104 protein-coding genes and 1 riboswitch (2 of these 105 running past the window's edge) are annotated in these 115343 nt (G+C 53.3%); of the genes, 38 read left to right on the top strand and 66 right to left on the bottom strand.

Annotated features, from left to right (window positions below):
• Nucleotides 1-99, top strand: partial view of a c-type cytochrome gene (locus IMCC3135_RS19110; protein ID WP_157736121.1) — the end only. Its footprint begins 621 nt before the window's first position; only the last 99 of its 720 coding nucleotides appear in the window; its start codon lies off the left edge, out of view; its stop codon occupies nt 97-99.
• A gap of 28 nt (nt 100-127) precedes the next feature.
• Here the strand turns inward: IMCC3135_RS19110 and IMCC3135_RS19115 are convergent, their stop codons facing one another.
• Nucleotides 128-1183, bottom strand: a complete 1056-nt coding sequence (locus IMCC3135_RS19115) for a threonine/serine exporter family protein (protein WP_205737612.1) — start codon at nt 1181-1183, stop codon at nt 128-130.
• Nucleotides 1184-1513: 330 nt separating this feature from the next.
• On the opposite strand from IMCC3135_RS19115, the gene IMCC3135_RS19120 reads away from it, so the two are divergent.
• Nucleotides 1514-2218, top strand: a complete 705-nt coding sequence (locus IMCC3135_RS19120) for a DUF3047 domain-containing protein (RefSeq protein WP_157736123.1) — start codon at nt 1514-1516, stop codon at nt 2216-2218.
• A 35-nt stretch (nt 2219-2253) separates the two neighbouring features.
• Here IMCC3135_RS19120 and IMCC3135_RS19125 read toward each other — a convergent pair whose 3' ends face one another.
• The 8 genes from IMCC3135_RS19125 to IMCC3135_RS19160 form a co-directional block, all read right to left on the bottom strand.
• Nucleotides 2254-2595 carry a 4a-hydroxytetrahydrobiopterin dehydratase gene (locus tag IMCC3135_RS19125; protein ID WP_088921940.1) on the bottom strand — a complete coding sequence of 114 codons (342 nt, stop codon included), beginning with the start codon at nt 2593-2595 and terminating at the stop codon, nt 2254-2256.
• Between the two features lie 83 nt (nt 2596-2678).
• Nucleotides 2679-4016: a hypothetical protein gene (locus IMCC3135_RS19130; RefSeq protein ID WP_157736124.1), complete on the bottom strand. Its 1338-nt coding sequence runs from the start codon at nt 4014-4016 to the stop codon at nt 2679-2681.
• The gene (locus IMCC3135_RS19135; RefSeq protein ID WP_088919064.1) at nt 4013-5278 is read right to left on the bottom strand and encodes a hypothetical protein; all 1266 of its coding nucleotides are present in this window, start codon (nt 5276-5278) and stop codon (nt 4013-4015) included. The genes IMCC3135_RS19130 and IMCC3135_RS19135 overlap by 4 nt, the downstream gene beginning before the upstream one ends.
• A complete protein-coding gene (locus IMCC3135_RS19140) occupies nt 5268-6968 on the bottom strand; it encodes an Hsp70 family protein (protein WP_088919065.1) in 1701 nt (566 codons plus the stop codon). The genes IMCC3135_RS19135 and IMCC3135_RS19140 overlap by 11 nt, the downstream gene beginning before the upstream one ends.
• Nucleotides 6969-7072: 104 nt before the next feature.
• Complete coding sequence (locus IMCC3135_RS19145; protein WP_088919066.1) at nt 7073-8281, bottom strand: NAD(P)/FAD-dependent oxidoreductase; 1209 nt, start codon at nt 8279-8281, stop codon at nt 7073-7075.
• Between the two features lie 85 nt (nt 8282-8366).
• Nucleotides 8367-8690: a 2Fe-2S iron-sulfur cluster-binding protein gene (locus IMCC3135_RS19150; RefSeq protein ID WP_088921941.1), complete on the bottom strand. Its 324-nt coding sequence runs from the start codon at nt 8688-8690 to the stop codon at nt 8367-8369.
• A 183-nt stretch (nt 8691-8873) separates the two neighbouring features.
• Nucleotides 8874-9677, bottom strand: a complete 804-nt coding sequence (locus IMCC3135_RS19155; protein WP_088919067.1) for a 3-methyl-2-oxobutanoate hydroxymethyltransferase — start codon at nt 9675-9677, stop codon at nt 8874-8876.
• Complete coding sequence (locus tag IMCC3135_RS19160; protein WP_088919068.1) at nt 9674-10660, bottom strand: sterol desaturase family protein; 987 nt, start codon at nt 10658-10660, stop codon at nt 9674-9676. Before IMCC3135_RS19160 ends, IMCC3135_RS19155 begins: the two co-directional genes overlap by 4 nt.
• Before the next feature lie 119 nt (nt 10661-10779).
• Between IMCC3135_RS19160 and IMCC3135_RS19165 the strand changes: the two genes are divergently transcribed.
• Complete coding sequence (locus IMCC3135_RS19165; RefSeq protein ID WP_088921942.1) at nt 10780-11703, top strand: LysR family transcriptional regulator; 924 nt, start codon at nt 10780-10782, stop codon at nt 11701-11703.
• A gap of 569 nt (nt 11704-12272) precedes the next feature.
• On the opposite strand, the gene IMCC3135_RS19175 is transcribed toward IMCC3135_RS19165, so the two are convergent.
• From IMCC3135_RS19175 to IMCC3135_RS19225, 12 genes are all read right to left on the bottom strand, one after another.
• The gene (locus IMCC3135_RS19175) at nt 12273-13448 is read right to left on the bottom strand and encodes an IS1380 family transposase (protein WP_157736125.1); all 1176 of its coding nucleotides are present in this window, start codon (nt 13446-13448) and stop codon (nt 12273-12275) included.
• Entirely contained in the window at nt 13399-13650 is a 252-nt protein-coding gene (locus IMCC3135_RS34230; RefSeq protein WP_157736126.1) for a transposase, read from the bottom strand. The genes IMCC3135_RS19175 and IMCC3135_RS34230 overlap by 50 nt, the downstream gene beginning before the upstream one ends.
• 323 nt (nt 13651-13973) lie before the next feature.
• Entirely contained in the window at nt 13974-14654 is a 681-nt protein-coding gene (locus IMCC3135_RS34235) for a hypothetical protein (RefSeq protein ID WP_157736127.1), read from the bottom strand.
• Between the two features lie 18 nt (nt 14655-14672).
• Complete coding sequence (locus IMCC3135_RS19185; protein WP_157736128.1) at nt 14673-16373, bottom strand: hypothetical protein; 1701 nt, start codon at nt 16371-16373, stop codon at nt 14673-14675.
• A gap of 401 nt (nt 16374-16774) precedes the next feature.
• A complete protein-coding gene (locus tag IMCC3135_RS19190; protein ID WP_205737613.1) occupies nt 16775-17803 on the bottom strand; it encodes an aldo/keto reductase in 1029 nt (342 codons plus the stop codon).
• Nucleotides 17804-17961: 158 nt separating this feature from the next.
• Nucleotides 17962-18906: a transaldolase gene (tal, locus tag IMCC3135_RS19195; RefSeq protein WP_088919073.1), complete on the bottom strand. Its 945-nt coding sequence runs from the start codon at nt 18904-18906 to the stop codon at nt 17962-17964.
• A 103-nt stretch (nt 18907-19009) separates the two neighbouring features.
• Complete coding sequence (gene xylA, locus IMCC3135_RS19200) at nt 19010-20320, bottom strand: xylose isomerase (protein WP_088919074.1); 1311 nt, start codon at nt 20318-20320, stop codon at nt 19010-19012.
• Between the two features lie 52 nt (nt 20321-20372).
• Nucleotides 20373-22745, bottom strand: a complete 2373-nt coding sequence (locus IMCC3135_RS19205) for a glycoside hydrolase family 3 N-terminal domain-containing protein (RefSeq protein WP_088919075.1) — start codon at nt 22743-22745, stop codon at nt 20373-20375.
• A gap of 150 nt (nt 22746-22895) precedes the next feature.
• A complete protein-coding gene (locus tag IMCC3135_RS19210; protein ID WP_088919076.1) occupies nt 22896-23894 on the bottom strand; it encodes an ABC transporter ATP-binding protein in 999 nt (332 codons plus the stop codon).
• A gap of 78 nt (nt 23895-23972) precedes the next feature.
• Nucleotides 23973-24803, bottom strand: a complete 831-nt coding sequence (locus IMCC3135_RS19215) for a carbohydrate ABC transporter permease (RefSeq protein ID WP_088919077.1) — start codon at nt 24801-24803, stop codon at nt 23973-23975.
• Nucleotides 24800-25732, bottom strand: a complete 933-nt coding sequence (locus tag IMCC3135_RS19220) for a carbohydrate ABC transporter permease (protein WP_088919078.1) — start codon at nt 25730-25732, stop codon at nt 24800-24802. Before IMCC3135_RS19220 ends, IMCC3135_RS19215 begins: the two co-directional genes overlap by 4 nt.
• Nucleotides 25733-25898: 166 nt before the next feature.
• Nucleotides 25899-27158, bottom strand: coding sequence for an ABC transporter substrate-binding protein (locus IMCC3135_RS19225; RefSeq protein WP_088919079.1), 1260 nt, complete (start codon nt 27156-27158; stop codon nt 25899-25901).
• Between the two features lie 159 nt (nt 27159-27317).
• On the opposite strand from IMCC3135_RS19225, the gene IMCC3135_RS19230 reads away from it, so the two are divergent.
• From IMCC3135_RS19230 to IMCC3135_RS19255, 6 genes are all read left to right on the top strand, one after another.
• Nucleotides 27318-28340 (top strand): LacI family DNA-binding transcriptional regulator, encoded by a 1023-nt coding sequence (locus tag IMCC3135_RS19230; protein ID WP_169727493.1) that lies wholly within the window; start codon nt 27318-27320, stop codon nt 28338-28340.
• A 285-nt stretch (nt 28341-28625) separates the two neighbouring features.
• On the top strand, nt 28626-29192 hold the full coding sequence (locus IMCC3135_RS19235; protein WP_157736129.1) for a superoxide dismutase family protein: 567 nt from the start codon (nt 28626-28628) through the stop codon (nt 29190-29192).
• 243 nt (nt 29193-29435) lie between these two features.
• Nucleotides 29436-31484, top strand: a complete 2049-nt coding sequence (locus IMCC3135_RS19240; RefSeq protein ID WP_205737614.1) for a S8 family serine peptidase — start codon at nt 29436-29438, stop codon at nt 31482-31484.
• Nucleotides 31485-31491: 7 nt separating this feature from the next.
• Nucleotides 31492-33498, top strand: a complete 2007-nt coding sequence (locus tag IMCC3135_RS19245) for a RiPP maturation radical SAM C-methyltransferase (RefSeq protein WP_088919082.1) — start codon at nt 31492-31494, stop codon at nt 33496-33498.
• A complete protein-coding gene (locus IMCC3135_RS19250; protein WP_088919083.1) occupies nt 33495-33824 on the top strand; it encodes a hypothetical protein in 330 nt (109 codons plus the stop codon). Before IMCC3135_RS19245 ends, IMCC3135_RS19250 begins: the two co-directional genes overlap by 4 nt.
• A gap of 3 nt (nt 33825-33827) precedes the next feature.
• On the top strand, nt 33828-34445 hold the full coding sequence (locus IMCC3135_RS19255) for a hypothetical protein (RefSeq protein ID WP_088919084.1): 618 nt from the start codon (nt 33828-33830) through the stop codon (nt 34443-34445).
• Between the two features lie 21 nt (nt 34446-34466).
• On the opposite strand, the gene IMCC3135_RS19260 is transcribed toward IMCC3135_RS19255, so the two are convergent.
• The gene (locus IMCC3135_RS19260) at nt 34467-35321 is read right to left on the bottom strand and encodes a methylmalonyl-CoA mutase family protein (RefSeq protein ID WP_335589301.1); all 855 of its coding nucleotides are present in this window, start codon (nt 35319-35321) and stop codon (nt 34467-34469) included.
• Between IMCC3135_RS19260 and IMCC3135_RS19265 the strand changes: the two genes are divergently transcribed.
• Nucleotides 35314-35754 (top strand): type 1 periplasmic-binding domain-containing protein, encoded by a 441-nt coding sequence (locus IMCC3135_RS19265; protein WP_088919086.1) that lies wholly within the window; start codon nt 35314-35316, stop codon nt 35752-35754. The two genes, IMCC3135_RS19260 and IMCC3135_RS19265, sit on opposite strands and share 8 nt — an antisense overlap.
• Before the next feature lie 99 nt (nt 35755-35853).
• Here the strand turns inward: IMCC3135_RS19265 and IMCC3135_RS19270 are convergent, their stop codons facing one another.
• The 4 genes from IMCC3135_RS19270 to IMCC3135_RS19285 all read right to left on the bottom strand — a co-directional run bounded on the left by IMCC3135_RS19270 (nt 35854) and on the right by IMCC3135_RS19285 (nt 42378).
• On the bottom strand, nt 35854-36387 hold the full coding sequence (locus tag IMCC3135_RS19270) for a hypothetical protein (RefSeq protein WP_088919087.1): 534 nt from the start codon (nt 36385-36387) through the stop codon (nt 35854-35856).
• Nucleotides 36388-36695: 308 nt separating this feature from the next.
• Nucleotides 36696-38831 carry a methylmalonyl-CoA mutase gene (gene scpA, locus IMCC3135_RS19275; RefSeq protein ID WP_088919088.1) on the bottom strand — a complete coding sequence of 712 codons (2136 nt, stop codon included), beginning with the start codon at nt 38829-38831 and terminating at the stop codon, nt 36696-36698.
• Nucleotides 38828-40834, bottom strand: a complete 2007-nt coding sequence (locus IMCC3135_RS19280; protein ID WP_088919089.1) for an acetyl-CoA carboxylase biotin carboxylase subunit — start codon at nt 40832-40834, stop codon at nt 38828-38830. The genes scpA and IMCC3135_RS19280 overlap by 4 nt, the downstream gene beginning before the upstream one ends.
• An 11-nt stretch (nt 40835-40845) precedes the next feature.
• Nucleotides 40846-42378, bottom strand: a complete 1533-nt coding sequence (locus tag IMCC3135_RS19285; RefSeq protein WP_088919090.1) for an acyl-CoA carboxylase subunit beta — start codon at nt 42376-42378, stop codon at nt 40846-40848.
• Between the two features lie 119 nt (nt 42379-42497).
• On the opposite strand from IMCC3135_RS19285, the gene IMCC3135_RS19290 reads away from it, so the two are divergent.
• The 7 genes from IMCC3135_RS19290 (at nt 42498) to IMCC3135_RS19320 (ending at nt 49619) form a co-directional block, all read left to right on the top strand.
• Entirely contained in the window at nt 42498-43916 is a 1419-nt protein-coding gene (locus tag IMCC3135_RS19290; protein WP_088919091.1) for a helix-turn-helix domain-containing protein, read from the top strand.
• Nucleotides 43917-44185: 269 nt separating this feature from the next.
• A complete protein-coding gene (locus tag IMCC3135_RS34240; RefSeq protein ID WP_157736132.1) occupies nt 44186-44803 on the top strand; it encodes a hypothetical protein in 618 nt (205 codons plus the stop codon).
• A gap of 506 nt (nt 44804-45309) precedes the next feature.
• The gene (locus IMCC3135_RS19300; RefSeq protein ID WP_088919093.1) at nt 45310-45699 is read left to right on the top strand and encodes a hypothetical protein; all 390 of its coding nucleotides are present in this window, start codon (nt 45310-45312) and stop codon (nt 45697-45699) included.
• Between the two features lie 22 nt (nt 45700-45721).
• Entirely contained in the window at nt 45722-46909 is a 1188-nt protein-coding gene (locus IMCC3135_RS19305; RefSeq protein WP_088919094.1) for a hypothetical protein, read from the top strand.
• Nucleotides 46910-46915: 6 nt separating this feature from the next.
• Complete coding sequence (locus IMCC3135_RS19310; RefSeq protein ID WP_088919095.1) at nt 46916-47422, top strand: Rab family GTPase; 507 nt, start codon at nt 46916-46918, stop codon at nt 47420-47422.
• Between the two features lie 115 nt (nt 47423-47537).
• Nucleotides 47538-48608 carry a PAS domain-containing sensor histidine kinase gene (locus tag IMCC3135_RS19315; RefSeq protein ID WP_169727494.1) on the top strand — a complete coding sequence of 357 codons (1071 nt, stop codon included), beginning with the start codon at nt 47538-47540 and terminating at the stop codon, nt 48606-48608.
• 369 nt (nt 48609-48977) lie between these two features.
• Complete coding sequence (locus IMCC3135_RS19320; protein ID WP_088919097.1) at nt 48978-49619, top strand: hypothetical protein; 642 nt, start codon at nt 48978-48980, stop codon at nt 49617-49619.
• A 68-nt stretch (nt 49620-49687) separates the two neighbouring features.
• Here the strand turns inward: IMCC3135_RS19320 and IMCC3135_RS19325 are convergent, their stop codons facing one another.
• Nucleotides 49688-50599, bottom strand: coding sequence for a LysR family transcriptional regulator (locus IMCC3135_RS19325; RefSeq protein WP_088919098.1), 912 nt, complete (start codon nt 50597-50599; stop codon nt 49688-49690).
• Between the two features lie 113 nt (nt 50600-50712).
• Here IMCC3135_RS19325 and IMCC3135_RS19330 point away from each other — a divergent pair, with 113 nt between their 5' ends.
• From IMCC3135_RS19330 to IMCC3135_RS19340, 3 genes are read left to right on the top strand one after another with little or no spacing between them, the layout of a single operon-like run.
• Entirely contained in the window at nt 50713-51732 is a 1020-nt protein-coding gene (locus tag IMCC3135_RS19330; RefSeq protein ID WP_088919099.1) for an LLM class oxidoreductase, read from the top strand.
• A complete protein-coding gene (locus IMCC3135_RS19335; RefSeq protein WP_088919100.1) occupies nt 51729-52532 on the top strand; it encodes an SDR family NAD(P)-dependent oxidoreductase in 804 nt (267 codons plus the stop codon). Before IMCC3135_RS19330 ends, IMCC3135_RS19335 begins: the two co-directional genes overlap by 4 nt.
• Before the next feature lie 38 nt (nt 52533-52570).
• The gene (locus IMCC3135_RS19340) at nt 52571-53578 is read left to right on the top strand and encodes a zinc-binding alcohol dehydrogenase family protein (RefSeq protein ID WP_088919101.1); all 1008 of its coding nucleotides are present in this window, start codon (nt 52571-52573) and stop codon (nt 53576-53578) included.
• 95 nt (nt 53579-53673) lie between these two features.
• Here IMCC3135_RS19340 and IMCC3135_RS19345 read toward each other — a convergent pair whose 3' ends face one another.
• The 4 genes from IMCC3135_RS19345 to IMCC3135_RS19360 all read right to left on the bottom strand — a co-directional run bounded on the left by IMCC3135_RS19345 (nt 53674) and on the right by IMCC3135_RS19360 (nt 56589).
• Nucleotides 53674-53997 (bottom strand): NIPSNAP family protein, encoded by a 324-nt coding sequence (locus IMCC3135_RS19345; RefSeq protein WP_088919102.1) that lies wholly within the window; start codon nt 53995-53997, stop codon nt 53674-53676.
• A gap of 99 nt (nt 53998-54096) precedes the next feature.
• Complete coding sequence (gene speB / locus IMCC3135_RS19350; RefSeq protein ID WP_088919103.1) at nt 54097-55050, bottom strand: agmatinase; 954 nt, start codon at nt 55048-55050, stop codon at nt 54097-54099.
• A 59-nt stretch (nt 55051-55109) separates the two neighbouring features.
• Complete coding sequence (locus tag IMCC3135_RS19355) at nt 55110-55484, bottom strand: VOC family protein (RefSeq protein ID WP_088919104.1); 375 nt, start codon at nt 55482-55484, stop codon at nt 55110-55112.
• 94 nt (nt 55485-55578) lie between these two features.
• Nucleotides 55579-56589 (bottom strand): zinc-binding alcohol dehydrogenase family protein, encoded by a 1011-nt coding sequence (locus IMCC3135_RS19360; RefSeq protein ID WP_088919105.1) that lies wholly within the window; start codon nt 56587-56589, stop codon nt 55579-55581.
• A gap of 214 nt (nt 56590-56803) precedes the next feature.
• Between IMCC3135_RS19360 and IMCC3135_RS19365 the strand changes: the two genes are divergently transcribed.
• Nucleotides 56804-57709, top strand: coding sequence for a LysR family transcriptional regulator (locus IMCC3135_RS19365; protein ID WP_088919106.1), 906 nt, complete (start codon nt 56804-56806; stop codon nt 57707-57709).
• 157 nt (nt 57710-57866) lie between these two features.
• On the top strand, nt 57867-58547 hold the full coding sequence (locus IMCC3135_RS19370; RefSeq protein WP_088919107.1) for an aspartate/glutamate racemase family protein: 681 nt from the start codon (nt 57867-57869) through the stop codon (nt 58545-58547).
• A gap of 25 nt (nt 58548-58572) precedes the next feature.
• Here IMCC3135_RS19370 and IMCC3135_RS19375 read toward each other — a convergent pair whose 3' ends face one another.
• Complete coding sequence (locus IMCC3135_RS19375; RefSeq protein ID WP_088919108.1) at nt 58573-59784, bottom strand: acyl-CoA dehydrogenase; 1212 nt, start codon at nt 59782-59784, stop codon at nt 58573-58575.
• 100 nt (nt 59785-59884) lie between these two features.
• Between IMCC3135_RS19375 and IMCC3135_RS19380 the strand changes: the two genes are divergently transcribed.
• The 4 genes from IMCC3135_RS19380 to IMCC3135_RS19395 all read left to right on the top strand — a co-directional run bounded on the left by IMCC3135_RS19380 (nt 59885) and on the right by IMCC3135_RS19395 (nt 68028).
• Nucleotides 59885-60790, top strand: coding sequence for a LysR family transcriptional regulator (locus IMCC3135_RS19380; protein ID WP_205737615.1), 906 nt, complete (start codon nt 59885-59887; stop codon nt 60788-60790).
• 285 nt (nt 60791-61075) lie between these two features.
• The gene (locus IMCC3135_RS19385; protein WP_088921944.1) at nt 61076-62230 is read left to right on the top strand and encodes an efflux RND transporter periplasmic adaptor subunit; all 1155 of its coding nucleotides are present in this window, start codon (nt 61076-61078) and stop codon (nt 62228-62230) included.
• A gap of 16 nt (nt 62231-62246) precedes the next feature.
• Nucleotides 62247-65294 carry an efflux RND transporter permease subunit gene (locus IMCC3135_RS19390; protein ID WP_088919110.1) on the top strand — a complete coding sequence of 1016 codons (3048 nt, stop codon included), beginning with the start codon at nt 62247-62249 and terminating at the stop codon, nt 65292-65294.
• A gap of 166 nt (nt 65295-65460) precedes the next feature.
• On the top strand, nt 65461-68028 hold the full coding sequence (locus IMCC3135_RS19395; protein ID WP_088919111.1) for a GcvT family protein: 2568 nt from the start codon (nt 65461-65463) through the stop codon (nt 68026-68028).
• Nucleotides 68029-68131: 103 nt separating this feature from the next.
• Here IMCC3135_RS19395 and IMCC3135_RS19400 read toward each other — a convergent pair whose 3' ends face one another.
• The 14 genes from IMCC3135_RS19400 to IMCC3135_RS19465 all read right to left on the bottom strand — a co-directional run bounded on the left by IMCC3135_RS19400 (nt 68132) and on the right by IMCC3135_RS19465 (nt 81943).
• Complete coding sequence (locus IMCC3135_RS19400) at nt 68132-68500, bottom strand: cytochrome c3 family protein (protein ID WP_088919112.1); 369 nt, start codon at nt 68498-68500, stop codon at nt 68132-68134.
• Nucleotides 68497-69132, bottom strand: coding sequence for a hypothetical protein (locus IMCC3135_RS19405; RefSeq protein WP_088919113.1), 636 nt, complete (start codon nt 69130-69132; stop codon nt 68497-68499). The genes IMCC3135_RS19400 and IMCC3135_RS19405 overlap by 4 nt, the downstream gene beginning before the upstream one ends.
• A 21-nt stretch (nt 69133-69153) precedes the next feature.
• The gene (locus IMCC3135_RS19410; RefSeq protein ID WP_088919114.1) at nt 69154-69762 is read right to left on the bottom strand and encodes a c-type cytochrome; all 609 of its coding nucleotides are present in this window, start codon (nt 69760-69762) and stop codon (nt 69154-69156) included.
• A 14-nt stretch (nt 69763-69776) separates the two neighbouring features.
• A complete protein-coding gene (locus IMCC3135_RS19415) occupies nt 69777-70202 on the bottom strand; it encodes a c-type cytochrome (protein WP_205737616.1) in 426 nt (141 codons plus the stop codon).
• A 2-nt stretch (nt 70203-70204) separates the two neighbouring features.
• Nucleotides 70205-70717 (bottom strand): methylamine dehydrogenase light chain, encoded by a 513-nt coding sequence (locus tag IMCC3135_RS19420; RefSeq protein WP_088919115.1) that lies wholly within the window; start codon nt 70715-70717, stop codon nt 70205-70207.
• Between the two features lie 2 nt (nt 70718-70719).
• Entirely contained in the window at nt 70720-71349 is a 630-nt protein-coding gene (locus IMCC3135_RS19425; protein ID WP_088919116.1) for a redoxin family protein, read from the bottom strand.
• 5 nt (nt 71350-71354) lie between these two features.
• Nucleotides 71355-71909 carry a MauE/DoxX family redox-associated membrane protein gene (locus tag IMCC3135_RS19430; RefSeq protein ID WP_157736133.1) on the bottom strand — a complete coding sequence of 185 codons (555 nt, stop codon included), beginning with the start codon at nt 71907-71909 and terminating at the stop codon, nt 71355-71357.
• Nucleotides 71910-71921: 12 nt separating this feature from the next.
• Nucleotides 71922-73133 carry an amine dehydrogenase large subunit gene (locus IMCC3135_RS19435; RefSeq protein ID WP_157736134.1) on the bottom strand — a complete coding sequence of 404 codons (1212 nt, stop codon included), beginning with the start codon at nt 73131-73133 and terminating at the stop codon, nt 71922-71924.
• Nucleotides 73134-73376: 243 nt separating this feature from the next.
• The gene (locus tag IMCC3135_RS19440) at nt 73377-73868 is read right to left on the bottom strand and encodes a MarR family winged helix-turn-helix transcriptional regulator (RefSeq protein ID WP_088919119.1); all 492 of its coding nucleotides are present in this window, start codon (nt 73866-73868) and stop codon (nt 73377-73379) included.
• Nucleotides 73869-73992: 124 nt separating this feature from the next.
• Nucleotides 73993-75318, bottom strand: coding sequence for a TolC family outer membrane protein (locus IMCC3135_RS19445; RefSeq protein WP_088919120.1), 1326 nt, complete (start codon nt 75316-75318; stop codon nt 73993-73995).
• The gene (locus tag IMCC3135_RS19450) at nt 75315-78410 is read right to left on the bottom strand and encodes an efflux RND transporter permease subunit (protein ID WP_088919121.1); all 3096 of its coding nucleotides are present in this window, start codon (nt 78408-78410) and stop codon (nt 75315-75317) included. Before IMCC3135_RS19450 ends, IMCC3135_RS19445 begins: the two co-directional genes overlap by 4 nt.
• Nucleotides 78411-78488: 78 nt before the next feature.
• Complete coding sequence (locus IMCC3135_RS19455; RefSeq protein WP_205737617.1) at nt 78489-79703, bottom strand: efflux RND transporter periplasmic adaptor subunit; 1215 nt, start codon at nt 79701-79703, stop codon at nt 78489-78491.
• Nucleotides 79704-79921: 218 nt separating this feature from the next.
• A complete protein-coding gene (locus IMCC3135_RS19460) occupies nt 79922-80797 on the bottom strand; it encodes a LysR family transcriptional regulator (protein WP_088919122.1) in 876 nt (291 codons plus the stop codon).
• Between the two features lie 84 nt (nt 80798-80881).
• The gene (locus IMCC3135_RS19465; RefSeq protein ID WP_157736135.1) at nt 80882-81943 is read right to left on the bottom strand and encodes a lipid A deacylase LpxR family protein; all 1062 of its coding nucleotides are present in this window, start codon (nt 81941-81943) and stop codon (nt 80882-80884) included.
• Nucleotides 81944-82158: 215 nt separating this feature from the next.
• On the opposite strand from IMCC3135_RS19465, the gene IMCC3135_RS35610 reads away from it, so the two are divergent.
• Entirely contained in the window at nt 82159-82434 is a 276-nt protein-coding gene (locus IMCC3135_RS35610; RefSeq protein ID WP_418251448.1) for a TFIIB-type zinc ribbon-containing protein, read from the top strand.
• Here IMCC3135_RS35610 and IMCC3135_RS19470 read toward each other — a convergent pair.
• From IMCC3135_RS19470 to IMCC3135_RS19540, 15 genes are all read right to left on the bottom strand, one after another.
• Nucleotides 82363-83655 carry a hypothetical protein gene (locus tag IMCC3135_RS19470; RefSeq protein ID WP_088919124.1) on the bottom strand — a complete coding sequence of 431 codons (1293 nt, stop codon included), beginning with the start codon at nt 83653-83655 and terminating at the stop codon, nt 82363-82365. The two genes, IMCC3135_RS35610 and IMCC3135_RS19470, sit on opposite strands and share 72 nt — an antisense overlap.
• A gap of 69 nt (nt 83656-83724) precedes the next feature.
• Nucleotides 83725-85077 carry a histidinol dehydrogenase gene (gene hisD / locus IMCC3135_RS19475; RefSeq protein WP_205737618.1) on the bottom strand — a complete coding sequence of 451 codons (1353 nt, stop codon included), beginning with the start codon at nt 85075-85077 and terminating at the stop codon, nt 83725-83727.
• Nucleotides 85074-85874 (bottom strand): ABC transporter permease, encoded by an 801-nt coding sequence (locus tag IMCC3135_RS19480; RefSeq protein ID WP_088919125.1) that lies wholly within the window; start codon nt 85872-85874, stop codon nt 85074-85076. Before IMCC3135_RS19480 ends, hisD begins: the two co-directional genes overlap by 4 nt.
• Nucleotides 85871-86803, bottom strand: a complete 933-nt coding sequence (locus IMCC3135_RS19485) for an ABC transporter permease (protein ID WP_088919126.1) — start codon at nt 86801-86803, stop codon at nt 85871-85873. Before IMCC3135_RS19485 ends, IMCC3135_RS19480 begins: the two co-directional genes overlap by 4 nt.
• A gap of 24 nt (nt 86804-86827) precedes the next feature.
• A complete protein-coding gene (locus tag IMCC3135_RS19490; RefSeq protein ID WP_205737619.1) occupies nt 86828-87925 on the bottom strand; it encodes an ABC transporter substrate-binding protein in 1098 nt (365 codons plus the stop codon).
• A complete protein-coding gene (locus IMCC3135_RS19495; RefSeq protein ID WP_088919127.1) occupies nt 87915-89039 on the bottom strand; it encodes an ABC transporter ATP-binding protein in 1125 nt (374 codons plus the stop codon). Before IMCC3135_RS19495 ends, IMCC3135_RS19490 begins: the two co-directional genes overlap by 11 nt.
• Before the next feature lie 19 nt (nt 89040-89058).
• On the bottom strand, nt 89059-89844 hold the full coding sequence (locus IMCC3135_RS19500) for a UTRA domain-containing protein (protein ID WP_088919128.1): 786 nt from the start codon (nt 89842-89844) through the stop codon (nt 89059-89061).
• Between the two features lie 27 nt (nt 89845-89871).
• Complete coding sequence (locus IMCC3135_RS19505) at nt 89872-90654, bottom strand: SDR family NAD(P)-dependent oxidoreductase (RefSeq protein ID WP_088919129.1); 783 nt, start codon at nt 90652-90654, stop codon at nt 89872-89874.
• 96 nt (nt 90655-90750) lie between these two features.
• Nucleotides 90751-93102, bottom strand: a complete 2352-nt coding sequence (locus tag IMCC3135_RS19510; RefSeq protein ID WP_088919130.1) for a DUF4962 domain-containing protein — start codon at nt 93100-93102, stop codon at nt 90751-90753.
• Between the two features lie 74 nt (nt 93103-93176).
• Nucleotides 93177-94730: a type 2 periplasmic-binding domain-containing protein gene (locus IMCC3135_RS19515; protein ID WP_088919131.1), complete on the bottom strand. Its 1554-nt coding sequence runs from the start codon at nt 94728-94730 to the stop codon at nt 93177-93179.
• Nucleotides 94731-94787: 57 nt separating this feature from the next.
• Nucleotides 94788-95669: a carbohydrate ABC transporter permease gene (locus tag IMCC3135_RS19520; RefSeq protein ID WP_088921949.1), complete on the bottom strand. Its 882-nt coding sequence runs from the start codon at nt 95667-95669 to the stop codon at nt 94788-94790.
• A gap of 12 nt (nt 95670-95681) precedes the next feature.
• Nucleotides 95682-96605: an ABC transporter permease gene (locus tag IMCC3135_RS19525; RefSeq protein WP_088919132.1), complete on the bottom strand. Its 924-nt coding sequence runs from the start codon at nt 96603-96605 to the stop codon at nt 95682-95684.
• 5 nt (nt 96606-96610) lie between these two features.
• The gene (locus IMCC3135_RS19530) at nt 96611-97720 is read right to left on the bottom strand and encodes an ABC transporter ATP-binding protein (RefSeq protein WP_088919133.1); all 1110 of its coding nucleotides are present in this window, start codon (nt 97718-97720) and stop codon (nt 96611-96613) included.
• A 60-nt stretch (nt 97721-97780) separates the two neighbouring features.
• Nucleotides 97781-98569, bottom strand: coding sequence for a GntR family transcriptional regulator (locus IMCC3135_RS19535; protein WP_088919134.1), 789 nt, complete (start codon nt 98567-98569; stop codon nt 97781-97783).
• 209 nt (nt 98570-98778) lie between these two features.
• On the bottom strand, nt 98779-101433 hold the full coding sequence (locus IMCC3135_RS19540) for a hybrid sensor histidine kinase/response regulator (RefSeq protein WP_088919135.1): 2655 nt from the start codon (nt 101431-101433) through the stop codon (nt 98779-98781).
• Between the two features lie 412 nt (nt 101434-101845).
• Between IMCC3135_RS19540 and IMCC3135_RS19545 the strand changes: the two genes are divergently transcribed.
• Nucleotides 101846-102295: a hypothetical protein gene (locus IMCC3135_RS19545; protein ID WP_157736137.1), complete on the top strand. Its 450-nt coding sequence runs from the start codon at nt 101846-101848 to the stop codon at nt 102293-102295.
• A gap of 32 nt (nt 102296-102327) precedes the next feature.
• Here the strand turns inward: IMCC3135_RS19545 and IMCC3135_RS19550 are convergent, their stop codons facing one another.
• The 5 genes from IMCC3135_RS19550 to IMCC3135_RS19570 all read right to left on the bottom strand — a co-directional run bounded on the left by IMCC3135_RS19550 (nt 102328) and on the right by IMCC3135_RS19570 (nt 107655).
• Entirely contained in the window at nt 102328-103338 is a 1011-nt protein-coding gene (locus tag IMCC3135_RS19550) for a DNA replication terminus site-binding protein (protein ID WP_088919137.1), read from the bottom strand.
• 169 nt (nt 103339-103507) lie between these two features.
• On the bottom strand, nt 103508-104353 hold the full coding sequence (locus IMCC3135_RS19555) for an ABC transporter permease subunit (protein WP_088921950.1): 846 nt from the start codon (nt 104351-104353) through the stop codon (nt 103508-103510).
• Nucleotides 104353-105336, bottom strand: a complete 984-nt coding sequence (locus IMCC3135_RS19560) for an ABC transporter permease subunit (protein WP_418251402.1) — start codon at nt 105334-105336, stop codon at nt 104353-104355. The genes IMCC3135_RS19555 and IMCC3135_RS19560 overlap by 1 nt, the downstream gene beginning before the upstream one ends.
• On the bottom strand, nt 105333-106478 hold the full coding sequence (locus IMCC3135_RS19565) for an ABC transporter ATP-binding protein (protein ID WP_088919138.1): 1146 nt from the start codon (nt 106476-106478) through the stop codon (nt 105333-105335). Before IMCC3135_RS19565 ends, IMCC3135_RS19560 begins: the two co-directional genes overlap by 4 nt.
• An 88-nt stretch (nt 106479-106566) precedes the next feature.
• A complete protein-coding gene (locus tag IMCC3135_RS19570) occupies nt 106567-107655 on the bottom strand; it encodes a polyamine ABC transporter substrate-binding protein (RefSeq protein ID WP_088919139.1) in 1089 nt (362 codons plus the stop codon).
• A 286-nt stretch (nt 107656-107941) separates the two neighbouring features.
• Nucleotides 107942-108068, top strand: a riboswitch (TPP riboswitch).
• A gap of 56 nt (nt 108069-108124) precedes the next feature.
• Here IMCC3135_RS19570 and thiD point away from each other — a divergent pair.
• The 10 genes from thiD to dapA form a co-directional block, all read left to right on the top strand.
• Nucleotides 108125-108979 (top strand): bifunctional hydroxymethylpyrimidine kinase/phosphomethylpyrimidine kinase, encoded by an 855-nt coding sequence (thiD, locus tag IMCC3135_RS19575; RefSeq protein WP_088919140.1) that lies wholly within the window; start codon nt 108125-108127, stop codon nt 108977-108979.
• Between the two features lie 2 nt (nt 108980-108981).
• Nucleotides 108982-109734: an ABC transporter ATP-binding protein gene (locus tag IMCC3135_RS19580; protein ID WP_205737620.1), complete on the top strand. Its 753-nt coding sequence runs from the start codon at nt 108982-108984 to the stop codon at nt 109732-109734.
• Nucleotide 109735: 1 nt separating this feature from the next.
• Nucleotides 109736-110536, top strand: a complete 801-nt coding sequence (locus IMCC3135_RS19585) for an ABC transporter permease (RefSeq protein ID WP_088921952.1) — start codon at nt 109736-109738, stop codon at nt 110534-110536.
• Between the two features lie 4 nt (nt 110537-110540).
• Nucleotides 110541-111479, top strand: coding sequence for an ABC transporter substrate-binding protein (locus tag IMCC3135_RS19590; protein WP_088919142.1), 939 nt, complete (start codon nt 110541-110543; stop codon nt 111477-111479).
• 4 nt (nt 111480-111483) lie between these two features.
• Nucleotides 111484-112149 carry a thiaminase II gene (gene tenA / locus IMCC3135_RS19595; protein ID WP_088919143.1) on the top strand — a complete coding sequence of 222 codons (666 nt, stop codon included), beginning with the start codon at nt 111484-111486 and terminating at the stop codon, nt 112147-112149.
• The gene (locus IMCC3135_RS19600) at nt 112149-113165 is read left to right on the top strand and encodes an FAD-dependent oxidoreductase (RefSeq protein WP_088919144.1); all 1017 of its coding nucleotides are present in this window, start codon (nt 112149-112151) and stop codon (nt 113163-113165) included. Before tenA ends, IMCC3135_RS19600 begins: the two co-directional genes overlap by 1 nt.
• Nucleotides 113149-113346: a sulfur carrier protein ThiS gene (thiS, locus tag IMCC3135_RS19605; protein ID WP_088919145.1), complete on the top strand. Its 198-nt coding sequence runs from the start codon at nt 113149-113151 to the stop codon at nt 113344-113346. The genes IMCC3135_RS19600 and thiS overlap by 17 nt, the downstream gene beginning before the upstream one ends.
• 4 nt (nt 113347-113350) lie before the next feature.
• Nucleotides 113351-114130, top strand: a complete 780-nt coding sequence (locus tag IMCC3135_RS19610; RefSeq protein WP_236994619.1) for a thiazole synthase — start codon at nt 113351-113353, stop codon at nt 114128-114130.
• A gap of 1 nt (nt 114131) precedes the next feature.
• Nucleotides 114132-114734 (top strand): thiamine phosphate synthase, encoded by a 603-nt coding sequence (locus tag IMCC3135_RS19615; RefSeq protein WP_088919146.1) that lies wholly within the window; start codon nt 114132-114134, stop codon nt 114732-114734.
• Between the two features lie 244 nt (nt 114735-114978).
• A protein-coding gene (dapA, locus tag IMCC3135_RS19620) for a 4-hydroxy-tetrahydrodipicolinate synthase (protein ID WP_088919147.1) crosses the window boundary here: on the top strand, nt 114979-115343 show its beginning. Its footprint extends 511 nt past the window's final position; only the first 365 of its 876 coding nucleotides appear in the window; its start codon is at nt 114979-114981; its stop codon lies beyond the right edge, outside the window.

A 115343-nucleotide genomic window follows, 5' to 3' on the forward strand; every position in this document is an offset into this window, starting at 1 on the left:
ATGGGTGACTGCGCCGTCCCGGGTGACGATGGGTTTGACCTGGGAGTCGCCGCAAAACCGGGGGATGACTCTCAGGAGGATTGTATGGTGGTGCAGTGATAGGGGGTTAAACACTGCGCAAGATCATCTAGTTGATCAGATACCGGTTCTTCTGCGAATAAACCGAATAGGCCGTTATCTGTCCCGTCACGATCGCTGAAAACATCAGCAAGGCCGACAGGCCGATATCGGGCGTGGACAGAATCGGCTGGTGCAAGAAAGACTCGCTGGCGCCGACCAGCACTCGACTTCCGGGAACCAGAATGATGATGCCCTGCACGATATAGATCGCACCGGTCAGTTTCAGGGTTTTGGCCAGCCAAGTGCCATACAGAGTGATGACCACCGTGGTCACCCAGGTGCCGACAATCCAGCCACTTCCCAGATCCAGATACAGAGGTCCCCACATCCCCAGAATCGATACCGGCAAGGCATAGAAAATATCGATGAAACGGGCGTTGAAGTTGATGCCCAGTGACAACGACAAGGCGGGCAAGGCCACAAAAGGCATCCAGCTTGCCACCTCATTGAGGTTCGTCTGGGAGATGGAAGCGCCCCAGAGCGTATCGCCCAGCGTCAGGCCAATATAAATGCCAATGAACAGCTTCACCAGAATAAAGATGGACTGAGCAAACAGGCAGGTACCCGAAATCAGATCATTGAAAGCCAGACATTCCAGCGAGTTGGCGATAGACAAGCCGGGGACGAACAGCACAATGGCTGCAATACTCAAAGCCCAGATGGGAACATCGATGCCCTGGCTACTGATGAAAGAGACCATCAAGCCTGTCACAAGAGCGCTGAGAAATTCCACAACGATCTTGTGCTCATCCCGACAGAGATACTGACAGACCCACACCAGAAACCCCAGAATGAATGCCATGGCGATCGCATTCATGGTGCTACCGACCAACACCAGAAAGGCCGGTGGAATCAGCATATTGGAGATCATCATCAACCAGGGACGGTAGCGCGTTGAGGGCGGTACGGGAGAGCTGCTGTTCTCATTGATACCAATAATGGTATTGGCGAGCAGGCTCAGATCGATGGAGGCAGGCTCCAGTTGCTTGATCACGACCTTGTGATCAAAGTCCGGAAACTGATAGTTGATGGCTGTCGGGCTTGCCTGCACCACCACGTTCACGCTGTTTATCCGAGCATAGTGATGGACATATTTGGCGATCTTGTAAGGTGCGCAGCCACAACGATGGAGCGTGTCCCCGAGTTCTATTATTTTATCAACCAAAAGTTGAGAGGACATACGATTTGATGGGGATCAGTTCAGACAGGGCTCTAAAAAGCCTTGCGGGCAATAGCGGGGGCAGAGTATTCGTGCCGCGGCCAGTCTATAGGAGACTCAGCAAAACAGGGGCAAGCAAAATGCTATCCGGGTTAGGCAATTTTACGACAATGAGCTGAAACGTTTACGCTGCAGATGGGTCGAAGTCCAATAGGATCCAGCGAGGAACAACAGTTGAAAAAATTGATCATCCCAGGTGTAGTCATTGTGTCGGGCATCGCATGGGGATACAGCGCATTGGGCTCCGACGTATTCAAAACCGGCCATCCCTTACTGGCAACCAGCGGCCCTGTTGAATTGATGGACAGTGACTTCTCAACAGAGGCGCTGCCAGACGGGTGGGCACATCGCACTTTTTTCAGGATCAAACCCACCGACTACCAGATGGTCGAAGAGGATGGCCGGCGTGCACTGGCCTGTACCACCGACAATAGCGGTTCGATCCTGGCGCGCGAGACATCCATCCAGCTTGCAGACTTGCCAACTCTGTCGTGGAACTGGAAGATCAGCAAACCAATCGAGAGTGCTATGGATGAAGACACAGAGGACGGCGATGACCACCCTGCCCGGCTTTTCCTGCGCTTTGAAAATGAATCAGGTGAGACAAAAACGACCGAGATCATCTGGAGTAACAAAAAATACACACCCGGCGACTACAAGATAATCGGTAACTTTCACCACCTGGTCGCCAATGGACTGAATTCGAATGTCGGTCAGTGGCATCCTCAATCTGTTGATCTGAGAGAGCTCTACACACAGATTGGTGGCACAGGAGCACCCGCACTGACCGTTCTTGGTTTTTTCTGTGATAGCGACAATACGGGGGTTCAGAGTGAGGCCTTTTTCAGTGACGTTACACTCTCAGCCTCTGCATCCTGAAACGCTCATGATGCGATAAATGGGCACTAGCCAGCTCAGATTACCAGGGCATCCAGTCTGGTTGCCCAGATGAAATCATTCTCTGACAAACCATCAATATCATGGGTAGTCAAAGTCACCTGACAATAACCCCAGCCAAATGCGATATCGGGGTGATGCCCTTCCCTGTCAGCCAGCCAAGAGCACAGATTTACCGTATAAACTGCTTTGGCAAAACCCTTGAATTCAAAGCGTCGTGTGATGGACTTGCTATCTGCACTAAGCGTCCAGGCCTCGTTCAAACCAGCCAGCGATTCCTTGATATCAGCTTGCGTCAGTGCAGGCAGTTTGCCGTTACAGGGCTTGCAATGTGCGAGTGAATCAGTGGGTGTTGTCATGACGGTCATTCTCAGGCTATTAGCTCAGTAGAGACTGCACTTCCTTTGTATCACGCCTTGGAGCAGGAAGTTACAGGAAAGCTTTAATTCGCAAACAGGGCTTGAATCAGGGCCGGCTTCAAGGCGTCTTCTGGGCATACGGTTTGAGACAAGCGAACCGAATACCCAGGACCCTCAATACTTGAACCGGCTTGTGCAACAACAGGAAGTTCAGAGTCAGGCTGGCAAGCGTCAGGAAGCACCGCCCCATCACGAAGTTCTGACGCATCAATACCGGAGAGCAGATTACCTGCCACGGTCGGGATAGTTAACTGCTTTCCAAGAAACTGTGCAGCTATCTGAAACGATGAAGACGGTTGCAGTGCTACTTTCAACTCATGAAACGAGCGTGATCCTTTCAGTTTCGGCTCTTTGCCGTTATCTCCGCGATGGATGTCGTGTCGTGATCGATACTCTGTCCAGACCAGACCTGCAGCCCGCGTTTGTGGCGTGATGGAAACGGGAATGACTCCCCTCTTATCGAGTAAATCGTTCCATGATATTTCTCCCTCACTTGCCCCGTCATGCGCCAGTATTGCCAGCGAACGGGTGAAGCCGTGACCATGCTCCACATCAGCCTTGAAGCTGCCTGCAAACGGTGAAATGGTTTCACTGTCTATACGAACCCCGTCATGTGTCATGGTCAGCGTCAAATAGGGCAGAATGATGGATGCCGCACACTGCAGATCATCGATTTTAACGACCTGCCCCTGGCTGGGTGGATTGTGTCTCCAAACAGGCAATTGACTACAAATGTTCTCGTGTTCGTCGTGCTCGCAGAGATCACTGCGCAGTAATGTATGGTACAGCGCAAACCCATTCTTCACCAGGCATGACGCAGAGGTTACTCTGCCAAACAAGGGTACTGGAACGGTCGCGATACACAGCCGTTCGGCCGGTGACTTTTCCAGGTCAAATCCGCACCATAGGGCAACTTCAGTTGTGACTGTGTCACCCTCCGGGTTGGTAAAGCTGGACAACCAACTCTGCAACACGGGTGTATTCAACGATTCGACTTGCTCCACGATCGACAAGACGGATAACCGTTTCTGCCCTTGTGGAACCGCTGCATCTGCAGGCAAAACCGCAGCGACATCAGGTGGCAAAAGATCTGCAAGCAATGTAGTCGACACATCGCTGGGCCAGGGCTGACCGACATCTAGCCTGACTATGGGCTCAGGCAGCTTGATGCCTACGCGATAAAAGTCACGCCACGGCCGGTTGATGAAATAGCTTTCAACCAGTGCTATTCCAGGCAAGGCTGCGATCACGATGATGGCAGAACGAATGTTATTGCGTGCTCGTGGCGACAGGCCTGCTGCAACATAGTCTTCGATTGGTCGTAGCCCTTCATACCATGCAGACAAACGCTTGATCATCACGATATCACTCCATGAGTTGTCAGCCAAGTAAATAACGTCCGTACGATTGCATACGCGACAACACACATCAGACTGACAATCAGCACGTTAGGCTTTTGAGGAACTTTGCTAAAGCTCACCTTGCGACCACGCACCGACTGTAAGGCGATGACCATGACATTGCTGTCCTGCTGGAATTTTCGCTCAAACCAGGCACCGTCACTGAGCCATTGAAACTGCTCATCAAGCGCCTCTACGACATTGGCGGTGAACGATGGTGGTAAATGCCCAGGACCATCAGCCGATCTCTGTGTTTCAAGCAAGGTACGAAATACCATCGACTCGACATCTTCACGCATCTCTGGCGTTTCATTGTCCAGCTTGTCAAACAAACGTATCCAATCTTCCTCCTCACTATCCACGGCCATGGCATTTTCAACCATCCGTACATAAGCCGCGTAATACGTGTCGGCCTCCACCGGCTGCGGTGGTCTGTCGCCATGAAACAGCTCAGCCTTCCCCACCGCTGCGCTGTGCGATTCTGCACGGCTGCCAGGCATGCCACCGAATCGAACCGGATCATCAGCAGGAGACTCAGAAACGGTGACGACAGCAAAAATGCTGATAGCAGCTCCCAGTTTTTTGCCTATCCAACCTTGGCCGGCGTCTTGGGTGGCAATGGCAAACATCATGTTTTCACCTTCGTCATGGATTGAGAGCAGAGCCAGCCGTTGCTCAGCAGCAATCACTGAAAACCGCGCAGCGACATATTCCACGGGAGTCTCGATATCATCGATGGATTTGTGCCAGATGGCCTCTGCCTTTTGTTCGATCGCCGCCAACACCTCCTCTGTCACGGCGACGGCACCGCTTCTCGCCAACAGTGCATTGAGTACAAAACAGGCATCAACACTGTCAGCGCTTTGGTCCAAAACTGCCACGCGCCCCATATCACCCAAGGCATCCAATGCGATCTGGCTCTCGGGGTAGACAGCGTTCCCTTCTTGACCGATCAATTCGTCGATCTGCACGATCTGAGATGGCGAAGTACCGATGTCCGCTGCAAAGCGTCGCCAGAGCTCTTCAACTTTCACCACTTTGACCAGCTCAAGCGCGCGCTCATAGCTCTCTCGCAGCATCTGAAAACCTGCCGGGTCAGCAGACTGATCTATTGCCTTGAGTGCTTTGGCATAGGCCTTCTTGACCGCTCGACTGTCATGCTGCGTGCCGCCGGTCGGCTGCTCAAGCCCCAGTACAACCCAGACTTGGCTATCATTTGACATAGTAGTCTTCATACTCATCAATACGGCCAGCCATCTCAGTACGGAGCGCTTCAATTTCACGCGGATTCTGCCGGCCCATCACCGCATCGAACCCGGTAATCCAGCTCATGATCATGTCGCGATCATCGCCAAGGCTCATTGCATAACACTTCTTCAGGCGCGCCATGATATCGATGTTTTGCAGTTGATCCCTTGGGTGCACCTTCAATTTGTCGAGCACAGCAATCCGTTTCGCCAAATCCTGGGAGCTCATCTCACCCGATAAAGTCGTAATAACCAGGCTGCTTGTCTTGCCGTCGCTGGTCATCGCCTCGACTTCTAACAGGCCGCTGGCATCATAGGAAAAACGGACCTCTACCTGCTCACACTCGTCCCTGTTGTAAGGCACCTTCACTTTCAACTTCCCCAACGACACATTGTCTTCGACCATGGGCGACTCACCTTGAAACACTTGAACGGTGATGCGTTCCTGTCCCGGTTCGGCTGTTTGCACGGCTTCCAGCCGGCTTATTGGCACGACACTATTACGCTCGATGATGGGCTGGAAAAAGCCGCTTGCTCGACGTTTGCGATCGATCTGCTTTGTGATTTCCATACCTAGCGTGAATGCGCTGACATCTGTCATGACAAGATCTTCCAGTGCTGCATCATTGGCGACCAAAGCCGCCTGAATCGCAGCCCCCTGTGCGACAACATGATCTGCATTCAATGTGCTTTCGGGCAACTTGAGCAGATGCTTTGCAACAAACGATCTGATCAGTGACATGCGCGAGGCGCCGCCGACCAGAATAACCCGGTCCAGATCCTCGCGATTGATCCTGGCATCATAAAGAGCACGTTCGACGGGTGCGCGCAAGCGTTTGATATTGGTCTTGTTGATGTCCTCAAAAACTTGCCTGGAGATGTCAAATTCAACAGGCATACCTTGAATATCACGCGCAAAGCTGACTGAGAGTTGCTGTGTCAATGCGCGTTTGGTGTTCTCTGCAACTTCGATGAAACGTGACGCCATTGAGCGATCAAGATCCTCGAAGCCAAGATCATTTTGAGCCGCGATCCATTGCGCCAAACAACGTGTGAAATCCTCGCCTCCCAGAAAGGCGTTGCCAGCGGTTGCCCGCACCTCCATTACACCCTCGAACATCTCCAGAATCGAGACGTCAAAGGTACCGCCCCCCATATCGAAAACCATGAAGGTACTCTCGCCTTCACGCTCCTGTAAACCATAAGCCAGCGCCGCCGCCGTTGGCTCATTGATCAGACGCGTGACTGTCAAGCCAATTAACTGCGCTGCCGTAACCACATCCTTGCGTTGATTCTGGTTAAAGTACGCCGGCACCGAGATCACCGCGCTATCTATGGATTCACCAAGCACCTGCTCCGCACTGGTGCATAGATCGCGCAGAACAAGTGCGCAAAGATCAACAGCTCCAAATTTGTAATTCGGACCCAGCTCGAATTGCGCCTGCGTGCCAAGATGGCGCTTGAACACCGCAACGGCGCGCTTTGGGTCAGACACCAGCATCGCCTTGGCAGGATCCCCGACGACCAGCTTGTTCTCGGTGTCAAGTGCAACAACTGAGGGCGTCAAGGGGGAACCAAATACGTTCTCGATAAGCCTTGGCGCACCATTCTCAAATACACAGATCAGAGAATGGGTCGTCCCAAGGTCAATACCAATATTTGCCATAGTGTTGCAAGCTCCCTTTTCTCGGCCCAGCTGGGCGTTGATCTGACTCGCATAGCCACGGCCCGGAAGAGGTCGAATTCTACGTTGCGATTGGACGGACCTTATCAGATTTTCAAAAGCATGCGAAGATCAGTCCCCAGCTCTGCGATGATCGCAGGATCTGGCGACTTGTCCGCCTCGATCAGACGCTTGCCGATCATATAGGCGCGGGCATCGTTCATCGCGTCGACAGCAAGCAGGGTATCGCCCTTGTAGTACCAGAAGCTGATCGATTCGCTGTCGCCCTTGCGGGTAATGACTCGGTCATAGCCGGTATTGAGGCCAGCAATTTGCAGTTTCACATCGTATTGATCAGACCAGAACCAGGGCTTGGCGCAATAGGGCACCATCGCGCCCAGCATGTTTTGCGCTACCGTCTCGGCCTGGTCGATGGCATGCCCAACGCTTTCGAGTCGAAGCCGTCCGCCGCGATGCGGAAAAGAGGTGCAGTCGCCTGCGGCCCAGATATTCGGATCCGAAGTGCGACCGAGCTCATCTGTGTGGATACCGTTCTCGATCACAAGCCCTGCTTCCTCTGCCAGAAGCGTCAATGGCGCTATCCCCACACCGACAACAATAAAATCAACATCGATCTCACTGCCGTCCGACAGTACTGCGCCGGTGACGCGAGTGTCGCCAGACAAACGGGCGAGACCTGTGTTCTCAATAATTTGTACGCCATGATCCGTATGGATCTTGCGGAAATAGTCTGAGGTTTCAGATGCGGCGACGCGTTGCAGGATGCGAGGTGCCATCTCGATCAGTGTGACCTTGAGGCCGAGCTTCGCACCGACCGCCGCAGCTTCAAGCCCAATATAGCCACCACCGACGATCAGCATATGCCGCCCACGGTGAAATTCGGGTTTCATCGTCTCGACATCGGCAAGCGTTCGTACCGTGTAGACCCCCGGTAATCCACCACCGATGGACTCAGGCAAACAACGCGGCTGTGAGCCCATGGTCAGCGCAAGTTGGTCGTAAGGGATTGTCTTGTCGCCGACCCGAACAGTCTTGGCGGTACGCTCGATAGAGGAGACCTGTTCGCCAATCTGTAGCGTGACGCCCTGCTCTTCCCAGAATGACAGTGGACGAAGATAGAGCCGATCCAGCTCCATCTCGCCCAACAGGAAACCTTTTGACAGCGGTGGACGCTGATATGGCGGTGAGGACTCCTCGCCGATCAACGTCAGCTTACCCTCATGACCCAGCGCGCGCAGCTTGATCGCCAATGATGCCCCGGCCTGTCCCGCGCCAATAATCACGATATCAGTCATTGCACTTTTCTCTTTCACTTAAGTGGAAACCATATCGCCTCACCCACATGAGTCGATGCACGCTTCACGGCAAGTACGATCATTTTCAGATCTGCCTTTCAGGCATTTGCACGATCAGTCCATCCAGCAATTCACTAACCTTGACCTGACAGGTTAGCCGTGAGCGGACCGGGTCTGGTTCAAAGGCAAAATCGAGCATATCCTCCTCCATTCCTTCCTTGGCAGGAAGCTTGTCCACCCAGGCAGAATCGACATACACATGACAGGTCGAACAGGCGCAAGCACCGCCACACTCAGCGTCGATACCGGGAATCCCGTTGTCGCGGGCACCTTCCATGACAGTCTGACCATTTGGGACGTCAACAACATGCTCGACGCCTCCAAATTCGATGTATGTGATTTTAGCCATACCTATATCCTCTTTGCTTTTGTGTTTTATCGTGTTGATCACCGACGGCCAATACAGAATCTTTCATTGACTGGCTGCGATGGTCAGAGGTGAGAAATCCTGTAGTCATTTTTCACCCCGCCGTTTGCAGCGGTCAGACTTGATTTTTCTAATAAAATATTCATGCGATATGTGCATGTTTCTCTAGAGCTTGCCAGCTTCCATGCTTGCAACGACATCAGACAACACATCGTCGTCGATCTTCACCAAGTGCCGGGACTCGGGAAACCTGCCCGTATCGACATCGGCAATGTACTCGCGGTAGGCGGCAATTCGTTCGGTCTGCATCAGCTGCCGCATTTTCGCAAAGTTGCGATAGGACTTGGCGTGACGCGGGATATGGCCAGTGTTTTCGCCTAACAGGTCAGCAGAGAACAAATACTCGGCATCGCAGTCACCGCCAGAACCCAGCGAAACGGTGATCAGCGTAGTCGCACTGGTAATTGCCGCGGCAAGTGCTGCGGGAATTACCTCAAGTTCAATCGCAAAAGCCCCTGCAGATTCAAAGCGCTTGACCTCTTGCCAGACTTGCAGTGCCTGTTCCTTGGTTTTTCCAACTGCGCGATAGCCACCTGTCCAGGTCGCCTTGGGCGGCACAAGACCGGCATGGGCGATGACGGGAATACCCTCTCGGGCCAGCACCTCGATCACTTGCGCACTCATGGCGCAATAAATCGATTGCGCCCCGGCTTCCATCGCACTCATAGCGTCTCGCAAGGCTTCGGTGGCACTGGCGTGCTTACCCCAGGGAAGACCAAACTGAAAATGAGTGCCTTTGGCAGCAGCGACGAACGACAATGTGTCTGGACGGAAGCCACTGCCGATCATATCCATTCCGGCTTCGGCTGCAGCGGCAGCCTCCTCTGCACTTGCAACCTGTACGTAGGTAATCCGCCGCTTGCCTTTTAACGCCCGGAGCTCGCAGACCGTCAGACCCAGGCTAGTCATGAGCTCATGATCCGCTTGCGACGTTCCTTGATGCGCTCATTGTCTTCAAGCGTTCCGTTATGGAAAGATCCGAACAATTTGTCCCATGGAATCTCAAGCGAGCCATAGTTGCACTCGAAATAGCGGTGGTGCATCTGATGATGAAATGTGCCCAGTTTCAGACGGTTTTCATCTTTCATTAGAAGTGCCTCGTAGCCTGTATGAGTGGTGGCTGCGGTCAGCGCCAAATACTGCGTGTGAAAGAGAATATGGACCGGGCTTGCTGGAACCACCCAGTGGATCAACACCGACCCCAGAAAGATCACATGCTCAACCGGGTGCATCGACATACCGGACCATGGTCCGACATTGATGTTGCGGTGATGGAGAGCGTGGACCCGTTTGTAGAGCGGTGGCCAATGCAGCATTCTGTGGATCCAGTAAAAATAGAAACTTTCCCAGATCGGGATCAACAAGAAAAGCGCAACGAACCAGACCGGACTATCGGCCCAGGTCAGCACCGGTGCCCAGCCATTTGCCATGGCCCAGAACATCAACACCTCATAGGCCGTCCAGACGGTCACTCCGCTGGCCAGTGTCCAGAACATATTGTCTCGAATTTGTCCGCCCAGAGAGAACTGCTTGCCTTTAGTCATCAGCGGCCGCGGATCAAATTTGAGCCGATCATCCTGCCGTCGCCAGCGATAGAAATAAAGATGCAGGCCACCCGCCACTACCGTCATCAGGATAATGTTGCGAATCCAGATCTCCCCGATCCAGCCCACTGCAAGTGTGCGGGTGTCCGTCAGTGGTGGCTGGACCCAGATGACACAAGCGAAGGCAATGCCAAGGATGATCAGACGTTCGGTTAAAAGAAACCAGCTACTCCACAACCAACGGGCCATCTCGACGGGTCTGGGCGGCCATTGGAAGAAGGGTGAAACTTGCAGAGGCACGGCGGGAGTGTGGTTCCAGCCGGGCAGTGACGAAGGCTTTTCGGACATTCCTGACTCCGGTTTTCGGGTAACAGATTGAGTGAACGTCTGCAGTATGCCCTCGGCGCTCTCCTATGAAAAACGGTATATATGTGTATACTTCATCTGAAATACAGATGAGCAGAGCAATGCAATTATCATTGCGCGCCATGCGTTATGTCAGAACTGCGATGATTCGCGGCAGCATCTCCGAGGCAGCGAGCGAGCTGTATATCGCGGCCTCGGCAGTCTCGGCGGCATTAGACCAGGCGGAGGCAGCCTTTGGCATGACCCTCGTCACGCGTGCTCGAGCCAAGGGTATTTTTCCAACGGCCGCCGGCCGGGTGATCCTGCAACGAATAGATGATCTGCTGGAACGATATGATGCCATGTTGGTTGAGGGGAGCGACATGCAATCATCCCTTACCGGGCAGCTGAAACTCGGTTACTACGCCCCGACTGCACCCGCCTTCCTGCCGCGCATCTTGTCTCCATTGGTGACAGCGAACCCCGAGCTGAGTCTTGTTCTGGAGGAATGTGACAACCCTGAGGCGCAATCCGGGTTGCTGGACGGTAGCTACGACGCCATTGTCTTTGTCGCCGATGCACCTCTGCCACAGATAGATGTCACGCCATTAATCCACGCTCCCTGCTATTGTCTTTGCTCTTCTGGTCATCCTTTTGCCGGACGTGCCTCGGTAACCATGCTAGAGGTTGCTGCGGAGCCATTAGTGATTCTTGATCGTCCCGTTGCAACAAGCTACTACCGTGAACTTCTTGAACGTGCCGGCCAGCCCATCAAGATTGCAGCTTCTGCGAATTCCCTCGAGATGGTGCGAGCAATGGTCGGTGCAGGTTTGGGTTGTTCGATCCTGAACATGCGACCAAGCACTGCTTGCAGCTATGCAGGCGATAACCTGGCAGCGGTGCCCATCGCCGACGTGTCAAGCGGGCTGACATTGTCATTGGGGGTAACGCCTGGCCCAGGGCGCCGGGTCGTCCAGGTGTTCGCCGACGCCTGTGTGGCGTATTTCGCCACGGCCGAAGGTCTGGAGCACGTTGTGATGGCATGATGCATGCCTTGGCTGTGAATGTAAGACGCTTTCTGGATGGAATCTTTCGTTTCGCCACTGATACCTCTTGGAGCATTATCGCTCAAGTTGAGGTGTCTATCAAACCAGGGGAGCTCCACTTTCGTTTTCACATCGCGAACCGGCTCGGTCAGGATATTCGCGATAGTCTGGATTTTCAGGTAAATTAGGCAACTTCGAATCCCACCCCCTGCTCTACAAATGCCCAGCGTCACTCTACGCATGTAGAGCCATTTCCCATTGAAACCTGGTACGGAGTTGCAGAAGAGGCAGCCTATTATCAAGCTCGCGAAGTCTGCAGAACTCATTGACTCAGCTAACCTGCTTCATTCATGAACCGTTCGCAAATGACATTGATGGCAGTTATTCTGGGTCATTGAACCGTTGGTGTGCCGATTGACGGGCAGCATCGCTCGTTGGGTGTACTTTTCAACTGTTTTTTGATGACTCTGGCACGATCTGAACGCCATTTTCAAAGGCCCAGACATAGCGGTACACTGCCACGCTAATGGCAGAGTCGTATTGCAAATGATTATCGAACTTTTGCTGAATCAGGTTGGAACCGCACCCAGTGCACGCGCTATTTGAGTCCACTCGTGTCGCCACGGCGCTGAGTCAGGCAGGTGGAAAACGATACGCCTTGTTGATCGCTGTATCCAGACTGCCAGTTTGAGTAACCGCTCTCGCAAAGTGCTTACCTGTGCATTGGCCAGCGAGGTTCCGTTGGCTTTTAACCTGAGCTCTTGGAACAAAACATAGGCCGCCAGCGTGAGTAGGCCCCGTAGCTGATTGGCGAAAAATCGTGTGCAGCTGGTTCGATCAATGTTCAACCCGTAGAGAAGTTCTTTGATGCGATTCTCGATCGGTGCCCGTTGACAGTACACTCGCTGATAGATAAAGGCTGGTTTGCTTTTCAAATTGGTCACTACAAAGCGCGGATTGTCTTTCGGTTCTCGGCCGGGATGCCGGACAACCTCGGCCTTGAAGATGACACGTCGCTCATCGTCCCAAGTCTCTGCCTCGTAAAGGCATTCGCCGAAACAATGCTCTGTCTCACCTGAGATTGACGACAGGTCTCTAGCCTCGGCCATCAAAGGCTCCGAAAACGCTTTTAACACAGTGTTTTTTGCGATAGCGACTACATATTCCACTCTCTGTTCATCGAGAAACTCCAACACCTCGGGTGTTGAGTATCCGCCGTCAAGGCGCACCCGGATCTTTATCTTGCCAAAGGCCTTGCGCAGCTTGCTCAGTGTTCGCTTCAAAAGGCTGATAGCCCCCTCAGTGGCCGTTGCCTCTCCTGGGCGCAACACATAGGCAAACGCATATTGATCTGCCTCATCATCAAACTGAAGAAAGCCAGCAACGGGCAAATAGCACCAGCTGTCATAATAGCCATTGAAGAATGTCAGCTGCTGAGCCCCATAGGTAGGATCATCTGTCGGATCCATGTCAATGGTTATCCGTCGCGCTCGACCCTTTAGCCTTTTACGATGGCGAGCAACGACAGTATCTGCAATGGCGTGGCCCATCTTCACCAACGATCGGCCATCGACCTGGTTCTCGAAGCGGGACAAGGTGGGCTGTGAGGCCAGCAATTGACCTGTGACAGGGTCACGGTCCATTAGAAGTCGCTGTACGGGATCGCTGGCAAGGCGTGCTGAATCGTTGCAGTCTTCATATCCGCAGGCAATCCCGAATACGCGTTGTTGTACCAAGTCCTTCACCGTATGTATGGAAGACCTTGCCTTGTTGGCGATCATCGCGCAAACACACACTGATGGCATCGATCAACCCCAGCTCTTGGTCACAGGCTTTGAGTAGAATCGCACCGCCGTCTGAGCTGCTGTCGGGCTGATCGAAACGAGCCTGAACCGGCTTGCCGAACAGGTCGTTGAAAACAACACTCTGCGTTGTGATATCTTCCATCGGTGAAGGCCTTTGTTTGTGCTGAAAGTCGTATCGCCGGGCACAGAGTCGGCATTGATCAACTCCCTTGATCATTCCTAACATCAAGGAATCTATCTATATTACAAGCTTGGTACATAATCGTACGAATACATCAATCTATCGTCAGATGTACAGGTGTGACTACTAAAGCCAGCCATTTCATATGGGTGCGTCGATTCCTTGAAACCACGACCGAAACATGTGGCTTCTACAATACCGCAGGCTTCAAAGATGACACACGGGCTTTCTGCTCGATTCCTACTCGGCACCATATGACTCGTCGAGTGAATATCGCAAAGCTACTAGTTTGCTCTCGTATAGACGTCACCATTGGTGAATCCGATACGCACCAGACCATCACGAACCCCGTCACGACTTCTGGCAAATACCAGACTACTGATCGTATCAACGCCATCGGGCGTTGCTGCAGTAATTTCGGCAGTGTCTGTAAAGATCTCCTCTATTGCTACATCATAATTTTCACCACCGATGTTCGTGTCATCGAGTAGTCGGACTGTTGATGTCGGAAATACCTCTCCTCCATCTTCTCCATAAAAAGCAATACTGGCTGTGCTTATATAGAATTTGTAGTTGAGCGCACTGCCTGATGGCGCCTGAGGAGTCGACTCGATAATAATACTTTGCTCCTCGTAGGGCTGATCCACCTCCTCACGTTGAGTTATCTTGATGAACATCCCGGCGTCACCATCGTCAAATTCGTACTGGCGATCTGAGTACTTCAAACAAACCACACTGTCAGCACCAAAACGGTCACCGCCTTCGTAAGGCTCATTATCGATTCGTGACATTAGTGTCATGGTCAGATTTTCCCCAGAGGCACTGGTGAAGGTTGCCGACTCGCCTACATTGTCGACGGTTGACCAACTCAAGGCTGCAGGCAAATCGAATGTGCTGCAGTTGCGGGTTCCATGTGTACACCCTGACAGAATGATCGATGATAACAAGGCTATTTGTATTTTCATTGCTAGAGGATAACCGGTTTACGCATCACCAGCGAGTAATCGAGTTTGTATTGCCTTGACATAATCGAATTGTTCGACAGACAGCACCGGGTATGCTGGCACTCCGGTACCTCGATCCTCGTCAATCGCTGCTTTCAGCCCCTTTAATGTAACAACACCAACGCCATCATCAGCTTGCGCCATGCCAATCAACATCGCCAACTCCGCCTGCTGGTCAGGCGTCATATCTTCCCATGGGGTGAGATTATCCAAAGCACTTATGTAATCGTAAGCTCCATCTTTATCGACAATATAGCTGCCGATTGCTTCGCTGAGATAGCCGGCACCTGAATTCTGAAACTGCCAGGTGTGAGCAGCCTCATGACTCAGAAGTTCCAGACCTGCCTGTGTGAGTGTGCCTTCGGGAATGGGCGTGCCATTGGAGTCCACGGCTCCTTCTGCAACGAAATATGCTTCTGGCAGATAAATATCACTACCTACGGTATGTGGGTCCATACCAACCCAGCTCTCGATACCGCCCTCTTGGATTCGCATCTCGCTATAGTCAAGACTGTCGCCATAGATTGTCTGTAGATAAGCGACCTCATCGCCAGTCAGGCTGCGAGTGCCGGACAAACCTAACGTTCCATTGATCACGCTGGTTGCAGCGTGTAGCCCCATTGCAAAAGTTTCTACCGTTGCGCCTGCCAGATCGGAGGCAAAGTCGGTCACTGTTTGCACAGCGCTGCTCCAGGCGCCTGAGAAGTTACCCTGCAACAGTTGTCCAAATGTCTGGACACCATTACTTAGAACATGTGTGGTCGTATCTACGACAGAATCCACGATGTTGGTACCGATATCGATGGCATCGCCAATCGCCCCTACCATCGGACGCGCGACGTGCTCATCAATGAATTCCCCCAACGCACCGGTATTTTCCAGCACTGGCCGCACGCCGTTTTCGTAGATGAAATCAACACCATCACCAATCGTGTCTCCCACCCATTGCACACCATCACTGAGCGTATCGCCCACCCATTCAATGCCGTCACTGACAGCATCCGTCACGCTATCAACGACATCGGTAACCGTATCAACGACGTCATCGACAACACCAGTAACATCATCCCAGCGATCCGAAAGCCAACCATACTCAACGGCGACTTCCTCACCATCCACAATAATGATGCCACTGTCATCTTCGGCTCTTAAAGCGGCAAGCTCAGAGGCACCCAAGGTATCGCCTCTGGACAACCGTGCAAACACTGCGCCCTCGTCGCCGGCGGTATCGCTTGTATTAAGCCGTGCATCCAACGAATGGCCGATTTCCTCGGTCAACACATCCAATGCCTGACCCGCGTCCCCGTTCAGCAACTCCTTACTGAGCAGAATGCGATCGTTACTGGCGTCATAGGCACCCATGCCAGTGCCGGCCCCCTGAGTTCCGGATTGATCAGCCAACTCTGATGCGTCAACGACTTCTATACTGGGTAACCACGAAAAATCGCCCTCGAGTGCACTTTGGCGTAGTACTTCTGCGGCTTGCTGGTCATAGGAATCACCAAACGCCTCACGAAGCAAGCCATGAAAGGCCTCGGGATCTTGCGCTGTTGCAGCAAATTGATCTGCAAACGCAGCAACGAGCCCATCGACATCAGAAGTCGATGATGGCACGTCAGTGGGCGCCGACTCGACTGACAATGAGTGATCTCGTCGAGCCTGCACGTCTAGGAACTTCAAGACAACTCCAGAAGCAACATTGGGGGTTGCAGATTTGGCAATGTCGCCAGAATCTTGCCCTGCCGACGGAGAGGTGGATTCAAGCTTCGATGAAACCGTACTGCGATTAGCTGATATTTGCACGTTGCTGACATCCTGATATTTCGACTTCTGACTGCAAAAGTCTGGACCACAGGAATCGCAAGCACAATCAGGGAAAACCCTAGGGTTTCAGTTTTGTCATGTACAAATATCAAACAACAAGATCAGGTCCCAGAGAATGGATGCTGAATGAGACGGCTAACAATTTTCTGCCCACCTACTGTTTGACGCAACGACTGGGATCCGTCAGCGAAGCTCCATCACACATCTGGCACCTGACCGATTGCCACCGTCCTGCCATTGCCCTAGCCGGGCGCCCCCTAGCCAGGCACCGGCGCCTGTTCGTTCAAAAGCCCCTCGGTACGCAATTCGGCCCAAAGCTCGGCCGGTATTTCGTGCGCCATTAGTGCCATGTTCTGCTGCACCTCATCCGGAGAAATTGCGCCAGGGATGATGCACTTGACGGCCTCATGTCCAAGCGGAAACTGAAGCGCGGCTGCGGCGAGCGGCACATTGTGGCGCGCACAGACAGCTTCGATCCGGCTGACGCGATCCATGATTTCGGGCGGGGCTAGCTCATAGTTATAGCGTGCGCCTTCGACAGCGCCGGTAGCAAGAATGCCTGAATTATAGGGCCCGCCCAACATGATCCCCATGCCGCGCTCAACGCAGAGCGGGAGGAAAGCTCCCAGTGCGCCTTGTTCAAGCAAGGTGTAACGACCGGCTAGAAGGAAGAAATCGAATTCTCCTGCATTCGCGAACTCCATGCAGATGTCGACCTCGTTGATACCGACGCCGATAGCCTTGATCACCCCCTGATCACGCAACTCGTGCAGCACTTTGTAGCTACCCTCCATCGCTTGCTTGAAATAGAACTCATAGGCCTCGCGTGTGCCGTGCGTCCAGATATCGCAATCATGAATGATCAGGCAGTCAATGCTGCTGATCCCCAGACGCGCCATGCTTTGGTCAATAGAACGCAAGGTACCGTCGCGCGTGTAGTCGAATTTGCGGTTGAATTCGAGGCCGCCGGTAAAGCCATCTCGATCCAACGGCTCATCCTCAGTTGGTGGCACGAGATACCGACCGACCTTTGTCGACAAGATGTAGCTGTCACGCGGCTTCTTGCGTAGCGCTGCACCCGTGCGATGCTCGGAAAGACCCGAGCCGTAGTGTGGCGAAGTATCGAATAATGTCAGCCCAGCCTCATGCGCGGCAACGACGGTTTCAATCGCCACGTCATTGTCGTGCTGCTTGTACTGATCCCCAATCGGACCACCACCGAACCCCAATATTGAGACATCCAGTCCGCTTTTGGCACTCAGCTTTCGTGTTGAATTAGGATTCAATGCAATTCCCCTGTTCTTTATCTAACTGACATTAATCGGATGAACGATATCGAAGCCGCAAACTGGACGATTTCGGTTTTTCCTGCAAGCCACCCCCCGAACGATCTTGACCATCTCGGTCATGTCGTCTGAGTTCATCAGCTCTACCTGCTGACCCCCTACCTCATGCGCTCAGCCACCAGAGCAATCAGCTCATTGTGGTCGGCATCGAAAGAACGGATGCCTTCTGCCAGTTTCTCCGTCGCCATGGCATCGGCGTTCATCTCCCATCGAAATACACACTCGTTCATTGATACGGGAGTCATTCCGCTTGCTGCTGCAGGGGACAGGACACGCGGCAGAACAGATTGGTCGTTTTGCAATTCATCCAGCAATTTGGGCGCAATGGTCAGCTGGTCGCAGCCTGCCAGTGCCTTGATCTGGTCGATGTTCCGAAATGAGGCGCCCATCACTATCGTATCGATTCCGTTCGATCGGTAATAATCATAGATGCGCCTCACGGACTGCACGCCCGGGTCCTCTTCAGGTGAATAACTATCTCGGCCCTCGGATTTTTTGTACCAGTCTGTGATCCTGCCGACGAAGGGTGAGATCAGGAACGCCCCGGCATCCGCGCAGGCGATAGCCTGAGCCATCGAAAACAGCAGGGTCAGGTTACAATCGATCCCCTTGCTTTGAAGGATTTCGGCGGCGCGAATGCCTTCCCAGGTCGATGCCAGCTTGATCAGGATGCGTTCGCTGCCAATGCCTCGCTTGGCGTAGTCCGCGATGATCTCTTGTGCGCGATCAACCGACGCCTGGGTATCGAATGACAGCCGTGCGTCGACCTCGGTCGAGACCCGTCCTGGCACCAACGCCGTCAGCTCAGCGCCGAGCGCAACGGTCAGACCATCTACCACACCTTCCGGACTGCGACCCGTTTTAGCTCCTGCCTCGATCTCACGCGCGACAAGCTCTTCTGCAGCAGGATCCCTCAGTGCAGCGAGCACCAGTGACGGATTGGTGGTGCAATCGACCGGGCTGTAGGTCTTTATCGCCTCAACATTACCTGTATCTGCGACCACGACGGTCATCTGTTTGAGTTGCTCTAGTACAGTCTGCATTTTTGTATCTCCGAAGATCGCTCAGTGGCTGATCAGGTGTCTTGCACGGGCGATGATTGCATCCCGGGTGATCCCTAAATATAGTCTTGTTTCAGTTAATCGGTTAAACGTAGCGATTGACAATATTCTCAAGCTTCTCCTGCCGTCCCGATCGAGGCTGAGGATTGATGTCATTCTTCAAGACATGCGCCTCGATGCCTTCAAGCCCCATGGACCCATCGAGCATCCGTGCCGAGGTCTCCTCATTCCAACCGGCATAACGTTCTTCCAGAGGAGAGGACAAGGCTTTGTCCTCGATCATCGCAGCCGCAGCCTTGAGACCTCTGGCACAACAATCCATACCGCCGATATGGCCTATCAGCAAATCATCAGCTTCAATCGACTGTCGTCGTAACTTGGAGTCGAAGTTGGTCCCGCCACTGGCGAAGCCGCCACCCTGAAGTACCTGATAATAGGCCAGAGCCATTTCTGGAACGTTATTGGGGAACTGATCCGTATCCCAGCCTGACTGGTAGTCATTCCGATTCATGTCGATTGAGCCGAATATGCCCAGGGCATTGGCCAGTGCCAGTTCATGTTCGAAGGAGTGACCGGCCAGAATCGCATGGCCCTGTTCGATATTGACCTTCACCTCGTTCTCCAGACCAAAGCGCTGCAGAAAACCGTAGACGGTTGCCACATCAAAGTCATACTGATGCTTGGTAGGTTCTTGAGGCTTCGGCTCGATCAGAATGGCGCCTTCATAACCGATCTTGTGTTTGTACTCGACCACCATATTCAGGAATCGACCCATCTGATCCAGCTCTCGCTTCAGATCGGTATTGAGCAGCGTCTCATAGCCTTCACGACCACCCCACAGTACGTAGTTTTCGCCCTTGAGCTTCTGTGTAGCATCCATACAGGTCTTGACGGTCGCTGCCGAATACGCAAACACGTCCGGATCAGGGTTGGTTGCCGCACCACTCATGAAGCGACGATGAGAAAACAGATTGGCCGTACCCCACAGCAGTTTTACACCGCTGGCATCCATTTTCTCGCCCAGATAGTCTGTCATGACTTGCAGATTGCGCGTGTTCTCGGCAAAACTGTTGCCATCAGGACGCATATCCAGATCGTGAAAACAGAAATACGGTACGCCCAAAGCGGTAAACATCTCGAAGGCGACATCCGCCTTGAGCCGTGCATCATCCAGAGACTCTCCGAACCAGGGACGTTCAAACGTCTGCCCGCCAAAAGGATCGCTGCCCGGCCAGGCAAAGCTGTGCCAGTAACACGCAGCGAATCGCAGGTGCTCCTCGAGTCGCTTGCCCAGCACCATCTCGTCGGGCTGGTAGTATCGAAAAGTCAGCGGGTCTGTGCTGTCGGGCCCTGCATAGGGAATACGTTCAATATCACCAAAAAATCCAGTACTCATGTGTATTTTCCATCAAGCTTGTGAAAGGGGAATGCGCCAATGATTCGGCGTATTAAAGGGGTGTCACTTTGCTGTGACTTTCCATGCGCCAGTTGCATTCAAGTGTGCGCACATCGCCTGTGACGTCCACGGTGGTTTGCAGTTTGATATTGCCGCTGGACGCACCGACCATCAGTTCGAATTCGCCAGGTTCAACAATACGTACACCCGATGAACCGGTAAAGTTGAGCATGTCCACCGGTATGACGAATTCCACTCGGGCTGCAGCGCCGGCATCCAGCTGAATACGGCTGAAACACTTCAGCTCCTTGACGGGTCTTACCAGCGATGCCAGCTTGTCACGAACATACAACTGCGGCACCTCGAAACCCGGTCGCTCACCGACATTGCGCACCGTGACCGAGAGACGCACCTCACCCGTATTGATGTCCACCTTTTGTGCGCCCAGCTCAAGATCGCTGTATTCGAACTGCGTATAGGACAGGCCGTGGCCAAAGGGATATTTACTACCAAAGTGCCGGGCAATGGGCGTACCAGAGCTCTTGAACTTGTGATTGTAGAAATAGGGAGAGGCACCCGCACTACGGGGGATAGACAAGGTCAGACGGCCCGAAGGCTCTACCGCGCCAGTCAACACGTTGGCCAGGGCATTGCCCGCTTGCTCGCCGCCAAAAAATGCCATGACCTGAGCCGCCAGCCTGGATTCCTGACCACCCAGGTTATAGGGACGGCCACTGGTCAGAACGACCACGACCGGCTTGCCCGTCTCCACAATGGCGTCAAGCAGCGTCTGCTGTACACCAGGCAGGTCCAGCGTGTCGACATCCGATCCTTCGCCAACGGTACCGGTCTGGAAAATACCTGACAGATCCCCCACACAGACCACTGCAATATCAGCAGCTTGAGCTGCGGCAACCGCCTCTTCCACAAGATCCAGGCGCGTTGAAAGCGGTGATGCGATGTCAAGATCCGTGTTATCGGTGATATCTCCGGGGAATACCGGCGCACCAGCGCCGCGCTCTTCAATGATGTAGCAGCCTTGTGCAAAGCTGACGCGTTCCTCACCGCAGGCATTCTGCAAGCCTGTCAGCAAGGTCACCACGCTGGCTGTACTTTCCACTTCATCCTGATTGATCAGGTGAACGGGCATGGCGTAATCACCCAGCAGAGCCAACGGATCGTTGGCAGTGGGCCCGATCACCGCGATGCGAGCAGAGCCACTCAAGGGCAGCACGCCGTTATTGTCCAGAATAGTGACCGCCTGCTCAGCGACTTCTCTGGCTAGTTCAACGGCTGCAGGTGTGCGCAAGGCAATGGCCTCTTCATCGGTATAGGGTTTTTCAAACAATCCCAATCGCATTTTTTCCAGTAATACCCGGCCTACGATTTCGTCAATTGTTTCCATTGATATCAGGCCACTATCCATCGCTTCTTTCAGGTGAGTGGCACACTCATCGCCTGGCAATTCAACATCCAGGCCTGCATTGAATGACAAGGCAGCCGCCTCGGCGCTGCTCGCCGCAACCCCGTGATGCGAATGGAGCAGACTGACTCCAATGTAGTCGGCAACAATCAGCCCATCAAAACCCCATTCATCACGAAGCACCTCTGTCAATAGATGCCGGGATGCGTGCAGCGGCTCATTATCGATATCGTGATAGGCAGGCATGACAGAGCCAGCGTTGCCAAGTTTCACGGCCATCTCGAATGGCAGCATGAAATCGTCGTTCAGTTCACGCCAGCCCAGATGCACCGGGGCGTGGTTTCGTCCGCCCTCGCTGAAAGAATGACCCACATAATGTTTCAAGGTGGCCAGCACCTGACGCTCTTCACCCTGTAATCCCTGAACATAACGGGTGGCGAGCAAACCGGTGTGATAAGGGTCTTCACCAAAGCATTCCTCGGTTCGGCCCCAGCGCGCATCACGAGCAACATCGAGAACCGGTGCCAGGCCTTGCCTTGCACCCACTGATAAACACTCCGCCCCAATGGCTGCGCCCACCTTTTTAATCAATTCAGGATTCCAGGTGGCCCCGTAAGCCAGCGAGGATGGGAATATCGTCGCATCACGCGCCATCAATCCCGACAGGCACTCCTCATGCGAGAGCACGGGAATTCCCAGACGAGTGTCCTCTACCATGAATTTCTGCAGTCGATTCAATGCACGCACACCCTGTCGAGGCTCTACGCTGCGAGTGCCCAATGGCCGCGTAATCTGCCCCAGACCCATTGCCAGCATTCGCTTCACGGCATCCTCTTCACAGCCACCCGTGAATCGATCCGTACGAATCTTGTGATCGCCGTTCTCATCCAGAAATAACCAGCCCGCGTGCATCTGAGCAATCTTCTCCTCCAGCGTCATTCTGGAGAGCAGATCCTCGACCCGAGTGCTGATAGGCAGATTTGCATTTTGATAGGGATTCATGGCAGCAGATTTATTGGGGAAAGGGAGTTTCAGGGTTGGGATTGAGTTGGAAATACCAGGCAGCCGTGCATACAAGCAGCACTGTCAATACACCAGTAATTGCACTTAACACAACAATGTCCCTCTGAATTCAGAGGGCTTACTGACTATTTACAGACGCAATCCATCGGCATCGAACAGGTGAAGATGCTCAGCTTCAGGGGTCAGAAACACGCGACTGCGAGTGGCAAGATGCCGATGGCCAGAGAGACGAACCGTCATTGGCCCCAGCTCATCTGACTGCACATAGGCCACGGTGTCACTGCCCAGATTCTCCACCACAAGCACTTGGGCAGGCCACTGGCCACTTGATTCGTCAAGACTGATGTGTTCCGGACGAATGCCAACGCTACCGATGTCTTCCCTGCCAATGGCCTTACCCGGCAGCAAATTCATCTTGGGTGAACCGATGAAAGTGGCAACAAACTCACTGCGCGGCTTTTCATAAAGCTCCATCGGTGGTCCGACCTGTTCGATCCGTCCAGCGTTCATCACCACTATTTGATCAGCAAGCGTCATGGCCTCTACCTGATCATGGGTGACATAGACCATGGTTGCCGTGAATTGTTCGTGCAGTTGCGCAAGCTCAACACGCATCTGTGTGCGCAGGGATGCATCCAGATTTGACAGCGGCTCGTCGAACAGAAACACTTTGGGCTCGCGCACGATAGAGCGCCCTATGGCGACGCGCTGGCGCTGACCTCCGGATAGAGCGGCAGGCTTTCGATCAAGCAGTTGCTCCAGGTGTAATATCCGCGCCGCCTCGCTAACCCGCTTCTCACGCTCGGCCGCAGGCACTTTTGCCAATCGAAGGCCAAAATCAATATTCTGTGCCACCGTCATGTGTGGATAGAGTGCGTAGGATTGGAACACCATCGATATGCCTCGCTCACACGGCTCATCCCGGGTGACATCGCGACCGCCTATGATGACCTGGCCGGCACTGGGTTGCTCAAGACCGGCAATAATGCGCAGAAGCGTCGATTTGCCGCATCCGGAGGGGCCCACAAGCACCGTGAATGAACCCTCGGGGATGTCCAGGTCAAGACTGGGAATGACTTCCACCGACCCGAAACATTTGTTGATTTTCTGTAGCTGTACGTCAGCCATGTGATTTCACTCCTGTGATACAGGCGGTAGGGATAAATGAAAGCGATATTGGGGGTCTGCTGCAGACAGGTACAAGACTCATCCTTTCACCGCGCCACCGGTCAAGCCGGCCACGATGTACTTCTGCGCGGCCAGAAAAAACAGGATGGCAGGCAGGATGGTGAGCGTTACAAAGGCCAGCACCAGATTCCAGTCAGTCAGGTATTCGCCACGGAACTGCATCATGCCCAGCGGCCAGGTGAACGCCTCACGCGAATTGAGAACCACCAATGGCAGTAGAAAGTTATTCCAGCTCTGCACAAAAACAAAGGTGCCGACTGTGGCCAAAATGGGCGTAGACAGAGGTAGCGTAAAGCGCCAGAAAAAGCGCACATAACCACAACCATCAACGTAGGCCGCTTCAAACAGCTCCTTGGGCAACTGCTGAAAGAAGGTACGAAAAAGCAGAATGGCAAGACTTAACCCGAAGGCTGTCTGTGGCAGGATCACGGCCCAGTAGGTGTCCAGTATGCCGATGTCACGCACTTTGATGAACAAGGGAAGAATGGCTGTGGCAAACGGAAACATCAACCCCAGCAGCAAGTAGGAAAACAACATCCGTGAACCGAAGAACCGGATTTGTGCGAACACATAGGCTGCCGCGGCACCGACCAGCAAGGTCAGAAACACGCATGAAAGCGAGATCACCAGAGAGTTGAAAAGATAGCGCCAGAATTCTGGACTACTGACAATGCTGGCGTAGTGCTCGAGTTGCCATGTTTCAGGCAAACCAATAGCGTTGGTGCGTATTTCGGCACTGCTCTTGAAGCCGCCCAGCACCGTAGCCACCAAGGGCCCCAGTACAAAGGCCGAAACCACGCACAATATGGCAATCCTGGCTAATTGACGGAAAAATTGCACCTGATTCATGATTGTGGCTCCTTCTTGAACGCTATTCGCTGATAGAACACCGCAATCAGTACTGCAGACAAAAAGAGAACAACGCCCACCGCACTACCAAATCCGATCTTCAGGCGAGTGAGTCCAAACGTGTAGAGGTAGGTAACAATCGTATGGGTGGAATTTGAAGGCCCGCCATTGGTGAGCGGTATGATCACATCAAAAACCTGCAAGGCACCAATGATGGCAAAGAAGGCGCTGACCAGAATTGCCGGCTTGATCAGTGGAATCTGCACATGCTTGACGATATCCAGTGGTTTTGCCCCCTCGATTCGTGCGGCCTCCAGCAGATCATCAGGCACTCCCTGTAAAGCTGCAATGTAGATCATCATGTGAAATCCGAAGTACTTCCAGACGATTACCGTCATGATGGCAACAAATGCCCAGTCTCGATCAGCCAATAAAAAGTAAGGCTCAGTGCCCATCGCCTGCGTCACACTTGCGCTGACTCCGTAATTTCCATCGAAGATGAAACTCCAGATAAGCCCGGCAGCAATCTCGGCAAGAATATAGGGCAGAAAGAAAATCAGGCGAAAGGCGGCATTGGTCGGTGTCTTTCTATAAATCAGTAATGCAAGTCCCAGCGCCAGCGGCATCTGAATCACCAGCGACACCACCACTATCTTGACCGTATTGCCAACGGCTTGATGAAAGACCGAATGTCCAAACAGGCGTTCGAAATTTTGCAGGCCAACCATGTCAACTGGCTCGCCATAACCGTTCCAGTCAAAAAATGCATACCAGCCGGATTCACCCAGTGGCACAATGACAAACAGGCTGAACAAGATGAGAGCTGGCGGCAGCAACAACATGATGGCGGCAAAGCGCCCGTTGGTGAGGCCGCGCCGAAGTCGCTCGACAAGCGTTTCCGACGCCGGTCCCTGTTGCGTAATTGACATGCGTGACTCCATCAAAGGCGAATTTAAACGCACGCCGCCCAGCTATCAGGGCGACACACGGATTGGGTAGAACTCAAAGCAACCTGTGCGGTGAACGTGTCCACCTGCGCAGGTTCTCGACAGGCGAGAACCTGTATTTGCTACAGGTTCTCAGCCGCGGTGAGGCTTAACGAAAATCCCAGGCTTCCTGAACCTGCTCTGCAGCTTGCTCGGGTGAGATCACCTCGGCAGCCAGATCCGCGGATATGTCGTTCACTGTGGCTCCGACAGAGGCGCCAAGATACTGGTCCAGAAAAACCTGATGGTAGGTGGAGTTAGAAAGATCTTCGGCAATCTTCTTGAAGTAAGGATTGGCAATACCCTCGTCAGCACCGTCGGTTATCGGAATGAAGATTCCCAATTCGGCGGCCTTGCGCTGATTTTCCTGCTCAAGCATGAATTCCAGATAGACCACGGCCTCATCAGGCGCATCTTTTGACACCGCCCAGCCATTGATGCCCCCCAGAGTGACGCTTCCATCCTTGTCAGCACCGCCTTCAACAACAGGAAAACTGAAAACAGCCAGATTTTCATCATTCAAAGGGGCACCTTGTTTGGCTTGATCCTGTATGGCGGAATAGGCCCATTCACCCATCAGGCGAAACGCACCCTTATCGTTGCTGAACAGTGTGGTGGCGGTCTCGAAGGTGGTCGACATGAAGCCTGGTTGAAACGGTTCGAGTTCAACCAGTTGCTGAAATTTCTCACCCGCCTTGATAAAGGGCTCGGCCATGAATCCCTCACCCTCACCGCCGGTAGCATCCAGCAACGTATGCGACCCGCCCTCGCGGATGGCCAGATAACTCCAATAGAAGTGCAGTGGCCACTTATCTTGCCCACCGACAACGATAGGAGTAATGCCGGCAGCCTTTACTGTCTTGACGGCAGCCAGGAAGTCCTCCCATGTCTTGATGCTGGCAGGATCCACACCGGCTTTCTCAGTCAGCGCAGTATTGGCCCAGAAGACCACCTCGGCGGCGTACAGAGGCATCCCCACAAGCTCACCATCGACTCGGTAGGCCTCCACCATGCCCTCCGGAATCGTACTCAGGGTCTCTTCGCTGACAAGGCTGGATATATCGCGAAGAAATCCGGCTTCTGCCTGTTCAACCAGAGTAAGGCCTGACCAGCTATAGAAAACATCCGGACGTGAATCCGACTGTAGCAAGGTTGGCAGCTTTGTCTTGAACGCTTCGTTGGCAATGTATTGCAGGTTGATCTTGACGTCCGGATTGGCCTTCTCATAAGCGGCTGCCATATCGGCGTAGTAGTTCTTCTGCACTTCATCGGCGAGTTCGACCCGCAATACCGAGACTTCTGTCTGCGCCATCGCTGTGGAGGACAGCAACATGGCTGTCAGCACTGCTGTGGGGAATTTCATGTTCATTGCACTCTTCCTTTTAGTAGTTCCACTAGTCGACAACATCATTTGAGGCATCGAAAATAACACATATTTGATGTATTGCAATCATTTACAACCTTAAAACACATCATTTATTCTCTCAATTATATTTTCCTGACGAGTATTTCGACTAGAATGGTAGTCATGAGCAAATTGACAATACGGCAGATTGCCGAGCGTGCGGAAGTCAGCACAGCCACCGTGGACCGAGTACTACATGGTCGTTCCAAAGTCAGTGAGAAAACCCGAATCAGGATCGAAGACGCAGTCAAGGAACTGAATAACAACAATATTCCAGAACTTTTCCTACAGGCTGCGAAAGGCTGCTATCGATTCAAATTCCTGATTCCCGACCGGCAGAGCAACTTCGTTGCTGACATGGAGCGCTCGCTCATGCTAGCCACAGCCGCACTCTATGACGTGGATATCACCTGCGATCTTCACCGCATCTCATTTTCTGATGGAAATGACCTCATTGAAGCACTCGATAACATCGACCCGGACGAATATCAGGGCGTAGGGGCGTTTGCCATTGATGCGCCCGGTGTCAAACAGGCCATAGGCAGAGCGGTTGAACGCGGCGTCAACATCGTCACGCTGGTGTCTGACATTCCCGATTCAGCGCGGCACCACTTCGTGGGTATCGACAATGTGTCTGCCGGTCGCGTGGTTGGCAATCTGATGGGGCGATTCATCGGAGCGCAGGATGGCAAGGTTGGCGTGATTACAGGCTCACTGAGAATGCGCGACCAGATGGATCGCTTTTTTGGCTTTCGCCAGATCATTGAGGAGCGCTTTCCACAGCTTCAGCTGCTCACGGTCTCCGAATGCAACTCAGATCCGGAATTGAATCGGATCGCCACCAGCGAGCTGCTGCAGAACGAGCCGCAACTACTGGGGCTCTATTCCATTGCCGCAGGCAACAAGGGCATCCTGCAGGCACTGGATGACACCGACAAGTCGCCCGTTGTCATCATGCACGAGCTGTCCGACCCGGTTCGCAAGGCCGTGGCCAAAGGACAAGTGGATGCGATCATTTCCCAGAATACCGATCACATCGCGCGCAGTGCCATGCGCGTTCTACGCGCCTATTACGAAGGCAAGCCAATCGTTGAATCGCAGGAACGAATTCGTATGGATATATTATTGGCGGATAATATTTATTGAAGAGCCGTTAACTTTGTACCCCGCTTTCTCTAACTAGTGTCTCGATAATAGGTTGTCCGCAGAGAGAGAGAGAGAGTTCTCGTCTACCGTTTCCCACGCCTGTTACTGGCCACGCCTCATGTGCTGTTCAAGTGTTTTGAAGAGTGCCGCGTTTGAGCTCGGCTTGGCGACAACAATGAAATACATGTCATGCTCAGAGTGCTGGGTCATTTTTTTCATTTAGATGCATGACTGTCTGATGTTTGTAACAGTATTTGTAAACAGCAACTTCAGAGAATGCCAGTCATGACAATACACACCCATTCGCTAGCATCGAAGCGTCTTGTAGCCAAAACGTTCGGAATGATCGCACTCACCAGTTCAGCCATGATGATTGCCCCATCTGTCATCGCCAAAGAGGTCACTGCTGAGCTAAAAGGTGTGGATGGTGGGACTTTGGGTGAGATCACCTTCATTGAAGTCAGTACCGGTGTTCAAATCAAGGCCAATCTGCAGGGTATGTCCTCTGGGGCACATGCTTTTCACATCCATGAGACCGGCAAATGCAATGCAGCTGACGGGTTCGAAAGTGCTGGCGGGCATCTTGCAGCTGGCAAGGAGCACGGCTTTCTGGAAGACAAAGGACCACACGCCGGTGACATGCCTAATGTGCATATTCCAGAGTCAGGCGAGCTGACAATCGAGGTGCTGAATACTTCAATTTCGATGGGCTCTGAGGGTTCTGCCGCCCTCAATGATGTAGATGGTTCAGCCCTTCTCCTGCATGCCGATGCAGACGATTACAAGAGTCAGCCGTCCGGAGATGCAGCTGCACGTATTGCCTGTGCGATCATCGCTGAACCCTCTTCTTGAATTGCAGCGCTTTAAAGCTGTTACAGGTCGGGCGGATGCTTTTTCTAATCTCACCCGTAGAGATATACAAAGCCCATATCTCGATTTACAGCTAGTCAATCGGACGACCAGAGAGATTATATCGCCATTGACTGTAACAGCCCACCTTACTCCTATACTTTTTCCAGCCATTCAAGACTTGTGATTCAAATCACAGCGTGACTATCATGAGGAAGAGCCACTAGCACAAAGGAAAAGCAAGCCATGGCCTCACGAAAAAAGACAGTCACGAAAAAAGTGTCCGGTAAAAAAGCGTCATCCAGCCGAAAGAGCGCATCGAATTCGACCGGCAAGTCCTCTGGAAAATCGGAACCTGGGAAGAAGCGATCACCAGCAACGGAACGCGCACCGACACTGCCCGCTCGAATCTATGCACAGGCATCCGTTCTCTCGATTGGTGGGCGGTCAATGTTCGATGCAGGCTTCGGCATTAACGCTGAAAACGTAGCCGATTATCTATCGGAAGAGGCGTTGTTGAGTAGTGCTGTGGCACAACTACAACAGGCCGGTTTTGATGTTCTGCAGGTGTCGGGCGCCATGATCAATATTGCGGGCTCTGCCAAAGTTTTCGAGCAGGCATTCGGCGCACCGATTGAAGTGCATCAACGTGAAGTCATAAAGCCATTCAGCAACTCCACCGTGGCTGAATTCCTGGACAGTCCGAACTGTGACATGCCGGGTTTGATTGCCACTCAGAACAGCGCCTTCGGCAATGTGCTTGAAGGTGTCGCCCTCGAAGAGCCACGCTATTACATGGCCCCCAACGCCACACCGCCGAATCCTGGCTACTGGCATCTGGACGTGCCCAATGGGGTTTCCATGGGCTGCAATGCAGGTCCGGCACACCGCGCTGGCATCACCGGTCGTGGCGTGGTTGTCTCGATGGTCGATTCGGGATTCTACCGACATCCGTTTTTCGCTGCACACGGCTATCGTGCAGACAATGCCTTGCTAGGGCCCGGAGCCAGCAATGCCGCCGACGATGAAAGTGGCCATGGAACTGGCGAGTCTGCGAATATCTTTGCACTTGCTCCCGATGTGCGGCTGCGACCGGTCAAGATGAGCTTCGTCAACAGCATCGGCAGCTTCGACATGGCCGTCGGCCTCGGTCCGGATATCATCACTTGTTCATGGGGATCAGATCTTCGTAACGGTTCGCTGTCTGCCGCAGATATTGCATTGGGCAACGCTGTAGCCACTGCAGTCGCCTCTGGCATCACGGTCATCTTCTCTGCCGGTAATGGTCACTGGGGGTTTCCCGGGCAGCATCCGGATGTCATCTCGGCAGGCGGTGTTTTCATGGACAGCGATGGTTCATTGCAGGCATCTGACTACTCGTCCGGTTTCATGTCCAATATCTACTCGGGACGGCGAGTCCCAGACCTTAGTGGGTTGGTAGGCATGCAGCCGGGTGCTCGGTACATCATGCTGCCAGTACAACCGTTAGATGAAATCGATCGGAACAGCGCCGGTGGCACACACCCCAATGGTGATGAGACAACGAGTAATGATGGTTGGGCGGCATTCAGCGGTACCTCAGCGGCAGCCCCTCAACTAGCAGGTGCTGCGGCACTGGTGAAACAGACTTGCCAGCGATTGACGCCTGCCCAGGTTCGCGATGTGTTGCAACGTACGGCAACGGATGTCACGACCGGCCAGACACACGGCAATACCGGGCCCAACGTTGCACATTGCGGTGTCGACGAGGCTACTGGTCACGGCTTGGTTAACGCGCATCGGGCAACTATTCTTGCACGCATGCACTGCCGAATTGTGAGTCCTGTAACGCCGACCCTACCACCCGTCCGGCCTCCGATTGTACTACCCATACTACCTCCCGTCCGGCCTCCAATCGTACAACCCGTACTACCTCCCATTCGGCCGCCTATCGTGCAACCAATCCAACCTCCTATCTTTCCACCGATCGTGCCGCCAATACAACCTCCTACCCGGCCACCGATCGTGCCGCCGATTCAACCACCAATACGCCCCATCAGGCCGATACAACCTATAGTTCCCATACGGCCGATAGGACCGGTAATCAATCCACAACGGACAGCGGACGAGCTCGATAATGCAATGGCGGTCGCACAACAGCAGGCTTATCAGCAGGGTTATGAGCAAGCCTTGGCCGATGCCCAGATACCTCAAGCGAGTGAGGACAATGGTGATATTGCACCACTCGACGAGGCTGACCTTGATGAACTCGAGGCCATGGTGCGCGACGGCATGATCGATCCTGGCGATATCTGAATCGATCATGGCAAAGCGTTCGAAAAAGGCGCCAGTGCCCCCGGATTTTCAGGTGGCGCTGGTGTCGATGCCTTTTGGATCAGTCGACCGCCCTGCGCTGGGTATCAGCCTGTTGAAGCAGGGGTTGACCGAACGCGGGATTACTTGCGATGTTCACTATCTACTCAGTGAGCTGCTCGATCTGACTGGGCTTGATACATATCGATGGCTGACTGACGGGGTGCCCTACACTTCGTTTGCTGGAGACTGGTGTTTCACGTTACCTCTTTATGGACGCCAGCCTGATCTCGATTGGGATTATGTGCAATCGATTCTACTGGAGACCTGGCGGTTGAGTCGCCAGGATGTCGCCCGTATCATTGCCATTCGCGAGCAGACGCCCGCCTACATTGAACAATGCCTGACAACTGTCGACTGGAACCGTTATCAACTGGTAGGCTTTACGTCAACCTTTACCCAAAATCTTGCCTCACTGGCACTAGCCCGTGCGTTGGCCAGCAACTACCCGCACCTGCAGATAGTGTTTGGTGGTGCCAACTGGGAAGACCAGATGGGCAAGGCACTGTTTCAGCAATTTTCGTTTGTCGACTTTGTATGTCAGGGCGAGGCTGATCACAGCTTTCCAATGCTCGTTGATAGCTTGGCCCAAGGTAGCACTCTGGATCACATACCAGGGTTGCTCTATCGGGACAATACAGCTGCGGTAGTCAGCACATTGCCTGCAGAACCTGTCAAGGACATGGACACTGTCTCCATACCTGATTTTAGCGATTACTTTGCGATGCTGGACAAAGGGACCCGGCGAGCACAGGTGACCCCGGCACTCTTGCTAGAAACCTCGCGCGGTTGCTGGTGGGGTGCCAGCAGTCATTGTACATTTTGCGGCCTCAACGGAAACGGTATGGTGTTTCGGTCCAAGTCTGCCGATCGTGTCCTGTCGGAGCTTGCGAGCCTGGAGTCCACCTGGCAGGTTCATGACATTTCCGTGGTCGATAATATTCTTGATATGCAATATTTTCGTACTCTGCTACCACGGCTCGCAGAACAGAGAAGCCCACGTCGTTTGTTCTTCGAGGTGAAGGCAAATCTGAGTCGTCAGCAGGTCAGCTTGCTGCGTGACTCGGGCATTCGGAATATCCAGCCTGGAATTGAGAGTCTTTCAACACATGTGCTCTCATTGATGCGGAAAGGAACGGATGCACTACGCAACGTGCAACTGTTGAAATGGTGCCGCGAACTGGATGTATCAGTTGACTGGAACATCCTCTACGGATTCCCCGGGGAAAGACTGGAAGACTATTCATCGATACTGGAAACATTCAGGAAGATAGGCCATCTACAGCCGCCATCAGGGCATGGTCAGATTCGCCTCGATCGTTTCAGCCCTTATCACTCGACACCTGCACTGTTTGGCATTCTCAACGTGCGACCCATGGCCGTTTTCGCCTACCTCTACCCTTTCGACGACGCATTGCTGAAGCAGATGGTGGGTTATTTCGATTTCGACTATGACGACAAACACACCCCCATCGATGCCTCCGAACTGTTGGCGGCCATCGATCTGTGGAAGCGTGATTACGAACGTCCGGAGCTTCGGGTGGAGGATGACAGATCCGTGCTCACGATCACTGACACACGACAATCGTGCGACCCCAGGCGCTACCAACTGGCTGGCTTTGACCGACTGATCTATGTTCTGTGTGATCGAGTCAGTAGTGTCACCAGCATCCAACGGCGCCTGCAGGGACTGTTTCCTGCCTCGCATTTCAGCGTTGAGGATATTCAACACCTGCTTGACTGGCTCGAGAAACATGAACTGGTGTTGTGTGAAGGCAAACATTATCTGGCTCTGGGAATCTATGAAAATTTTCCCGACTCACTGGCAAATGCCGCAGAACAACGTCACAGACCCAGGTCGCGTACAACAATTGGAACTGTGCCTGTCGTCAATATGACGATGAAAGACACGCGTACACTGGTGCAACGCGCAGACGTGTTGGAGACAAGTACATGACAGGCACTGATGACAAATTGACAGCCACCGTTCTACCCAGGTCAGAAAGCACAATCGGTGCTGCGGTTGTGGCTCTGGAAGCACTGCATTTCGCCGTACAGAGGATCATCGGCGGATCTTTGGTAATTACTGCCAATCGACTGATATTTTCGGAAGCTTTTGATTATGCGGTCACGGTAGACGACCAGCAGCACGCGTTCTTTCTTGTCGAAGGCACTGCGATATCCGAACTGTCTCAGATAAAACTTCCCTCAAGCCTTGCCGACAGCTGCACGGCAGTGGAACTGCATCAGCCACTGGATTTCGGCCCCGGCAGTTTCGGATAAGCCATGATGACGACTCGCCAGCGCCCGGCTATAATCGCAAGTGGTGGTGCATTGCTCATCGACCAGTTGATATCAGCTACGCTGTTCAGGGCACTGTTTAAAGAATGTGCCTCGCAGAGGTCTGTTGCGAAAGAACAGGTGCAGACCACCAGTGGTCAGGGTCACTGGCGTTCAGCAGACCCTGCCAGACATCTGGCTTCGGCAGACGGCGGGCCATCCCAAATGGCCTTCTACCACGACACCGATCTACACCATACGTTATCCCAGTGGTGCGGATGCCGGTTGAAACCCACATCGGGTTGCGGCACCTATTCGTACTATGACCAGCAAGGGCATTTTCTGGCCCGGCACCGGGATATCCGAACCTGTGACGTGACTCTGGTCACCTGCCTTCACCGGGTCGACGCACCAGTCCCCTCAGGCGCATTGAGAGTCTACCCTGCCTCCATTCGCACGCCGCTTGAGCGGATCGATGCCGCCGCCGCCCATCGTGACCTGCACCCACAGCAAAGCCAGTCAGTGCTGCTGCTGGGCGGCTGCGTTCCACACGAGGTACTACCCGCTGCAGACGGCTTCCAACGCTGGATCAGCGTCTTGTGTTTCCAGATGGTCAAGGTATGACCTGCAGCAGGTCACAAGCCATCAACGGTTCCGACGCTCTCCCAGAATCTGCCCGAGCACGGCATTCGCCGCATCGATAACACTGGTTCCCGGTCCGAATATCTCCGCAACACCTGCATCACGCAAGGCATCGTAGTCCTGTTCCGGAATGACTCCGCCGCAAACGACCTTGATATCGGCATGCCCCTTATCAGCCAGCAAATTGATCAGTTGTGGTATCAACGTTTGATGACCTCCGGCCAGACTGGAGACACCGACAACATCGACCCCATCCTTGATGCACAGCTCAGCCACCTCTTCTGGGGTGAGAAAAAGATCGGACATGCCTATCTTGAAGCCGATATCACCGAACGATGAGGCAATCACCTTTGCACCGCGATCATGTCCATCCTGGCCCATTTTGGCCACCAGCAAATGCGGCGCCCGACCGTGTGAGCTCTTGAAATCTTCAACACGTTTTCTGACATGTACGAATTCAGGCGATGTTTCACTCTGTTTTTCATAGATGCCCGAAACCACTTCGGTCTTGGCCTGATGCCGACCAAATTCGCTTTCCAGCGCGTCTGATATTTCACCCAGAGTTGCTCGACTTCGAGCGGCGTCCACAGCTGCTGCCAGTAGATTACCGGACTGACTCTTGGCAATCTGTGTCAAATCCGCCAGGGCCTTTGCACAGACCGACTCGTCACGCTCGCGCTTAACCCGCTTGAGCCGTTCGATCTGCTGACGTCGAACCTCGGCATTGTCGACTCTGTGCACATCAATGGGTACCTCATTTTCCAGACGATACTGATTGACTCCCACGATCACATCATCGCCATTGTCTACCCGTGCCTGACGGGCGGTAGCGGCCTCCTCTATACGGCGCTTGGGCAGACATCAAGCAAGGCCTTGGTCATGCCACCATGCTCTTCATCACGCTGGTTTCCGACATTCCCGATTCAGCACGACACCACTTCGTGGGCATCGACAATGTGTCTGCCGGTCGCGTGGTTGGCAATCTGATGGGCCGATTCATCAGAACGAGCCGCAACTACTGGGGCTCTATTCCATTGCCGCGGGCAACAAGGGCATCCTGCAGGCACTGGATGACACCGACAAGTCACCCGTTGTCATCATGCACGAGCTGTCCGACCCGGTTCGAAAAGCTGTGGCCAAAGGACAAGTGGATGCGATCATTTCCCAGAATACCGATCACATCGCGCGCAGTGCCATGCGCGTTCTACGCGCCTATTACGAAGGCAAGCCAATCGTTGAATCGCAGGAACGCATTCGTATGGATATATTATTGGCGGATAATATTTATTGAAAGCCTCGGTACCCTGGTCGGTCGATGAATACGTATCGAATTGCTGGGCTCAGGCCATCTGCCGTGCCAGTTACTTTTTAGCCGTGAATTTAAAAAGAATCAACTACCATCTGTAGTGATTCTGTACGTCACCTTACCCGTAAAAATCACCCTATCCGGTGGTGGTGTTCCATGAATATGCGCAAGAATATGAAAACCCCCGGGGGCTTCGACAAACTCTTTGATATCCATACCATTTTGCTTCATGGTCAGCTGTTTCCGGTTACCACCGAATCTGAGATTGAAATCGTTCACGCCGGCCAGAAAAACCTCCTTGCGCTCACCGTTCACCTCTGCGGCAATGTACAACTTCATCGATTCCAAAAAATTGAAATTGTCGGCCAGCCCGTCTTCCTTCTGATCTAATGAAGATTCGGTAGAAGAGGGAGCAATCTCCCATACCAACCTGCGTACCTGTATGGAGGCAACAGTGCTCAGGTCAGTACTCTCAAGCTCTGACTTCAAATCCAGATGGATCGGCGTCAGTTCGCTGTTTAACTCGCTGGACATCCTGGCGTCTTCTACAAGATTCTCCGGCAGGTTCTGTTCCACCCGGAAACGATCAACGCCCTGTGTCTTGTCCGTATAGAACATCAGGAAAAAAAGAACGGCAGACCCACAGATGAGGTTAGTGACAAGTTTCCTTGAAATTAGCATGTGATCGCTGGAGGATGACATTTTCACCCAATCCTGAACTGACAGTAACTGTACAGAACGCAGGAATCACGCCGTTCTTATTATATTTCGGATTATAGAGGGATACATTCAGGGCTGAACTTCGACACCCCGGAGCCTGACCTGTCACTCAACAATGCTCACGATGGCCCAGTATGCTGATTGGTGTGCATCTGCTCAAGCGATAATGCAAGTTGTGTCAAACACACAGCTCGCTCACCCATCCATCAGCGATTTCGACGCTCCCCCAGAATCTGCCCAAGCACAGCATTCGCCGCATCGATGACACTGGTTCCCGGTCCGAAGATCTCCGCAACGCCGGCATCACGCAAGGCCTCGTAGTCCTGCTCAGGAATAACCCCGCCGCAAACGACCTTGATATCAGCTCGACCCTTATCAGCCAGCAAATTGATCAGTTGTGGTATCAAGGTTTGATGACCTCCGGCCAGGCTGGAGACACCCACCACATCAACCCCATCCTTGATACATAGATCAGCCACCTCTTCTGGGGTCAGGAAAAGATCGGACATGCCTATCTTGAAGCCGATATCACCGAACGATGAAGCAATGACCTTTGCACCGCGGTCATGCCCATCCTGACCCATCTTGGCCACCAGCAGATGCGGTGCCCGACCGTGTGAGGTCTTGAAGTCTTCCACACGTTTTTTGACATGCAGGAACTCAGGTGATGTCTCACTCTGTTTTTGATAGATACCCGAGACCACTTCGGTCTTGGCCTGATGCCGACCAAATTCGCTTTCCAGCGCGTCTGATATTTCACCCAGGGTTGCCCGGTTTCGAGCAGCGTCCACAGCCGCTGCCAGTAGATTACCGGACTGACTCTTGGCAATCTGTGTCAAATCCGCCAGTGACTTTGCACAGATCGCCTCATCACGCTCGCGCCTCACCCGCTTGAGCCGTTCGATCTGCTGACGCCGAACCTCGGCATTGTCGACTCTGTGCACATCAATGGGCACCTCATTTTCAAGGCGATACTGATTAACACCCACAATCACATCATCGCCATTGTCTACCCGCGCCTGACGGGCGGTAGCGGCCTCTTCTATACGGCGCTTGGGCAGACCATCAAGCAAGGCTTTAGTCATGCCTCCATGCTCTTCGATCTCCTGGATCATGGCCCAGGCAGTCTCCATCAGCTCCGAGGTCAGGGATTCGACATAATAGGAACCACCCAAAGGATCGACCGTACGGGTAACGCCGGTCTCATGTTGCAGTATCAGCTGTGTATTACGGGCGATGCGTGCAGAGGCCTCGGTTGGCAGAGCAATCGCCTCATCAAAAGAGTTTGTATGCAGCGATTGTGTTCCACCCAGCACCGCAGCCAGCGCCTCATAGGCAGTCCTGACTACATTGTTGTAAGGGTCCTGTTCGGTCAATGACACACCGGAGGTCTGGCAATGGGTACGCAGCAGCTTGGAGCTTTCTTTCTGTGCCCCCAGATCAGTCATGATGCGAGACCACAGCATGCGGGCGGCACGTAGCTTGGCCACCTCCATGAAGAAGTCCATGCCGATGCAGAAAAAGAACGATAACCTGCCAGCAAAGGCATCGATATCCAGCCCTTTGGATTGCGCGGCTCGTACATATTCCATGCCGTCAGCCAGCGTATAGGCAAGCTCCTGCGCCAGGTTTGCACCCGCCTCCTGCATGTGATATCCGGAAATTGATATCGAATTGAAACGCGGCATCTCCCGGGAGGTGTAATCGATGATATCGGCCACGATTCGCATGGAGGGCTCAGGTGGATAGATATAGGTATTACGCACCATGAATTCTTTCAGAACATCGTTTTGTACCGTGCCGCTGAGCAACGACTGATCATAGCCCTGCTCCTCACCTGCCACGATAAACATGGCCAGGATAGGCAGAACAGCGCCGTTCATAGTCATCGATACCGACATCTTGTCCAGCGGGATACCGTCGAACAGAATCTTCATGTCTTCCACGGTATCGATCGCAACGCCAGCCTTGCCAACATCACCGACGACGCGCTCATGATCACTGTCATAGCCACGGTGGGTGGCCAGATCGAAAGCGACCGACAAGCCCTTCTGACCCGCTGCCAGATTCTTGCGATAGAAGGCGTTGGACGCCTCCGCTGTGGAGAAGCCTGCATATTGACGAATCGTCCAGGGACGACCGGTGTACATGGTGGCCCGTACACCCCGGGCGAAAGGCGCCACACCCGGAATGGCTTCAGCGGCTGCGGCCGGACTGTCCTCAATCGTATACAAAGGCTTGATGGAAATACCTTCGGGGGTCTGGGTGCAGATCGATTCCAGCGGTCGATCTTTTAGCTCCCGACGCGCAAGCTCGGTCCAGGTGCTATTGCTCTCACTCATGTTTCGAACTCCATGATGATGTCATCCACCTGCAGACTATCACCAGCGGCCACCGGTACGCTAGAGACCACGCCGCTCACTTCGGATTGCAGTACGTTCTCCATCTTCATGGCCTCAACGATTGCCAGTGGCTGACCGGGCTCTATCTTGTCGCCTTCCTTGACCAGCAAGGTGGTAACCAGCCCAGGCATCGGGCATAGCAGATAGCGGGACATATCGGCAGCTTGCTTGACTGGCATCAGCAATGCCAGCTCAGCCTTGCGCTCACTGAGCACCTGCGCCTTGACCAGATAACCACCGTGTTCCAGACCGATGGCTGCCACACGCCGACTGAGCTTGAAGTCATAGGCCTTGTCATCCACCAGCAGGCTCAGAATGGTATTGCCGGCAACCCAGTCCGTGCTTACCCGGAGCTGCTGACCTTCCACCTCAAGCTGATAGTGATCCTGCTGATCGATCAGGGTTACAGGCACCTGTTCACCGGCAATCAGCACTTTGGAGACGTGGCGGCCATTGGCCCGCGCACCCGACATCACATTGGATTGACGACCCTGAGGGTTGCTGCGTATGGACTTTCTGGCAATAACAGCGGCAGCCATTGCGAACAATTTCTTGATATCCGCTGGCGGCTCCACATCATTGAAGCCATCCGGGTATTCCTCTTCGATGAAGGCGGTGCTGATGTTGCCCGACTTGAATCGAGGATGATTCATGATGGCCGACAGGAACTGCAGATTGTTACCCACCCCTTCCAGCTCGAACTGATCCAATGCACGCGACATGGCATCAATGGCCGCTTCTCGTGTGGGTGACCAGGTACACAGCTTGGCAATCATGGGATCGTAGTACATCGAGATCTCACCGCCCTCATCCACACCCGTATCGTTACGCACCACCAGCTCATCACTGGCACCACTGACCGGTGGTCGATAGCGACTCAAGCGGCCGATGGAAGGCAGGAACCCACGCTTGGGATCTTCGGCATACAGACGGCTTTCAATCGCCCAACCATTCAGCTTGACCTCATCCTGTGTCAGCCCGAGCTTCTCACCCGCTGCCACCCGAATCATCTGCTCAACCAGGTCGATACCGGTGATAAGTTCTGTAACCGGATGCTCAACCTGCAGACGTGTATTCATTTCCAGAAAGTAGAATTGCTTCTCGCTGTCAACGATGAACTCGACCGTACCGGCACTCACGTAATCCACGGCGCGACTCAAGGCCACCGCCTGCTCACCCATGGCACGCCGAGTCGCCTCATCCAGAAAAGGCGATGGTGCCTCTTCCACGACTTTCTGATTACGGCGCTGAATGGAACACTCGCGCTCACCCAGGTAGAGGCAGTTGCCGTGAGAATCTGCCAGTACTTGTATTTCTATATGGCGAGGAGAGGTAATGAATTTTTCGACAAAGATGCGATCGTCGCCGAAGGAGGATTTTGCCTCTGACTTGGAGCGCTCGAAACCTTCCAGAGCTTCGGCATCATTCCAGGCGATACGCATGCCCTTGCCACCGCCACCAGCGCTGGCCTTGATCATGACGGGATAGCCGATTTCGGAGGCGATTTTCACACAGTGCTGAGCATCGTCAATGATGCCCATGAAGCCTGGTACCGTATTGACACCGGCTTCAGACGACAGTTTCTTGGAGGTGATCTTGTCACCCATGGACAGCATGGCACTGGGCGAGGGACCGATAAAGGCGATACCCTCTGCTGCCAGACGTTCGGCGAACGCCGCCTGCTCTGAAAGAAAACCATAGCCCGGGTGCACGGCATCAGCGCCACTCTTGCGACAGGCATCAATCACCTTGTCGATTTGCAGATAGCTTTCTGCGGCTGTCAGGCCACCAATGCAAACCGCCTCATCGGCCGTGCGCGTATGCAGAGCTTGAGCATCGGCATCAGAATAGATCGCTACCGTCTTGATACCCATTTTCTTGGCGGTGCTGAACACACGGCAAGCTATCTCACCACGGTTGGCTACCAGAATCTTTTTAAACATGGTCGCTTGTCTCATAGTGGGATGTTGTCGTGCTTCTTGACCGGGCTCGTTACGCTCTTGTTCTTGAGAATCTCGAACGCTCTACCGACACGTCGACGAGTCGAATGCGGCTGGATTACCTCATCAATAAAACCGCGTTGGGCAGCGATGAAGGGATTGGCGAAACGATCTTCGTAGTCACGTGTGCGGCTGGCAATCTTTTCGGCATCATCACGCTCACTTCGATACAGAATCTCGGTCGCCCCTTTAGCTCCCATAACCGCAATTTCCGCCGTCGGCCAGGCGTAGTTGACATCGGCTCTGATGTGCTTTGAGGCCATGACGTCATAGGCACCGCCGTAGGCTTTACGCAAGATGACGGTGACCTTGGGCACAGTCGCCTCGGCGTAGGCAAACAACAGCTTGGCACCGTGTTTGATGATGCCGCCATATTCCTGAGCGGTACCGGGCAGGAAGCCTGGCACATCGACCAGCGTCAACAAGGGGATATTGAAGGCATCGCAGAAACGGACAAAGCGGGCCGCTTTTCTGGCGCTGTTGATATCCAGACAACCGGCCAGGACCATCGGCTGATTAGCGACGACACCGACACTCTGGCCATTGATGCGGATAAAGCCGCACAGGATGTTGCCAGCAAAGTCTGCCTGTATTTCAAAGAAATCACCCTCATCGGCAATGCAACGAATAGCCTGGTGCATGTCGTAGGCCTTGTTGGCATCCTTGGGCACCAGGGTATCCAGAGAAGGCTCTAGCCGATCGAAGGCATCAACGGTTTCCGATATCGGCGCTTTGTCCTGACTGGACAGCGGCAGGAATTCGTAGAGTCTTCTGATCTCAAGCAGAGCGTCCACATCATTATCAAATGCGCCATCAGCGACAGACGAGGTTTTTGTGTGAGTACCGGCACCGCCCAGCTCTTCTGCCGTGACGATTTCATTGGTCACGGTCTTGACCACATCGGGGCCGGTGACAAACATATGGCTGGTATCGCGCACCATGAAAATGAAGTCCGTCATGGCGGGGGAATAGACCGCACCACCGGCACAAGGACCCATGATGACCGAGATTTGCGGGATGACACCCGAGGCCTGCACGTTGCGATAGAACACCTCGGCATAGCCACCCAAGGAGGCAACCCCTTCCTGGATACGGGCACCACCAGAATCGTTAAGGCCAATGAGCGGCACGCCATTCTGAACCGCCAGATCCATGACCTTGCAGATCTTCTCGGCATGGGTCTCAGACAAGGAACCACCGAAGACGGTGAAGTCCTGAGAGAACACATACACTGGGCGACCATTGATGGTGCCCCAGCCGGTCACCACTCCATCTCCGGGTGGTCGATCCTCACTCATGCCAAAATCGACACAGCGATGCGTCTTGTACAGATCGTATTCTTCAAAGGATTCGTCATCCAGCAAGACATCCAGTCGTTCACGCGCGGTCAGTTTGCCTTTGGCGTGCTGTTTGTCGATCCGAACCTGTCCGCCTCCCAGGCGTGCCTGTTCGCGACGTTTCTCCAGTTCTTGCGTGATGGCGTTCATGCATGCTGCTCGTTTTTGTATTTCCTGAGCATCGCAATAAATATTGACCAATGCAAGTGTATTAAGGCGTTACGTTGTGAATGTTGCAAATTACAATAATTAATTAGTAAACTTGTATAATGAGAAGCCAAAAACTGTTCCTCGGTGAAAAACTGCGCGTTCTACGTGAAGAGCACAAGCTGACGCAAGCCGGATTTGCACAGAAGCTGGGGATCTCCACCAGCTACCTGAACCAGCTTGAGAATAACCAGCGTCATGCTACAGCGACCATTCTGCTGGGCCTGGCAGAGCATTTTGCCGTGGATATCGCCAGCTTGTCGCGCCAGGATGGTGATCGGCTACTGGCGAGCCTGACAGAGTGTTTTGCCGATCCTGTTTTCAAGGGCAAGGTACCTTCCTCGCGAGAATTACGACTGGCCAGCCAGAACTCTCCGGGTGTTGCCATGGCTCTAATTGCCATGCATGAAGCCCTGCGACGCTCCAGTGATCAGCTAGCGGAGCTGGATGACACCATTACCCGCGCAGGCGTTATCGTCCAGCCAACACCCTATGAACAGATCAGGGATTATTTCCATTTTAACGACAACTATGTCCATGAGCTGGATCTGCTTGCAGAATCGCTATCAACCAGTCTCTTTGATGAGACCTCTACGGATCGCGATCAACAGCTGACGCAGTATCTACACGACAAGCACAGTGTCACCATTGGCGTGGACCTGTCGAACAGCTCCACTATTCGATCCTTTGATCCACATACGCGCCAACTGCACCTGAACCGTCGACATCCCAGCTCCACCCGAGCCTTCCAGATGGCGCACCAGATTGCCTTGTTGGAACACGCAGACATCATGAATAAAATCATCGACAAGGCCAGCTTCGGTAGCGATGAGGCCAATAGTATCTGTCGCCGAGGCCTGGCCAACTATTTTGCCGGGGCATTGCTGATGCCCTACACCCGCTTTCAGAAATCCGCACGCGAACTACGCCATGACCTGGTTGATCTGGCAGATCGCTTCCAGTGCAGCATTGAACAGATAGCCCACCGCCTGAGCACCTTGCAAAGGCCCGGACTAAACGGCATTCCCATTTTCTTTGCTCGCCTGGATCGGGCTGGCAATATTACCAAACGTCACAGCGCCACCAAATTGCAGTTTGCCCGGTTTGGCTCGGCCTGCCCTTTATGGAATGCGCATCGAGCTTTTGAGTCTCCCGGAAAAATCATTCGGCAACTGGCGGAAACACCGGATGGCGTACAGTACCTGTGCCTGGCTTGCACTGTTGACAAACCAACGGGAGGCTTCAAGGACCCGACCCAGCAATATGCCCTGGCACTGGGTTGCGAGTACCGGTTCAAGGATGAGTTTGTTTACAGCGACAGTTTTGCGGGCCAGCCACTGGAGAGCTTTGAGCCTATTGGAGTTTCTTGTCGTATCTGTGAACGTGAAAATTGTGTGCAGCGGGCATTACCACCCTTGAAGCGGGAGCTGATGATTGATCAGAATAATCGGGCTTTAATGCCATACTCCATCAGCTCTTGATGCTGGGCCTGATGTAGCCCCGCTTGCATATACTCTGCGGATGTGAATGTGTGTTCAGCTCTTTTGTCGAAACGAGCAGAAGCGCTCAAATGTGTAAACAATGTGTATCCATAGCATGCTAATAAGCAATACATCCTGAGTCTATATGTTACATTTTTCATCACAGGGCATCGCGTCGAAACGTTGATCAAGCCGATCCACGTAATTTTCGCGATTAAAAGATCCTGATTATTAATACTCTCACGACGGCCAACCTTGGAAGCCAATTCATGCGTACGAAAAACACATGCACCTCACTTGCGTTATCGACCTTTATTCCGGTTTTCTTGTCAATCGGATTACTGGGTGCAACTGCAGCGCAAGCAGGTAATGGCCACGGTCACTCTAAAAAAAATCACCATACCCATGGCAAGCCGGAAAAAGTGGAAGTATGCCACGTCAAGCCTAATGGTAAGACCAAACTACTGTCGCTCTCCCTGAACGGCGCATTAAGTCATATGGAAAACCATGATGGCGCTGATTTCTTTCCGGTTGATGGTGATTGCGACCAATCCAATGATTGTGTTCTCGGCTCTACTGCGAATGAAATTACTCGCCGTTTAACCGAACTTGCCTACGAGCAAGAGCCACCCTTTGAGGAATACAACGATGAACGCTTTGAGAATTCCCTTACAGTCACGAATGCTTCTGTATTAGTGCCTGCCACCTGCTCCATAGAAGCCGATTTCCAATTGGATGTCACGGTTATTGAAACTGGCGAAACTGTAACAGTAACCCCTGCGACAACCGCCAATTACGACTTTCCGAATATCCCCGGGACAAATTCAATTGACCTGTTTTCCGAAGAGCAAATCAACTCATGCAAAATCACCCTGGGTTGTGATTGATTAATCTCTGACGCATTTTCCCTCAGGCCATCACTACCGATGGCATCCGACCTCATCGGCTCCTCAAGGCGCCGATGAGGCTTGCTCATGCAGACAAAGCTTAGCTCCTTGTCCTTGAAGCCAATCAATTGATGTGAATTCAGTCCATCAAGATGTGCTGACTCGCCATACTCTATAGGCGCCCCATCGCAGCCATTCCCAACTCGCGCCCTGCGGCGCTGATGTAGAGGCTGCTTGCCCAACTTGGCACAAACTCGCCCTATAGAGAACACTCAACGTTCCTGTGATCGAACCTGGTGCCGCACCTGCATATTGGCAAAGCGATAGCTACCCGGACATTGCCCTCCGGGCAAAGTTCACAATAGTTATATGAAGTTAATCTCACGCCAGGCCCCTATATGCACAAGACATCGGTCCAACCATGCATACCGGCGAGAATGCTTTAATGCCGAATGTTAAAGCAGCCAGCTTGAGGGTCGCTAACATGTTACTACGGCATTTTAATAATGATGTTCTGGAATGCCCTTCACAGAACACAAACAAAGCTGTCGCTTGCGTGCAGCTACAGGAAAATTGTTATGAGCAACAACTCCAAAAAAGCTTCAATCACATCACTACCAACAAAATCACCTGAGACTGAGCCGGCACCTGTCACCTTTGCCGATGGCGACCTGGGAATGATTCAGTCGATTCTGTTTCGCACAGCATCACTTGAGATCGAACAAAGAATTACAGCGCTTGAGGCAGCTAATCAAGCTCAGTTCAAAGCGCTTGAACAAAGACTGACTGAAAAATTGCAGCACTTGACACAATTGGATTCTGAAAAAGTAAATCAGGAGAATCTGTCAAAACTATTGGCTGGTTTGTCTCGCGACCTGGGCCCGTCCAACTCTTAGATCGCAAGAGCACAAAACCACCATGAGCTCTGCACAACGCCAACACATCGATGAGGCAACAGATACCGACGCGCAACTAGCGCATTTGCGTGAACTGTTGCTGCTGCAAGTCAATGAACAGCAAGCGGCACAACAGAAATTGCTGGAGGACATCACGACACGACAAGATGATCTCAGCAGGCGCACCGCTGATGTCAGTGAGGTGTTGCGTGAGGCAATTGATCACTTGCATGAACGTGGTGTCTCACTTGCCGAGGCGCTTGAACCGGACATTCTGAAAGGCGTCAAACGTACGTTTGAAACCGAGCCTGATGTAATGGCCGGAGCACTGTATCCGGTTCTGGGTCCAGCGGTTCGAAAACTGGTGGCAAGCTTGTTCGAACCATCCAACATAACCAAAGGCGCGCCATATCAGATAGAACAACTGCTGCTCATACATACTGAAAGCAGCATTGTACTCTCGCAGGTTGTGGTCGAAGACCGTACAACCCAGGATGCCGATATCGTCTCGGGAATGCTCGACGCCATACGTCATTTCGTCCAGGAGGCTTTTGCCGTCGATAATTTTGATGGCATGAACACGCTCAGCATTGGCGATATTACCGTCTGGGTTGAATGGGGTCCCAAAGCTGTCCTGGCCGTCGTCATCAGAGGCATGGCGACAGAGTTGGACAGACAACCCTTTGTAGAGATTCTTGAGCGCATACACGCCCAGTACAGCGCACCGCTAGATCAGTTCAACGGTGAATTAGCCACTTTTGAGCCCATCAAAGCGGATTTGGAATCGTGTTTATCAGCGCAAATTCAAGAGAAAAAAAAGACATCATTATGGGGCCATCGTCGGCTCAACAGTATCATTCTGGGCGCAGCTGTACTGTTCACATCCATCGCGTTCGTAACCAACGAACGACATTCCCGGTGGGACTCTATCCTGAATGAGCTCTCGAGCACGCCCGGTCTTGTCGTGTTGAACACTGAGCGTGGCTGGCGAACATCTCGAATTCAAATGCTCAAGGATCCGCAGGCACGCTCACCAAAGCTGGTGCTGTTACTGGCTGGCATTGACCCCTCTGACTTGACACTGACAACTCATGCCTTTCTGTCAGCTGAAAATGAAATTGTGCGGCGACGTACAAACCAGGTTCGGGCGTCTACAGACGCCAGTAACGAGCCAGGCTTGCTAACGTCCGTTCAATCAAATGAAGAGTAAACGAACGTGATTACAAAAAAAATATGCTTGCTTGGAACAGTGAGAGTTGGCAAAACGAGCCTGGTAAGACGATTCGTTTCCAGTACATTTTCTGAACGCTACCTGACAACGATCGGTGTAAAGATCGACAAGAAAATAGTCTCACTGGAGCAGGAAGATGTTCAGCTTGTGGTATGGGATATCCAGGGTGAAGATAAATACCGGAGAATCCTGATTTCGTATCTTAAAGGCTTATCAGGATATATGCTGGTGATCGACAGCTCGCGCTCTGAAACCGTTGAAACAGCTATTGAAGTGCACGAACGCGTGAAACAAGCCTACCCCGGGCTGCCATACGTTGTGATACTGAGTAAATGCGACTTGGATGAAGATCCGCTGCTCCAGGATGCCATTACAGTGCTTTGCGAACAGGCCTGCACCACAGTGAGCACCAGCGCATTAACAGGCGATGGTGTTGACGAAGCTTTTCACGCATTGACCAGCCGGATGATCACACTCAGACCGACGGGTTAGGGGAAAAGAGCTAATGGTCGCGTATTCACACAATAGAGAGGGTTTGCCAGAGTCCGGACGATCTGGCATAAACCACTGTGAGATAGGGGCCAGAGAGGTCACTGAAAACTCTTGCTTGAACGTATACCAGATGGTTGAAGGGTTTTCACAAGCAGCGCTGCTGGTTGATCACAAGCATCTCGTGCTGACGTGCAATCCGGCGCTCAACAAGCTGCTGCCTGAACTCACCCGCAACGCTGAATTCAAGCTACAGGCACTGCTTCATGAATCACCTCTGGCGTTGCCATTACCCTATACTGCCAATGACGATATCGATGCTGTTTTTGCCAATGGCAAAACGATAGAGCGGCAGGTCAGTTTTAAGCATTCCTCGGGCAGCACCTGTCAGCAACGCATTCAGTATTTCGCCTCACGGGTAGCACAGGAAAAGGTACTGGGGGTGCTGATTGTCTTCACGGACATAACCCATGCTCAGGAGCAGGAACGCAGGGTTTATGAGGCGAATGAGGAGCTCACTCAACTTCAGCATCATTTATCGCACGATCTATCCGCACCGATCACCTCCATCGGTGGACTTCTGCAAATGATTACCGGCGATTTCGAGGATGGAGAGTTCGACGAAATACCCGAATTACTGCAAGAATCCGAGTCTCAGATCGTGCGACTCAAGGGACTTATCAGTGATCTGATGTCATTGGCACAATCAGGCGTGAATGAACCCACGATCACAACCTTTGATGTCAGAGAGCTGGTGCAGGACATCTCCGACTTGTTGAGTGGCCATAGCAGGACGCTGGAACTGAGCATAACAGTCGACTGCTCAGTTGATACGTTAACCTCTGATCGTGTTCGCGTTAAACAGATATTGACCAACCTGATCTCTAATGCACGAAAATTTCAGAATCCGGATGAGGTGGCTCCAGAGATCGTGGTACTGCTAAAGGAAAATGAGCAGGGTACTGAACTGATTGTGCAGGACAATGGTATTGGCATCTGCGAGAGCCGCAAGGATAGCCTGTTCGATCTTTTTGTCCGAGGTGATGCAGCGGGGCAACCCGGACATGGCCTGGGGCTGTACATCGTACGAAAGCATGTCGCAAAACTAGGTGGTAGCGTCGAAATATCACGATGCAGCAAGCCTACGGAGTTCACGATTTGTCTGCCTCATACCACCTCCTCTTTATAGGTGCTGACACAGCCTGGCTATCATGGTTTTGAGCTCCCAGGCATGATCGTTCGCCAAATGCATGAGCAACGGTGTACGCCTGTGCCCATTTTTTGACAGTCCTTTTAGACCACAAAACAATCTTGCGTGCGCCAGTCATATCAAGTGACACTGAAAACCGAATCTAGCGCACAAGAGAGAAAAGGTATGAAATATTCGGTATGCTTTCTCTCGCTGATATTTTGCAGTTCATGCACAACTGCAACACTCAAGCAACCAACAACTGAGCCAGAGCCAGTCTTACCATCAGAACCAGAACCGTTACCCACGAGTCCTCTAACTGACGACAAGACGGTTACTCAGTGCGATATATCGCCCGCAATATCCTGGATGGCAAGCCAGACTATCGATTATTCCCAGGACCCCAGCAATGAGTGGCGTGACTGTAGCGGAAACTTCTTGCGACTATCCAGCTATGTTGCCGATATGTGCGAAGTGGACTTGGTTGCTCCACCTGGCATCAAAGAATACGTACAAGGTGGCAACAACCAAAGACCGGGTGTGGCAGAAGCAAGAACCACACGGGGCATCGCTAAATGGTATGACGAGAAGGGAATGTTTGTACCCATTTTTTACGATGGCAAGAAACTGACCGAAGCCCCCGACGCCCTATTGGCTATACGTGAAAACCTGAAGCCTGGTGCGGTTTTGTGGTTCTCAAGCAAACAACCGCTGGCTGCGAAGAAAAAGGAAGGCCTCTACAAAGAGGCCGGTGGCTATATAGGCCATATGGCCACGATAACCAGCGTAGAAAAAAACTCAGACGGTCTTGTTACCGGATGGAAAATGTACCACGGTCAGAACGAACGAAAAAACAACGGCATCACAGAGCACTGGTGGGACTGGCCAAGCGCTTACACCAGCAAAGGCCAGGCGTATCCACCCGGTGGTTACTGGAATCAAAGGATTGTTGGTTTTTCGCAAAGCCTGGTACCGGATTCGGACATAGCGGTTGTCGCTTTGGATAACTAGTAGGAGCTGACACAACAGTCAGAGGCAGCAAAACGCCTGACCATTTCTTGAACCCACGCCTCTTGATCCTACGACTCGTTCTCCCAAACCGGAGATGCCCCAATCCTGTCCAGCAGAAAATCAATAAACACCCGCACCTTGGCCGTCAGCACATTGGACTTCGGATACACCAGCCACAGCATCGTCTGCTCATCAGCCCTGTAGTGCGGTAAGACCCGAACCAGACTACCCTCGTTGAGTTCACGATGAACACTCCACAGCGAATTGATCGAGATGCCTGCTCCGGCAACTGTCGCCAGCTTATGGCTCAAACCATCATCAATGGTCAGACGACTGCCGGCCTGCTTCGGATTGAAATCTGCCACCGCGCCATTCGCATCCACCAGCAAACGCGACGCGTTGTCCTTGAAGCTTATCAGCTGATGCGAGTTCAGCTCATCCGGGTGCACAGGCTCGCCATGCTCTTCCAGGTAGCCTGGTGAGGCGCACAGAATGCGCGTATCGTTCGCAAGCTTGCGCCCCTTGAGGCTCGAATCCGCCGGTGTCGAGCTTCGTAGCGCCAGATCAAAACTGCCTTCGATCAACGGCATTTGCGTATCGGTTAACCGCAGATCCAGTCGAATGGCAGGCTGCAGACGCAGGAACTCAGGCAGCAGCGGCGCTATATAGAGCTGTGCGAACGTGCTGGAGGCGGCAAAACGAAGTGTCCCTGATGGCATTGCAGTGCCACGCCCAAGGGCGTTGTAGGCGGCCTCCTCTTGCGCCAGCATTTCCCGGGCATAGGGCAGGAACTCGGCGCCTTCCATTGACAGGCTCACACTGCGTGTCGAGCGATGCAGCAGATCGGCACCCAGGGATTTTTCCAGCTTTGCCAGCCGTGAGCTGGCCACCGCCGGCGCCATATTCAGCTCGCGCCCGGCGGCACTGATGTTCAGCTTGTCAGCAGCCAGTACGAATAGGCGGATGCTTTGCGTATCCATTGATTATATTCAAAATGCGAATTCTGAAGTCTTTATACAGCATCTTATATTCCTGATGAATAATCTCTATCGTTAAGACCTCGCTGGTTCTGGCCTGTACTGAAAGCATATTCATGAGTAACCCCACACCTTGCTCACCCCAAGCTGTCTCTGAGAACAGTCAGAGTTGCGCGTTCGAATCCATCAACGCCGGCTTTGACAACGTGTTCAAGACGAACCGTCTGAGCCTGGGCCTGGTTGTACCGATTGAGACCTACGCACACTCGCCGGTGCCAACCCTGAACGACCACCTTGAACGCGTGCAGTTGGCAGAAGCATTGGGGTTCTCGGCAGTATGGTTACGCGATGTGCCTTTCAACGTCCCGGCCTTTGGCGATGCTGGCCAGCAGTTTGACCCGTTTGTCTATCTGGGCTACCTGGCAGCTCAAACCCGCCGTATTACACTGGGTGTTGCCAGCATGGTTCTACCGCTAAGACATCCGGCTCATACAGCCAAGGCTGCTGCCAGTGTCGATGCACTCTCTGGCGGACGACTGGTACTGGGGATTGCCTCTGGCGACAGGCCAGAAGAGTACCCGGCTCTGGACATCCCTTTCGAGGAACGTGGCGCCCGATTTCGCGACAGTGTCGACTATATACGCAATATGGCTAGCGACTCCCCTCGCTTCACCAACCCTCTGGGACAAGTGCGTGGTGATATGGACATGTTGCCCAAACCGGTCGGTGCCCGCCTGCCGCTTCTCATCACCGGCGGCTCTCAGCAAGATCCCGAGTGGATTGCCAGAAATGGCGATGGCTGGATGACCTACCCGCGCAGCATTGTCCAACAATCTCAGGTCGTTGGTGATTATCAGGCGCGCATAGCGGCCGCGAGCGGCAAACCCAAGCCTGTCATGCAACCGCTGTACGTGGACCTGGTCGAAAATCCAGACACCCCGCTCAGCCCCATACACCTGGGCTTTCGCACAGGCGTGCATGCCTTGCGTGCCTATCTGCAATCACTTGAAACCATTGGCGTCAATCACGTCGCCCTGAACCTGCGTTTCAATCAATCCGCCATCGAACCTGCCCTGCAGATTCTTGCGGACGAACTACTGCCCGATTTCCCTACACTTTCGGAATTCAATTCATGAGCAAGACAATACTGATCACCGGCGCAACCGATGGTATCGGGCTGGCAACAGCAAAAATGCTGGTAGAAAAAGGCCATAAAGTTCTACTGCACGGACGTAATCAATCCAAACTGGAGGCGGTTGCAGAATCACTGTTGGCCTTGTCAAAGGATGCCAGTATCGAGTGCTTCGTCGCTGATCTGTCAAAACTGTCAGATGTGGATGCGCTGGCGCAGGCAGTAGCGGACAAGCATCAGAGACTGGATGTTCTGATCAACAATGCCGGTGTTTTCAAAACCCCTGATGCCAAAACCGCTGATGGTTTTGACACACGCTTCATGGTCAATACCATTGCCCCTTATCGTCTTACACAAAAACTGCTGCCATTGATCGGTACCGATGGACGAATCATCAACTTGTCCTCAGCCGCACAGGCCACCGTCAATCTTGAGGCTCTGGCAGGCAACGCCAATGTGAGCGAAATGGAAGCCTACGCCCAAAGCAAGCTTGCGATCACCATGTGGTCTCGCCTGCTTGCTGAAAAAGCCGATGCCCCGACCGTCATCGCTGTCAATCCTGGCTCGATGCTGGGCACGAAAATGGTCAAGCAAGGTTTCGGAGCCGAAGGCCATGATATTGGCATCGGTGCCCGAATTCTGTGCCGGGCAGCACTGGACAGTGACTTTAAAAGCCACTCCGGCCAGTACTTCGATAATGATAGCGGACAGTTCGCAGCCCCTCATGCCGATGCCTTGAATGCGGAAAAATCGGCTGCTGTGGTGAAGTTGATTGATTCGATTCTTACCCAACACACCGCCTGACTCAACACGCCTCACAACTCAACCAGACACACACCCTCATGAAAGCCATTGCTCATACCCAAGCCTGTCCAATTACAGCCGACAACGCACTCATCGAACTCACGATAGACAAGCCACAGCCCGCAGCTCACGATCTGCTGGTTCGAGTCCACGGCATATCGCTCAACCCGGTCGATGTCAAGGTGCGAGAAAACATGGCGCCAGAGGGCGCACATCGCATCCTTGGCTATGATGCGGCTGGCATCGTAGAAGCGGTTGGTTCCGAAGTCACTCACTTCAAACCAGGCGATGAAGTGTTCTATGCCGGAGAGTTCATGCGCCCGGGCAGCAATGCCGAGTATCAGCTGGTAGATGAACGTCTCACCGGACGTAAACCCTCATCACTGGGCTTTGCCGATGCTGCCGCTGTCCCACTCACCGCTATCACTGCCTGGGAAATACTGTTTGATGCATTCAAGCTGAACGAAGGTGATGGTATGGGCGAAGCTTTGCTGGTCATTGGTGGTGCCGGCGGCGTCGGATCCATTCTGATTCAGCTGGCCAAGAAACTGACAAACCTGACCGTGATCGCCACTGCCTCTCGACCAGACACCATTGAGTGGGTCAAGAAGATGGGAGCTGATCACGTCGTGAATCATCGCAACCCACTGAACGAGGAACTCAAGGCGCTGGAAATACAACCTCGGTACGTTGCAGCTCTCACAGGAACAGACCAGCACTGGGATGCGATCATCGAACTGATCAAACCACGTGGTCATATTGCAATGACTGATGATCCGCAGGACCTGAATATCAACGCCATCAAACTCAAAGCCCTGACCCTGACCTGGGAATTCATGTTCGCCCGCTCGATCTTTCAAACAGAGGATATGGATGTACAACACACCCTTTTGAACAGAGTATCGGAACTGCTGGACAACAACAGCCTGATCACCACGGCTAATCACCACGGCGGTGAAATGAATGTGAAGAACTTGCTGGCAGCCCATGAGTTTCAGGAAAGCGGTCGTGCTATCGGCAAGTCAGTCCTGGATGGTTTCAAATAGGCTGACCCGCTAGAACGGCACACAGCGCGCAGGCAATCTTTCCATCACTAAGGAGCCGACACCGGATGTCGGCTCGTTGCTGGATGAGACGTCGCTTACTGCAAAGGTGACATCGCCGTCGCTTTCACACGGTGTACCACCATCCCATCCCGATCCATGACCTCACCAACACGAGGTGCCAGGTCATTCACCCATTTATCGGATTCATAAACATCCTTGTAGAATTTTTTACATTGCGCATCGTCCTCGAAACGACGTATCCAGAAATACACCGAATCATCTTCCTCACCCTGGTAGCTGCCACACAGCACCAGACCATGGGTGACTTGAAACGGGATGATTTCAGAGTGCATCAACTCCAGCCAGGCATCCATTTTTCCGGGACGAATTCTGTATTGTCTGATTTCAAAAAAAGCCATTACTCAGTATCTCCTTGTGGTTTGTGGTTTCAAGCTCAAGCCAGGACATCATCCGAACAGCTCACTCGCAGCAAGTTCAGCATGGCCTCGTTCAACTCATTATTCAGGCTGTTTTCTGCCAGAACGCATGGCGTAGGAACACAGCATTTCATACAGAATGTTGGATGCCAGAACCGCCGTATTGCCCGATTGATCATAGGGCGGTGAGACTTCGACCAGATCACCGCCGATAAGGTTCAGTCCATAAGTGCCTCGCACAATCTCAAGGCCCTGATGCGAGGTCAGTCCACCTGGCTCAGCGGTGCCGGTACCGGGAGCATACGCAGGATCAAAAGCATCTATATCGAAGGAGATATAGACAGGATGATTGCCCATCATCTGGCGAACCTCCTCCATGAGCGGCGCCAGAGATTTGTACCAGATCTGCTCGGCCTGCACCACGCGAAATCCCTGCTGACGGCCCCAGTCAAAATCATCATCCGCGTAGCCTGTGGCGCGCAAGCCAATCTGGATAACCTTATCGGGCGCTACCAGTCCCTCTTCAACCATGCGTCTGAAAGGCGTGCCATGTGCAATCTTCTCGCCGAACATCACATCGTTGACATCAGCATGGGCATCTACATGGATCACACCCACAGGCCCATGCTTGGCAGCCATGGCGCGAATGATGGGCAGCACGATCGTATGGTCGCCGCCCAAGGTAAAAGGTGCCGCGTCATACTTCAAAATGCCATCATAGAACTCCTTGATGATATCAACGCTTTTCTGAAGATTGAAGGTATTGACCGGCACATCGCCAATATCAGCCACCTGCAAATGATCGAATGGCGACAGACGGGTTGCCATGTTGTAGGGCCGAATCATTGCCGACTCCTGACGAATCTGTCGCGGCCCGAAGCGCGTGCCCGGTCGGTGAGAGGTGCCGATGTCCAGTCCGATGCCGACAAAGCAGGCATCCAGCCCTTCAGCTGTTGCCTGGGAGGGCAAGCGCATCATGGTCGATGGGCCTGAAAAACGGGGCATTTCATTGCCACCCAATGGCTGGTTGTTCATCGAGTCTCCTGAGACATGTGATCGTTGAGAACTCGATAGTAGTGCAATTTGGCGCTTATTCAGATTGAAAAATCAATATGAATATGATTTCCATCCGGATCCCAGACATTGAACTGTACGATGTTGAAGGAGGGAACTTCAGAACGCTCATAGCGTTCACCACACTCTTGCAGTCGGGTTTCGAACGATGCCATATCCGTGGCTGCAAAGGCGAAGTGCTCAAGCTTCAACGCCACCTCGGAGCCAGCTGCAGGAGAACCTTCAATCCCGACCAGGTGCACCGTTGCGCTATCACCGGCGTACATCCACGCCCCTGGAAACGGGAAGTTGGGGCGCTCTCCGGAACGCATGCCCAGTACCGTCGTATACCAACTCACCATGGCATCAAGTTGCGTCGTGCGTACATTGACGTGATCGAGTTTTACAAGAGGCATGGCGCGGTTCCAAGTCTGTCTTCGACCCCGCCAGAAGAGACTGTCAGGGCCGAAGAAGGTTAGCTTATTCTGGCGATCAAGCCAGATGTCATAGTCAGAATGATTCTACAACAACCTTGCCTTTGGCTTTACCCGTCTCAACCAGGGCATGTGCCTTGCGCATATTCTCGGCATTGATCGGGCTCAGTACGGTATCCAGTGTGGTGCGAATACGACCCGCATCAATCTCACCAGCAACGTAATTCAACAGATTGTGTTGCTCGATCATGTCAGGTGTCTGATGCATGGCACGAGCAAACATGAATTCCCAGTGCAGGCTAGCGGCTTTCACCTTCATACCCGCCATAGGCATGGGCTGCTCGGTATCATCAATCGTCACGATGGCACCTTCTGGCCGGATCAGTTCAACCGCTGTTTCCCAATGACGCATATCGTTGAAGATCGCGATATGGTCAACGTGCTGAAGACCCAGAGCTCGCACCTGCTCAACCATGGGCTCACGATGGTTTACCACATGATCTGCTCCCAGCTCTTTAACCCAGGCAGTCGTTTCAGGGCGCGAAGCTGTTGCGATGACCACCAGGCCAGCAGCCTTTGCCAATTGAATGCCGATGGAACCCACACCACCACCTGCACCAATGATCAATACTGTCTGCCCTTTGTCAGCCCCGTTTCGATCAATTTTCAATCGATCAAAGAATGCTTCGTAGGCTGTGATGGTGGTCAGTGGCAAGGCCGCCGCTTCTGCAAAGCTGAGGCTTTTGGGCTTGGCGCCGACAATGCGCTCATCAACCAGCTGAAACTCTGCGTTGGAACCTGAGCGCGTAATATCACCCGCGTAGTAAACCTCATCACCGACGTTGAAAAGAGTCACATCGGGTCCAACCGACTCAACGATGCCACTGGCATCCCAACCCAGGACCCGTGGCGTCTCTTCAACGATATCCTTGGGGCCGCGAACCTTGGTGTCAACCGGGTTAATAGAAACCGCCTTGACAGCAACCAGTATGTCACGGCCTGCAGCGACGGGCTTGGGCAGCTCAACGTCGAGGAACGACTCTGGGTTTTCGATGGGAAGATAGTGTGTAAGGGCAACAGCTTTCATGGGTTTGTCTCTCAAATAATCAGGCGGCACACGGTAGTGCCTTTTAAAATCAGGTCTGAACGTGAACGGGTACAAGCTTGACGCCTCTTTCATCGACTATCGCAGGCGACGACTGATGGCCAAGTTGATGTTCTGGCATGGATAGGACTATAAGCGCTTGCCTTAACCGGATAAACTATCAAAATCCGAATTGATATTCCGGCATATCCGTACAATGATTCTCAATAACATCGCCCTGTTCCTGCAAATTGTCGAAAGTGGCAGTCTGACCGCGGCCGGCCGTGAAGCAGGACTGTCCTCCACCACGGTCTCCGAGCGCCTTGCGGCATTGGAGGCACACTATGGGGTGGTGCTACTGAACCGGACCACACGAGCCATCAGCCTCACCGAGGAAGGCCGCACACTGGTGGAAGGCGCCAAGCGGGTGCTCGGTGAGGTAGAAGAGCTGGACACTCGCATTCGTCATGGCGCTCAGACACTCACCGGTCCCATTCGTATTAGTGCCCCCATTGATATCGGACGAGCTGTGGTGTCAGATACCATCAATCACTTTGTGGCAGAGCACCCACAGATCTCAATCGAGCTACTGCTCTCTGATGGCTACGTTGATGTGGTTAATGATGGCATTGATATCGCCTTGCGCTTCGGACGCGTCAGTGACAGCTCCCTGCGAGTCAGACACATCTGCCTGAGCCGCCGACTGGTGTGCGCATCGCCCGCCTACCTTGAGCAATTCGGCACACCGATGACCCCGGATGAACTGACCCAACACAACTGCCTGATCATGCGATTTGGCCGCCATCTGGACAATGTCTGGCGATTTGGCGATGGGGCGACACAACAGATGATTACCGTACGCGGCAACCGTGTCGCCAATGACGGCGCTCTGGTCCGGCAATGGGGTGTGGCAGGATTGGGCATCGTACTCAAATCTGAACATGATGTACGAGAGGACATCCGTTCGGGCAAACTGGTAGAGATCCTGGCCAGTAGCGCGCCGCCAGCAGCTCCCCTGCAAATGCTGTTTCCGCCCAGTCGGGCACAACCGGCACGCGTACGTTCTCTGGCCGATCAACTGGCCAGCCGGCTTGGTGCATCACGGTTGATCCCAGATGACTAGCCTGCTCTCAATTGGTGCAGTCGCTATTACAAGAGTGGTCTGAGGGTTATTGTTTCAAAAACCTTGTGTAAAACGGGTTCCGTGTTACCTGCATATCGTTCTACACTCCAGACAGGGAAGTTTTAATTACTCTTGCAAACACGGAAGAATACGACGAATGTCTAGAATCGCGTTGATCCATGCTCTGGAGGAGTCGGTAATCCCGATTCGAACAGCCTTTGCCCAACATTGGCCAAAAGCGATGTGTATGGACCTGCTCGACAGCTCATTGTCGGCCGATCTTGCGGACAAGGGCCAACTGGACGATCTCATCATCCAGCGCTTTCGTGATCTGGGCGACTACGCCGCCAATGCCAGCGGCCAGGGTGGACAGACCCAGGCGATACTCTTTACCTGCTCGGCCTTCGGCCCTGCCATAGATGCTGTCAAAGCTGACCACCAGATTCCTGTTCTGCGTCCCAACGAAGCGGCTTTCGCAGAGGCCTTGCATATCGGTAGCAGACTGGCGCTGGTGGTGACCTTCCCGCCCTCACTGTCAGCTTTGAGCGCCGAGCTTGAACAAATGGCATTACAACAAGGTCAGAAAATAGAAATAACACCCGTGCTGGCTGAAGGTGCATTAGCTGCACTACAGCGGGGCGATGGTGAAGCGCATGATCAGGCCGTACTGCAAGCATGTGCCAAACTGGGCGATCATGATGCCGTCATTCTGGGCCAGTTTTCATTAGCCCGATCGGCCGAACCCTTGTCCAGAATCATATCCTGCCCGATCATTACCACCCCGGACAGTGCGGTTCATGCACTGCGCTCGCTACTGACAAGCGCAGGCATGGAATGATACGGGCATTAATGCAAGTCAGGTATTAACCGAATGCCTGAATACCGGTCTGTGCACGTCCGAGGATAAGTGCGTGCACATCGTGCGTGCCTTCATACGTATTGACCGTCTCCAGGTTCTGCGCATGACGCATCACGTGGTAGCCGATCTGAATGCCATTGCCGCCGTGCATATCACGCGCCTGACGAGCAATATCCAGTGCCTTGCCGCAGTTGTTGCGCTTGACTATAGAGATCATTTCGGGTGCGAAGCGATTCTCATCGAAAAGCCGTCCGACTCGCAGTGAAGCCTGCAATCCCAGAGCGATTTCAGTCTGCATGTCTGCCAGCTTTTTCTGATACAGCTGAGTGGCTGCCAGCGGCCGGTTGAACTGCTTGCGATCCATGCCGTATTGATGAGCCCTGAACCAGCAATCTTCGGCCGCGCCCATAACACCCCACGAGATTCCATAACGTGCACGATTAAGACAGCTGAACGGTCCTGCCATGCCCTGCACACCCGGTAGCAACGCATCTTCACCGACCTCGACGTTTTCCATGACGATCTCCCCGGTCACCGAGGCGCGCAATGACAACTTGCCACCGATCTTCGGTGCAGACAGTCCCTTCATGCCTTTGTCGAGAATGAAGCCGCGCACTTTGCCATCATGAGCATCTGATTTGGCCCAGACCACAAACACATCGGCGATCGGTGCGTTGGAGATCCACATCTTGGCACCGCTCAGGCTGTAGCCGTTGCTGGTCTTGGTTGCACGGGTTTTCATGCCACCCGGATCCGAACCGGCTTCAGGTTCAGTCAGGCCAAAGCAACCAATGAATTCACCACTGGCCAGCTTAGGCAGATACTTCATCTTCTGCTCTTCAGAGCCGAAGGCATAGATCGGATAAATGACCAGCGAAGACTGAACGGACATCATCGAGCGATAGCCGCTGTCGATACGCTCAATCTCACGCGCAACCAGACCGTAAGCCACATAGGAGGCGCCAACACCACCGTATTGTTCTGGCAGAGTTGCACCCAACAGGCCCGTCTCCCCCATTTCCCTGAAAATATCAGGATCGGTCTGCTCTTCCAGGTAGGCCTGTTCGACCCGTGGCAGCAACTTGTCCTTGGCAAAGGCGGCCGCCGCATCACGAATCATGCGCTCGTCTTCTTCCAGCTGATCCTCTAGCAGAAACGGGTCTTGCCAGATAAATGGCTGCCCCTTGTGCTCGGGAGTCTGATTCTTGTCCACCATACAATTCTCATTAATGCAGAAAATAACTGATTCTCTTACTGTAAACCTTGTTTAGTCAATAAAAAATCAGTATTTTTACATTCAATCATGCATTTTATGAATGTCAATGCGACAACGCCGTTTCCTGCCCTCCCTCTCCCAGTTACTCGCCTTCGAAGCTGTGATGCAACATCACTCGGTGACGGCCGCCGCCGAAGAGCTCTACCTGACACAGAGCACCGTCAGCCGGCTGGTGCAGTCACTGGAAGCTCAGCTGGGAATCACGCTGTTCTTGCGACATCGAAAAAAACTGGTTCCCACCGATGCGGCCATTGCCTATCAAGTCGACATCTCGCGCGCCATTGACATCATTCACGGCGCCAGTATCCGTGCCGTCGCCAATCCAGAAGGCGGCACCCTGTCGCTGGCCGTTCTTCCCACTTTCGCCACACGCTGGCTGGGACCTCGTTTGGGGCGATTTCTCGATGAGCATCCGGGCATCTCCATGAATCTGTCCACTCGACTGGAGCGTTTCAACTTTGAAACCGAGCCCTTTGATGCCGCAATCTGTTTTGGTGATAACGACTGGCCCGGCACCCATGGCATGAAACTGTTCGATGAACGCCTGACCGCCTGCGTCTCGACCGATTTTCTGTCACGCAATCCCATTAGCACCCCCGCCGACATGGCCGGACTGCCACGACTGCAACTGGAGAGCCGCAAAACCGGCTGGGAAGACTGGTTTGCCGGACAGAACGCAACGGTGCGCGGTACCAGCGGCATGGTCATGGATCAGTTCTCAATGATGATACAGGCCGCCATCTCAGGTCTGGGCATCGCGCTTCTACCCGATTATCTGGCCCAGAACGAGATAAGAGAAGGTCGATTGCAACCAGTCCTGAAACAGAATATACCCGGCCAGGGCGCCTACTGGCTGGTTTGGCCCCACTCGCGCGACACCTACGCCCCGCTGAGTACCTTCCGTGCCTGGTTCGCATTGCAGACCAGCGAACCGCTGACAGATTGAGAACCTGTAGCGCGTAACGCATCGCTGGCCGGGCCACTCTCAAAGCACCACGGTGCCTGGCCGCTACCCTGTGTTACGCCTTGCGACTAGCCAAAGTAGCTTCGGACTCGTAAAACTATCAGTTCTTTCACGCCCTATCGATGAGGGGCGCTATTCAATTAGAACAATAAGCACTATTCGATCTTCCTGTTTCCGAAAAGACAAACCAGCTCCTACACTCTACTCTCAGGCTCAGCGGCCTGACAACTCCTGCCCGTGAACTACATTCAACCTGACAGTATCAGCATGCCCCTTATGATGCGCAACAACCTGACCCACTCCCAACCTCAAGACTGCTTGCGCTCTTGTGCGGTGCCGCTTCAAGCCACTCGCCTCATACGAATCATCACCTTGTCCCTCAGTGCATTCGTCGCAAGCTCATTGATGCAGGTGGCCTATAGTGCCGAGCCTGCCGACAAGGTGTCCGCCCAGCCGTCCATCAAACCCGTCAAGATCATGACCCTGGCCAGCCAGGACATGAATCTGGAGCGCACCTTTTTCGGACGAGTATCAGCCAAACAATCCGTCGACCTGGCGTTTCAGGTGGGTGGCCAGCTGTTTGATTTTCCGGCCATTGAAGGCGCCCCTGTAGCCAAAGGCTCGCTGGTTGCCAAACTGGATCAGGAACCCTTCACACTGGCACTGGATCGCGCCAAAGCATCCAAGGCCCAGGCTGATCGCACACTGAGGCGACTACGTCAATTACAAGGCAATGGCGCGACCCGCGCCTCTATCGATGATGCACAAACGGCATCAACTATCTCGGCGGTCGCCGTCAGGGATGCCGAATACGCGCTGGAGCACGCCACCCTGAGCGCCCCCTTCGATGGTGTAGTGGCTATGCGCAAGGTGGCAAACTACGCCACCATCGCCGCCGGCATACCGGTCGTTCGACTGCACGACTTGTCAGAGCTGCGCATCGAAATCGATGTACCCGAGATTCTTTTCCAGCGTGTCGGCAATGACCCCAATCTGGAATTTGTCGCCCGCTTTCCTGCCAGCGAGGAGCTATTCCCCGTCGAGTACCGGGAAGTGGATGCCGAGGCATCCGAGGTCGGCCAGACCTTTCGTGTCTCGCTGGGGCTAACGCCACCGGCAGGCCTGCTGTTGTTTCCAGGCTCCTCTGTCACCGTGATCGGCAGAGTGCTCAATGTCCCCGGCGGCATTACCGTACCTGCCACAGCCATCTACAAGGAGACTGATGGCAGTACCGCAGTGATGCGTATCGAAGGCGACGACGAGCAGGACCTGCGGGTCGTCAAGACTCCTGTAAAAATCGGTGTCAGTGCGCGCGGTGAAATCCAGATCATGAGCGGCATTGAGAGCGGCACCGAGATAGTGTCAACCGGTGTCAGCGCTCTGAGCGATGGCTTGCGCGTTCGCCGCTTTGTCTCGTTCTGAGGCGCGCACACCGATCATGAATATCGCAAGAACCAGTATCAGCAAGCCGATCTTTACCTGGCTTTTCATCCTGATCTGCCTGATAGGTGGCATCTGGAGTTTCTTCTCACTGGGACGACTGGAAGATCCTGCTTTCACTATCAAGACGGCAGCCATCGTCACGCAATACCCGGGAGCCTCAGCCGAACAGGTTGCCCGTGAGGTCTCCGAGCCACTGGAGAGTGCCATTCAGAAAATGGCAGAGGTGGATGAAATCATCTCGGTCAACACACCCGGTCAGTCGCTGATCGAAGTCGAGATGAAGCCCGAGATCAAGGGCGACGAACTCAAAGCTATCTGGACCCGCCTGCGAGCACAGATCTCGGATGCCACACGCGGCTTGCCCGACGGGGTCTCCACCCCCTTTGTCAATGACAGCTTCGGCGATGTCTTCGGCATGTACTTTGCCGTCATGGGCCAGGGCTTTGATGATCGCGAACTGCATGAACTGGCAACCTTTCTACGCCGTGAACTGCTGGCCGTACCAGGCGTTGCCGATGTCACCCTGGCAGGCCTACCTGAAGAAGCCATCTATATCGAACCCAATCTGGCTTTGTCAGCTAATCAGAACATTCCACCACAATCCATCATCAGCGCCATTTCCCAGGCCAATTCGGTGGTGGCTGCCGGGGAAATCAGTGATGTTCTGATACAGGCACCCGAAGGCTCGGACAGTGTGGGTGATATAGCCAGCCTGTCGATCGGTGTCAGTGGCCGGGTCATCGCTCTGACCGATGTGGCCACCGTTACGCGTATGCGGGTGGACAAACCCTCCAGCATGATCCGCTTCAATGGCCGCGAAGCCTTCACCATCGGCGTGGCAGGCTTGCAATCACAGAACATTGTCGAGGTGGGCAAACGGGTTGATCAACGCCTGAGTGAATTATGGGCAGATCTGCCCTATGGCGTGGAGATCGAATCGATCTATCGGCAACACTCGGTGGTTGAGGATGCCTCGAATGCATTTCTGGTGAATCTGGCCATGTCGGTGGCTATTGTGGTTATCGTCCTGGCCCTGTTCATGGGCTGGCGCGCCGCGGTCGTTGTCGGTTCTACTCTGCTACTCACGGTACTGGGCACGCTGCTGGTCATGAAGTTCTTCTCGATCGAGATGGAACGCATATCACTGGGCGCCCTGATCATCGCCATGGGCATGCTGGTGGATAACGCGATCGTGGTGGCAGAAGGCATGCAGAGCGCCATGCGTCGTGGCCGCAATTCGCTGGATGCCGCCGATGAGGCTGCCTCCAAGACACAGATTCCACTGCTAGGTGCGACCGTCATTGGCATCATGTCATTTGCCGCTATCGGGCTGAGTGCCAATGCGACCGGAGAGTTCCTGTTTTCCCTGTTCGCCGTCATCGGCACCTCCCTGCTGTTGTCCTGGGTGCTGGCCGTCACGGTCACCCCCTTGTTCGGGCACTACTTCTTCAAGCAACAAGAGGCGGGTGCAGACGATGCCTACAGTGGCGCGGTGTTTCGTGCCTATGCATCGGTACTACGCGCATCTCTGGCGGGACGCTGGATTGTAGTGCCAGTACTGGTGCTGATAACCGTAGTCTCGTTTGCAGGCTTCAAGCAGGTCAAGCAACAGTTCTTCCCTGATTCAAATACGCCACTGTTCTTTGTTCACTACAAGCTGCCACAAGGGGCTGACATCAAGAGAACCTCGGCAGATCTGCAACAGGTGGAAGCCTGGCTGATGGAGCGCGACGATGTGGTGTCGGTCACCGCTTTTGCCGGTGACGGTGCATCGCGTTTCATGCTTACCTACCCCATCCAGCGCCCCAACCCCAGCTATGGGCATCTGATCGTGCGTACACAGAGCATCGATGATATTCCGGAGTTGCAGCTGGCACTTGAAGAATTTGGCACGAGCCACCTGATCGATGGCGAGTTCAGGACCAAGCGTCTGGTTTTCGGCCCGGGTGGTGGTGATCCCATACAGCTGCGATTGTCTGGACCGGACCCCAAGGTACTGCGTGAACTGGGTGAGGATGCTGCACGCATCATGCAGGCAAATACCGATGACTTCACCGGCATGCGTACCAACTGGCACGAGCAGGAACTGGTCATCAAACCTGACTACGCCACTGAGCGTGCTCAGACTGCGGGTGTCACCCGTGAGGAGATTGCCTGGACCTTGCGTTTTGCCACAGATGGAGTTCCGGCGGGTATCTATCGTGATGACGAGCGCCTGATCCCCATTATCGTACGTGCGCCAAAAGATACCGAGTACGGGCTGATTGATCACATGACAGGCTCTCAATCGAACAATGCCATGATGCCTCTGGGCCAAGTCATCAACGGCTTTGACTATGAAATTCAGGATACGCTGTATCACCGCCGTAGCCGCGTACCGACACTGACCGTGTCGGCCGACATCTCATTGGACAAGACCCCTGCTGCCGTGCATGGCGACATTCAGCAAGCGGTTGAGGCCATGGTGCTGCCCACCGGCTATCGCATGGAATGGGGCGGCGAATATGAAGACTCTGGCAAGGCACAACGTTCACTGGCTCAGCAATTGCCGGTGGCGCTACTTATCATGATCCTTATCTCGATACTGCTTTTCAATGCTCTGCGTCAGCCACTCATCATCTGGTTGCTGGTGCCCATGGCGGTCACCGGGGTGGTTATCGGGCTGCTCAGCACCGGCCTGCCTTTCAGCTTCACCGCTTTGCTGGGACTGCTGAGCCTGTCGGGCATGTTGATCAAGAACGGCATAGTGCTCGTGGAAGAGATCGATATTGTCAGGCGCGAGGGCATGGCGCTCAAGGAGGCTATCATCACCGCCTCCACTTCCCGTTTCAGACCCGTGGTACTGGCCGCTGCGACCACCATTCTGGGCATGATTCCACTGCTGGGCGATGCCTTCTTCGTCTCGATGGCAGTCACCATCATGGCAGGCCTGGCATTCGGCTCGATACTGACGCTTATTGCCGCCCCAGTGCTGTACTACCTGTTCTTCAAACGCGATGAAAAACATGCACCAGCGTCGGGCGTCGCGGCATTGAATGGATGACAGGCCGGCCTGCCGTCAAGGCAGGCCAGAATTTTGTCGCCCTTAAGCAAGCAGGCAGCGTACTCAGCATTGCGCCAGACAACACAACAGGGATACTTGTGGCCATTCATGCCCCCCTGAACAGCACACTGTCGAGGTGTTGTTCCCAACTCTGGTTACTCAAGAAATGGCACGTTTTCCCTCAAGTGCAAAAGTAGTCATCATCGGTCAGGGAGGCATTGTGGGCGCCTCCGTGGTACATCATCTGATCGAGCGTGGCTGGACCGATATTGTCGGCATCGACAAATCTGCCATACCGACCGATATCGGCTCTACGGCACATGCATCAGATTTTTGCTACACCACGGCACTGGATCACATGACGTGCTTCACCACCAATTACAGTATCGACTTCTACGAAAAGATGGGTCGCTATGCCAGAGTCGGTGGCTTGGAAGTGGCACGAGTCGGTGACGATGAACGTATGGGTGAGCTCAAGCGTCGCGTCTCTGCCGGCAAGGCCTTCGGCAACCGTGTTCACATGGTTACCGCCGCCGAAGCGAAAGAGAAATTCCCCCTGCTCGAAGAGAGCGTTATTCAGGGTGCTCTCTGGGATCCGGACGCAGGCCTGGTGGTGCCTCGTTCACAGGTCGTCGCAGGCGAACTGGTGGAGCAGGCAGAAAAAACCGGCAATCTACAGACTTTTGCCAACACCTCAGCCACCGGCCTTGATATCAAGGAAGGCAGGATCGTGGGTGTCGAGACAACGCGTGGCTATATCGCTGCAGACTACGTGGTTGTTTGCGCCGGCTTGTGGGGACGTCTGATTGCAGAGATGGCTGGCGAAGATCTTCCCGTCATGCCGGTTGATCACCCTTTGCTGTGGTTCGGCCCGTATCTGGAATTTGAAGGCACTGGCAAGCACATTGGCTGGCCACTGCTGCGCGATCAGGGCAACTCGGCCTACCTGCGCGATACCGGCGACTCCACCTCCTCCGATGGCGGCATGATCGAATGGGGCTATTACGAAGAAGGTGAGCCGCGTATGTGCCACCCTCGAGACTTGCAGGAAAAGGAAGAAGCTCGACTCTCTCCCTCGCAGCGAGACCTTGAGATCGAACAGGTCATGGAGCCATTGGAACGAGCCATCGAGCTGACGCCCATTCTGGGCGAGCTTGGCTATGATGAAAAAGCGTCATTCAACGGTCTGCTGCAAGTCACCTCAGACGGCGGTCCTTCCATTGGCGAATCCGCCAAGGTACGCGGCCTCTGGTATGCCGTCTCGGTCTGGGTCAAAGATGGCCCCGGCACCGGCAAGATCATTGCCGACTGGATGACTGATGGACGCACCGAGCTGGACAACTTCGGCATCGACGTCACTCGCTACTATCCGTTCCAGCAAGAAGAACAGTACATTCACGATCGCTGCTACGAAACCGCTTTCAAGATCTACAACCCGGCCGTACACAACCGCGAACCCTATACAAAAGGTCGTGGGCATCGCAAGAGCCCCTTCTATGAGCGAGAGCAGGCTCTGGGCGGCTACTTCATGGAAGCTGCGGGATGGGAACGAGCGCATGGCTATGCAGCCAACGAACACCTGCTGGAAAAATTTGCCGACCAGGTTCCCGTGCGTGAAGCAGAATGGGATAACCGCCATTTCTGGCGTGTTTCCAATGCCGAACATCTGCAAATCACCGAAGATGTCGGCATGGTCAACCTGTCGCATTTTGCCATCTACGATGCCAAAGGCCCTGATGCTGAAGCACTGATGGAATACCTCAGTGTCGCCAAGGTCGGTGCCGACACCCCTGTGGGCAAAGGCGTTTATACCCACTTTCTGGATCACACCGGTGGCGTCCGGGCGGATCTGACGATCCTGCGCATGGCCGAAGATCACTTTCGTGTCATCGATGGTGGAGATTCAGGCAATCGTGATTTCATCTGGATGAAGCGCATGAGCCAGGATCAGGGCTTGAATGATGTGCTGATCGAAGACCTGACCACCGACTTTGCCTGCCTGGGCGTCTGGGGCCCCAATGCCCGTACCACCTTGCAAAAAGTCGTGGATGATCCAGAAGTACTCACCAACGAGAACTTCCCGTTTGCTGCCATACGCTCATTCCAGCTCAATGGCGTAACGGTCTCGGCGTTCCGCATTTCCTATGTCGGCGAGCAAGGCTGGGAGTTGCATTTTGCCTATGAAGATGGCCTGAAAGTCTGGGATGCCCTGGCTGCCGAAGGCGTCACACCCATTGGTGTGGAAACCTACGCCAACAGCCGTCGCCTGGAAAAGAGCCTGCGTCTGCAGAATGCTGACCTGCTGACCGAGTACAACCTGTATGAAGCAGGCTTGTCACGTCCCGTGGTGAAAGCCGCCAATTTTCATGGCAAAGAGGCCTACCTGGAGCAACGTGAGCTGGAACGTCAATCGGCTTATCTATGCACCATGACGATGAACGACAATCTGGATGCGAACGGCGTTGCGCGCTACCCGCTGGGCAATTGCCCAATCATCGACCCGGACACCGGCAAGGTACTGGTCGACAGCCGAGGACGCCGCTCCTATACCACCAGTATTGCTTTCGGACCGACCATCGGCAAGAACATCGCCCTGGGATATCTGCCGGAAGACTTTGCCCAGGAAGGTCGTGAACTGATTATCGAATACTTTGACGAGCAATACAGAGTGACGGTCGAAGGCGTAGGCTACAAGCCTCTATACGATCCTCAGAATCTCAAGCCCAAGTCGTGATTGCAGGGGCTGAGCTTGCCAGAGCATCGGTAAGCTTCAGCCCCATTTTGCTTGCTGGCTTGTGGCAGGCGTGAACAGATCGATCAGGGACTGCGCTCGATAGCTATCGCTCTATATCCGCAATATGACAATCAGCGCAGGCACGAACCGGTCCATGAGCCTCACCAGCCAGCAGCTTCTCCTCGTGGCAGCCACGACAGAGACCATGAAACTGCTCCTCCAGTTTCAGGCTAGTCTGCATTTCTCTCACATGGCAGTCCAGGCATAATCCAGAGCCCGTATTGTCACCAAAATTATGATGGCATTGCAGACATTGCTGCTTGGCATGGTCAGTGTGCGCAAAGGTCATGGGCAAGTTCGGCTGATAGCGAACCTGCTGATTCAATGACTGATAAAACTGAGTCGAGGCAAGCATTAACCAGCCGAATATCAGCAATGCAAGCAGCAGTACAAGCTGCAGAACCGGTTTCATGGCAACCTGACGTTCAACGATGCAGCTAGCCCAAGCGCCAGAAAAACGGCCAGAACAAAAAACACAGCCGAAGAAAACCCTCTAGCAGGAACCCATCTAAGTATCAGAGCAGGCAATACTGCCGCAACCACCAGCAGTGCCAGCAGTGCAAATTGCACCGGCCCGCGGATATACAAACCACTGATTGTCACGTGACCGATGATAGCAAGCAGTGCAAGCCAGCTCAGGCGACGGTGCCAGCGGCGAAAGGCGGCGCCACTGACAAAGGAGCGTTTGATGGGCAACCTGTCTGCCGTCACGATCAACAAGATGATCAGCAGGAAACCGATCACGCCGAACCACATATAGGCAGGAGCTCCCGGCTTCAGGTATTCCAGTAACAGTGGATCGATGAGCAGAAAAAACAGCGCATGCGCAACGATTAACAGTAGTACAACGTAACTGCAGGCTCGATGGTAGCGCGTGGCAATACCAGCGCTGTGCTGCATGAACAAATAGATGAGACCTGCCATGGCTGAAAAGCCCAGTCCATTGGCAAAATCCCAGACCCAGCCAGCCCCGACTCTGCCACTGCCCGCATTGACCATCAGCAAGACAGTAGCAAATATGCCCGGCGACAGCCTATCGGGCACAGAGTGAGGCAAAAGAACCGACTACTTACCTGTCTGGCTGTAGTACTCGGCAACGTCCTTTATCTCTTGCTCATCGAACATTCTGGCTATGTTGTTCATCGGTGGCCCCACTCGACTACCTGAGCGAAAGGCCAGCAATTGAGCTTCCAGATATTCCTTTTTTTGCCCTGCCAGGTTAGGCCATTCCTGGTTGACGGTCTTGCCTTCCACGCCGTGGCATGAAATACATTTACCCCGAATATTCGCACCGGGCAGACTCGCGCTTGCCATTGTGGGTCCACCCGCCGCTGGCAAGCTGGCGTAATGTTCGCTCAAGGCTTCAATTTGCGCATCGTCAAGATCCTGGACAAACACGCTCATCGTTGGCACCTCTCTGCTGCCATCACGAACAGCCTTGATCTGAGTGGCCATATATCCGGCTTTCTGGCCAGCCAGATTGGGCCACTCGGCACTGGGCGAGATGCCGTCGGCACCGTGACAGGCGCTACAGCTTGCTACCAGTTTCGTCATCTCTTCAGGCGAGACTGACGCGACCTGCTGCGTATCAGCAATACTGACATTGCCAATCGTGCACAGTGTGGCAGCGAGCAAGGAATGCACTACCATCGAGGACAACTTTGAAGATTTCATAAACACGATTCCTGTCACTCGTCTTTCGCTAGAGGTTCATCTAAAAGTTTGGCCCGATAGTCGAACACTTCAAACAAGGGCTTTTTCCGATATTCAGCCACTTCGTCTGCACTGTAGTGTTGCCAACTGGCAGGCAGGCTTTCCCCGGCAAACTGCTCGATACTCCAATTGATCAATTCGGCCAATTGATCACTATCCAACGGTGAGTTGGCAGAGCCAGGAACCCGGATGATATATTCACGCCCTTCCTGTGAGCTCAGAAAACGACCTATCGAGTCTGTCAGTCTGGGAACACCACGACCACCACTACCATCGGGGGTATGACAACCCTGACACAAGATCTGATAATTCGACTTGGCCCGCATCGCGTTGAAATCTGCACAAAGGGCAGTTGGCAAAAGACTGCTGACCAGCAGTGCAACAAGGCCAACGGGCTTCACCCTCATTCCTCGAAAGCCAGACCCACCAGCACCGCCGTTGAGCAATGGTAGATTGTGCTGGACGAACCCAGGCACCAATTGATGTCATTGGATTTGTCGGAGCGATACAGCGGTCTGTCCCTTTCGTCGCGTTGACAGAGGCAAGTCGCGCACTGCGTTACGCCACAACAATCGTTATAGGATATGACGTAATTACGTCCGTCCTCAGGATTGCGGCAGGTACCAATCCAGGTGATCGTCGACATCTCGGTACCCGCTGGGCAGCTGTTATAGGTACCACCACAGCATTCACACAGAAATCCATCGATCGCACAATAGCGCCAGTAATCACAACTGGTCGGATCACCGGTTTCAGGCGGCTTCTGCGGTGTCTCTGCCGCTCGTGCCACGGGCAACAAGGGGATGCCGGCGACACCGACCAATGCGGTACCCACACCTTTCAGCATGCCTCGTCGCGAGCTTCTTTGTGCAACGCCACGTGCAGATTTTTCGAAGAAATAATCAAGCATTTTCATGTTTATTCAACCTCCGCCAGATCAGTCATTTTGGGTTCCGCATTTTTCTTTGACAGGTAGTCCTGTATTGAACCTACCTTGCGCTCCTTGGCTTCAAACAGACTGTCAAGGTGCTCACGCGAATTGATGATGCCCATGGAGGCCACCTTGCCTTGCTCGTCGATCAGTACCGCATAGGGTAGTTTGGCAACCCCATAACGCTTGCCCAGCAATTCGGATATCACGTAAGGGAAACGCTCCAGGCCGAAACGGTTGACATACGACTTATGATCCAGCTCCATGCCATCAGAGGCAAGAACCAGATCAACCCAATCGGACTCGGCCTTGGCCGCCGTCTTCAGAGCAGGAACCAGGGTCTTGCAGATGGGGCAGTCTGGTGACAACCAGAATATCAATTGGGATTTACCCGACTTTTTGGAGTCACCAATCTGCACCATCTGCGAGGTCAGCGTTTGCAATGACATGGCGGGTGCAATCTGACCCACTTCGATATTCTGATTGACGGCCAGGGCTCCTGCAGGGGCCACTCTTTCGTAGAGCACGCCAATCTGGCGAGTCAGTGCATAGATGACAAAGGCCATGACTAACACGACAATCCACAAAAAAAGGTTCGATATCAATAACAGACTCATGATCGTTAACTCCGCTTCAGCCGTTGGAGCTTTTGCCCACTACTGATCAGTTGTTCCGCGCTGAGATAGAGCAGAACCATTAAAAGGGCCAGACCAACAACCAGCAACAAGGCAGCCAGTGGCAATGCTTGATAGATGCCCGCGTCGGACAATGGCAGGAGGCACAACAGCGCCATGATCACGAGAACAACATTGCGAATCAGCAAATGATGACTGATGCTGGTATCCGCACCAGAAGGACCGCTGCAACCACAATCCATATTCAATTGTCCCTGCCACAACTGTCGCGCCATTGCCAGTAAATAAGCTGACAACAAACAGGCCGCCAGTGATGCACCCATCCATCGTGTAGCCGGCAATACGATCAGAACCCCGGTGGCGATCTCCACAGAACCGACACATTTGACCACCTGAGCATTGACCCACTTCCCGGGCATGCCATAGCTGGCAAAGACCTTGATGTAATAGTCAAGGTTGGCAGAGCTCACCTTGTGGATTCCGGCACTGGCAAACAGCCACAGGAAAAAGAACGTGATGGCGTGTCCTGCTATTGCGCTCATTTGCATGACGACCTAGTAGCTCTCATGCAGTAGCAGAGGTGTCTGATTGCCAAAGTCACTGAGCGTCTGTATGTATTCACCACTGGTAGCGTCGAACACATCCAGATTCATCTCACCATTGGTGACCACCAGAGTTGGCTTGTCGCCCCGTGTCAGTGCCAGCGAAAGCCCATGAGAAGGCAGTTCGATCACTTTTACGCGCTCCTTCGTCTGTACATCGAATACCCAGACCTGAGAGCCACCGTGTGTCTGTGTACCTTCAGCGCCATCGGCCTGGAAAATGATGTACACCAGCCCCTGATCATCACTGTGAATCAGACCAATACCACTGGGACGCCAGTTCTCCTGCTGCTGTTCCTCACTTACCAGGCTCCACTCTTCCACATATTCAGCCACCTCGCCTTGCAGGTTGATGGTGTGCATGGTGCCGCGAAAGCTTGGAAAGTAGGCGATTCCATCGACAATCGCGGGGTGTTCAAAGATCGCTGTATCATCCGAATCAAAAAAGGATTCCATACGTTGTTGCGATTTCAGCTGGCCACTCTCATCCAGCACCGTCGTCATCATGGCGCCATCACTGCACAGCGAAGCCACGCTGCGCTCGCCGGTGGGAAAAGTCAGCACACAGCCCGGAGTAGAGATCGTGTCGATGATTTCCTCCGAGTCAAGATCAACCACGGTAAACGAGGTGGCCGGGTTCAGATTGGCAGCTACCAGTAACTGCTGATCACCGGTTACCGCCATGGCATAACGTTCCGGCAACGCCTGCAGCCGCTCGGTAGGCCATATCAATTCCTTCTTGATCTTCAATGTGCTGCGATCGTAGATGGCAAGCACATCCGTTCTGGGGCCGCGGCCACCGCGCTCGTGGAAGGTTTCCAGCACGTAGAATTCGGAGCGCTCCTTATGCTGTGCAAAGTTGCCCAGCAGGCTCTTGTGCACCATGCCTTTGATACGCTTGGCATGTGTCTTCTCCAGGGCATCCAGAATAATGACTTTGCCACCATAGTGATTGAAGAAGCTCGCCTCATCCACCATGATCCAGCTTTCCGGGTAGCTCTCAGGCAGGGAAAGCACCACGCCGGTCTCTTCGATGGGGAGTGGCGGTGGTAGCTCCGCGTCTGTCTTCGTGGTTTGCGCATTGGCTGAGCCTGCAGCGCAAATGCCAAATATGGCCAGAGCAAGAAGCCTGCGTGGCAGCTTTGTTGGTATATATGGACGCATCTGCTGACTCCTGAGATTGGATGTTCTCATCTGACACCGAGTTCTCCAGCCAGCGGCCGGTCGGACTCCTTGCCCATGATATTGCGACAATATAGGTTGCAAACGCAACTGTCAACAAAACAAATTCAGGGCTCTCAGGCGCGCAATGAGATTAACCAGATCACGGGAAACGCGAAGACATACGCTTTAATACAAGCCAGGCAATGCAAGCTCGACAGTATTTGAAAAATACCGGTTACAAACTCAATCGTGTTTCTGATCGGCGTGCTGGATCAGGCCAAGAGAACGCTCGAGAGCATCCAGAGCCTTGAGAAATCCACGTCGCTCCTCGGCGCTCAGACAGGACAGGATATCTCGCTCCTTCTCCAGCACCACGGGGGCAACCTCTTTATGCAACGCTACACCTTTTTCAGTCAGTTGCAACTGCACTTCTCTGTGACCATCGTCCAGACGCTTCACTATTCCCATTTCCACAAGGCGGTTAGTGCCACGGCTGATGCGCGACTTGTGAGTACGTGTGCAGTAGACGATCAGTTGGGCTGTACAGCTTCCCTGTGAAGCAAGCGTTGCAATAATTCGCCACTCGGCAATACTGATACCGAACTGATCGGCATACACATTGGAAATCTCGTTACTGACTTCAATCGCCAGGCGATTGAGCTGGAAGGGCGTAAATTTGAGAAGATCGAATTGAGCCAACGTAGTTACCGTATTGTGTTTGACAGTATTGCGCATGCAAACAATTGACCGTCGCCACTGCAACGGTCAGATTTCCACACCAGGCTCCTCTATTATAGTAGATCATTCCCGGGCCACGCACCTTGCGACTTTCGCGGTTACGTAGAACAACTAAGCGAACTTACTCCGACTCCGCCACACTCAGAAAACTGTTCACGCTATCAATATCATTCTCCGACAGCGTACCGGCAGCCGCTTTCAGGCTAAGTGAATTGATGATGTAATCGTAGCGAGCACCCGCATAGTCTGACTGTGCACTGAAGGTATCGCGCAAGGCTTGCAACACTTCAACCGAGGTACGCGTTCCTGCACGAAACCCTGCCTCTGTCGCTTCAGCCGCCTTCTGAGTCGAGACCAGAGCCTGACGCAATGCATTCACGCGACTGATGGTTGCCTCTACCCCCCGATAACCATCACGAGTCTGCTGTACGGTGGCACGTTCCTGAGCCAGCAGCAGATCATCGGATGATCTTGCCAGGGCACGGGCTTGTGCCACTTGTGACTTGATACGTCCGCCCGTCAGTATGGGTACCTGTAACTGCAACTTGATTTCGGCAACATCAGTGTCGGAGGAACTACTCAGATCAGTCGTACTTGAGGCTGCGGTGCCTATCAGATCCAGTGTCGGGTAGCGGCTAGCACGCTCGATATCAACCTGCGTATTGTTGCTGTCATTGAGCAAACGGGCGATGACCAGTTCCAGGTTCTGATCCTTGGCCATATCAACCCAGGCATCGATATTCGCAGGCTCAGGTGGCACTAATGGCAGATCATCAGCAGGCACGGCCAGCTCATCCGGGTTTTCACCGGTAATCAGAAGCAGTGCTTCACGGGCTGTAGACACCTGATTGGTGGCGGCGATTTCCTGTGCCGTAGCCAGATCATATTGAGCCTGTGCAGAGCGTACATCGGTTACCGGCACCAGGCCCACCTCGAAGCGTCGTTCTGCCTGCTCAAGCTGCCGACTGATGGCCTCAAGCTCCGACTGACTGAACTCCAGATTGACCTGAGCACGCAGCACGTCAAAGTAGGCGGTCGCCACGCGCAGAATCAGTGTTTGTCCCAGCGCCTGATACTGTGCCTCCGCCTGCATGACATTCTGTTCGGCCTGATCCAGCAACTTGCCATTGGCACGGTTGAACAGTGTCTGGCTCAGACTCAAGGACAAGGCTGTCTCGTTATAAGGTCCCTCACCATCATCGGCCAGCGTACTGATACCGGCCTCGGCACCCAACGTCAATTGCGGCAGAAATGCGGACCTGGCCAGTGGCGACAGTTGACGTGCAGCCTCCAGGTCAAACTGCGCTGCCGAGTATTCTGCGTCGTAGACGACGGCCTGGTCGTACACCTGCCGAAGATCGGCAGAGTGTGCGGCAGCAACCCAGAGACTCGGCACAACAAACAGTGCTATGCGGACGTAATCAGACGTGCGTGAAGTTCTGCTCATTTGCTCTTTCCGAACACTCTTGCAATGATGACGAAAAACAGGGGTACAAACGCGATGCCCAGCAACGTGGCAGTAATCGTGCCACCCAGCACACCTGAACCAATGGCCGTTCGTCCACCTGACCCAGCACCTGTGCTTAGAACCAGAGGCAACACACCCAGTGAGAACGCAATAGAGGTCATCAGGATAGGTCGGAAACGCTGCCTGGCTGCCATTGAGACCGCCTCATACAGCTCCATACCCTCCTCACGCCGCTCTTTGGCAAACTCAACGATCAGGATGGCGTTCTTACCGGTCAAGCCCATAACAGCCAGCAGACTTATCTGGAAGAACACACCGTTAGCGAACCCTCCCAGAAAGGCTGCCAGTAGCGCACCGAATATACCAATGGGCATAGCCAGCAGAACCGCGAAGGGAATGCTCCAGCTTTCATAAAGAGCTGCCATCGACAAGAACACAACTGCCAGTGCCAGGCCGAACAACAATGGCGCCTGAGAACCAGAGTCCTGCTCTTCCAGCGACAAACCCGTCCAGGAAACCGCAAACCCTGCCGGTAACTCTGCAGCCAATCGTTCGATTTCTGCAATAGCCTCACCGGTACTCACACCCGGAGCCGGAGCACCCTGGACCTGCATGGACGGCAAGCCGTTGTAACGCGTAATACCTTGCGGACCGAATGTCCAATTCCCGGTAGAGAATTCTGACAAAGGCACCAGACCACCAGTTGCATTACGCACACGCCAGAGCTCGAAGTCCTCAGGTGAGGAACGTGAGTCGGCCTCGCCCTGCACATACACCTTCTTGATTCTGCCCTGATCAAGGAAGTCGTTGACGTACTGACCCGACCAGGCGGTTGTCAGCAGTTGGCTGACATCACTGGCGGACACACCCAATGCACCTGCTCGACGCCAGTCCAGATCCAGATTGAACTGTGCCGCATCTTCGACACCATTGGGTCTGGCAGAGGCTATCAGTGGACTTTGAGCCGCACCGCCAAGCAATTGATTGCGAGCTTGCAGCAACTCTTCGTGAGTTTGCCCGGCACGTGCCTGCAGATAGAAGTCAAAACCGGAGACGTTACCCAGCTCGATGACGGAAGGCGGCACAATCGGGAATACAAACGCATCCTTGATTTTAGACAGCGCCCCGAAGGCTCTGCCTGCTATCGCCTTGACACCCAGAGATGGATCGTTACGCTCGGCCCAATCCTTCAGGGAAACGAACACCAGACCCATATTTTGCCCTTGACCTGCAAAGCTGAAGCCGACGATACCAAACACTGCTTCAACGGCATCGGATTCATTATCCAGATAATGATCTTCGATCGATTTGATCACTTCCAGAGTTCGCTCAGCGGTTGAGCCACTGGGAGTCTGTACCAGCGTAAACAGAATGCCCTGATCTTCGTCCGGCAAAAAACCTGTAGGAGTTCGCAGGAACAGCAAAGCCATACCAGCAGCCAGCGCCAGATAGAGGATACCCATACGAAATGGACGATGCGTGATCCAGTTGATTGAACCGGTGTAGTTATGCTGAACCCAGTCAAAACCTTTATTGAAGGGACCGAACAATCTGTTCTTGCCTTCTTCCTTGGGGGCTCTGAGCAATGTGGCACACAATGCCGGTGTCAGCGTCAATGCCACGAATACCGACAAGACCATCGCCGAGACAATCGTGATGGCGAACTGCTGATAGATAACGCCGGTTGAACCACCGAAAAATGCCATCGGCACGAATACCGCCGATACAACAATGGCAATACCGACCAGAGAACTTGACACCTGATCCATGGATTTTCGTGTTGCCTCCAGCGGGTTCAGACCCTCCTCCTCCATGATGCGCTCAACGTTCTCAACCACCACGATGGCATCATCGACCAACAGGCCGATCGCGAGCACCATGGCCAACATGGTCAGTGTGTTGATCGAGTACCCCGCGACTGAAAGGATGGCGAACGTTCCCAGCAGAACCACCGGAATGGCCAATGTCGGAATCAAGGTTGCACGTATGTTCTGCAAGAAGAGGTACATGACCAGGAAGACCAGCACGATGGCCTCGGCCAGAGTCATTACGACCTCTTCAATGGATATCTTGACGAACGGTGCAGTGTTATAGGGAATAACGTACTGGATGCCTTCAGGGAAGAACGAGGAGAGTTCCTGCATACGCTCTTCCACCGCTTCTGCCGTCTCCAGCGCATTGGCGCCAGTGGACAGACTGATGCCCATACCGGCAGCAGCTGCACGCTTGTAGCGTGCGATGGTGGAGTAGCTTTCAGAACCGATTTCGACTCTGGCGACATCTCCCAACAAGACCAGGCCACCATCAGTCTCTGCTCGAAGCACGATCTGGCGAAAGTCTTCCGGGGTACGTAATAGCGACTGTGCGGTGATGGTCGCATTGAGTTGTTGACCTTCGACAGTCGGCAGATCACCAAAGGCACCTGCTGAAATCTGAGCGTTTTCCGCACCCACTGCTGCTGTGACATCGGTGGGGGTCAGCTCATAGGCTGCCAGTAAGGATGGGTCCAGCCAGATACGCATGGCATACGGTGCGCCAAACAACTGCACATTACCAACACCATCAATTCGACTGATCTCATCGATCAGATTGGTCGAGACATAGTCGGCCAGATCCGCCCTGTTGAATGAGTCATCCTTGGCAGACAGTGCGACCACCATCAGGAAACCACTGGAGGATTTTTCAACCGTCAGGCCTAAACGCTGCACAATTTCAGGCAAGAGCGCAGTTGCTTGCGATACCTTGTTCTGCACCTGTACTTGCGCGATATCGGCATCGGTTCCTGTCTCGAATGTGAGAGTCACATTCGCGGTACCGGCGGAGGTTGAACTTGACGAGAAATACCGCAGACCGTCAAGCCCTGTCATTTGTTGTTCAATGACCTGTGTGACGGTATTGGTAATGGTTTCGGCAGAAGCACCGGGATAGGCCGCCGAGACGGAGACCGTTGGAGGGGCTATCTGTGGGTACTGCGCAACCGGTAAATTGAGGATCGAAAGAATCCCCACCCCCATGATAAGGATGGATAGGACCCAGGCGAAAATCGGGCGGTTAATAAAAAAGCGGGCCATAGGGTGTCTCTGGCAGAATCGTAGGCGGGTTCAGGAATGGATTAAGGGTGATGGGCCAAAGGCCCATCGGATTGCGCCCTATTGGCCGGCGGCGTCTTCAGTTTTTGGCGCTTCGGCATCCGAAGTCTGCTCTTCAGGAGTCACCTTTGATCCGGGTCCTACTTTCTGCACACCTTCCAGTACGATTCGATCACCTGCATTCAGACCTTCCTGAACGATCCACTGGTTGTCACGAGCTTGCAGGATAGTCAGCTGACGTAATTCGATCGTATCTTCATCGTTGACAACCAACGCTGTTGGCTTACCCTGACGATCACGACTGACAGCGTTCTGCGGCACCAGAAAAATGTTCTCCACCAGTTGTGTCTCTACATCCACCTTTACGTAGGTGCCGGGTAACAGCAATTTGTCAGCATTGGGAAACTGCATACGCAAAACCACAACGCCGGTCTGCATGTTGACTTGCGGCTCTGCGGCCGTCAAAAGCCCGGTCTCCGGATAGATTTCGCCATCCGCCAGTCTCAGCGTTACCTTGCGCTCGGTACTGCGCAAATCCATATTCGTATCCAGATTGTCGCGGCGCCACTTGAGCACGCTGCTGGCAGAGGCAGTAACATCCACATAGACACTGTCGATATTACGGATGACAGCCAGCGCATCTGCCTGGGAGGCGGTTACCAGAGCACCACGTGTTGTCATTGCCAGGCCGATTTCACCGCTCAATGGAGCAACAATCGTTGTCCGGTCCAGTTCGATACGGGCAGACTTCAGCTGGGCTTCTGCAACAGCGATGCTGGCCGCTGCCACGTCACGCGCTGCTACCGACTCATCCAGTTCACGTTGAGTGGAGACATCTCTCTTCATCAGCTCTTGTATGCGCTGAGCTTCTCTATCCGCGGCCTTGAATTGCGCCTTTGCCTGCGCAACGGCCGCTTCTGCCTGTGCAACGACCGCTTCGTAGGTCGCCGAATCTATCTTGTAGAGCACATCGCCCTGCTCAATGTGACTACCTTCCGTGAAGAATCGATCAGTGATGATGCCATTTACCTGAGGCCTGACTTCGGCAACGGCGGCGGCAACCACACGACCCGGAAGCAGGCTTGAGAGCATGATCTCCTGAGGCTGGACTGCGACGACGGTAACCGCCTGTGGCGGTGGTGCGTCCTGGGCTGCGACGACTGAAGAGCCGAGCATGAACAGGGCGATCAATGATTTGCTGAGCATGTTTCCTGCCGTTGCGTAAGAATGAAGTTGCGGCTTCAGGGCAAAGCGAGAATCGCTTTCCTTGTTCATTTCAAGGGGACTGATGATGTTCTACTCCTCAACGAGAATCTGATACTGGTGCCGCGTTGCCGCCTGCTCAACCAGCATGCAATTATGTCAGAATGTGAAATACGCGAGTGCTCTGCGTATGCACACCCGATGCGCGTACGTGTAGCAATGGGCTGCACTAGCAGCGATAAAGACGACAACCCTGCACCATAAAGCGTCTGAAACTGCGAAAACCAACTTTAATCGCGCGCTTTCAGTGCAGCCTTTAAACTCTTGAGCAGGGCTTGGACCTTTTCTGTCCTGTGCAGATCAACATGTGTGACCTGCCAGACAGTCAGGAACCAGGATTCATTGTGGGGCAATATCTGATGGAAGTCATCACGACCTGCCACATCATATTGAGAAAGGAACCCCATCCCCAGCCCTTCCGAGATGGCATGCAGGTTAACCCACATATGATTTGAGGACACCGAATACTGCTCGGGTTTTACGTACTCACGGACCCACGGTATGAAAGGCAGCAACTTGCCTTCAAGAGGCGGCACGACAAAGTCATGCCCTTCCATGTTTTCGAGATTCTCCGGCAAACCGAACCTTTGCACGTAACTCTCATGTGCATAGAGATTGAAATGCACGCGATCAAACGTCCGCACGACATAATCAGGATGATCAGGCCTGGTCCCGACACGCAAAGCCACGTGCGCCTCACCATACTCAAGCCGGGCCAGATCCTCGGTAGCAATGATGTGAACCCGGCATTTGGGGTGTTGCCTGCGAAACTCTGCAACAGGCTTCATGATCAGATCTGAGAAAGGCGCCAGCATGGTGATCTTGATTTCACCCTCAAGTTCTGACTTGCCGCTACGCACCCGCCCGGCCATGTCGTTGATCAGCTCTTCTGTCTTCTGGGCAGCCCGCAAAACCTGCTCGCCGATCTCGGTCAGCGTGTAGCCACGCGAGTGCCGTATGAAGATACGGGCACCAATAGCCTCTTCCAGGACATCGATGTGACGATTGACCGTGGCCCGATGAAACCCCAGGACATCAGCAGCTGCGCTGACGGTTCCCAGTTTGGCGACCTGATATGCCGTCCTCAGCTCTGCCCATTTATCCATGCCTGACTGTTCAATTTACGCGCACCCGATGCTCATTATCGCGCATCCAATCCCGAATGCCTATTTATTTGACTATACGAATAATTAATACTGATGCGTGATGCTGAATGAGCCGAAAGGATCAACTTCCCCGCCACCCTTGGTTTCTGCATATAAGAGAGTGAAGGCAAATGTGCCCATATTCCAGCTGACGCCCGCTGACATCATGCTTCTTGAGTGGTCCAGGGGTACCGAATGGCTGTCCCTGAAGGTATTGCCGTTGATGAATATATCGTTAACGACCACACCAACCTCGCCACCCACAAAAGCGTACCAGGCACTGTCGTTCAGGAAGGCAAGGTTATTGACCTGCCTGTCCGGCAACAAGGAGGCGGTGGCATGGCTCAATTCAAGCAAATTGCCGACGCGAAATACTGCAGACACCGATGCCCCCGACTGTATCGTGCCGACGCCGGCGGTACCACGCAAAATCAAGTCACTCTCTAATGCACGCTCGCTTGATGATGCGAACACACGTTCGCCATGGGAAGCTGCAATCAGAAAAACGAGTTCGTTTCCAAGTTGATTGTCCCAACCTTTTGGCTCTTCTGATCCGGTTATCCGATGGATGAACCGTTGTGAAGGTTCAGCCAGTGACAGCTCACCGACCACACCGACCGTGAGTGAGAGCTGATCAGAATGAATTTTGTCGAAGGCGTACAACATCGCTCGAGCGCCGAGGAAGCCGGCATAGGGAGGCTCGTCAAGCTGTAATTCAGTCACAGTGATATCTGTCGGCGTATGCATGGACTGAGAGTAGGAATAAGCCACAGCGCGTTGACGGTCGGGAAGCGTTGCCATATAGGTCTTGTTGGTCAGGTAGAGCAACCAGCCTGGCAGATTATTTTCGGTGAAGCTTTCATAGGGCCCATGAGCTACCGAAAAACCTATTCCGTTGGTATAGCCGCCATCCGTGCCTGCGAATATATCGTTCTCGAATGTCAAGGTCCACGCCTGCCCAGGTTCCGTATCCGGAAACAGTTCGCCTTCGCTTTCGCTGTCACTGGCATTCGCCTGAGTGGCTGACATCAGCAGGACAAACATCAACTGGCTGGCAAGCATCATCTTGCCGATGACTCTGCTTGTCATGAATTGCGATAGGGACATTGTTGAACTATTTTTCTGTTTATTTCTAAAAGGCTGTCGCCAGCCGCGCGGGGGATTCTTGCACAAAAACGGACAACACAAGAGCATCGATATCACAATCAAGTTCAGCGAGTGGAAGACAGCAATGCAATCATGGATTTCAAACAAACAGCACAGGATGCTGGACTGCTAGAATGGTGATGACGTCGACATTCAAGGAGGAATCGATGAACAACATGAAATGCCCGCGATGCAATACACCGCTATCTGCAGGAAGCTATGCCTCAGCCCGAGTATTTCGTTGCGACAATTGTGCAGGGATTGCATTAAAACAAGCCAGCATATTACCTGTTCTCGAGAACCCAGCCCTCCGACCTGGTCGGCTTACAAATGACGCTCAGAGCAGTCGAACAGGCTTTTTTAATAGGCTTCGTACTGGGTTAATGGGTCCCTGGCAAGAGTGCAAACAACTTTTCACTGAAACCTCCGGCTGCAAGCTGCATGGCAATTGAAAAAGTCAGTATTGAGGCTGTTTCGGTCAGAGGATAAGGCAAGCCGTACCCGGGTAACAGGTTCTTGCACAGAACCGGGCAGCACAAGAGCGTCGAATTCACGATACTCTGCCAATTCTCGGGCAGGCTACCGCGCTTCTGCAACTCGGCAATCAATGGCTCCCATACGTGTTCGATCTGTGACTGCAGATACGCCTGCCGCAAGGGGCTCATCTGCCAGTCATGATTGACATGCAGAATCCCCTCTTCCAATTCAACCGACACACTGGCTTCCAGCTCTGCCGGATCATAGAGCATATTGGGATGGGCATAACAGATGTGATATAGAGCTTTGCAGGGAGCCTGTAATGCTGGAATGTGAGAACCGGCGAAAGCGGGATCAAAATAGCTGATGCGATTCCCCTCAACGTCGCCAGGGTTGTAGAGCAGATTCCCGGTGTGATCATCTCCATGGGCTGTCATGGCCGGCACGGGCCCCGTCGGCATCGGCTTGAGCAATGTCCGGGCAGTCGTCAGGGCATCATGCAAACTCAACGGGTAGTGACACTCGTTGATCGTCCATTGAAGATGCCAGAACTCTTCAAACTCAATGGTCTGACCATTTGGCAGAGCGAACTGTCGGCCCAGATAGTAGTCACGGATACGAGCACCAAAGTGCTCATCGTCCTGATGATCAACCAGACGGCGATGGTATAAGCCATGGATCGCCTCGTCGGCAACCTGATCCGGCTCTGCCATATGCAGACTGTCCAGATAACGTTGACCCACTTGTTCCTGAAACCTGTCAAACGCCTCGATCACCGGCGACATCAGTGCTGGCGGACACCCCGCTTTTTCTATGTCCCGGGAAAGAGAATGCAACTCCGGGGTGAGCTGGCGATCCCTGTAGGGGTAGATAACCAGTTGCTCTCCCACCGTCGAGGACTGGTACAGCGCCGAGTCGACAGGAAATCCGGCCGCCTCGAGTATGCCTGCACGATAGTATTCGCCAACGCGATCAGCCTCGCCCTCCTCATGATGGCATTTCAGGAACAGGTGTTGCCCCTGCTCTGTCCTGAATTCTGCACGCAGAGAATTCAGGGCCAGCGCATTGCTGACATCGAATACCAGACTACCGGGAACGACGCTAAAGTCGAACTTCTCATTCAGTAAGGTGCACAAGGCCTGTGCCGCGTCAGCTTGAGTATCAGGATGCCCAGAGAGCCGACGTATGAATGTCATGGGGCTCTCTGACACCGGCTTTCCAGCCGCGTCCTGCAGAACTTTCAGGGTGGATTGCTTTTTGATCAGTCAATCACTCTGGCCGGCTTCAAAGGCTTCTGTACGCATCTGCGAAACCGCATTGGCATGCGCATCAAAACCTTCATACAGAGCCATCTTGCGCGCATAAGGCGCCAGCTTCTGGTAGCCCTTGCGAGTCACATGCCCGATTGACATCAGCTTCAGATAATCATGTACGCCCAGCGGCGAACGGGTATGAGCACTGGCATTGGTCGGCAGTACCGCATTCGGCCCGAGTGTGAAGTTGCCGATACAGATAGGTGTATGTTCACCAAGCAGTATTTCCCCGGCATTGTGAATCAGCCCCAGATAATCATGCGGCTCTTTGGCGTGTACCTGTAAATGCTCGGGTGCGTAGGCATTGACGAAGTCGATCGCCTGCTCGATGGTGTCGGTCAGAATGATTCCGCCACGAGGACCACACAGAACGGTGGATGAGAACTCGACTCGCTGTGCGCTCATTTTTTCCCAATACCCGGGAATGGCATCCATGGCGGCTTGCGCGACAGCTTCAGAATTGGTGACAAGGTAGGCTGAGCTGTCAGGGCCGTGCTCAGATTCTATCAGCAGATCCAGCGCGGCGACCCGACCATTGGCCGTCTCATCGGCAAGGATGATCGACTCACTGGGTCCCGCCGGTGGACCCGGATCCAACCTATCAGCAAGCAGACGTTTGGCGGCAACGACCCACGGACTGCCTGGGCCTACAATCTTGCGACATCGCGGCACGGTCTCTGTGCCGTAGGCCACGGCAGCCACACCCTGGGCACCACCGCATTTGAAGACACGTTCCACTCCTGCAATTCTGGCGGCAACCAGGGTGGCGGCATCGATTTTCCCATCCGGCCCCGGAGGGGTGATGATCACCGGCTCAGGAACACCGGCAACCACCGCAGGAATGGCTGTCATCATCACGACACTGGGAAATGATCCCTTGCCACGTGGCACGTAGCAGGCCACCGACTGGATCGGAACGATCTTTTCACCGGCAAAGACACCCGGATGCATCTCCTTCATCCACATGGATTCAGGCATCTGGGCTTCATGGAACTGGCGAACATTGTCACTACAGAATTCCATCACCTCGATCAGCGCCGAATCGACAGCATCATGGGCGGCATCAAAATCCGCCGGAGTTGCAGCAATGGCATCCACTGTGACCGGGGATTTGTCAAACTCATTGGCAAACCGCGCAAGAGCGGTATCGCCCTGCTTTCTGACGGCCTCGATGATGGGCCCTACCTTCTCGATGAATGGCGACAGATCGCCTTCGGTACGTTCAAGTAGCGCCTCTTTCTGTGACTCATCGAGTGAGCCGTAGGAATAGAAACTGATTTTCATGGATGCGGTGGTCCCACTCATTTTGATTTGAGGAAAATTTCAAGGCCGACGGTTTTATCAAGTAACCAGATAGCCAACAGGGCAATGACGATGTAGAGAACGGATACGGCTGCAAGATCTGGCGTAATGACACTGCGTATGGAGTTGTAGATCTGCACCGGCAACGTCACGGTCCGCGCATCTGTCAGAAACAGGCTGACCAGAAACTCGTTGAACGCCAGGATAAACATCAGCAAAGCACCGGTTATCACACCAGGCATGACCGCTGGCAAGGTGACCGAGAAAAAGGTCTGAACCGGCCATGCTCCGCAACTGTAGGCAGCATTCTCAAGCTCCGGGTCCAGGCCGTTTACAGTCGCAGTCACCGACCAGATCATGAAAGGCAGATTGATCAGGCACAAGGCAACACCGACCGGCCAGAGACTTCCCAGAATGCGTATTTCGCCAAAAAATATCATCATGGCGATACCTGATACTACCAGCGGTATGGTGAACGGTAGCAGCAGATAGACCTGTATTGTTTGCTGAAAACGAATGCGATACCGCACAGTTGCCAACGCGGCCAGAGTGCCGACAGGCAAGGCGACCAGGGTGCAAATTATCGAGACAATAAAGGTGCGCAGCAATGCCTGCCGGAAATCCTCCAGATGCCAGAGACGCTCATACCATCTTAATGAGAAGCCTTCAGGCGGAAACTGAATGATATCGCCAGCGGTAAAAGAGGCACCGATGATAATGATCGTCGGCAGACTTAGCGTAATCAGACTGAAGCTGACCAAAGACCACAGAACGAACTGCTTGTTGGGTACCCAGCTCACGGTGCTTCACTCCTGATACTGAGCGTACCGGCACCGGTCAGCCAGAACACCAACGCAACCAACAGGCTGCCGATGGCCACCAGCACCATGGACAAGGCGGCCCCCAGACCTGAATTGGACAGTTGGAAAAAGCTGTCGTAGATAGCACTGGCGATGAAGTCGGTAGTACCCCCGCCCAGAATTTCGGGCATGGCAAAATCGGTCATGGTCAGAGTAAAGACGACGATACCAGCCCCAACCAGTCCCGGTCGGGCCATCGGCAACACGACGTGCCGGAAGGTTCTGATCCAGTTTGCTCCCAGACTCTCGGCAGCCAGCTCCATATCCTCACTGATCGCCGTGACCGCGGGTACGATCAGCAACACGGCAAATGGCAACATATATTGCACCAGTCCAAAAATGACTGCCCCATAGTTGTAGATCAGATCCAGCGTCGGCAGTCCCATTTTCACCAGCAGGGTGTTGACGATGCCCTGCTGACCCAGAATGATGAGCCAGCCATAGGCACGCACAACCTGACCAATGAAAAAAGGCAGGAACAGGGACACCAGCAAAAGCTTGCGAACCAGCGCAGATTGGGTACGCACCATGACGTAGGCATAGGGAAAGGCCAGTAGCAAGGTAAAGAAGGTCACAAGCGTAGCTGCCAGCAGGGTCCTGAGCAGAATGCGCAAATAGACCGGCTGCTCGGCAAAGAACAGGTAATTGCCGAACGAATAGGCCTCCTTCAAACGATAGGTGGCCGTATCCAGCTCATGCAGGCTGTACTCCATCATATAGCCCAGGCCAATCAGCAGAATGCCGACTAGCAGCAAGGCCGGTGCGATGAACAGATAGCCGGTTGCCCCACGAAATTTCATGGGCCAGAGCGTCAGGGCTACAGACTCCACTTTGTCCAGCAAGGTCCACAGAACAGATTGACGGGTCATATTTTGTAAACCTGACGCATTAAATCAGCTCTGAAAAATTTCGTTGAATTTGGCAAACCAGATCGGTTGATTTTCCACCAACACCGGAGAAGGCACACTCACCAGCTTGGCAAAATCCTCAGCCTTGGTCGGATAAGACGGGTCACCAACCAGATCCTCCGGAGGCGTGATGCCCGGATAGACAGGCGGCAAGCCCAGCATGGAACACCACTTCTCTTGTGCCTCTTTGCTCAATGCAAAATTGACAAATTCCTTGGCCCAGAACTCTTCATTGGTGGGCAGACCTTTGGGTATCCACAGACCGTCGGTATCGACCTTGCAGCCCTCCTCCGGTACGGTCCATTTGACGTCGATGCCGTTCTGTTGAGCCGCTCGGGCATTCACAGAGATCGTGCAGGCGACATCTATCTCACCCTTCTGAAACCAGGTTGTGAAGTCAGAGTCTTCGCCCAGCAATGGCTCGTTCTGCTTCAATTTTTTGTAAAATTCATAACCCGGTTCCATGTTGCCCGGGATGTCGGCGAATGTGCCACCACCAGCAATCACGGAGATCGGGTTGAAGCCGATGCCATCGTCATACAAGGCAATACGGCCTTTGAACTTTGGATCCAGCAATACATTCCACGAGGTGGGTGCACCGTCGGGAAAGGCCTCGGAGCGATACGCACAGACATAAACATAGGCGTAGGTATTGACCAGCGGATAGCCTTCCAGCCCGGCAGGCTTTGCCAGTGGCAACAATCCTTCCAGGTTTGACAGATCGCTCAGATCAACAGTGACGCCGCGCAATGCGGATATGGTGGCGTTAGTGGAGGTATCCCAATTGACATGGATGGGTGGAATACGGCCCTGATCAACAGCGGCCCAGATTTTGGGCTTGATCTCATTATCTTCGGTAAAATCCAGTCGTACCTTGATGCCGGTTGCGGCAGTGAAAGGATCGGCAACACCGGCCTTGAGAGCTTCACCCCAAGCGCCTCCCCAAGCTCTGACTATCAGCTCCTTGGGCTTGTCATTGGCTTGCAGCAACCCTGGTACCGCCATCATACCGGCAGCAGCCGCACCGGCTTTGAGTGCCGTTCGTCGCTTGATACTGTCGATCTGGTTCATCTTATTCATCATTTTTACCTTCACTTGATGTTTGTGGGATCAGCTCTGGAGTCAGCGGGAAGGCGTAGAACACATCAGCGCTCCAACCCAGCTGCACTCTTTCGTTGATCGAATATTCGGCGTGTGAACCGGGGTCGTGATCAAACACATACAGTGACGAGTTATCCAGCTCTTCGACAAGCATCTCGTAGACAATCCGATCACCTTCAAAGATACGCTGCACCACAAGGCCGGTAACCTTGTTGTCCACGGCAGCATCATCAGGACCACACATTCTGACCTGCTCTGCCCGCACGGCGCAGTCAATGACATCACCGCTCTTGATCAGTTCACCATTGCCACGTGCAAGCAACGGCGTGCCACCGACATCGACTTTGATCAAACCCTCGTCAACCGACAGAACACGGCCCTTGAACATGGATGTGACACCAATGAAATTGGCGACAAACTGGTTACCGGGTTTCCGATAGACCTCCAACGGGGTATCTGCTTGCTGAACAACACCCTCATTCATGACGATGATGCGATCCGACATGACCAGTGCCTCGCGTTGGTCGTGAGTCACATTAATGGTGGTCACGCCCAACTCCTGCTGGATACGACGAAACTCAAGCTGCATTTCTTCTCGCAGTTTTCTATCAAGTGCAGAGAGCGGCTCATCGAGCAGCAGCAGATCAGGACTGAACGACAGGGCTCTGGCAATTGCCACCCGCTGCTGCTGACCACCGGAAAGCTGGTGCGGCTTGCGATCTCCCAGATCCTGCAACTTGACCAAGCGCAAGTACTTGTCAGCCAGTTCGGCAATCTGTTCCGGATCAAATCGTCGCATTTTCAGTGGAAAGGCGACATTCTCATGCGCACTCATATGCGGAAACAAGGCCAGCTTCTGGAAAACCATGCCAATGCTTCTCTGATAGGGAGGCACCTCTTCGACACGCTGACCGTTGATCATGATATGACCACTTGTGGGTGCATCGAAGCCTGCGATCATGCGCAGCAGTGTTGTTTTACCGCAGCCACTGGGACCAACGATGGTCAGAAAGTCTCCACGCTGCAAGGACAGACTGACATCATCCACCGCGGTGGTTTTGCCAAAGACTTTGCTGACGCCGCTGATTTCGATCATGGATTGTGTGTTGATGATGCTATTTCTCGAAGCCGATCGACTGGCCTGACAGATCGGCCGGATTGACTCTGACCGTCACTCTGTATCGATCACCCGGGTGCGAAAAATACCCCAATGTGACGACCTTGGGACCAACCCAGGTTCTGCGACGAATCCGCAGGATCGGCGTATTTTCACTGATTTGCAGCAATTTTTGCTCACTGGCATCGGGGGTACGGGCCTCGACCAGCTGTTCCAGCTCAGAGACTGGCGAGATTGACTGAAAGTAGTCAAACATCGAAGAATTTATCAAATCCTGTTTCAGCAGATCCGGGGCAAATTCTTCACGCACATAGCGACTTTCAATCTGTATGGGATCCTGATTGGAGAAGTGCAGCATTGAAACGTGAATGATGGGCGAATTTTTATCCAGCCCCATCAGATCAGCAATCGATTTGTTGGCCAGGCAGTGCTCCCCGATCAGCATTTTGCAAGAGTAGACAGCCCCTCGTCCTATCACCACATCCCGGATATCACTAAGTGCCACCAGGGAGCTTGTCGGGCTGGACTTGCTGACAAAGGAGCCTACACCCTGCAGCCGTGTGATGATGCCGTCGCGTTTGAGTTCTCGAAGCGCCCGGTTGACAGTCATTCTGGACACCTCAAGATCCTTGACCAGACGACTCTCTGAAGGCAGTTTCTCACCCGGTTTGTAATTTCCGGCCACTATCGCTTTCACGATGTGTTGCTTGACCATCATGTACAGAGGGACAGAGCTGGCCACATCCAAGGCCTCAATCGGAGCATCCATGTTCAGATCATTCATTATCTTGCAATCGAATTTTTCAGTGATTCAGATGGAGGCAAGGTAGCCGCCGTCAACATAAAATATCTGACCGCTGACATAGGATGAAGCTCTGGATGCCAGGAAAACAGCGATGCCTGTCAGCTCGTCCAACTGACCAAATCTGTCCATGGGGATTTTTGCCCGCATGGCATCCTGCCAGGCCTGGTCCTGGTAGAACGCCTCGGTCAGCTCGGTTCTGAAATAGCCGGGACCGATGGCATTGACCCGTATTCCCTGTGGCGACCACTCGGTACTCAGTGCGCGAGTCATACCCAGTATCCCGCTTTTGGATGCGGTATAGGCCGTTGCCGTGGGTACGCCCACCGCCGAGGTCAAGGAGCCCAGATTGATCAGGCTGCCTTCCTTCTGCAAGGCAATCAGTGCTTTTGCAAACTGCTGGGCTACGAAAAATGAGCCCTTCAGATTGGTATCACAAATAGTGTCCCACAGCGCCTCATCGACATCGAGCGAGGGGCAGACCTGCTCAACGCCTGCGTTGTTTATCAGGATATCAGCGCTCAGTCGCTGGTTCTTCAGCTCGGCAAAAAGACGCGTGACCGATGAGACATCGCGCACATCCAGCTGAAACACATGGCATTTTCTGCCCAGGGCTTCTATGGAATGGCAAAGCTCTGTGAGCGGATCTTCGCTACGGGTCGTCGCAATCACATCGGCACCGGCCGCCGCCAGCCCTAGGGCCAGCGATCGACCGATACCACGGCTGCCCCCGGTGACGAGTGCAGTTTTGCCGGACAGCTTGAATAGTGAGTCAGGAGACGCATCGCTCACCCTGCCAGACCTCTGAAAATGGGGATATAGCAGAAACCATAGCCTGTATATACAGGCTATGTCAACCAGGCTGTAATTTCAACAAATACAGCTAATTCAAGCTTTTGCCAACTTCTGCACAGTTATCTTGAAAGACTGGTCATCAGCATCTGTGAAGTATAAATCACAATCGTACCCTTGATCATCGAGAAAGTGAAACACGCGACGAGGTTCACTCAACGGATACGGCACCAACAAGGTTGCAATTCGGTGCCGACGCGATTCGGGATAGGCAACGGTCAATTGCGAACTCACTGGCAAACCTTTGATCTCATTCGGGTCAACTCCTTCGAAGGCAGCTTCCTGACTAAGGGCTGGTGCCCCTGCTTCCGACCAGAGTATCTGCCCGTAGAAGCCCGCCTTCTCACCCGAGTAACGAAATGAGTTCTTTGCCAACTGCATCGGCTCATTGGTGTGCAGCAGCCATTCAATACTCACCGGACTATCAGCATCAATGCTGTCAACGATGACGAAGTACTGATTGCGAACAAAGTAGATATCGCGAAGCACGGATGTGACACTGTCATTAACCGAGGCATACGCCGCCGTTGCATTACCACGTATGTGTATATGGTCCTCATGCACATTGGCAAATTCGATCTGACCTGAAGCACGCATCGCACGCGCTTTATCCTTGTCAGCATACTGGCCCTTACCATTGATCAGAATGGCATTCTTGGAACGTGTCTGCCGGCGCCATGCCTGATGCATGGAGCTGTTGAATGCAACATAGTAGCCCGATTGTATGGCCAGATCTTCCCCGAACGCCGAGAGACAGAAAGCGTTCTGATCACCATGACTGTGACTGATCGAGCCGTAAGGGCTGGACTTGAACACGAACTGCATATGCTTGTCCGGCTCGTCCATGTCGACTTGCAGAGCCGCCCAGCCAATACCACGAAACCATTTCAGTACTTCCATGTCCTCCGGTATGTCTGCCTCGACACTGGGAAAGTCGTGCCTGTAAGCCATGTCGTCGAAACGCAGATCCCACCAACCGTAGTTGTAGAACTCCATTTCCGTACCCGGATCGTTACGCAGGATCTCTTCGAAGAACCACTGGTAGGCACCATTACCGGTAACTCCGGCAAACTGTCGCAGGTTGTATCCCACCTTCAAGCAAGGAAGATCACCCATCGTTGAATCATCACCAAACGTTGCTCGGCGCGTGTCTGGGGATTTTGTGTACAGCGGAAAATCACCGGTTTTCTGGAAAAATGGTCGAGCATAAAGATCAAGACCCGTAAAGCTCTTGAGCAGATTGGCAGCATCAATCAGATAAGCCATACCCGTCATCCAGTAATGCGGCCCTTCTGCCCAGCCGCCATCAGCATCACCCCACGGGGAATAGACGGTATAAAGAAACTCAATGCTGTAATTGAGCCATTCTTCTGCCTCGGGCTCCTCGTCCAGCATGGCAATACAGGCAGGAATCAGCACCGCTGAGACAGAACGAACCGCATGACTGTCGAATGGAAACAAATGAATATTGGATTGCAGCATGACGTGCACAGCAATCTGGCGGGTACGCGCCAGCAGTGCAGCACGAACAACCGTTCTTTCCTCCTCCGTCAGGACATCGTGCAACCAGTCATAGCCCCATGCAAGTGCCAGATTGATGCGAAACGCCCATTCATCGGTATAGGCTCTTGAGGTGGTTCCATCAGGGTCCCAGCTGGCAGCTTCGAGCAACCAGGCCTTGGCCCGCTCGACCATCTCGGCATCCTTGCGCACCTTGCCAGCGATAGCCAGATGACGGATAGCGTAAAGCACTTCCTGACAATCAATATAAGTTTGTCGCCAGACCGGTGGAGTACGCTGATTGTTGGGGTAAGGTTTTGGCTCTGTCAGGATCTCTCGATCCATCCAAGGCAGCACTGATTTTTCAAGGAAAACATCCCAGGCACAAAATCCAGGATCCTCATTGATGGAAGTCTGAAAGCTTGCCAGTGAGCCCTTGTCCAGCCAGAGTCTGGGATGACCTTTCGGTGCGTTTGCGTAACGAGTGGCGCGTGTGGCCAGCGGCGTCTCGGGCAAATCAGCGGCAAGTTCGAAGGTGCGAACCTGACTCCAGTCAGTGATGGGCTTGCGTTTATCCGGGCACCAGACAGCGTAGGACCAGAAATAGCTTCCCGGTGGCAACGGCTGATCAGGTGTATGGAAATTCAGAGAGATTCCACTATAGCTCGTCGTGGACTCTGCTGGAAACTTGTCATTCGAAGACACACGCAGAACATACTGCGCACCATCTTCCAACACAGGCAACCATGAAAACCTGGGCGGGTTTTCAATGAGTTTATCATCCGCTCCCGGTGAATAACCGATCGTCAGTCTGCCCGCCCTGGGCTCGTCAAGGAAATTAGCCGCTGCTTTTTTCGAACCCGAACTGACAGGCGCACGTGAGGACATTATAAGTATCTCGATCAATTAATAGAAAATAGCTGCCCGATCATCTTGTGATCAGGCAGCTCACTGATAAGCGGTTAACCGCCGTATTGTCGATCGTAAGCCGATTGCATGGCCTCGATGACCTTGCTATAGCCAAGCTTCTCAAGCTTTTCCTGATAGTCGTCCCATCCTTCCCCAACATCCTCAGAGCCCAGAATCCAGATCTGCTGCATCTCAAGCATATAAGTCAGCATGTTTTGTTGATACTTGTCATAAACATTCTGCTCTTCAGGGTTCATTGAGACCCCCAGGAACTGCTCAGTCAGGTAATCACCTGCCTCATAGAGTGCGATAGCATCCAGGCCCATCTGATTGGTCCATTGAACCTGATATTCGAAATCCTGGTGGAAGCCCTTGGGAATCTGTGCGCCGATGTTCCACATCTGTGCATTAACCGGATCGGAGCCATTCAGAATCTCAGGCTTGTAGATCGGCTTGCCATCGACCATGTCATATTGCTCGCCTTCCACGCCAAAATTGGACAGACGACGACCTACATCAGAAAACCAGAAATCGAAGTACTTGATTGTTTCCACCGGGTGCTCGTTGGTATAACCAATCGCCCAACCGTCTGGCTTGACAGGAATAACGCGGTGCTCCTCCAGTTTACGACCCGATGGACTCGCAGGTGGTGCCATCGCCTGAAGATTGAAACCTTCAACCTTGTCTGCCAGAGAATCGTTGAAGCTGGTCGTGGACGGATACCAATCGTGAGTCATGCCGCCAACATCCGAACCAAAAAGCACTTCTCTGGATCGCTTGCCACGCGTGAAGAATTCAGGATCGATAAGCCCTTCCTTGTACCACTTCGCCAAATTGGTCATGCCCGTCTTGTACGCTTCTTCTGTGTACCCGTGCGTGATCTTTCCATCCTTGACGTAGTAGTCATGGAAGGTATCGGAACCCGTTGTTCTGGCATCCCAGAAAATAACAAGACGTACGATCTCTTCCCAGTCTCGTGACAGGAACGGAATCTCATCCGTCTTGCCATTGCCGTTCGGATCATCGTTGCGGAACGCTGTCAGAACCTTGTACAGATCATCGATGGTTTCAGGTACCTCAAGCTTTAGCGTATCAAGCCAATCCTGACGAATGAAGTACATGCGCCCGAAATCACCTTCTGGCAAATACGGTATGTAGTAGAGGTTGCCATCGGCCGCGCTGATCGCCGCCTTGATCTCCGGTCGGCTTTCAAAAAAAGCCTTGATGTTGGGTGCATGCTCATCAATCAGATCATTCAAAGGCAGGAACGCGCCTTCCTGTCCGTATTGATTGAATCCGTCTCTGAGTCTGTTACCACCCACTATGTCGGCAATCTCGCCAGAGGCGATCATCAGGTTGAACGCATCAGCACTTTTCTGGGTGGCCATGGAGGCAACGCCATTCAAACTGATACCGGTTAGCTCGGCAGCTCTTTTCTCAACAGGCCAGTCATTGTTATAGACAATCTTGTCACCCGAATGAAAATGGATGTCCAGAGTCAACGGCTTGTCCGTCACTTTATAGTCGTCTGCCGCCCACAGGGGTGGGTTGCAGAGACCCATTGTGGCGGCCATGGCGGCGACCAGTGGAAGTTTTTTTAAAATCATGGATTGCTCCGATGGTATTGAATTGGTGAGATACAACAAGTCACTGCAGAAGCTGACCTATTCCTTGACGCCTCCCAGCATAATTCCCTTGTTGAAATATTTTTGCAGGAATGGATAGATGAACAACACAGGAATGATGGATGCAACGATGATCGCCGCCGTGACCGTTTCATACGAGTAGGCAGATTCAAGCAGTGTGCTACCAAACTCCTCATCACTGGTCAGAGACACGATGGTCTGGCGTAAAAAGACTTGCAAGGGCACCTTGTCCTCATCTCGCAAAAGAATCATGGCCCAGAAAAAGCCGTTCCATCGAGAGACAATACAGAACAAGGCAATCGTGGCAAGAGCAGGTTTTGACAGCGGCATATAGACCTTCCACAAAACCTGGAAGTCATTGGCACCATCCATTCTCGCCGCCTCTTCGAAGGATTGCGGAATACCTTCAAAGAAGTTTCTCAGCAGAATGACATTGAACGCATTGACCGCAAAACCGACGATGATGCCGAAATAACTATCCAGCAAACCCAGGTCTTTCATGTTCAGAAAGAAAGGAATCAGGCCAGCATTGAACCAGAGCGTAAATGCAACAAACAGGTTGAAAAACCGTCGTCCAACCAACTGAGGCCGCGACAAGGCATAAGCCCCCGGAATGATGATCAGCAAACTGGTCAACGTACCGAATATCGTATAGATGAAGGTATTCAGGTAGGAATTCCAGAACTGCGGTTCGGCCCATACGTATTTATAAGCGGCGATGGTCAGGTCGATAGGACGATAGATGACTTCTCCCGAAGTCACCGCCGTACCCGAACTGAAAGACACCGCAATAATATAGATGAACGGATACAGCGTACTCAGTGCAAAGAGTGTCAACAGGGTGATGTTGATCTTGACAAAGAGCTTGTCACCCCGGGAATACAGATTCATGTTTTGCATGCTCATCTTCCGTTACCAAAGTGATGTTCTGGTGAGACGTCGACTGATCGTGTTAGCCGCCATGACAAGCACGAAGGCAACGACCGCATTGAAAAGACCCGCAGCAGCAGCAACATCGTACTGATTACCAACAAGTCCCTGACGATAGATGAACGTATTGATGACATCGGCCGTCTGAAAGGTTGCAGGCTGGTACAACAGAATGATGAGCTCGAATCCGACTTCCAGAAGATTTCCGATTCGAATGATCAACATGATGACAATGGTAGGCAAAATACAAGGCAGGGTGATTTTCCACATCATCTGCCAGCGATTCGCACCATCGACAACCGCACTTTCATAGAGCGAAGGACTTACCCCGGCGATAGCTGCCAGATAGACGATAGACTGAAAGCCTGCTTCCTGCCAGATACCGGAGCCGATGAATATGGGTCTGAACCATTCAGGCTGCGTGAGAAAGTAGATGGGTTCGATTCCGAACTTTCCCAGGATCAGGTTGACGACACCTGTGGAGGGCGAGAACGCATTGATAACAATACCCGCAATGATAACCAACGATATGAAGTGCGGCAGGTACACAATGGTTTGTACCACTTTCTTGAATTTCCCCTGAACGATCTCATTGAACATCAGCGCCAGAAGAATTGGCATGGGAAAGGCAATCGCAAGATTCAGAAAGCTGATGATAAAAGTGTTTTTTATCGCTCTTATGAACGTATCGCTGTCGAACAGAGTTCGAAAATGCTCAAGCCCCACCCAGGGACTTGCGTCTACCCCACGAAACAGGCTGAAATCCTTGAAGGCAATCTGCAAGCCATACATCGGCTTGTAGAGAAACAGCAGGAACCAGATGATCAGAGGTGCCAATAGCAGATAGAGCTGCCATTCCTTGCGAACATGCTTGAAAAACCAACGTATGCGTGTTGTGAAATCCATACCCCCTACCCCCGCTTCTGATCAGGTCGATAAAGTGCAAGACCACTCTTCTCGTCGAATACTTTTACACGATCGACGTTGACATAGAATTGCGTGATGTGATTCAGGTGATCGATATCGCCATGAGTATCTGTTTTTATGACAAAGGGTTCATCCGCGACTACCGCGTGTATCAGCGCCTCTGATCCCAAAGGCTCAATGAGATTGATCTCCAGCGGAACCGTTGGCAAAGACTCGTTTGCTTCAAGCAATACATCCTCCGGGCGAATACCGATAATCACGGACTGACCAATGGCCGCACCCATGCCTTCAGCGGCCGGCAATGGAATCTGTACGGTCTCTGATAGCTGGGCTGCCGGACCGTCCTTGCTATCAACGATGACCGCCTTCAGCTGATTCATCGGAGGAGAACCAATGAAACCTGCCACAAAGCGATTGGCTGGGTTCATGAACAATTCCATGGGTGTACCGACCTGTTCGATGCGCCCCTGGCTCATGACCACGATTCGATCCGCCAGGGTCATGGCTTCGACCTGATCATGCGTCACATAGACGCTGGTAACACCCAGTCGTTTATGCAGGCGCTTGATTTCAGCTCGCATCTGCGTTCGCAATTGAGCATCCAGATTAGACAGTGGTTCATCAAAAAGAAATACTTCAGGATGGCGAACAATGGCGCGGCCCATGGCAACACGTTGCCGCTGCCCACCTGAAAGATCAGCTGGCTTCCTTTCCAGTAGTGGGGTCAGACTAAGAATTTCAGCGACCTCGGCTACCGTTCGCTTTATCTCTTCCTTGTCAACTTTTCGAATTCGCAAGCCAAATGCAATATTTTCATACACATTCAAATGAGGATAGAGTGCGTAGTTCTGGAAAACCATCGCCACGTCCCGATCCTTAGGTGCGACATCATTGACAACCTTGTCCCCGATATATAGCTTGCCTCCCGATATCTCTTCCAGACCAGCAATCATGCGTAGCGTCGTCGACTTGCCGCAGCCCGAGGGCCCGACCAGAACGACAAACTCCTTGGAGGCTACCGTTAGATCGATGCCATGCACCACATCAACATCGCCGTAGCTTTTTACGATTTTTTCCAGAACTACTTGAGACACTCTTCACCCCCAGTGAATAATCTGACAGTCCGACACATTGGTATGTGTAATCACATTTGGTTACAGACGCGGAGTTCTTGACCGTTGTCTGCCAACCGTAGATTCTTCGATGAATGCCAGCAACTCAGGCAAGGCGGACAACTCTTGTAATTCGCCTTCCAGAGAACCTATATGGTTCGTGAGCGCCACCTGCGCTGCATCTGGATTACATGACTGTATTGCATCGACAATGGCTCGATGTTGATTCAACACCTGAGCCCTTCTATTGATTCTGAACATCCGTTTCAGCTTACGCATGCGATATACCTCAGACTGGGTTCGCTTTACGACAGGCCAGACAGCAGGTATGCCTGCCACGATGAAAAATGCTTCGTGCAATCGCTCATCCAGAATGAAGAACAAGGGAAAGTCTTCATTCTCGATAGCCTTTTCCTGCTCCTTGATAATCTCTGTCAGCTGGCTCTGCCTGTGGGAAGGCTGAATCGCAGCACGACGCACGGCACCTGTTTCCAGTTGCAAGCGAATGAAACAAGCACCGATATAGGTATTGATTCGAATGGGTGTCACGTAAGTGCCACTCTTGGGAACCACATTGACAAGCCCGGCTTCTTCAAGGCGAATCAACGCTTCACGCACCGGTGTCTTGCTGGAGTTAAGAGATTCGGCAATTTCCTTCTCTGACACCAATTGCCCGGGTTGCAACTGAATATTGACAATCAGATCCCACAGCAAGCGGTAAATCTGATTTGCCAAACCCTCGCCCGATACCAGACAAGCGTCACTTAGCAGTGAGCCAACGGATGCGCGATCCGGCGTGCCAAGAATGTCAGTGGAAGCAGAAGAAGTCATATCAGCCAGATATACCTATGTGTAGATCTAATATACCAGTTCCGACTTACATGTGTATGTGAATATTCAACTCAGGGACTTGATGTAATGTTTGCCATTCATAAGTGAGATATATTTCTACCCTCCAGTCTGCCCCTGCAGCAGCAGTGGCTCAACAAACCCTCAACCCGACGCATCCGCCTCAACAAGAAGTCCTGAACAGAGAAAACTCAGACTTCTTCGAGCACAGCATTAATCGCTTCTTTCAGATCTGCCATCCGATAAGGCTTTTGCAACAGACGTGGGCGTTTGTCAGAGTGCTGCCCTTCAACTCTTTGATCACTGTAGCCGGATGTCAGCAATACCTTGCACGAGGGCAAGTGCTGATGAACCCAATCTGCCACGTCGTAGCCAGACACCCCGCCTCCCATGACCAGATCCGTCAGCACCAGGTCAAAGCTTGCATCTTTCTCGAGCAGAGCGATCGCCTCAAGACCACTGGTCACTTGTGTAGTGAGATAACCAAAAGCATGCAGTCGCTCCACGGTTACCTCCATGACCATCTCATCATCCTCGACCACCAGGACTCGACAACTCTCCGCTGCATGCTCAACCTCTGCCTCCTGCATCGGTTCAGTGAGGATCATCTCCTTCTCACTTCTGGGCAGAAGAACACTGATCATTGCACCAGAACCTGCATTTGAATCCACGATGACATTACCGCCAGATTGCCGTGCGAATCCATAGGTTGATGCGAGTCCGAGTCCTGAATTCTCCCCCACATCCTTGGTTGTATAAAAAGGCTCGAAGATCCGCTCGACAACATCAGCACTCATCCCACAACCCGAGTCAGAGACTGACAGCCGGACATAGTCACCAGCGGCAACACCCAGATAATCCCCGGCCTCATCAGCACCGATACTCACGTTATGAGTCTCGATCATGATAAGTCCTCCTTCGGGCATGGCATCGCGGGCATTCAGGGTCAGATTGACCACCGCATTCTCTATACCGGTAGGATCTGCACAGATATGCCACAAGTCCGGATCCAGAGAAGAATCCAGAGAGTAGTTGTCACCAATGGTTGTGCGCAACAATGACATGGCTTCTTGAATTTGCTCATTAACGTCAAGCACCAGTTGCTCCAGTTGATCTTGTTTGGCAAAACTCAACAACTTCCGGGTCAACCTTGCACCCATTTGAGCGGCAGCATCCGCCTGATTCAACAGTTCCTTCTGATGCTCGTCATCTGCTTCACACTTCAAAAATTCGATGTTGCCAATGATGACACTCAACAGATTGTTGAAGTCATGTGCCACACCGCCTGCCAATTGACCGATAGCTTCAATTTTTTGCGATCTGTTTAACTGTGCTTCTGTTTCCAGCTTCTTGGTAACGTCTCTGATGATTCCTACGTAGTGTGTCAGATGACCCTCTGTATCGTGTACCGGAGAGAGATAAAGATCAACAATGTACTTTGTACCAGTCTTGCGTTTATACGTCATCAAGACCTGCACAGGGTCTCCCTTGGCCAGGGCCGCATCGATTTTACAGACCCCATCATCATTGTGATCTTCATCCCTGAAAATTTCAGGCCCGCTACCGATCAACTGCTCGGCCGTATAGCCGGTCATTTCACACAAATGACGATTCACGTAGACGATGGGGCGTCCCGCTTTTCTCACATCAACGATACCAACCCCCACATCCAGCTCTTCAATCGCCCGATCACGTAGTCTGACGTCTTCCTGCTGCCGGTTTCTCTCCGTCATATCCTGAACCATAGCCGCCACAACAGGTGGAGACTGATTCGTCATGATCTGCAGAGAGGCCTGTACGGGATAGATCGATCCATCCTTACGCTTGTGTGTCGTTTCAAAATTGTAGAAATCAAGATCCCCACGACTCAACAATGCAACTACCTCACCCACATTCTGCTCTGTCAGATCTCCAACAAAATCCCAGGGCATCAGATCAACACACTCCTCCAGGCTGTATCCCATGTTTTCCCTGGCCGCTCGATTTGCATTGAGTATCTTGTAACTCTTCGCATCAGCCACATAGATTTCAGAGACGCTATCCTCGACAATCTGGGCCAGACGATTTCGCGATGCTTCCGCTTTGTCTTTCTCTCTGTGAATGGAGGCCAAAGAGTCCAGTAACAAGGAAATCTCCCCCATCTCATTTCCCTGAACCAGATTGGCAGAGACCGAGTAGTCACCTTTCGAAAATGAGCGAATGGTCGAACGAAGCCGCAGCAACGGATCGATGAAGAATCGACCCAGCAGTATCCAGAAAGTCACCGTGACAATAAACAGAATGAGCGTGCTGTAGCCGGCGATCGATAGCCTCTTTTTCTTCAATATACTCACTAGCTGTCGCTGGTCCAGAATGAGGCCTATCAGGCCAATCTCCGGATTACTACCTGCAGCATTGCCGGGAAGCTCAAAGGCAAGTACCCCGTAGGCCAGCCCCCCATCGCCGATATTGTAGAGCTGTCCACCCAACAAACTTTCCCTTGAAAACTGAGTGGCAAAATCATTCAAGCCAGGAAACTCGTTCAGTGAACGACCAATCGCCTGCGGATCAGAAGAGTCGATAATCGTTTCCGTATCATCCAGAACAACGGCTATTTGCAAATCACGCATGGTCGACTTCAGCCAGCGCATTTCCCCACTCAAACTCTCGAACTGAGTCTCGTTTGGCCCACCAGAGGCAGACGCCTTCAGCTGAGCACTGATAACCTGAAAGTGACTAGCAGACTTTCCATGTACTGCAGCAGAATCAAATTGATAGGAGACGGCGTACTGCATGGTTATCACCAGCAAACCTGCCAGTAAAACCATCAACGGAAAAATCGCGAGCACGGTAAATCTGATTTTCATATTGGATAAGTCCAGGCATATTCCTTGAGCCTATACAGCTGCACTTCGTCACTCGCGGGCAATAAGGGCTCGTGAAATGGAGGAGCTCGTGATCAGAGTAGCAGTGCCTTCCATTCCACCCCCAGATTCCGAAACAACATAACTGTCGTAAAACAACATTATGTACTGATTGATGAAAGCTTAACAAGCTGTCAGCTACTCCACCGTAAATTTCAGCCTGTTCAATGAAATGTAACCCCCAAGCCATTGAACTACAACCTCAACTATGCGCGACGTGACAACGCCTTGCATTACGCCAGCCTTGTACCCCTTACCCCTTTATCCTGTTACGTATCAAACAGGCTTGTACGACTGACTGGAACAGGCTTTGCTTCCTTGAATCGTCGGTACACGCTTATCGAAGATAATGAACATGAAAATTGTTCGAAAATCCAATGCTCAGGCAACCAGCTCGACTGTCACGGACGATGAGCACAGCCCACCTCTGGTTACAACACCTCACTCGGGATCAAGGGAAAATAATCGCGCCGCCGTTTCAGCCCGGTTCAAACGGGCCAATTTTTCCAATATGAGTCGACAAGAGCTGCACGATCTGGTCAACTGCCAGACGAGAAGCGGGCAGCTATCCCTCGAAGATAGTGCAACTTTCACATGGCTAAGCGCCAATGTGCAGATCGATGAGAAGGCAGTGTCTGGGGAATTGGATCAACATGAAGCCCTGGATTTTCTTGCAAATGCCCGGTTCGGGATGGATGCCGCCCTTGCCGCTGGCAATTCAACGATAGCCAGGCAGTTTAAAATTGCGCTGGATCTCATGCTTGAAATCCAGGGTCAGACAATCGGTGTCGATACACTCGTCTGAGATATTCATCTGTTTGTTCCGACAGACAATGCCTACTCTCGCCTTTTTCTCGATTTTTCCTGCAGGATAAGTCGACGACGATACATATCGACGCTGGGATAGCCTCCCAGCACATGCAGAGCGCTGGACAACTCTTCAAAGCCTGATTTGGTATCTGATCTTTTCCTGGATTTGCCAGCAGCGTAGTCCTTGAGATCACGAACTTTCAGGGACGTGGATGAAGGTATTCGAATCAACGGAAGGTTGGCGGCATGAGTGAATAATGCAGCTGCGCCGACGGATGAATCAAACATCTGAACACGCGGATGCGGCCTGACGTAGTTGCGACGTAACAACTGATACGGAATCTTGCGCGGGTCGATGTCTACCAGCTCTTCCCGGGTAATCTCTTTATGCCGAGGCAAGCCTTGAAAGTACTCAAGCGACATCTGCAATGCCAGTCGCTTGTTTTCATCCTTTGATATCTTCTGCGATTCTTCTTCCAGTGCGATTTCAGCCAGCTCGACAGCCTGTACGGGAGTGATCCAGACATCCGCCGGTGTCTGACATTGCCAGGTAAAATTGACGCGTGTGATGTGTTCTGGAATCAGGAACACATGCCGGTAGACCTGATTCATGTGCACACCCGGAAATATCTGCGTACAGGCACGACTGCGCCTGACGGTGTCGGGATAGGCCTTCAGCACATGAGCTTGCAGACGATCTTTCAATTCGTTGACCGCAGCAATCTGCTCACTCAGATCCTTGCTGAGCGAAATATATCCCGGCAATCGATAGGTTGTTGTCCTTTTCTGCCCGGCACTGATCGAAAAACGTTTTAGCGCACTGCAGGCCAGCTCGAGTGCCTCAGGTTCAACTCCGTCAATCACTCCAGATTTTTCAACCGGAAAATGAGAAGGAACAACGCTTTCCGCCTCCACCACGGGCAGCTGATAGACAACGACACCATCGCAATGCGATCGAACCTCGTCAACCAGACAGGCAAGTTGCCCCAGCAGCTCTTGGTACAACTGTATTGCAGGATGACGATTGAGAGTTTCCATCGAAAATCAGCACCTTTTTCCCTGTTTCATGATTAACACCCCCTGTTGCTGAACTTCAAATAATGGTCAGGGTTCAGGATGTCAGGGATGCGGCATATTCAGGCACTATAGCAATGGTGGTATATTTTTACCAGTCATTGACTACCTCAACAAGCTTCGGCTATCGCCCTCAGCCATCCTCTGACATCATCAGCTGCGCATCGCGCATTTGTCGTTTCTCCTGACGCTTCAGAGCAATGATCGCTATCAGAATACCGATAGCAACAATGCCGATGATAATGGTTGCCAGGGCGTTGATATCCGGGCTGACACCCAGCCTGACCTTGGAGAAGATAACCATGGGCAAGGTGCTTGAACCCGGCCCTGAGACAAAGCTTGCAATAACCAGATCATCAATCGACAGTGTGAAAGCCAACAGCCATCCGGATATCAATGCCGGTGCCACGATAGGCAGCGTAATGGCAAAAAACACCTTGGCAGGCTTTGCCCCCAGATCCATCGCAGCCTCCTCCAGCGAGGGATCCATATCCGCCAGACGCGCCTGGACGATCACCGCCACATAGGCCATGGAAAAAGTGATGTGGGCAATCGTGATGGTGGTGACCCCTCGCCCATTAGGCCAGCCGGTCAGCTTCTCCAGTGCGACAAAGAACAACAGCAGCGACAAACCGGTAATCACTTCCGGCATCACCAGTGGTGCCATGGACATCCCGGTAAACAGGGTACGCCCCCGGAACTGACGCATACGGGCCATGACGAAGCCTGCCAGCGTGCCAAATGCCACGGCAAAGCAGGCGCTGATAACCGCAATGCGCAAGCTCAGAAGGGCTGCCTGGATAATCTGCTCGTTGCGGAACAGCTCACCGTACCATTTGGTCGAAAAACCACCCCAGACAGTAACCAGCTTTGACTCATTGAATGAGAAAACAATCAGCGAGATGATGGGAATATAAAGAAAGGCATAGCCGAATATCAGACTGGCAAGCAGAAAGTTGAAGCGTTTGCGAATCTTCATCATGCCTCCGGCTGTCGGTTCTGATAGTGCTGGAACACCATGATCGGCACCACCAGAAATGCCAGCATGGCAATGGCAACAGCTGAAGCAACCGGCCAGTCACGGTTGTTGAAGAATTCATCCCATAACACTCTGCCTATCATCAGAGTATCCGGTCCACCCAGCAACGAGGGGATCACGAATTCGCCAACGGCCGGTATGAACACCAGCATGGAGCCAGCAATGATTCCCGGTAACGACAGCGGCAAGGTGATGACCAGAAAGGTCTTGAAAGGCTTGCACCCCAGATCGTAGGCAGCCTCCAGTAGTGTGCCGTCCAGCTTCTCCAGATTCGCATACAAGGGCAGAATCATGAAAGGCAGATAGGAATAGACAATACCCAGATAGACCGCAAAGTCGGTCTGCATCATGACGATGGGCTGATCGATGATACCCAGACCCATCAGAATGTTATTGATGATGCCGTTGTTCTTCAAAATCCCCATCCAGGCATAGACACGCAACAGAAACGATGTCCAGAATGGCAGGATGACCAGCATCAGCAGAATGTTGCGATTGACGGGATTCGCACGCGCAATGGCATAAGCCATGGGATAGCCAATCAACAGACACCACAGGGTCGAAATCAGGGCAATCCTTGCCGAGTTCAGATACGCGGCCCAATAGAGATCATCTTCAAGCAGGAACTGGAAGTTACCAAAATTCAGCTTGATGGAAACCACGGCATCCTCCCCCCACTCCAGCAGGTCGCTATAGGGAGGGATGGCGGTGGCGTACTCTGCCAGCGATATCTTCAGAACAATGACAAAAGGCAGCAGGAAAAACAGGAACAACCACAAGAAGGGAATGGCGATAACACTGCTGCGGCCCGTCACGCCAAATGCACCCAACACGGCCGCCACGGCTCTGCCCAGAGAAGTATGCATGAGCGGCTCGAAGAGCGAGATCAAGCCATTGCCCAGAGAGGGATGCCCGAACTTCACGCTGTCAGTACCAGGCCGCTGTAGGGCTTCCAGCTCAAAAACACTTCATCATCCCAGGTGAACTGCTCCGTATCCCGATCCAGATTAGGTTGTGTGACTTGAATCATGGGCCCCGCCTTCAGTTGTATCCGGTAGATGGACAGGCTGCCCATATAAGCAACTTCGATTATCGTGCCGTAGGCAACATTGTCTTCCTGGTCAGGCTTCTGGCGCGATATTCTGATTTTTTCTGGCCGTACTGCCACCGATACGCGTGAGCCTTCACTGACGTTATTGACACCGTGATCGATGTACAGGTTACAGCCCGCTGCATCCGAACTGATTCGCACATGATCATCCGCATCTTCAATGACATTGCCATCGAACAGATTGACCGAACCGATGAAGTTGGCAACAAATCGTGATGCAGGGTGTTCATAGATCTCGTTAGGGGAACCCACTTGTTCAATGCGTCCCTTGTCCATGACACCGATGCGGCTGGAAAGCGTCATGGCTTCTTCCTGATCATGGGTCACCACCACAAAGGTGATGTCCAGCTCTTCCTGCAAGGTCATCAGTTCAAACTGCGTATTCTCCCGCAGCTTTCTGTCCAACGCACCCAGTGGCTCATCCAGCAATAACAGCTTTGGCTGCTTGATCAGTGCCCGGGCCAGTGCCACACGCTGTCGCTGCCCGCCGGACAACTGGTGCGGCTTGCGTTTCCTGAAATCGCCTAGTTTCACCATCTCCAGCATGTCAGTCACACGCTTGTTGATGTCGGCCTTGGCAACGCCCTCCTGCTTGAGGCCGAAGGCCACATTGGCTTCGATTGTCATATGCGGAAACAAGGCATAAGACTGAAACATCATGTTGACAGGTCGCTCATAAGGCGGAATACCGGCCATGTCGACGCCATCGAGCAGAATGCGCCCGCTGCTAAGCTCCTCAAATCCTGCCAGCATTCTCAGCAGAGTCGACTTGCCGCACCCCGACCCACCCAACAGACAGAACAGCTCTGATTTGTAGATATCCAGCGAGACATTGTCGACAGCCGAAAAGTTACCGAACTTCTTGGTCACGTTCTCCAGCTGTATATAGGGCTTTGCCTCCGCGTCATTCCATGGCACCTTCACCTTGCTTGCCAGCTCACCGGTATCAGCCATTGTTGATATCTCCACTTGCTCAAATTGCCCTGAACCAGGTCATTCTGGTTCAGGGTATCGCTGAATCCGGCTGGGCCAGCCGTGCTACCTACTTACCAGTCTTGATGGTGGTCCAGGCTCTGGAGAGCGCCCGGGTAAACTTTCTCTCGTCCGCCAAGTCGGCGAACAGCAAAGCCTTGACGGCTTCTGAAGGGTAGATAGCCGGATCGCTCTTCACTTCGTCAGAGACAAATTCCGTTGATGCGCTGTTGGCATTGGCATAGAAAACATAGTTGGAAACATCAGCAATGACCTGCGGTCTCATCATGTAGTTGATGAACTGATGAGCATTGTCCGGATGGGGAGCATCAGCAGGCACGGCCAGGCTGTCGAACCAGATAGCGGCACCTTCTTTGGGAATGACATACTTGATATCGACACCATTCGAAGCTTCGCTGGCGCGATCGCGGGCAATCAGCATATCGCCGTTGTATCCCATGGACACGCATATCTCACCGTTGGCAAGGTCATTGATATTCTGTGATGAATGAAAATACTTGATGAAAGGTCGTACCTTCAACATATGCTCTTCGAATAATTCGACATCCTTGACGTCGTTGCTATAAGGGTCTTTTCCCAGATAGGCCATGACAATACCGAAGACCTCGGTTGGCGCCTCCGCCACCGTCACGCCACATGACTGGAACTTCTCCGCAACCTCAGGGTTCAGGATCATGTCCCAGCTATCCACCGGCGCATCGGGCATTGCAGCGGCCACCTTGTCAACGTTGTAGGCAAAACCTGTCGTCCCCCAGGTATAAGGCACAGAATGGGCATTGTCCGGATCATGAGCGGCCATGCGTGTCAGGATCTCGGTATCCAGATTGCCGTAATTGGACAGCTTGCTGCGATCAAGCTCTGCGAAGACACCCGACATGATCTGTCGCTCCAGGAAAGGTGCTGTGGGCACGACAACATCGTAGCCACTGCTACCTGCTATCAGCTTGGATTCCAGCAGCTCATTGGAGTCATAGACATCGTAGTTGACCTTGATGCCGGTTTCTGCCTCGAAATTGGCAATGGTATCTTTGGCAATGTAATCCGACCAGTTGTAGATATTGAGAACCTTTTCCTCTTGAGCATGAGCCGTGCTGATGAGGGCGAATCCAACCATTGTTCGGACTATGTTCTTGAGCATCTTGTTTTCTCTAGATAATTGCAGATTGTTGCCACAAGTGGCAGAGACACGGAAGATGAAATACACCAGACAATCCAGGACGTCCGACAGCCTGAACTCCCCACATACCCCCACTCTACTCCCATGTGCATTGCGTGTGATTGATACCAGATATCCTCATCCTGCACAACTGTCCCCCTCATCGATAGCATCTTTATAGGCTCAGCAATGGTGCATGGCTTGCGCGCAAGCTTGCCGATAATTGCATAAGGCGTTGGCGATCAGCCAAATAGCATGTTAGTCTCTGGCCCACTTGACGGGGTGCTGGACAACCATATCGCATGGGGGTTCGGCTGAGATGCTGCAGATGTCTGCACGATCCCGCTGAACCTGATGCGGATAATGCCGACGAAGGGATCAAGCCAAGGGAATGACCATGATTCCCATGCCCCGGTCTCTTTCACACTCGGTATTAGCCGAGGAGTGAATCATGCAGACCAACAAAACCAGCTTGCCGCCCCAGAGCGCTGATACCCAGCGACAGCGAATCCCGATCGCCATGACCATTGCCGGATCGGATTCGGGCGGTGGTGCGGGCATCCAGGCAGACCTGAAGACTTTCAGCGCCCGAGGCGTTTATGGCGCCTCCACCATCACCGCGTTAACTGCCCAGAACACCTGCTCGGTCAGTGCCATTCATGAGGTGGCGCCTGAATTCGTGACGCAACAACTCGTCGCCGTCCTGTCCGATCTGAAGGTCGATGCCATCAAGATCGGCATGCTTGCCAGCATTCCCATCATTGAAGCCATCGGCGTGGTGCTCGACCAATACCCCGACATCCCCGTCGTGCTTGACCCTGTCATGGTGGCCAAGAGTGGCGATTCATTACTGCACTCAGACGCCATTGAGGCCTTGCGCGACATCCTCTTCCCGCGAGCCACCCTCATCACTCCCAACATCCCCGAAGCTGCCATGCTCTTGGGTGATGTCGAGGCCAGCAGCGAGGCGCAGATGGAAGCACAGGCAAGGGCACTGAGCCGGTTCGGCTGCTCGGCGGTTCTACTCAAGGGCGGACACCTGGCATCCTCGGACAGCACCGATCTGTTATTACAAGACGGCGCCATCCATCGCTTCTGCTACCCACGCATCCCCACCAGCAACACACATGGCACCGGCTGCACCTTGTCATCGGCCATCACTGCCGAAATAGCCAAAGGACTGCCTTTGCACACAGCCATCGCCATCGCCGAGCAATACATACACGAAGCGATTGCCTGTGCCGATCAACTGGACGTGGGGCACGGTCACGGTCCCGTACATCATTTTCATGCACTGTGGAGTTGAAGGTGACTCAGGCTCCGGCCATCGAGTTGCAGGCAGTCAGCCTGACACTGGGTGAGCATTGCATTTTTGATCGCCTGACACTCAGCATGGAATCGGCTCAATGGCACAGTATTCTGGGCCGCAGTGGCGCAGGCAAATCCTGCCTCCTGAGGCTGGTAGCAGGCTTGCAGCAGCCCGATTCGGGCTGCATTACAAGCTTTGGCAAACCGAGCGCATCCCGACAGATTGCCTATATGGCACAGGAGGACGGCCTACTACCCTGGTTGTCGAATCTGGACAATGTGCAGCTGGGAGCCCGCTTGCGTGGCGAACGCAGCCCTGCCAACCGGCAACGCGCGCAGGCACTGATTGAACAAGTCGGCCTGGCTGACTGGGCCGATGCTCTACCGGCTGTGCTCTCAGGAGGAATGCGCCAGCGCATAGCCCTGGCCCGCACCCTGTTCGAGGATCAACCTGTCGTACTGATGGACGAACCCTTCAGTCGACTGGATGCCATCACCCGAGATGAACTGCAACTACTCGCCTTCGATCTGTTATCAAAGCGCACGGTACTGCTGGTAACCCATGATCCGATTGAGGCGCTGCGCCTGTCACAGGCAGTCCACGTACTCAGTGCTGCATCGCCCTCATCCATTCACAGCATTCGCCTGTCGACAGCTGCGCCTCGCGCCATGGATGATGCCTATGTCATGCAGCACCTACCCACGGTATGGCATCACCTGCAATCGCTGAGCAGGCAAGTGGATGCCGCCTGATATGCAAAAGCTGCCAACAACACAACGCCCCGCGCTGCTGAACTTTGTCATCACCGCTGCCAGCATCCTTGTGTTCTGGCAATTGCTGGTGAGCATAACGGGCATCCCGAAATTCATGCTGCCAGCCCCCTTGGCCGTCTTCGAATCTGTCCTGACGCACGCCCAATCACTGGCCTCTCATTCATTGATCACGGGTTTCGAGATCGTTGTCGGCCTGGTGATCGGCAGCTGTCTGGGCATCATCAGTGCCATTGGCCTGACCGCATCAACCTCTGTGCGTCGCTGGGCACTGCCTCTGATGGTCATCAGTCAGTCCCTGCCCGTCTTCGCACTGGCACCGCTATTGACCCTGTGGTTTGGTTATGGCATCAGCTCGAAGATCATCATGGCCATACTCATTATCTATTTTCCCGTGGTGGCCGCAACCTTTGACGGACTCCGGCACACCCAGCCCGCCATGCTGGATCTGGCACAGACACTACGGGCTACACCATTGAGCATCATGTTCCAGATCCGGCTGCCAGCCGCCCTGCCCTCAATTGCTTCAGGCATACGTGTTGCCACCTCCATTGCTCCCATTGGCGCGGTGGTCGGCGAATGGGTTGGCTCAAGCAAAGGTCTGGGCTATCTGATGCTGCACGCCAATGGCCGTATGCAAACCGATCTGATGTTCGCCGCATTATTGTGTCTGTGCCTTATCGCACTGCTGTTGTACTTCTGCGTTAACCGGCTACTTGACCGAATCCTCTACTGGCAACGTGACTCCAGCCAGTTCCACACCGCTCAACCCCATCGAAACTGAACCCATGAAACGATTGAACCTGCTACTGGCACTGTGGCTTTTCAGTACTGCAAGTCTGGCAGACGATAAACCACTGACCGTTTTACTAGACTGGTTTGTAAATCCGGACCATGCCCAATTGATACTGGCTAAAGAACTGGGTTACTTCAAGGAGGAAGGCCTGGATGTGGAACTGATCGAACCGGCAGATCCTTCCTTACCCCCCAAAATGGTCGCAGCTGGCAAAGCCGATGTTGCCATCAGCTATCAGCCGCAACTGCATGTACAGGTCGCTGAAGGCTTGCCGCTGTCGCGCTTTGGTACATTGATATCAACCCCCTTGAACTCACTGGTGGTACTGGCTGACGGTCCGGTAAAATCCATTGCTGACCTGAAGGGTCGCAAGGTTGGCTTTTCTGTGGGCGGTTTCGAAGATGCCTTGCTCAAAGCCATGCTGGACACCGAGTCGCTGTCACTGGACGATATCGAACTGGTCAACGTCAACTTTTCCTTGTCTCCCGCGCTCATCACCGGACAGGTAGATGCCGTCATTGGTGCCTATCGCAACTTTGAACTCAACCAGCTGGACATCGAGGGCTTTGCAGGCAAGGCCTATTACCCCGAAGAGCACGGCGTGCCACTTTATGACGAACTGATCCTGGTAACCAACAATGAATCACGCGACGCCGAATGGATCGTCCCTTTCCTGCGAGCTGTCGAACGTGCAACCACGTATCTGGCCAACCATTCTGACGATGCCTGGGAATTGTTCAAGAATACCAACACGGACATACTCGACAACGAGCTGAACCAGCGTGCCTGGCGCGATACCCTGCACCGTTTCGCACTGCGCCCCGCCGCACTGGATACACGTCGATATGAAGACTTTGCGCGCTTTCTGCAAAAGCAGGGTCTGATCGATACCTTGCCTGAAACCAGCACCTACGCCTACGAGGCCCGCTGATATCATGTCGACACTTCTGGAGCATCTGCAGAGCCAATGCGAACCGCAATGGCAGCAGTACACTCAGCACGCCTTTGTCAGACAGCTGGCCGATGGCACACTGCCGCGCCATTGTTTCGAGCACTACCTGAAACAGGACTACCTTTTTCTGATTCACTTTGCTCGTGCTTTTGGCCTGGCCGCCTTCAAGAGTCGTAATCTGACAGAACTGAAAAGGGCCAATGCCTCTTTGTCCGGTATTGTGGATGTCGAACTGGACTTGCACATCCAGTACTGCCATCAATGGGGCATCTCGCAAGAGCAGCTGGAAAACACCATCGAGTCGACACCCAATATGGCCTACACCCGCTATGTCATGGAGCGCGGCATGGCAGGCGAGCTGCTGGACCTGAACATAGCACTGGCCCCATGTATTCTGGGGTATGGCCAGATTGCCAACTGGCTGCTGGCACAACCGTTTCTGGTCCTTGAAAACAACCCATACGCTGAATGGATCAATCTCTACGCAGGCGATGAATATCAGCAGGTTGCTGATGCTCACCGGGAGGCTTGCAATGCGGTTGAGCTATCAAATCTTGATGGTGCCCGTTTGCACACGCTGGTACAGACCTTCGATGCCGCCACGCGACTGGAAATCGACTTCTGGCAGATGGGACTGGATTGCAGCTGATGCTCCCGATTATCGAAATCGTCGGCTCAGGGGTCGCTGGTCTGTGTTGCGCGCAGGCATTTGTTGAAAAAGGTTGTCAGGTCACGCTACGCAGCGCCAGTAACGGCATCGACGAAAGCTGCTGCTCATGGTGGGCAGGTGGCATGCTGGCGCCCTGGTGTGAAAGCGAAAGTGCAGAACCGTTGATATTTCGGCTGGGGCAGGAAAGTCTGCGTTACTGGCAACAACACAGTCAGTCCATGCACAGCGGCGGCTCTCTGGTTCTGGCCCACCGACGCGACCAGGCGGATATCAGACAGTTTGCACAGCGCACCACCGACTATCAGGAACTGAACCGAGACCAGATTGGCGAACTGGAACCTGATATCGATGGCCGATTCGACCTGGGCCTGCACTATCCACAGGAGGCGCACCTGAACCCTCGTGAGACACTGCAGGCACTGCTGGACAGACTGCTTGCAAGCGAGCTCTTTACCGCCGTCTTCAATGAAAGGCTGGATGATCAGTATTTACAGAGTGCACCCGACGGTGGCTGGAGAATAGATTGCCGAGGCCTGGCCGCGCGCGATAGCCTCAGCGATCTGCGAGGCGTGAAGGGTGAGATGTTGATACTGGAAACCGCAGAGATCACACTGAGCCGTCCTGTGCGAGTGCTACACCCACGTCATCCGATCTATATAGTTCCGCGCAGCAATGATCAGTTCATGGTCGGTGCTACCATGATCGAAAGTGATGACAGAACCCATGCCTCGGCGCGCTCTGTCATGGAACTACTCTCCAGTGCCTATGCTCTGCATCCGGCATTCGCAGATGCCGCTATTGTGCAGATCGGCACTGATGTACGCCCCGCGTTTACAGACAACCTGCCCCGCCTCAGAAGACGCGGCCAGCTTGTCTATGTGAACGGTCTTTACCGACACGGGTTTCTATGCGCGCCAGCCATGGCGCAACGTGCCGTTTCTCTGGTACTGGAAGGCAATATTGACGAAGAGGTAGTCGATGAAAATCATGATTAACGGCGAGAAAGCAACCGTGAACTGCACCAGACTTGATGCTTTGCTGAAAGAGCTTGGCCATCGACCAGAAACAGTCGCCACGGCGGTCAATCAGGAATTTGTGCCTGTTGGTCAGAGGGCTGAGTGTGAACTGGCTGAAGATGATTCGATCGACATCATCGCCCCGATGTCAGGAGGCTGATCCGGTGTCATTGACTGTCTATGGTACAACGCTCACATCACGCCTGTTTCTGGGTACCTCACTGTACCCTTCCCCACAGATCATGCTCAATGCGATCGCAGCCTCTGGCTGTGAAGTGGTCACCGTGTCTCTGCGCCGCGAATCCAGTGCAGAGAAATCCGGCCAGGCATTCTGGTCATTGATCGAATCGGCCAATGTCCGGGTGCTGCCCAACACCGCCGGTTGTCGAGGCGTGAAAGAGGCTGTCAACACCGCCCACATGGCTCGAGAGCTCTTCAAGACGCCCTGGATCAAGCTGGAAGTCATTGGCAATGATGACACGCTGCAACCCGATGTATTCGGCCTGGTCGAAGCTGCCCGCATTCTGATAGACGAAGGCTTTGAGGTATTTCCCTACACCACCGATGACCTGGTCGTTGCCGAGCGACTGCTCAACGCCGGCTGTCAGGTATTGATGCCCTGGGGGGCACCGATAGGCAGTGGCAGAGGCTTGAACAACCGCTACGCCCTGAAATCCTTACGGGCAAATTTTCCTGACGTGCCTCTGATCGTCGATGCCGGCATTGGCTTGCCATCGCATGCGACTGACGCACTGGAGCTGGGTTACGATGCCATTTTGCTGAATACCGCGGTAGCCAAGGCAGGCGACCCTGTTGCCATGGCCCGGGCTTTTTCGCTTGCAGTCCAGGCAGGTCGAAGCGCCTGGCAAGCTCAGCCCATGTTGCCACGGGACATGGCCGCCCCTTCCACGCCGGTGCTGGGCACCCCTTTTCGAGACTTGTGACATGCTGCATCCCTTTTATCTGATCGTCGGTGAAACCGATCATCTCGAAGAATTTCTGGCAGCCGGCGTTCGCTGCGTGCAACTGCGAATCAAGGACGGCTCGGTCGAACATTGCCGCCGTGAGATAAGGCGTGCCCGGCAACTGTGCGAATCGGCCGGTTGCTCACTGATCATCAACGACTACTGGCAGCTGGCAATAGATGAGGGCTGCCAGGCTATTCATCTGGGCCAGGAGGATCTGCAGGCGGCACAGATGGAGACCATCAAGGCGGCAGGCATCAAATTTGGTATCAGTACACATGATCGGGCAGAGCTGAATATCGCCCTGTCGCACTCGCCGGATTACATTGCATTGGGCCCCGTCTACGCAACACTGCTCAAGAAAATGCCCTGGCGCCCCCAGGGCTTGCCCAAACTGCAACGCTGGAAAGATTCGATCGGTGATATTCCTCTGGTTGCTATCGGCGGCTTCACACCCGAACGCGCAGCGGGTGCCTTCGAGCACGGTGCTGATTCTGTTTGTGTCGTCACCGATATCGCTACCCATGCCGATCCGCTGGCACGCATAACACAGTGGTTGGCAGTGACTCAGAAGGGAGCTTGAAGCCGGATTCTGCCTTAGCCAGAATACTTGACAGAGAGCAGGAAATACCGCTATCTTTACTGCGCATGAATACTTCAAGCCAGAATGTCCAGCTCTCTAAACCGGATTTCTCAAAACCGGCAGTCAACACTGCGCGCGCTTAGAACCGGCTCAATTTTTTAAAAAACTCCGGCGAACCTTTGCGGCTCCCGGAGTTTTTTTCGCTCTGGAATCCGTAAAAGTTCGCCTCAAACGAGGCACCATCATGTTTGCAGGATCGTACGTCGCACTGATCACCCCCATGAACGCCAATGGCGAACTCGATGAATTGGCACTGCGCAAGCTGGTTGCCTGGCATATCCAGAACGGCACTGATGGTTTGGTTCCGGTAGGTACTACGGGCGAATCTCCGGTACTGTCTGCCAAAGAGCACCGCAAGATCGTGCGTCTTGTCGTTAAAGAGGCAGCCGGGAGAATCCCTGTCGTTGCTGGCTGCGGTTCCAACAACACCTCAGAGGCCCTGAAATTTCATGACTATGCACACAAGGTAGGCGCCGATGGGGCCTTGCATGTCACCGGCTACTACAACCGGCCCAGCCAGGAAGGCTTGTTCCGGCACTTCGAAGTGTT

The sequence above is a fragment of the Granulosicoccus antarcticus IMCC3135 genome (assembly GCF_002215215.1).
GTDB lineage: Bacteria > Pseudomonadota > Gammaproteobacteria > Granulosicoccales > Granulosicoccaceae > Granulosicoccus > Granulosicoccus antarcticus.

Excerpts from the sequence above, each read along its gene's own strand:
- IMCC3135_RS19615 (WP_088919146.1), top strand. The coding sequence starts at position 114,132 with ATGCTGCATCCCTTTTATCTGATCGTCGGTGAAACCGATCATCTCGAA.
- IMCC3135_RS34235 (WP_157736127.1), bottom strand. The coding sequence starts at position 14,654 with ATGAAAATACAAATAGCCTTGTTATCATCGATCATTCTGTCAGGGTGT.
- IMCC3135_RS19220 (WP_088919078.1), bottom strand. The coding sequence starts at position 25,732 with ATGTCAATTACGCAACAGGGACCGGCGTCGGAAACGCTTGTCGAGCGA.
- IMCC3135_RS19355 (WP_088919104.1), bottom strand. The coding sequence starts at position 55,484 with ATGCCTCTTGTAAAACTCGATCACGTCAATGTACGCACGACGCAACTT.
- IMCC3135_RS19255 (WP_088919084.1), top strand. The coding sequence starts at position 33,828 with ATGATGACGACTCGCCAGCGCCCGGCTATAATCGCAAGTGGTGGTGCA.
- speB (WP_088919103.1), bottom strand. The coding sequence starts at position 55,050 with ATGAACAACCAGCCATTGGGTGGCAATGAAATGCCCCGTTTTTCAGGC.
- IMCC3135_RS19490 (WP_205737619.1), bottom strand. The coding sequence starts at position 87,925 with ATGATGAATAAGATGAACCAGATCGACAGTATCAAGCGACGAACGGCA.
- IMCC3135_RS19250 (WP_088919083.1), top strand. The coding sequence starts at position 33,495 with ATGACAGGCACTGATGACAAATTGACAGCCACCGTTCTACCCAGGTCA.
- IMCC3135_RS19550 (WP_088919137.1), bottom strand. The coding sequence starts at position 103,338 with ATGGAAACTCTCAATCGTCATCCTGCAATACAGTTGTACCAAGAGCTG.
- IMCC3135_RS19330 (WP_088919099.1), top strand. The coding sequence starts at position 50,713 with ATGAGTAACCCCACACCTTGCTCACCCCAAGCTGTCTCTGAGAACAGT.
- IMCC3135_RS19370 (WP_088919107.1), top strand. The coding sequence starts at position 57,867 with ATGTCTAGAATCGCGTTGATCCATGCTCTGGAGGAGTCGGTAATCCCG.
- IMCC3135_RS19235 (WP_157736129.1), top strand. The coding sequence starts at position 28,626 with ATGACAATACACACCCATTCGCTAGCATCGAAGCGTCTTGTAGCCAAA.
- IMCC3135_RS19375 (WP_088919108.1), bottom strand. The coding sequence starts at position 59,784 with ATGGTGGACAAGAATCAGACTCCCGAGCACAAGGGGCAGCCATTTATC.
- IMCC3135_RS19380 (WP_205737615.1), top strand. The coding sequence starts at position 59,885 with ATGTCAATGCGACAACGCCGTTTCCTGCCCTCCCTCTCCCAGTTACTC.
- IMCC3135_RS19455 (WP_205737617.1), bottom strand. The coding sequence starts at position 79,703 with ATGAACAAGGAAAGCGATTCTCGCTTTGCCCTGAAGCCGCAACTTCAT.
- IMCC3135_RS19145 (WP_088919066.1), bottom strand. The coding sequence starts at position 8,281 with ATGACTGATATCGTGATTATTGGCGCGGGACAGGCCGGGGCATCATTG.
- IMCC3135_RS19305 (WP_088919094.1), top strand. The coding sequence starts at position 45,722 with ATGAGCTCTGCACAACGCCAACACATCGATGAGGCAACAGATACCGAC.
- thiD (WP_088919140.1), top strand. The coding sequence starts at position 108,125 with ATGCAGACCAACAAAACCAGCTTGCCGCCCCAGAGCGCTGATACCCAG.
- IMCC3135_RS19210 (WP_088919076.1), bottom strand. The coding sequence starts at position 23,894 with ATGGCTGACGTACAGCTACAGAAAATCAACAAATGTTTCGGGTCGGTG.
- IMCC3135_RS19205 (WP_088919075.1), bottom strand. The coding sequence starts at position 22,745 with ATGAATCCCTATCAAAATGCAAATCTGCCTATCAGCACTCGGGTCGAG.
- IMCC3135_RS19230 (WP_169727493.1), top strand. The coding sequence starts at position 27,318 with ATGAGCAAATTGACAATACGGCAGATTGCCGAGCGTGCGGAAGTCAGC.
- IMCC3135_RS19140 (WP_088919065.1), bottom strand. The coding sequence starts at position 6,968 with ATGGCAAATATTGGTATTGACCTTGGGACGACCCATTCTCTGATCTGT.
- IMCC3135_RS19395 (WP_088919111.1), top strand. The coding sequence starts at position 65,461 with ATGGCACGTTTTCCCTCAAGTGCAAAAGTAGTCATCATCGGTCAGGGA.
- IMCC3135_RS19590 (WP_088919142.1), top strand. The coding sequence starts at position 110,541 with ATGAAACGATTGAACCTGCTACTGGCACTGTGGCTTTTCAGTACTGCA.
- IMCC3135_RS19360 (WP_088919105.1), bottom strand. The coding sequence starts at position 56,589 with ATGAAAGCTGTTGCCCTTACACACTATCTTCCCATCGAAAACCCAGAG.
- tenA (WP_088919143.1), top strand. The coding sequence starts at position 111,484 with ATGTCGACACTTCTGGAGCATCTGCAGAGCCAATGCGAACCGCAATGG.
- IMCC3135_RS19500 (WP_088919128.1), bottom strand. The coding sequence starts at position 89,844 with ATGAATGATCTGAACATGGATGCTCCGATTGAGGCCTTGGATGTGGCC.
- IMCC3135_RS19290 (WP_088919091.1), top strand. The coding sequence starts at position 42,498 with ATGAGAAGCCAAAAACTGTTCCTCGGTGAAAAACTGCGCGTTCTACGT.
- xylA (WP_088919074.1), bottom strand. The coding sequence starts at position 20,320 with ATGAGTACTGGATTTTTTGGTGATATTGAACGTATTCCCTATGCAGGG.
- IMCC3135_RS19335 (WP_088919100.1), top strand. The coding sequence starts at position 51,729 with ATGAGCAAGACAATACTGATCACCGGCGCAACCGATGGTATCGGGCTG.
- IMCC3135_RS19495 (WP_088919127.1), bottom strand. The coding sequence starts at position 89,039 with ATGATCGAAATCAGCGGCGTCAGCAAAGTCTTTGGCAAAACCACCGCG.
- IMCC3135_RS19460 (WP_088919122.1), bottom strand. The coding sequence starts at position 80,797 with ATGGATAAATGGGCAGAGCTGAGGACGGCATATCAGGTCGCCAAACTG.
- IMCC3135_RS19270 (WP_088919087.1), bottom strand. The coding sequence starts at position 36,387 with ATGTTCTATACGGACAAGACACAGGGCGTTGATCGTTTCCGGGTGGAA.
- IMCC3135_RS19425 (WP_088919116.1), bottom strand. The coding sequence starts at position 71,349 with ATGAGTCTGTTATTGATATCGAACCTTTTTTTGTGGATTGTCGTGTTA.
- IMCC3135_RS19485 (WP_088919126.1), bottom strand. The coding sequence starts at position 86,803 with ATGACCCGTCAATCTGTTCTGTGGACCTTGCTGGACAAAGTGGAGTCT.
- IMCC3135_RS19555 (WP_088921950.1), bottom strand. The coding sequence starts at position 104,353 with ATGAAGATTCGCAAACGCTTCAACTTTCTGCTTGCCAGTCTGATATTC.
- IMCC3135_RS19125 (WP_088921940.1), bottom strand. The coding sequence starts at position 2,595 with ATGACAACACCCACTGATTCACTCGCACATTGCAAGCCCTGTAACGGC.
- IMCC3135_RS19510 (WP_088919130.1), bottom strand. The coding sequence starts at position 93,102 with ATGTCCTCACGTGCGCCTGTCAGTTCGGGTTCGAAAAAAGCAGCGGCT.
- IMCC3135_RS19565 (WP_088919138.1), bottom strand. The coding sequence starts at position 106,478 with ATGGCTGATACCGGTGAGCTGGCAAGCAAGGTGAAGGTGCCATGGAAT.
- IMCC3135_RS19465 (WP_157736135.1), bottom strand. The coding sequence starts at position 81,943 with ATGTCCCTATCGCAATTCATGACAAGCAGAGTCATCGGCAAGATGATG.
- IMCC3135_RS19430 (WP_157736133.1), bottom strand. The coding sequence starts at position 71,909 with ATGAGCGCAATAGCAGGACACGCCATCACGTTCTTTTTCCTGTGGCTG.
- IMCC3135_RS19365 (WP_088919106.1), top strand. The coding sequence starts at position 56,804 with ATGATTCTCAATAACATCGCCCTGTTCCTGCAAATTGTCGAAAGTGGC.
- IMCC3135_RS19150 (WP_088921941.1), bottom strand. The coding sequence starts at position 8,690 with ATGGCTAAAATCACATACATCGAATTTGGAGGCGTCGAGCATGTTGTT.
- IMCC3135_RS19410 (WP_088919114.1), bottom strand. The coding sequence starts at position 69,762 with ATGAAATCTTCAAAGTTGTCCTCGATGGTAGTGCATTCCTTGCTCGCT.
- IMCC3135_RS35610 (WP_418251448.1), top strand. The coding sequence starts at position 82,159 with ATGAAATGCCCGCGATGCAATACACCGCTATCTGCAGGAAGCTATGCC.
- IMCC3135_RS19340 (WP_088919101.1), top strand. The coding sequence starts at position 52,571 with ATGAAAGCCATTGCTCATACCCAAGCCTGTCCAATTACAGCCGACAAC.
- IMCC3135_RS19385 (WP_088921944.1), top strand. The coding sequence starts at position 61,076 with ATGCCCCTTATGATGCGCAACAACCTGACCCACTCCCAACCTCAAGAC.
- IMCC3135_RS19160 (WP_088919068.1), bottom strand. The coding sequence starts at position 10,660 with ATGTCCGAAAAGCCTTCGTCACTGCCCGGCTGGAACCACACTCCCGCC.
- scpA (WP_088919088.1), bottom strand. The coding sequence starts at position 38,831 with ATGAGTGAGAGCAATAGCACCTGGACCGAGCTTGCGCGTCGGGAGCTA.
- IMCC3135_RS19135 (WP_088919064.1), bottom strand. The coding sequence starts at position 5,278 with ATGTCAAATGATAGCCAAGTCTGGGTTGTACTGGGGCTTGAGCAGCCG.
- IMCC3135_RS19215 (WP_088919077.1), bottom strand. The coding sequence starts at position 24,803 with ATGAATCAGGTGCAATTTTTCCGTCAATTAGCCAGGATTGCCATATTG.
- IMCC3135_RS19540 (WP_088919135.1), bottom strand. The coding sequence starts at position 101,433 with ATGAAAATCAGATTTACCGTGCTCGCGATTTTTCCGTTGATGGTTTTA.
- IMCC3135_RS19445 (WP_088919120.1), bottom strand. The coding sequence starts at position 75,318 with ATGAGCAGAACTTCACGCACGTCTGATTACGTCCGCATAGCACTGTTT.
- IMCC3135_RS19420 (WP_088919115.1), bottom strand. The coding sequence starts at position 70,717 with ATGAAAATGCTTGATTATTTCTTCGAAAAATCTGCACGTGGCGTTGCA.
- IMCC3135_RS19470 (WP_088919124.1), bottom strand. The coding sequence starts at position 83,655 with ATGACATTCATACGTCGGCTCTCTGGGCATCCTGATACTCAAGCTGAC.
- IMCC3135_RS19280 (WP_088919089.1), bottom strand. The coding sequence starts at position 40,834 with ATGTTTAAAAAGATTCTGGTAGCCAACCGTGGTGAGATAGCTTGCCGT.
- IMCC3135_RS19390 (WP_088919110.1), top strand. The coding sequence starts at position 62,247 with ATGAATATCGCAAGAACCAGTATCAGCAAGCCGATCTTTACCTGGCTT.
- IMCC3135_RS19435 (WP_157736134.1), bottom strand. The coding sequence starts at position 73,133 with ATGCGTCCATATATACCAACAAAGCTGCCACGCAGGCTTCTTGCTCTG.
- IMCC3135_RS19345 (WP_088919102.1), bottom strand. The coding sequence starts at position 53,997 with ATGGCTTTTTTTGAAATCAGACAATACAGAATTCGTCCCGGAAAAATG.
- IMCC3135_RS19585 (WP_088921952.1), top strand. The coding sequence starts at position 109,736 with ATGCAAAAGCTGCCAACAACACAACGCCCCGCGCTGCTGAACTTTGTC.
- IMCC3135_RS19570 (WP_088919139.1), bottom strand. The coding sequence starts at position 107,655 with ATGCTCAAGAACATAGTCCGAACAATGGTTGGATTCGCCCTCATCAGC.
- IMCC3135_RS19515 (WP_088919131.1), bottom strand. The coding sequence starts at position 94,730 with ATGATTTTAAAAAAACTTCCACTGGTCGCCGCCATGGCCGCCACAATG.
- IMCC3135_RS19285 (WP_088919090.1), bottom strand. The coding sequence starts at position 42,378 with ATGAACGCCATCACGCAAGAACTGGAGAAACGTCGCGAACAGGCACGC.
- IMCC3135_RS19545 (WP_157736137.1), top strand. The coding sequence starts at position 101,846 with ATGAAAATTGTTCGAAAATCCAATGCTCAGGCAACCAGCTCGACTGTC.
- IMCC3135_RS19240 (WP_205737614.1), top strand. The coding sequence starts at position 29,436 with ATGGCCTCACGAAAAAAGACAGTCACGAAAAAAGTGTCCGGTAAAAAA.
- thiS (WP_088919145.1), top strand. The coding sequence starts at position 113,149 with ATGAAAATCATGATTAACGGCGAGAAAGCAACCGTGAACTGCACCAGA.
- IMCC3135_RS19245 (WP_088919082.1), top strand. The coding sequence starts at position 31,492 with ATGGCAAAGCGTTCGAAAAAGGCGCCAGTGCCCCCGGATTTTCAGGTG.
- IMCC3135_RS19450 (WP_088919121.1), bottom strand. The coding sequence starts at position 78,410 with ATGGCCCGCTTTTTTATTAACCGCCCGATTTTCGCCTGGGTCCTATCC.
- IMCC3135_RS19325 (WP_088919098.1), bottom strand. The coding sequence starts at position 50,599 with ATGGATACGCAAAGCATCCGCCTATTCGTACTGGCTGCTGACAAGCTG.
- IMCC3135_RS19155 (WP_088919067.1), bottom strand. The coding sequence starts at position 9,677 with ATGACTAGCCTGGGTCTGACGGTCTGCGAGCTCCGGGCGTTAAAAGGC.
- IMCC3135_RS19225 (WP_088919079.1), bottom strand. The coding sequence starts at position 27,158 with ATGAACATGAAATTCCCCACAGCAGTGCTGACAGCCATGTTGCTGTCC.
- hisD (WP_205737618.1), bottom strand. The coding sequence starts at position 85,077 with ATGAGTGGGACCACCGCATCCATGAAAATCAGTTTCTATTCCTACGGC.
- IMCC3135_RS19600 (WP_088919144.1), top strand. The coding sequence starts at position 112,149 with ATGCTCCCGATTATCGAAATCGTCGGCTCAGGGGTCGCTGGTCTGTGT.
- IMCC3135_RS34240 (WP_157736132.1), top strand. The coding sequence starts at position 44,186 with ATGCGTACGAAAAACACATGCACCTCACTTGCGTTATCGACCTTTATT.
- tal (WP_088919073.1), bottom strand. The coding sequence starts at position 18,906 with ATGCAGACTGTACTAGAGCAACTCAAACAGATGACCGTCGTGGTCGCA.
- IMCC3135_RS19300 (WP_088919093.1), top strand. The coding sequence starts at position 45,310 with ATGATGTTCTGGAATGCCCTTCACAGAACACAAACAAAGCTGTCGCTT.
- IMCC3135_RS19320 (WP_088919097.1), top strand. The coding sequence starts at position 48,978 with ATGGCAAGCCAGACTATCGATTATTCCCAGGACCCCAGCAATGAGTGG.
- IMCC3135_RS19400 (WP_088919112.1), bottom strand. The coding sequence starts at position 68,500 with ATGAAACCGGTTCTGCAGCTTGTACTGCTGCTTGCATTGCTGATATTC.
- IMCC3135_RS19525 (WP_088919132.1), bottom strand. The coding sequence starts at position 96,605 with ATGGATTTCACAACACGCATACGTTGGTTTTTCAAGCATGTTCGCAAG.
- IMCC3135_RS19535 (WP_088919134.1), bottom strand. The coding sequence starts at position 98,569 with ATGACTTCTTCTGCTTCCACTGACATTCTTGGCACGCCGGATCGCGCA.
- IMCC3135_RS19165 (WP_088921942.1), top strand. The coding sequence starts at position 10,780 with ATGCAATTATCATTGCGCGCCATGCGTTATGTCAGAACTGCGATGATT.
- IMCC3135_RS19440 (WP_088919119.1), bottom strand. The coding sequence starts at position 73,868 with ATGCGCAATACTGTCAAACACAATACGGTAACTACGTTGGCTCAATTC.
- IMCC3135_RS19520 (WP_088921949.1), bottom strand. The coding sequence starts at position 95,669 with ATGCAAAACATGAATCTGTATTCCCGGGGTGACAAGCTCTTTGTCAAG.
- IMCC3135_RS34230 (WP_157736126.1), bottom strand. The coding sequence starts at position 13,650 with ATGGAAGATATCACAACGCAGAGTGTTGTTTTCAACGACCTGTTCGGC.